The organism is Mesorhizobium sp. M6A.T.Ce.TU.016.01.1.1, from assembly GCF_003997065.1.
Taxonomy (GTDB): Bacteria; Pseudomonadota; Alphaproteobacteria; order Rhizobiales; family Rhizobiaceae; genus Mesorhizobium; species Mesorhizobium mediterraneum.
In genome coordinates, this window is record NZ_RZTJ01000008.1 from 115343 (window position 1) to 225270 (window position 109928).

Below are 109928 nucleotides of genomic sequence, written 5' to 3' on the forward strand. Positions count from 1 at the left end.
CCGCTCCTCGATCGCCTGCGCCGTCTCGACGAAGGCCAGGCCTGCGGCAGTGGGACGCATGCCGTCCGACGTCCGGTCGAACAAGGCCAGTTGGAACTCCTCCTCCACTTGCCGCAACTGAATTGTCACCGCTGGAGGAGACAGGCCTAACACCTTGGCTGCACTGACGATTTTCCCGTGGCTGATGATTGCTTGGACGGTCTTGAACTGCTTGAGCGTGAGGTTTCTCATATGCCATACTAAAATTTTTTTACTGCGAAAGTAAAGTTATTGAATTTTACTTATCATACACCGTTTGTTTTCATTCCCCAATCCGGCCGATCCGAGGAGATGCGGTTGGATGGGAGGTTACAATGCCAGCGGCAACGCTCGACGCTTTTCTGAATTCCTATCTCGGTCAGCCGGACGAGCTGCGCTCCGCGGTCGTTGCGACTGTCCGCCAGTTGACGCAGGCCGCAACCAAGATCCGCAACACCATCAATCAGGGGGTGCTCGGCACTGCCTTTGCCGGGACCCGCGGCGCCAATGCCGACGGCGACATCCAGAAGGACCTCGACATCTTCGCCGACGACATCTTCCTCGACGCCATGCGCCACGCTCCGGTCGCGCTCTACGCCTCCGAGGAACTGGAGCAGCCGGTCCTGCTCGACAGCAAAGCGCCTCTCGCCATCGCCATCGACCCGCTCGACGGCTCCTCCAACATCGACACCAACGTATCGATTGGAACGATTTTCTCGCTCCTCCCTGCAACTGGCGCGCCGGACGGAAATCCGGCCGCCTCTTTTTTGCAGGCAGGCGTGAACCAGCTGGGCGCCGGCTTCTTCATCTACGGGCCGCAGCTGGCGCTGGTTCTGTCGCTCGGCAGCGGCACGCATGTCTTCGTTCTCTCGACCAGGCTCGGCACCTTCGTCCAGGCCTACGAGAGCCGGATCATCCCGCAGCGCACCCAAGAGTTCGCCATCAACGCCGCCAATTACCGGCATTGGGACGAGGCGGTGCGGCTCTACATCGACGATTGCCTCGAAGGTATCGAAGGCCCAAGAGAGAAGGATTTCAACATGCGCTGGATCGCCTCCCTGGTCGCCGACTGCTACCGCATATTGATGCGCGGCGGTGTATTCCTGTATCCAGGCGACAAGCGCAAGGGTTATCGCCAGGGACGGCTGCGCCTCGTCTATGAGGCCAACCCGATCGCCTATCTCATCGAGCAGGCGGCCGGTGCCGCCACCGATACGATCACCCGCATCCTCGAAATCGAACCCGAGAGCCTGCATCAGCGCGTGCCCGTGGTGTTCGGATCGGCGCGGGAAGTCGCGCGCATCACCCGCTATCACACCGAGCCCAGCGCCATCGGCGAGCGTGCGCCGCTGTTCAGCCGCCGCGGCCTGTTCAGGGCCTGAGCACCATGTCGGCAAAGCACCCCATCATCACCATCACCGGGTCGTCGGGCGCAGGCACCACCTCGGTCAAGCGCATCTTCGATCTGATCTTCCGGCGCGAGAATATCGAAGCCGCCTTCATCGAAGGAGATGCCTTTCACCGCTACGACCGCGCCACGATGAAGACAAAGGTGGCCGAGGAGGAGAAGGCGGGCAATCCGAACTTCACCCACTTCAATGCCGAAGCCAACGAACTCGCGATCCTCGAAGAGGTGTTTGAGGAATATGGCCGCCGGGGAACCGGAAAGACCCGCACCTACATCCATGACGAGGAAGAGGAGAAGCAGTACGGCACGCCGCCGGGACATTTTACCGAATGGCGCGAATTCCCTCCGAGCGACCTGCTCTTCTACGAGGGCCTGCATGGCTGCGTCGTCACCGACAAGATCAACCTCGCCAAGCACGCGGACCTCAGGATCGGTGTGGTGCCGGTCATAAATCTCGAATGGATCCAGAAGATTCATCGCGACCGCGCAACGCGCGGCTATTCCACCGAGGCGGTGATGGACGTGATCCTGCGCCGCATGCCGGACTATGTCCGCTACATCGTCCCGCAATTCTCGCAGACCGCCATCAACTTCCAGCGCGTGCCGATCGTCGACACGTCCAACCCATTCATCGCGCGCTGGATTCCGACGCCTGACGAATCGATGCTGGTCATCCGCTTCGCCAATCCCCGCGGCATCGATTTCCCCTACCTGCTCTCGATGATCCACGACTCGTTCATGTCGCGACCGAATTCCATAGTGGTGCCAGGCAACAAGCTCGACCTTGCCATGCAGCTGATCCTGACGCCGCTCATCCTGCAATTGATCGAACGCAAGAACCGTGTGTCGTGAGGAGGACGCCATGAACAGCCAAGCAGCAGCATTGAAGCCCGTCGCCGCCGTCTCGGAGCGCGACATGGCGAACGCCATTCGCGCACTGGCGATGGACAGCGTCCAAAAGGCCAATTCCGGCCATCCGGGCATGCCGATGGGCATGGCCGATGTCGCGACGGTGCTGTTCAGCCGCTTCATCAACATCGATCCGTCGGCGCCCAACTGGCCCGATCGCGACCGCTTCGTGCTTTCGGCCGGGCACGGCTCGATGCTGCAATATGCGCTGCACTACCTGCTCGGCTTTGAAGACATGCCGATCGAGGAATTGCAGCGGTTTCGCCAGCTGGGCAGCCGCACCGCCGGACATCCCGAATATGGCCATGCGCTCGGCATCGAGACGACGACCGGCCCGCTCGGACAAGGCATCTCGACCGCCGTCGGCATGGCGCTGGCGGAGCGTATGCTTGCTGCCCGCCATGGCGCCGATCTCGTCGACCACTATACCTACGTGATCGCCGGCGATGGCTGCCTGCAGGAAGGCATCAGCCATGAGGCGATCGACCTTGCCGGTCACCTGAAGCTCTCCCGGCTGATCGTCTTCTGGGACGACAATGCGATCTCGATCGACGGACCGACGTCGCTGTCGACATCGATGGACCAGCCGGCACGGTTCAAAGCCGCTGGATGGCACGTCCAATCGGTGGACGGCCACGATATGGAAGCCGTCGCTGCGGCAATCGAAGCAGCGCAGCAGTCGAGTCAACCATCTCTGATCGCCTGCCGCACAGTGATCGGCAAGGGCGCGCCCAATCTGGGCGGCTCGGAGAAGACGCATGGCGCGCCACTGGGCGATGCGGAGATCGCCGCGACGCGCGAGAACATCGGCTGGACCTACGCGCCGTTCGAGGTGCCGGACGACATCCTTTTCACCTGGCGCGAAATTGCCGAGCGCGGGCAAGCGGCGCGGCGCGCCTGGGAGCAGCGGCTTGCCGCCTCGCCGCGGCGCGAGGCCTTCGAGAGCGCGATCGCCGGCAACCTGCCCGACGCGGTCTTCGAAGCGCTCGGCGCTTTCCGCAAGGAGCATGCCGAGAAGGCGACCAAGGTTGCCACGCGAAAAGCCTCCGAAATGGCGCTCGGCGCAATCAACGCCGCAACCGACCTGACCGTCGGTGGCTCCGCCGATCTGACGCATTCGAACCTGACGATCACCAAGGGCATGGATCGCATAGCGCCTGATGACTATGCCGGCCGCTACATCCACTACGGCATCCGCGAGCACGGCATGGCCGCGGCCATGAATGGCATCGCACTGCATGGCGGCTTCGTGCCTTATGGTGGCACGTTCCTGTGCTTTGCCGACTATGCGCGCGGCGCGATGCGGCTCTCGGCGCTGATGGGCCAGCGCGTCGTCTATGTGATGACGCATGATTCCATCGGTCTCGGCGAGGACGGCCCGACCCACCAGCCTATCGAGCATCTGGCGATGCTGCGGGCGACGCCGAACCTCAACGTCTTTCGTCCGGCCGACATCATCGAAACGGCGGAGTGCTGGGAACTGGCGCTGAAGAGCAAGAACCGGCCGAGCGTGCTGGTGCTCTCGCGCCAGAACCTGCCGATGCTGCGCCAAGCACACAGCGACGAGCCACACAGCGATGAGGACCGGTCGAGCCAGGGCGCCTACATCCTGCGCGAGCCGGCCGAGCACCGCGCCGTGACGCTGATCGCCACCGGCTCGGAGGTCGAGATCGCCGTTGCCGCCGCCGAACGGCTGGAGACCGAGCACGGCATCGCCGCCGCGGTCGTCTCGATGCCGTGCTGGGAGCTTTTCGAGGAACAGGATGCGGACTACCGGAAGTCCGTCCTCGGCTCGGCGCCGCGCATTGCCGTCGAAGCCGCGGCGCGGCTCGGCTGGGATCGCTGGATCGGCGACACCGGCGCTTTCGTCGGCATGGCCGGTTTTGGCGCCAGCGCCCCTGCCCCGGATCTTTACCGGCATTTCGACATCACGCCCGAAGCCGTCGCCGCAGCGGCGCTGAAGCTCATCATCTAGCCCAACTTCCGCAGCTAAGAGGACCCGACAATGGCCCGCATCACCCTTCGCCAGCTTCTCGACCATGCCGCCGAGCACGGCTACGGCGTTCCGGCATTCAACATCAACAACATGGAACAAGGCCTTGCCATCATGGAGGCGGCCAAGGCCTGCGACGCGCCGGTCATCATCCAGGCCTCACGCGGCGCTCGCTCCTATGCCAACGACGTCATGCTGGCCAAGATGATGGAGGCGTTGACCGAAATGCATCCGGCCATTCCGCTATGCATCCATCAGGATCACGGCAACAACGAAGCCACCTGCCTTTCGGCGATCCGCCACGGCTTCACCTCGGTGATGATGGACGGGTCATTGATGGCGGATGCCAAGACGCCGGCGAGCTACGACTACAACGTCGCCATCACCGAACGTGTCGCCCGCATGGCGCATTGGGTCGGCGCTTCCGTCGAAGGCGAGCTCGGCGTGCTCGGCTCGCTGGAAACCGGCCAGGGCGAGGCCGAGGACGGCCATGGCGCCGAAGGCGCGCTTTCCCACGACCAGCTTTTGACCGATCCCGATCAGGCGGTCGACTTCGTCACCGCCACCCAGGTCGACGCGCTGGCGATTGCCTGCGGCACCTCGCACGGCGCCTACAAATTCAGCCGCAAGCCCGACGGCGGCATCCTCGCCATGCAGGTGATCGAGGCGATCCACGAAAAGCTGCCCAACACGCATCTGGTCATGCATGGCTCTTCCTCCGTGCCGCAGGAACTGCAGGACATCATCAACAAATATGGCGGCGAGATGCCCCAGACGTTTGGCGTTCCGGTCGAGGAGATCGAGCGCGGCATCCGCTACGGCGTGCGCAAGGTCAACATCGACACCGATTGTCGCATGGCCATGGCCGGGCAGTTCCGCCGCGTCGCGACGGAGGATCCGCGCGAGTTCGATCCGCGCAAATTCCTGAAACCCGCCATGGACGCCTTGCGCGACCTTTGCCGCGATCGCTTCGAACGCTTCGGCACCGCGGGCAACGCCTCGAAGATCAGGGTAATCGCCATGGACGAGATGGCGAAACGTTACGCCGCGGGAAAGCTCGACCCGCAAATCGCAACCGCGAAAGCCGCCTGAGCGGCAACCAGGAGACCTGTCATGAACAAGATCGACATGCCGTCAGCGGGCACGCTCAAGGAAGGCAGCGAACGCTACAAGTCGGGCGTCATCCCCTACAAGAAGATGGGCTATTGGGAGCCGGACTACCGGCCCAAGGAGACCGACCTGATCGCCATGTTTCGGATCACGCCGCAGCCCGGCGTCGACCACGAGGAGGCGGCCGCCGCCATCGCCGGTGAATCCTCGACCGCGACATGGACCGTGGTGTGGACCGACAGGCTGACCGCCTGCGAGCTCTACCGCGCCAAGGCGTTCAAATCCGAGCCGGTGCCGAACACAGGTCCCGGCACCAAGACCGAGCAGCAGTACTTCGCCTACATCGCCTACGACCTCGACCTGTTCGAGCCGGGCTCGATCGCCAACCTGACGGCATCGATCATCGGCAACGTGTTCGGCTTCAAGGCGGTCAAGGCCTTGCGGCTCGAGGACATGCGCGTTCCCGTGGCCTACCTCAAAACCTTCCAGGGCCCGGCGACCGGCATCGTGGTGGAACGCGAGCGGCTCGACAAGTTCGGCCGGCCGCTGCTCGGCGCGACGACGAAGCCGAAGCTTGGCCTGTCAGGCCGCAATTACGGCCGCGTCGTCTACGAGGCGCTGAAGGGTGGCCTCGACTTCGTCAAGGACGACGAGAACATCAACTCGCAGCCCTTCATGCACTGGCGCGACCGCTTCCTCTACTGCATGGAGGCTGTGAACAAGGCGTCCGCCGCCACCGGCGAAGTCAAGGGCCATTATCTCAACGTCACCGCCGGCACGATGGAGGAGATGTACGAGCGCGCCGAATTCGCAAAACAGCTTGGCTCCTGCATCGTCATGATCGACCTCGTCATTGGCTACACGGCGATCCAGTCAATGGCCAAATGGGCACGCCGCAACGACATGATCCTGCACCTGCACCGCGCCGGCAACTCGACCTATTCACGCCAGAAGAACCACGGCATGAATTTTCGTGTCATCTGCAAATGGATGCGGATGGCCGGCGTCGATCACATCCATGCCGGCACGGTGGTCGGCAAGCTGGAAGGCGACCCGCTGATGATCAAGGGTTTTTATGACACGCTGCGCGAGGAGCGCACGCCGCAGAACCTCGAAACCGGGCTGTTCTTCGATCAGGACTGGGCCTCGCTCAACAAGGTGATGCCCGTCGCCTCGGGCGGCATCCATGCCGGCCAGATGCACCAGTTGATCCATTATCTCGGCGAGGACGTCATTCTGCAGTTCGGCGGCGGCACGATCGGCCATCCAGACGGCATCCAGGCCGGTGCGACGGCCAATCGCGTCGCGTTGGAGGCGATGATCCTCGCCCGCAACGAGGGCCGCGACTATCTGCGCGAAGGGACCAAAATCCTCGAACAGGCGGCCAGATGGTGCACGCCGCTGAAGGCGGCCCTGGAGACCTGGAAGGACGTCACTTTCAACTACGAATCGACCGACACGGCCGACTTCGTGCCAACCGCAACGCCCAGCTTCTAGACGAAAGGAACCGTCGCCATGATGACCAATCCGGGAAACAAGGTCACGCAGGGACAGTTTTCGTTCCTGCCCGACCTGACCGATGAGCAGATTTCGGCGCAGATCAAATACGCGCTGAAAAACCACTGGGCGGTCAGCGTCGAGTACACGGACGATCCGCATCCGCGAAACACCTATTGGGAAATGTACGGCAACCCGATGTTCGACCTGAAGGACCCGGCGGGCATCCTGCTTGAAATCAACAATTGCCGGAAAGCCATGGCCAACATGTATGTCCGGGTCACCGCCTTCGATTCGACCAAGGGCTGGGAAGCGCCGCGCATGTCGTTCATCGTCAACCGTCCGCCCAGCGAACCCGGGTTCCGGCTGCTGCGCCAGGAGCGCGACGGCCGCAGCCAGGGCTATTCGATCGTGCCTTATGCGACCGACAGGCCCGAAGGCGAGCGGAGCTAGGCGAAACCATGCTGGACGCGATAGCAAAGGGCGCTGCCGCGCAGGACGAATCGGTCGATCTGCAGGCCGAGTTCGAGGCGTCCAACATCGACGAGGTGATGGACAAGCTCGACCGCGAGCTCGTTGGCTTGAAGCCGATCAAGACCCGCATCCGCGAGATCGCGGCGCTGCTCCTGGTCGACCGGCTTCGCCGCAAGTTCGGGCTGACCTCGGGCGCGCCGACGCTGCACATGAACTTTACGGGAAATCCCGGCACCGGAAAGACCACCGTGGCGCTGAGGATGGCCGAAATCCTGCATCGTCTCGGCTATGTCCGCGAAGGCCACATGGTCGCGGTGACGCGAGACGATCTCGTCGGCCAGTATGTGGGCCACACCGCGCCCAAGACCCGCGAGGTGATCAAGCGCGCCATGGGCGGGGTGCTTTTCATCGACGAGGCCTACTATCTCTACAAGCCCGAGAACGAACGCGACTACGGCCAGGAATCGATCGAAATCCTGCTGCAATGCATGGAAAACAACCGTGACGATCTGGTTGTGATTCTTGCCGGCTACAAGAACAAGATGGACCGCTTCTTCGACAGCAATCCCGGCATGCGCTCGCGCATCGCCCACCACCTCGATTTTCCCGACTACGGCGTCGGCGAGCTCAAATCGATCGCCGAGATCATGCTGGCGGAACAGAATTACCGTCTCAGCGAAGCGGCGGCCAAGGCGCTCGAAGAGTATCTCCCGATCCGCATGCGGCTGCCGCATTTCTCCAACGCCCGCTCGGTCCGCAATGGGCTCGACCGGGCGCGGCTTCGCCAGGCCAACCGGCTTTTCGCGTCGCGCGACCGGGCGTTGACGAAGACCGACCTTATCACCATTGAGGAATCCGATATTCGCGGCAGCCGCGTGTTCGCGGAAGGTAAGCTCGAAGGCGAACCGGAGACGAAGGCGCGCTGACAAGACGACGCCGGTTGGTGTGCAGCGACCGGAAACGGAAGACAGAATGGGAGCCGACGACCATGGGTACTAAGACAATCATCGCGCCCTCGGTGCTTTCTGCGGACTTCTCGCGGCTCGGCGACGAGGTCGAAACGGTCGTCCGGGCGGGCGCCGACTGGATCCATCTCGACGTGATGGATGGCCATTTCGTGCCCAACATCACCTTCGGTCCGCCGGTGATCAAGGCGATCCGTGACCGAACGGACAAGATCTTCGACTGCCACCTGATGATCGCGCCGGCCGACGCCTATCTCGCCGCCTTCGCCGATGCCGGCTGCGACATCATCACCGTGCACGCCGAGGCCGGGCCGCATCTAGACCGTTCGCTGCAGGCAATCAGGAATCTCGGCAAGAAGGCCGGCGTGTCGCTGAACCCGTCGACGCCGGAAAGCGTCATCGAATATGTGCTCGACCGGCTCGATCTGGTGCTTCTGATGACCGTCAACCCGGGCTTCGGCGGCCAGGCTTTCATTCCGGCGGTCGTCGACAAGGTCAGGCGGGTCAAGGCGCTGATCGGCAACCGCCCGATCGACATCGAGATCGACGGCGGCGTCACGCCCGAGACTGCTCCGCTGGTCACCGCGGCCGGCGCCAATGTGCTGGTCGCGGGCTCGGCCATTTTCAAGGGCGGCACCGAGGCTGCCTATCGCGCCAATATCGACGCCATCAGGCAGGCGGCCGACGGGGCGATCCGGAAAGCTGCGTAAACCGTCACATCGGAGGGCAAATATGGCGGCAATCCCACCTGTCTGCGATTTCGGCTGGCAAGCCATCGATGCCGTTTTGCCCGGCGTCGACGGCAAATCGCATTCGATCTTCAGCCACGCCGGTCCGAACGGGCTGGTGGTGGCCTTCATCTGCAACCACTGCCCCTATGTGAAGGCTGTGATTTCACGCATCGTCCGCGACGCCAACGACCTCAAGGCGCAAGGCATCGGCTTTGTCGCGATCAACGCCAACGATGCCGACGCCTACCCCGATGATTCCTTCGACAACATGAAGCTTTTCGCCAGGACGAACGGCTTCACTTTCCCCTACCTCCACGACGAGCGCCAGACGGTGGCGCGTGCCTATGGAGCCGTTTGCACTCCGGATTTCTTCGGGCTCAACAGCGACTTGACGCTGCAATATCGCGGCCGGCTGGACGCGGCGCGGCGCGACGCCGGACCGCCCGGGCTGAGACGCGACCTGTTCGAGGCGATGAAGCAAATTGCCCGAACCGGCGACGGACCGCTCGACCAGATCGCTTCGATCGGCTGCTCGATCAAGTGGAAGGACGCCGCATGAACGTCGGCATGGGCAGGCCGTTTCGATCGCCGAAGGCAATCCTGTTCGATCTCGACGGCACGCTGGTCGATTCGGCGCCTGATATAACGGCCGCAGTCAACGAGTTGCTGGCCGGCCGCGATCTGCCGCCGCTGCGCCTGGAGCAGGTCAAGGCCATGATCGGCGGCGGCGTCAGGAAACTGATCGAGCGAGCCTTCGCGGCTTCCGGCACGCCGCTTCTCGGCAGCGCGCTCGATGAGGCCAACCGCGCCATGGCGCCGATCTACCGCAGACATCTGACCGGCCTGACAAGGCTGATGCCTGGCGTCAGGGAGGTTCTCACGCACTTCCACTTGAGTGGAATAGCCATGGGCGTGGTGACCAACAAGCCGCAGTTGGCGGCCCGCGAAATCCTGCTGCATTTTGGGCTGACGGACTATCTCGGCGCGATCGTCGGCGGAGATGCGGTGACATCCTTGAAACCGGCGCCCGACGCTCTGCTGCTGGCGCTCGACCAGCTTCAGGTCGAGCCTCGTGACACGCTGATGGTCGGAGACAGCAGCGCCGACGTGGCCGCCGCGCGCGCCGCCGGCATGCCCGTCATTCTGCTGCGTGGCGGCTACACCCAAATTGCCGTTGAAGAGCTTGGCGCCGACCTCGTTTGCGACGGTCTGCTCGACCTGCCGTCCGCCATGCAGAGGCTGCAAGACGCCGCTTGACCAGCGGCGCCAACCACAGGGTGGGCGCCGGCCGAACGCAGTTTCGAACGGCCGGCGAAGTCGCGTTACTTCCAGCGGAAAAACCGGGTTATTTCCTAACGGAAAAACCGGGTTATTTGGAGAATTGCTTCAGATAGGCGATGACGTTGGCAAGATCCTCGTCCTTCTTGAGGCCGGGAAACGCCATCTTTGTGCCTTTGATCATGGCCTTGGGATCGCGAAGATAGGTCGTCAGCGTGGCTTCATCCCATTTGACGCCGGATCCACCCGCCTCGGTCATGGGTTTGGAATATTTGAACCCCGGATGCGTGCCGGCCGTCCGGCCGATAACACCGCTCAACGACGGACCGATCTTGTTCTTGTCCTCGTCGACGACGTGGCAGGCCTTGCATTTGGCGAAGACCTTCTCACCCGCGGCGGCATCCTGCGCCTGAGATTGGTTCGTGATAGCAGTCGCAACGGACACGACGGCGAAAAATGCGATTGCACGCATGGCATTTCCTCATTGATCGTCAAGGTGCCCTGGACGATTTGCGCAGGCCGTTGTTTTGATCATCGGCATGCGTCGTTTTATGGCAGAGCGAAAACTTCTCCCCTTGTGGAGTTGCAACGCCTGCATCTTGGAAGCTACCCGGCAGACGAGGGATGTCAACCATACTGAAGTTCAGGGCAATCGCTTCAGACCAATTGCCGATCGTGGCGCGGTCAGCGAAGCTGCCTATCTCCCCCGCAAGGTGGGAGATTGGACGCCGCTTCGGCTTTCGCCAACCACCAACGCTGGAAGACTGGGCAAGAGGAGTGCAACCTGAAGCGATTGCCCTCGTATTTTCATTGCTTTGTGACGGCAGCTATGCTAGGAATTTATTCATGGTGCTGATTTGCGCCAACGACCCGCCGCCGAGGCGGGTTTTTTTGTTTCAGGCTTCGGCGCCCCGTCCATTCGCCTTTATTGACGGCCATTGGGCGAACGCGTAGCCTAAAACCATTCCGGTTTTCCATGGGCACCTCGGGACTCCGGCAGTTGGCGATTTTGTCCAGGCTCGCAGATCGAGCCGGATCTCGCCGAAGCGGGCGTCTTCAAGCGCGCAAGAGGTGCTGAATGGATATGGTCGACCTCATACTAACGGTTTGCCTGATTGCCAATCCGGGCAACTGCCGAGACGAACATCTCTATTTCGAGAGCCGTGGCTCTCTGTTCCAATGTATGATGCTGGCGCCCAGCGAAATCGCGAAATGGTCGCAGGAACACCCGACCCTCAAGGTCAAGCGCTGGAAATGCGCTTCGCCGAGCAAGGACCGTGCGATCTGATCGGCGCCCGGCTTATCCTGGCCCGGGAGGAGGCATCATGATGATTTCGCGTCGAGGAACGCTCCGTCTGGCAGCTCTTGGAACAGCCGCGGCGCTTGTCTCAAGGCCCTCCTTCGCCACGACCCCCTCCTTCGCCATGGGCAAGGTTCGCATCGGCGTGCTGAAGTTCGGCACCGTGAGCTGGGCGCTTGACACCATGAAGCAGCACAAGTTCGATGCAGCCAACGGCATCGATGTGGAGATCGTCGATTTCGCCGGCGAGGATGCAACCAACGTCGCGATTCTGGCCGGCGCGATCGACATGATCGTCTCCGACTGGTTGTGGGTCTCGCGCCAGCGCTCGGAAGGCGTCGACCTCACATTGGTCCCCTATTCGACTGCCGTCGGCGCGATCATGGTGAAGGAGCAATCGCCGATCCGGACGATCACCGATCTCAAGGGAAAAAAGATCGGCGTCGCCGGCGGGCCTCTCGATAAAAGCTGGCTGCTGATCCAGGCACTGGCCAGACGCGATCACGGCCTCGACCTGCCGGCAACCAGCGACATCGTCTTTGGCGCGCCGCCGCTGATTTCGGAAAAGGCGATGCAAGTCGAGCTCGATGCGGTGCTCAATTTCTGGCATTTTTGCGCCCGGCTCGAGGCCAATGGCTTTCGTCGGCTGATCGGCGCGGATGATGCGGCGAAAGCGCTCGGGGCCTCGGGCGCCGTGTCAGCGCTCGGCTATGTCTTTCATGACAAATGGGCGAGCGAAAATCTGGCCACCGCCCGGGGCTTCATCAAGGCCTCTGCGCAGTCCAAGGACTTGCTGGCCAGATCCGACGATGAGTGGCTGCGCCTTGCGCCGATTATCCGCGCGCAAGGCAAGGAATTGGCCAAACTGCGTGACCGCTATCGCGAAGGCATTCCCAGACGCCCCGTCGCCGAGGATGCGGCCGACGCAGGCAAGCTCTACCGCGTGCTGGCCGAGATCGGCGGCGAAAAGCTGGTCGGCCGCGCGCCCGAAATGGCGCCCGGCACGTTCTGGCAGGAACCCCTGAAATGACCGCACCCGACACTGGCGATCGCACGCCTGGTGCTGCGGCCGGCAGCCAATCCAGCCTTGCAACGGCGTTGACACCCATGCTGACGGTCGCGGTCTCGCTGCTCGGGCTTTGCCTGCTGTGGGGTTTTGCGGCAAATGCCTGGCCGAGCCGTGCCTTTCCAGGGCCGGGACAGGTCTGGCAGGTGCTGCTCGCAGAAGCGGCGAGCGGCGACCTTTTCTACCATCTCGGCGCGACACTCGGCCGGGTTGCCGCGGCATACGTCATCGCCATGGTCGTCGGCTCGGTCATCGGCGTTCTCCTCGGCAGCTACCGCAGCGCAGACCGATTCTTCAGTCCCTGGGTGATCCTGTTTCTCAACATTCCCGCGCTGGTGGTCATCGTGCTCGCCTATATCTGGTTCGGCCTCAACGAAGCGGCGGCGATTGGCGCGGTTTCCGTCAACAAGATCCCGAATGTGGTGGTGACGATGCGCGAAGGCGCCAGGGCGCTTGACCCGAACTACGCCGAAATGGCCGCTGTCTACCGCTTCGGTCTTCTCGACCGCATCCGCCATGTCCTGCTGCCGCAGTTGCAGCCCTATCTTGCCGCCGCCTCACGATCCGGCATCGCCCTTATCTGGAAGATCGTCCTGGTGGTCGAACTGCTCGGCCGCTCCAATGGCGTCGGCTTCCAGATCTATCTCTATTTCCAGCTCTTCGACGTCGCCGCCATTCTTGCCTACACGCTGGCTTTCGTGGCGGTGATGCTTGTCATCGAACTTCTTGTGGTGCAGCCCGTTGAACGACATGCAACCCGTTGGCGCCGTCGTCCCGCTTAGGGTCGATATCGCCGAAAAGACCTTCAGGTCCGCGCAAGGCGTCTCGATCACAGCGCTCCAGGACCTTTCCTTCGAGGTCCGGCAAGGCGAATTCGCCTGCTTGCTGGGGCCGTCGGGCTGCGGCAAGACCACGACGCTGCGCATCCTGCTTGGATTGGACAAAGACTTTTCCGGCTCCTTCCAACTGCCTGAAGGCGGCTCCAACCGGATTGCCGCCGTATTCCAGGAGCCGATCTTGCTGCCGTGGCGGACAGTGGAGCAGAATGTCAGGCTGGCGCTGCCGAAAAGCCTGAGAACGAAGGATCTCGACGGGCTGTTCGACACGCTCGGCCTCGCCGGCATGCGCTCGCTCTATCCGGCGGAGCTTTCGCTTGGCCTTGCGCGCCGGGCCGCCCTTGCCAGGGCCTTCGCCACCGAACCGGCGGTGCTTTTCCTGGACGAACCCTTTGCCTCGCTCGACGAACGGACCGCCGAGCGGCTTCGGCACCTGCTTTTGACCGTGTGGTCGGCGCGGCCTACGACCGCCCTGATGGTCACGCACAATCTCCGCGAGGCCCTGATGCTGTCGGATCGCATCATCGTGCTTGCGCAGCGGCCAGCCCATGTGCTCGGCATGTTCGACGTAAGGCTGCCGCGGCACTATCGCAATCCACAGGTGATGAGCGACCTTTTGCGGTCGTTCCACCAAAAATTTCCGGGCGTGGCCTGATCGCCTTGCAGCTCGAATGCATATCGGGGGAAGCCATGCCGATCGACAGGGTACGACGCAAACTTGTGAGCGGCTTCGCCTGCACCGCAGTCAGTGCCGCGATGCTGCCCTGTTGCCTCGGGCGGGCTGCTCTCGCCGCCGGCGGCCTTGAATTCAAGCTCAGTAAAGTCTCCGACGGCGTCTTCGCGTTCCAGGGCGTGGATGAATTGATGAACGCCGGCAACCAGGGTGCGATCTCGAACCTGGGCGTCGTCGTCGGCACCGATGCCGTTGCCGTCATCGACAGCGGCGGCAGCCTGGTCGAGGCGAACGCCCTCATCGCCGCGATCGGCAAGATAAGCACCAAGCCGGTTCGCTACCTGATCAACACCCACATGCACCCCGACCACATCTTCGGCAACGCGGCATTCCTGGAGATCGGCGCGACCATCGTCGGCCATCACAATCTGCCGCGCGCGCTCGAGGCGCGCGGCGCGTTCTACCTGCAAAGCTTTCGCCAACAGATCGGCGACGCGCTCATGAAAGGGGTCGAGATCATACCGCCGACGATGCTGGTCGATGATCGCCTGCAGCTCGACCTCGGTGGGCGCATGCTCGAATTGCGGGCGTGGAAGGCGGCTCACACCGACAATGACCTCACCGTCTTCGACAGCGCGACCCGCACCCTGTTTGCCGGCGATCTCGTTTTCGTCGGTTCCTTGCCGACGCTCGACGGATCGCTGCTCGGCTGGCTCCGTCAGATGGATGCGCTCGCCGCGATCGGCGCCGCGCGCGTCGTGCCGGGTCATGGCCCGGTGCCGGCCGACTGGCCGGAGGCGCTGACGGCGGAGCAGCGCTATTTCGAGGTTCTGGCGGGCGACATTCGCAAGGCGATCGCCGACGGCATACCGCTCAGCGAGGCAGTCAAGACCGCCGGCGCAAGCGAACGGGGCAATTGGCATCTGTTCGACGACTATAACGAGCGCAATGCAACGGCCGCCTTTGCCGAACTCGAATGGGAATAGCCCGCACGACAAGCGCTGGACGTGGACGAGGTCGATCGATTTGCCAACGCATCGTCAAGGGCTTATCCTCGACATCAGCCTGGGCACCACCTCTCTGAAATTGGTGGAGGCATCGAAATGCAGAACCACGCTTACCGGCGCCGGCAGCTCGCCTTGCCGTTCGCAGCCATCTTCGCCGCGATCATACTGGCCGTCGGCACGCTCGTTGGTTCCTCCGGAGTCGCCAACGCGCAGCAAACAACCGCATCTTCGGACAGAATCTGGCAGGATCTAAAAGGCGACGTGTTCGGCAATCGGGCAATTCTGGTCGATAGCGGCGTCGTCAGGATCGAGGCGCCGAAGCGGGCGCAGGATGCCGCCATCGTGCCCGTCGACATCTATATCGACCTCGCCAAGGCGCCCGACGGCATCAAATCCGTCACCTTGATCATCGATGTCAATCCGGCGCCGGTGGCGGCGACGTTCCAGATCGGCAAGGACGCCGGCGTGACGCATCTGTCGACGCGCGTGCGCGTCAACGACTATTCCTATCTCCGTGCCATAGCAGAGACGCAGGGCGGCGAGCTTCACATGGCTCAGACCTTCGTCAAGGCGTCAGGCGGATGCTCGGCCCCGGCGGTCAAGAACCAGGACGAGGCGCTGGCGACGATGGGGCAGATGAAGCTGCGCCAATTCCCGCCTCAAGAGACGATGACAAAGGCACAGGAATTGCAGTTGATGATCCGGCACCCGAACAATTCGGGCCTGCAGCGCAATCCGCTGACCCAGTATTTCATCCCCGCGCATTTTGTTCAGAAACTATCGATCTCGCAGGCAGACCGGCCGATTCTCTCGATGGAAGGTGGAATATCGATTTCGGAAGATCCCAATTTCCGAATCGATTTCACGGCGCACGGCAATGGCCAAATCCAGGTCGAAGCGATCGATACGGATGGCAAGGTATTTCGCAATCAATGGCCACTGGAGGCTACGGGGCTCTGAAGCCGCGTGCGCAACGCGTTTGTTTAAAAGCAGCGCACGTCGGCTTCCGCCTGCGCGCGCTTCAGTTCCGTGCTCGCGGCTTTTGCCGGCGCGCTTTCGCGAAACAGTCCCGAACGCTCCCCTGTCGTCAGGGACATGCTCTTGAAGGTCTCGGCCCTTTCATAATCCTCGAACGGAAGGATCGAGGCGATGACGTCGATCGAGCAGGAACAGCTCTCCAGCGCCCGACGTGTCTGGCCATTCGTCTGCATGCAGCCGAGCACATAGTCGACAACCGTCACCGTCGGATAATCGCCGGCGGCGCCGGCCGGATTGGCGAAGGCCAGGGCCGATGTAAGCAACAGCGGCAAGGTCGAAAAGCCGACATATCTGAGCATGGGGAACCCTCCGTTTGGCCCGGACGTGACAGATCGAGCCCGATGGATCGAGACGGATCACAGCACCAGTTGGCCTCGTGCCACCACGCCAGTCAAGTTCTCATGCAGGCCGTATAGTACCAAAGGAGCAGGGCCGTGCCGGCCGGCAAAAGGCCTCCTCGACGACACGATCACCCCCTCCGAATCCCGGTGCCGACCTTCATTTCATGTCTCCTCCACTATCGGCACCCCGAGCGACACGCGCATACTTAATTTCACACGATCCAATGAATATTCATAAATAAAACTTAATACATTCCGTCCAAAAAATACGCAAAATTGGGTAACTTATATAAATCCAGCCTCATTCACAGTCGATCAATAGCTTTCTGTATGAGTTTTTTCATATCTATTTCTCTATATTGCAGTGCAACATAGACGGAAGTGATTTTTCTTGCCTTCCGCTTGGGGATGACATAGCTTCATCCTGTTTCCGGCTTCAAGGGCGTCACCGTCATTAGGGAGCGGCGACAGTCTTTCGTAGGCCAAGTGGGATGGGCAGTAACGGTGCCCTCTGCTCATTCGGCTTAGGTCGTGACACGCTGCCGGAAATACTTCCCCCACATGAATCGCTTGGGCAAGCCCTCGTGGGCTCAACGGACGATTCGTCATTGTGAACCCTGGGAGGACTTTGATGCGTGTATTTGCGAAAACTGCCTACCTACTAACGACCGCGGCGCTCATGTCGTTCGGCGCGGTCCACATGACGTCGGCCAATGAAGAACTAATGAAAATGGCCGAAAACCCCAAGGACTGGGTGATGCAGACGGGTGACTACGCCAACACCCGCTTTTCCAAACTTAACCAGATCACCAAGGACAACGTGAAGAACCTGCAGGTCAAGTGGAGCTTCTCCACTGGCGTGCTGCGCGGCCATGAAGGCGGGCCGCTGATTATCGGCGATGTGATGTATGTCCACGCGCCGTTCCCGAACACCGTCTATGCTCTCGATCTCAACAATGACGGAAAGATCCTCTGGAAATACGAGCCCAAGCAAGACCCCAATGTTATTGGGATCATGTGCTGCGACACGGTCAATCGTGGCGTCGCCTATGGTGACGGCAAGATCATTCTAAACCAGGCCGACACCACCGTCGTGGCGCTCGATGCCAAGACCGGCAAGGTCGTCTGGTCAGTCAAGAACGGCGAGCAGACCGACGGCGGAAAGGGCGAATCCGGCACGTCAGCACCCGTAGTCGTCAAGGACAAGGTGCTGGTCGGCGTCTCCGGCGCTGAATTCGGCGTTCGCGGCTGGTTGGCCGCCTACAATCTGGCAGATGGCAAGCTCGCCTGGAAAGCCTATTCGGAAGGTCCGGACGCAGACACCCTGATCGATCCCGAGAAGACCACCCATCTCGGCAAACCTGTCGGAAAGGATTCCGGCACGAACACCTGGGAAGGCGAGCAGTGGAAGACAGGCGGCGGCACGACATGGGGATGGTATTCCTATGATCCCAAGCTGAACCTGGTTTACTATGGTACCGGCAATCCCTCGACATGGAACCCGGTCCAGCGCCCAGGCGACAATCGCTGGTCCATGACAATCATGGCTCGCGATGCGGATACTGGTGTTGCCAAATGGCTCTACCAGATGACCCCGCATGACGAATGGGACTTTGACGGCATCAACGAGATGATTCTCGTCGATGGCATGGAGGTCGGCGGCGCCAAGCGCGACGTGCTGGTGCATTTCGACCGCAATGGCTTTGCCTACACCATGGATCGCGCCAGTGGCGAACTTCTCGTCGCCAAGAAATACGATCCGGCAGTGAACTGGGCGACGGAAGTCAACATGGACCCCAGCAGCGACCAGTATGGCCGCCCGCAGGTCGTGGCCAAATATTCGACCCAGGCGAACGGCGAAGACACCAACACGACGGGCATCTGCCCGGCGGCGCTTGGAACCAAGGACCAGCAACCGGCGGCCTATTCGCCGAAGACCGGCCTGTTCTACGTGCCGACAAACCATGTCTGCATGGACTATGAGCCTTATAAGGTGAGCTACACTGCCGGTCAGCCTTACGTGGGCGCCACCGTGTCGATGTATCCTCCCCCTGGAGCCGACCACATGGGCAACTTCATTGCCTGGGATGCTGCCAAGGGCGAGATCGTCTGGTCGAAGCCCGAGAAGTTCTCGGTGTGGTCGGGCGCGCTGGCAACCGACGGCGACGTCGTCTTCTACGGCACGCTCGAGGGCTACATCAAGGCGGTCGATCATGACGGGAATGAACTCTACAAGTTCAAGACCCCGTCCGGCATCATCGGCAACATCACGGCCTACGAGCATGGCGGCAAGCAGTACATCGCCGTTCTGTCCGGCGTCGGCGGATGGGCCGGTATCGGTCTGGCAGGTGGACTGCTTTCGCCCGAAAACGCCGCTGCCTGGCATGGCGCCGTCGATCAGGGCCGTGAGCAAGGCGACGAGACTGCGGTCGTTGGGACTGCTGGTCTGGGAGCGGTCGGTGGCTACGCAGCACTGGCCGACTACACGACGCTGGGCGGCCAGCTCACCGTCTTCGGTCTCCCGGACTGACACACGGGAACCTTAGGCACACGCCTCGGGTCTTGTGAAAAGACCAAGGCTTGAAAAGCGAGAGCCCGGATCACCGGGAAGCCAGGACCGGGCTCTCGATTTCGCCGCGCCCCAAAACATCGATCAGTGCCGCTTCACGACAGAAAAGCCCGTGTCCGTGGCAAATGAAGGAAGATACTGAATGTCCGTTCGCATTGTAATTTCCGCCCTCGCCCTGGCTCTGCTGCCTCTGGCAAGCTCAAGTCTCGCGCAGGCCGAGGACAGCGCGGAAAAAGCCAAGGCGGTGACGGAAGAGGCCGGCAAACATTTCGACGCGGAAGGAAACCCGACCTACAAGATCGAAAACGGAACCGTGGATTGGTACACGTTCAGCGGTTATCGCCGCTATCACTCCGATTGCCATGTCTGTCACGGACCGGACGGCACCGGTTCGAGCTATGCGCCGGCCCTGGTCAACAGCCTGAAAACCATGGATTACGGCACGTTCCTCTCGATAGTCGCCGAAGGCCGCAAGAATGTCGGCGGCGGCAAGGAGAATGTCATGCCTGCCTTTGGCGACAACAAGAACGTCTATTGCTACATGGACGATCTCTACGTTTATCTCCGCGCCCGCGCCGACGGTGCGGCGCCCCGCGGCAGGCCGCCAAAGAAAGCAGACAAGCCACAAGCAGCGAAGGATGCCGAAGCATCCTGTATGGGTGGATGATATGATTGGCCGCGATGCGTTGAAGCTGCGCTTTGTCCTGTCGATCCTCGGCGCACTCGCCTTGCTGCCTTCGAACGCCAAGGCGCAGGACGCCGGCCTTGGTGCCGCAGGAGAACTGGTCGACCCCGATATTCTGCGCGTCTGCGCCGATCCTTCGAACATGCCTTTCACCGACAAGAGCGGCGAAGGCTTCGAAAACAAGCTGGCCGAACTGGTTGCAGCTAAAACCGGTCGGAAGTCCGTCGCCTACACATGGTTTCCCGTTGTCGCCGGCTTCGTGCGCAACACGCTGGTCGCCAACCGATGCGACATCATCATGGGCTATGCCCAGGGCGACGAACTGGTGCAGAACACCAACGCCTACTATCGCTCCTCCTATGTGCTGGTGCACCCGAAGGGCAACGGCATGGAAGGTGTCGAGACGATCGAGGATCCGAAACTCACCGGCAAGAAGATCGGTGTCGTCGAAAGCACGCCACCGACTGCCAACATGGCTGCCAACAAGCTCTTGCGAACGGCAAAAATCTATCCGCTGGCGGTGGATACGCGCCTCACCCCTTCCATGGGAGAGGTCATGATCAAGGACATGCTCGCCGGCAAGATCGACGCGGCGGTCATTTGGGGACCGATGGCAGGATACTATGCCAAGGAACTCGGCGTCGATCTCACGATCGTTCCGCTGGTGAAGGAAAAAACCGGCTCGCGCATGTCCTATCGTATCACCATGGGCGTGCGTCCATCCGACCAGGAATGGAAGCGGACGCTCAACCGGGTGATCAGGGAAAATCAGGCGGAGATCAACAGGATCCTGCTGGACTACAATGTGCCGCTGATCGACGAACACGATAATCCGATCACGCAATGACGATGCCGCTATGAAGGGAAAGGAGACGATTTTGCTGGTCGCTGCGGGCCTTCTCAGTCTGACCGAACCGATGTGGGCTGGCGATATCGCCGAGCCCGGCGGCTACCGGATGGACGAATATCGGGCGCCGGTGCCGCAGACGCTGCAAGGCGCAAGCGTGGTGACGACGGCAGAGGCGGAGGCGCTGTGGCGGGAGAAGAAGGCGGTGTTCTTCGACGTCATGCCGAACACGCCGAAGCCGGCCAATTTGCCGGCAGGAACGATTTGGAGAGAGGCGATCAGAAAGGACATCCCAGGCAGCATCTGGCTGGCCAACGTCGGTTACGGCGCTATCTCCGAGGAGACCGCCAGCTATTTTCGCCAAGGCCTCGCGGCCGAAGCCGGTGCCGACAAGTCGCGCGCTCTCCTGTTCTATTGCATGACGAATTGCTGGATGTCCTGGAATGCCGCGAAACGGGCCGTCGAATGGGGCTACAGTTCGGTGATCTGGTATCCGCTCGGCGCCGATGGATGGGAGCGTGCAAACCTTCCGCTGGAGGAGAAGAAGCCTTACGTGATCAGCAATTGAAGCATGAGCATTGTTATTTTCGAACGTCTTGTTTTTCGATTTTTCAGAACCTACCGTTTCATTTGTCCATTTTGAGAGCTGATGGACGAGCCATTGCAATGGTGCCCAGCAATGGTTGACTGAGAAAAGGATCGGCCCCTTCGGGCTGGTAGAAGAGGAGAAATGCCATGAAGAAGAGCTGGACAAAACCGACCATGTGCCAAGTCGCTGCGGGCTTCGAAATTTCGCGGTATCTGCCTGCTGAAATTCCTCCCAAGAAGTAGGCCGCAGAGGTGCGTGTCCCTGGCAACGGGGACACGCACTTTCTTGCCGCGCGAGATCTTCGTGGAAGGCGTAGACGCGTTCGATGCGGGCGCGAAGCTATTCGCGGTCGAAAATTTGTTGCTGGTTGAACAAGCCGCAGAGCGGGCATTGCAATGCGCTTGAAGATCATCGGCTCGGCGGCAGGTGGCGGCTTTCCGCAATGGAATTGCAACTATCGCCTGAGCCGCGCGGCTCGCAGCGGGGTGGCTGGCGTGCATTCGCGAACCCAATCAAGCATCGCCGCGTCAGCGGACGGGGCCGGCTGGGTTCTCTTCAACGCCTCGCCCGATATTCGCCAACAGATTGCGCAAACGCCCGAATTGCAGCCCGCGCTCGATGCGCCGCTGCGTTCGACGCCTATCCGTGCGGTGGTGCTGACCAATGCCGATGTCGATCATGTCGCCGGCCTGCTCAGCCTGCGTGAGCGGCAGCCCTTCGCCATCTATGCAACGACACAGGTTCTGGCGACGCTGGAGGCGAATTCGATTTTCAATGTTCTCGACCCGGCGCTCGTGCCGCGACGCACCTTGCCGCCGGCGGAAGAATTGGCGATCTGCGATGCAGACGGCCATGACACCGGCGTGGCCGTCGAGAGCTTTCCCGTGCCCGGGAAGATAGCGCTCTATCTCGAGGAAAGAAGCCGGCCGGACGCCAATTTCAGCTCCGACGCCGGCGACACGATCGGCGTCCGTATCGCTGGCGCCGGCAGTCGCGGCTCCGTCTTCTATATACCGGGCTGCGCGCGCATCGATGCTACCCTGCGCGCGCGCCTAGCCAATGCCGCCTGCCTTCTGTTCGACGGCACGGTCTACATGGACGACGAGATGATTGCTGCCGGCGTCGGTCAAAAAACCGGTGCGCGCATGGGGCATCTGGCAATGTCGGGAGACGCGGGCTCGATCGCCGGCTTGGCCGATGTGAGGATCGGACGCCGTGTCTTCGTCCACATCAACAACACCAACCCTGTTCTGGACGAGAATTCCGCCGAACACGCAGCAGTCAAAGCGGCTGGCTGGGAAGTCGCGCGCGACGGGATGGAGATGGAATTTTGAGCGATTTCCACGACGCGGCCAGGAACGGCCTGTCCTCCAGCCAGCTCGAAGCCGTGCTGCGTCAGGTCGGTGCCGAGCGCTATCACAACCGCCACCCTTTCCATCACAGGATGACCAGCGGTGCGCTGTCGAGGACCGAGATGCAGGCGTGGGCGCTGAACCGCTATTGCTATCAGGCTGTCATCCCGCGCAAGGATGCCATGATCCTCGCACACGCCGAGGATCCGGCGTTTCGCGCCGCCTGGCGCAAACGCATCGAAGACCACGACGGCGAGGACGGCTGGAGCGGCGGCATTGCGCGCTGGCTGCATCTGGCGACCTCGCTCGGTCTCGATGCCGACGCGGTGAAGAGCGAAAGGCTGGCGTTGCCGGCGACACGTTTCGCGGTCGGCGCTTACCTCTCCTTTTGCACGAATCGGACGCTGTTCGAGGCGGTCGCCTCGTCGCTGACCGAGATGTTCTCGCCGCTCATCATCGGCGAGCGGGTTCCGGCGATGCTGGCCAAATACGATTACATCACCGAGGATACGCTGGCCTATTTCAGCCGGCGGCCCGAACAGGCCTCGCGCGACGCCGACTTCGCCCTCGCCTACGTGCTCGGCCACGCCGACACGGTGGAACGCCAGCAGCAGGCGATCGATGCATTGGTGTTCAAATGCGATATACTGTGGGCCATGCTCGACGCGCTTCAACACGCCTATGGCGAGCCGGGAAACATACCGCCCGGCGCCTTCCGTCCGGAGGCAGCCCTATGATGGCGCTGCGCGAAAGAGCCATTGTGTCGCCGCAGTCGGTGCCATCGCTGCCGCAGCACGTGCGCATACAGTACGACCCGGTGCGGCAGGCGTTCGCCGTGCTTTCGCCCGAAAAAATATTTTGGCCGAACGACATCAGCCTCGACATATTGCGCCGCTGTGATGGACGGTCCACGGTCGGCCACATCATTGCCGACCTTGCCGCGGATTATGACGCCGAACAGGAGGCCGTGGCCGCCGACGTCGTCGCCTTCCTGCAGGAATGGTCGGACAAGCTGCTGGTGAAGCTATGAGCGAGCCCCTTCTCCCTCCGATCGGCATGCTGGCGGAACTGACGCATCGCTGCCCGCTGCAATGCCCTTATTGCTCCAATCCGCTCGAATTGCTGAAGGCCAATCGCGAACTCGACACACAGACCTGGCTCGACCTGTTCTTGCAGGCGGCCGATCTCGGCGTTCTCCAGGTGCATCTGTCCGGCGGTGAACCGACGCTGCGTCGCGACCTCGAGCAATTGATCGCCGGGCTTTCGGCGCGCGGGGTCTACACCAACCTGATCACCGCCGGCGTCGGCATTGCCGAAGGCCGCATCGAGGCGTTTGCCGAAGCCGGGCTCGACCATCTGCAATTGAGCTTTCAAGGCGCACGGCCCGCGACCACCGACCGTATCGGCAACCACAAGGGCGGCCACGAAAAGAAGCTGGAGACGGCGCGCCGGGCTCGCGCGGCCGGCCTGCCGCTTACCATCAACGCGCCGATCCATCGCCACAACATCGAGGAGGTGCCGGAATTCATCGATCTGGCGCTTTCGCTGGGCGCGGAGCGGCTCGAGATCGCCAACGTGCAGTATGCCGGCTGGGCGCTGACCAATCGCGATCAACTGATGCCTGAGCGTGATGCAGTTGAACGGCAGGCGGAGATCGTCGCGGCGGCACGCGAACGGCTGACCGGCATCATGAACATCGATTTCGTCCCGCCGGATTATTTCGCCATCTATCCCAAGCCGTGCATGGGCGGCTGGGCGCGAGACGCCTTCATGGTGACGCCGGACGGCACCGTGCTGCCATGCCATGCCGCACAGACCATCCCGTCGCTCAGCTTCGAGCGTTTTGGACCGCGCAGCCTGGCCGATATCTGGACCGATTCGCCAGCATTCAATGCCTTTCGCGGCACCGACTGGATGCAGCAGCCCTGCCGCAGCTGCGAACGGCGTGAAATCGACTGGGGCGGCTGCCGCTGCCAGGCGATGGCGATCGCCGGCGATGCCGCCGCGACGGACCCGGCTTGCGCGAAATCGCCGATCCATGCGCGCATGGCAATGCTGATCGACGAAGCCCAGCGTGCTGCGGCAGTTCCTTCGAAGGACGAACAATTCGTCTACCGGCGGATCGGCGTCGTGACCGAGCCCGCCTGACGCGCTCTTCTATTCCGCGGTCTCGCGCTCGCGCACCGCGTCGGCGAAAGCCAGCGCATCGCGGTTGACCGCGACATTGTGCACGCGAAAGATCGAAGCGCCCTTCAACCGCAGGATGACGCTTGTCGCCGCTGTGCCGACGTCGCGCCCCTCGTCAGTTCCGCCGACCAGGTGACGGGCAAGACGCTTGCGTGACGTGCCGACCAGCAATGGAAAACCGAGAGCGCGCAATTCGCCGAAGCGAGCCATGAGCTCAAGGTTTTCCTCTCCATCCTTGGCGAAGGCGAAGCCCGGGTCCAGCACGATCCGATCATCCGGGATGCCGGCATGGCGCGCGATCTCCAGCGATCTGTTCAGGAACAGGAACTGGTCGGCGATCACATCCGCCAGTTTTTCACGGCCGCGCCCGGTGTGCATGATGACGAGGCCGGCGCCGGTTTCCGCCGCGACATGCGCGATGTCGGGTTCGCGCTGCAGGCCATGCACGTCGTTGACGATATGTGCGCCCGCCGCGACCGCCAGACGCGCCGTCTCGGCCCGATAGGTGTCGACCGAAACCAGGCTGCCGCCGTCGGACGACAGCGCCTCGACGACCGGCAGGATGCGCGATTGTTCCTCGCGCGCCGAAACGGCCCCGGCGCCGGGCCGGGTGGACTCGCCGCCGACATCGATGATCGCCGCACCCTCGCCGATCATGCGCCGCGCCTGCTGGATCGCCCGCTCCGGCCGATCGAATTCTCCCCCGTCGGAAAAACTGTCGGGCGTGACGTTCAAAATCCCCATCAGCAACGATCTCGCGCCAAGATCGAGATGCCGTCCATGAGCAAGGTGCCAGCGCATCATGCATCAACCTTCTGTCATATCAGAAGCCATTCGCGACACGATTGTCACTCACACGATCGCGGTTCCCTCATCTACCTATGCTCGTGAAACAAAAAGGAGCCTAGCAATGACCAAGGAAGCGATCAGCTTTACTTACTATATCGTTTCGACGCCGGGAAAGGTGTTTGAGGCCATAACGAAACCAGACCTCGCACGGCGCTACTGGGGCCACGAGAACGTCTCTGACTGGAAGCCCGGTTCGAGCTGGGAGCATATCCGCGCCAATGATGAGCGGAGCATCGAGCTCGTCGGCAAAGTCATCGAGGTCTCCGCGCCGACCCGTCTCGTCATCACCTGGGCAAACGCTTCGCAGGCGTCCGATCCGGCGAGCTACAGCCGGGTGACCTTCGAGGTCGAGGACTACGAGGCCATGGTCCGGCTGACCGTCACCCATGACGAGCTCGAAGCCGCCAGCGGGATGGCGAACGGCATCAAGCGCGGCTGGCCGATCGTCCTCTCCAGCCTGAAATCCTTCCTCGAAACGGGTCAAGCGATCGATGTCTTCGCGAAGCCGCGCGCGTCCGAACGGGCGGCCTGACCGCGAAACAGGGAGCCGAGCACATGAGCACTCTCTACACCGGCGGATGCGCGTGCGGCGCGGTTCGCTACGAGGCTAAGGCAACCCCCATCTTCGAGAACCACTGCCACTGCCGTGATTGCCAGAAAAGAAGCGGCACCGGTCATGGATCCTATCTGACGTTTTCGTCGCGAGCGGACGTGACGATCACCGGCACGACGACGGAGTGGCGTGTCGCGGCGGACAACGCGAATGTGAAAATCCATTCCTTCTGCCCGGTCTGCGGAACCCCTGTCTACCTGACGTACACCGCCATGCCGGACCCGATCACGGTCCATGCAGCAAGCCTTGACGATCCGGGCCGGTTCAATCCGACCGTGGTGACTTACGGTATCCGGGCCCTCCCCTGGGACACGATGGAAACCGGGTTGAAGACGTTCGAGAAGATGCCATCAGGCTAACCGGCGTCAGGGAGCGTGCCGCACATCATCCGAAGTATCGCTTATGATGAGGGTCGTCCGAGCGCTCTGGTGAATATTAGCGCATTTGATAGTATCGCTCCCACTCCGCCAGCCAAGGCACTGTAGCATGTCGGAAAAGGGTCGAGTAGAGCCTCCAATCGTGGCCCTTGCCAAGGGCGTTCTGAGCAAGGTCGACGGTAGTGTGTCCGACGTTCGCAGCGAGCGGCGCGTTATGACAGCTCTCTGTTATGATCTGGTCGGATCAACCGACCTGCTCGCAGTTCTGGATATCGAGGACTATGAAGAACTGATGTCGGCCTTTCGGCGTGCGGCAAGACAGGCAATCTCTTCGTGCTCGGGCGTTGTCGACAGCGAGGCCGGCGACGGCGGTGTCGCACTTTTTCCAGCAGAGATGGAGGCAAAGGACGCGGCTTCGCAAGCGATCCGGGCAGGACTCGAAATCATTGAAGCGTGCAAGCGGGTCGGGCTGGAGAAAGACCATACGGACCTACATGTTCGGGTCGGGATTGCCACATCCATGACCCTCGTTCACGGGGACGGCGGTGACCCGGCGCATGCCAGCGTCACCGGCCCTGCTTTGGCCATGGCGACGCGGCTCCAGGCTATGGCTCAGCCGGATGCAATATTGGTGTCCGATGAGACCCGAAATCTGGCGCGGCGGTCCCACGTTTTCAGTTTTCGTGGCATTCACGTTATTAAGGGTTTCGCGGAGCCGGAGCGGATTTGGCGTGCCATCAGCCACAAGCGGGACGTTGACCGCTTCTTCGCCTTCGGGCGCTTGAACAATACGTTTATAGGCCGTGGGGACGAACTGGCCACCATCGCCGCATGTTGGCATGATGCCGTCGCCGGCAAGGGCGGCGCCATTTTAGTTCAGGGTGAGGCCGGTATCGGCAAGTCTCGCCTGCTTTATGAAGTCCGCAAGAGGACACGCTTTCAGCGGGCAAAATTGCTGCTTTTTCAATGTCAGCCCGGCGGCTCCCACTCGGCCCTTTATCCTCTGCTGCAAAATGTTCGGAGTGACCTGGCTGGCAAAGAGGGTCGGCTGGAGACTTCAGACGTAGCGCAGGTCTTCGCAAATCAAAGCGTTCACGATGACGAAGTGGTCGACATCTTCTCGTTTCTACTTGGGGCTGAAGGGTCGAATCCCGGTCTGAAGGAGGCTGATCTCAAGGTCATCCGGGAGAAAGCCGCCTGGGCAGTTCGCAGAAGCATAGAAGCCATATGCGAACACGGACCACTCATCCTGGTTGTCGAAGACATACATTGGATCGACCTCACGTCGAGGCAATTGCTGGCGGAACTTGCACTCTTCATCCATAGGGTGCCCGTGCTTCTCATAATGACTGCGCGACCTGGGACTTATTTAGGGTTCCGGGACTTGCCGCATATTACTCTGAAGCCGCTCGATCGCGAGGAAACGCGACAGGCGATCATGGCTATGCGGCCGGAAATCGGGTCAGCCGCGCATTCGGAACTCATTAGCATGGTGGAGGAGGTAACCGGGGGCGTGCCTCTTTTCATCGAGGAAATCTGCCAATGGATCGCCGAGAATGCAGCCTCCATAACGGATCGCCTTGCGCCGGCCGGCTCATCGAGCCGAATATCGGTGTTTGAAGGCATCCTTCAAGCCAGGCTGGAAGCCCTGGGCCCTGCAAAGGATGTGGCACGAGCGGCCGCCGTCGCCGGCAATCGTTTCAATCTGGAATTGCTCCAGAAGCTGTTGCCGGAATACAGTGACGAGACGATCGGGAATGCACTGGACACCCTCATCGAGGCGGGATTCCTGATCCGGGTCAGGCCTTCCGGCGAGCCCGACTATGGATTTCGTCATGCCCTGATCCGGGAGACAATCTACAATGCGTTGCTGCGGAGGAGACGGCAGGCCCTCCATCAGTCGCTTTTCTCCGCTGTCGGCCGCGACCGAAATCTGGCCCCGTGGCTGGGTACGGCTGAACTGGCAGAACATGCTGAACGCGCTGGCCTTATCGAGGAAGCGATCGATCAGTTCATCGCAGCCGGCCGGGAAAGTTACGTCCGCTCTGCAATGGCCGAGGCGAGACAGATTCTCGACCATGCCATGACCCTTTGCCAGCGAGTGAGAGGGCCGGACAAGCAGGATGTTTTGCGCCTCGCCGCGATGATGCCGCTCGGGCCGATACTTACAGCCACGGAAGGTCCAAACTCGCTGCCGGCCCGCAAACTTTACGAGGACGGGGTAGAGATCGCCAGGCGGCGGCCACTCGCCGAGCGTGCGAAGTGGTTTCCGATCTACTGGGGTTGGTGGTTCACCGGCCCCACCATCGACGGGGAACGCGCACGGGCCGTCCTCACCGACCTCAGGGATGTCGACGACCCCGAAGTGCAGTTTCAGGCCAGACACTGCGTTTGGGCAATCGAATTCAATCTTGGGCATCACAAGAACTGCATCGCGGCGGTCGACGAAGGACTTGCGCTCTATGGGACGGGCCAAAGGGCAGGGAATGCCACTCTGTTCGGCGGCCACGACGCCAGAGTCTGCGGCCTGTCGCATAGGGGTCTCTCTCAATGGTTTACCGGCCGGGCCGCAAGCGCAGTTCGGTCGTTGGCTGAAGCCAGGCGCTGGGCAATGCAAACGGCGCATGTTGGTAGTATCGCCCATGTCTACATCAACGAAGCGATGCTTGATTGCTATCGCCGCGATTTCTCGGCGCTGCGAGGCGTCATCGCCGATATCCGCGAATTGACGAAGCGCCACCATCTGCCCTCCCTTGCCGCCTTGGCGCAAATTCTCGAAGGCTGGTGCGAAGGAAATGCTGCTCGGGTAGAGCAAGGCAGGGACCAGATCAAAGAGGGCCTCGCGATCCACGGCGAACTCCAGACGCCGGAAGACTATCCTGTCTATTACGGCATGCTGGCGGAACTTCTGGCCCGGACAGGCGAGACTGACGAGGCCCTTACGCTTGTCTCTTCCGCGGCTGCGGAAGCCGAAGCAGGTGGCAGTCTTTCTTGGCTCGCCGAACTCTATCGGCGAAAGGCCCATCTCCTTCTACTTAGAGGTTCCTCAGGCATGGAGGTTGTTGCCGCGCTCTCCAAAAGCCTGGCTACCGCCGATGAGCAAAACGCGGTGCCAATCCTGCTCAATGCATACGAGATGCTCAGGACATGGGGCGTATCAGAGGAACTATCCCGGCAGTACCGCAGTCGCGTCGACCTGGCGAAATCAGCCATCGAGCAAGGTGCGGCGTTGTTCGTCAATCTAGAACCAAGCCTGCGCCACTAGCCTGCGCGGCTGGGAGATCGGGAGCCTCCATGCTGGAACGATACGAGCGCTCGGGTCCTCCGCCGCGCGAAGCACTCATGCGGCTAATGACGATGCGCGAGCTCTTGGGCATCACACGGATTGCAGACATCACAGGTCTCGACGTGCTCGACATACCCGTGGTTCAGGCGGTCAGGCCTTTCTCCCTTTTAAATTCCGTTTCGCAAGGCAAGGGGCCGACCAGAACCGAAGCTGCGGTATCGGCCATTCTCGAGGCCGCAGAGTCCTACTTTGCCGAGCGCTTGGCGCACTACGACCCCATCGCGGCCTCCGCAGACTCCCTGAATATTCCTCCTGAAAGATTCGAAGCCCATCTCCAGCCAGGTGTCGACCCGGGCTGGCGCAGCAGGGAGATAGCTTGGATTCATGCCGAGAATATCCTCAAGGGTGGTCTGCAGGATTGGGTCCCATTCGAGCTTGTACACACTGCCTACGTGTTCCCGCCGCGGCCCCACGAGGAAATCTTCGCTTCATCGACGTCCGGCCTGGCGGCCTCCTTCGAGGAAACGGACTCTATTCTGCACGGGATAATGGAATGCATCGAGCGCGACGCACTCACGCGGGCGGAGCGAATCCATGGCTTTTTCCAGCGCCGTCGAATTGACCCGAGAACGATCGACGATCCGACAGTTGCGAGCCTTCTCGAAAGCCTGGAAGCCAAAGGCCTGCTGGTCGGGCTTTGGCACGCCCCCTCACCGCTGGGACTACCGGTGATCTGGTGCCATCTCATGGAGGATCGGCCGCCGGAAACTGCAATTCTTCACCATCCGGCAGAGGGCTCGGCTGCAGGTTTCGATGCCGCGTCCGCGATCGTTCACGCAATCTACGAGGCGGCGCAGTCGCGACTGACGGCGATCTCCGGCGCCCGTGATGACCTGACGCGCGCGTCCTATCCAAAATATCCCGACTGGCAAAAAATTGCGGCGCACCGACGCCTCCTGTCCGACGGCCCTCGCGACGTACATTTCCATGCGATTGCCGGGCAGAATTACACCAGCGCCGGAAATAGGATGTCCGCTCTTCTCGCACAGATCGAGGGCGCAGGAATCGATACAGTGTACATGATTCAGCTCGATACGAGACCGCTCGGCGACCTGTCAGTCGTAAGGATCGTCATACCGGCCTTAACGCCGCTGTTGCATGGCTAGGCAAATGCGTCCCAAGCTGGTCTTTGCCGGTCCCACCCTGTCACAGGGCGAAGTGCTGGAAGTGGTGGAGGCGATCTGCCTTCCGCCGGCTGTGCAGGGTTCGATCATTGCGGCCGTGCAGCATTTTGATCCGAGTGCGATAGTCATCATCGACGGCGGCTTTCAGTCGGAGCCGGCGGTCCGGCACAAGGAAATCCTTTGGGCAATAGCGAAAGGTGTTCCGGTAATAGGCGCGGCGAGCATGGGGGCTCTTCGCGCTGCCGAACTCTTTCCATACATGCAGGGAGTGGGGCTCATCTACCGGTGGTATCGTCGTTTTGCGTTTGCGCCTGACGATGCAGTGGCCGTGCTGCACGGACCATGGGGGGTAAACTCCGCGCCCATAACCCACGCGCTGATCGATCTTCGCATGACTGTTCGCAGGGCCTGCCGTCGAGGCATCATTTCGGCTGAATACAGAACCAGCCTGGAGCGCGCCGCGCGAGCTCTCAATTTTCGCGAGCGCACGCTCGCCCGCATGGTCGGTGACGCCTTGTCATGCGAAGGTGATCTCGTTGTCGAGAAATATCAGGAGATCCTCGCCGCAGCTTTCGTTCAGCAAAAGAAGCAGGATGCGCGTGATGCACTCCGGCTATTGGATCGCGGTTTATTCAAGGAGCCTGCACCCCTGCCAGATTTCCAATTGACGGCGGCTTTCTTTAAGGATCTCGACGAAGCCGGGTTAGAGATTTGAAAGCATCAGGGCGAGAATTCTCAATCTCAATTTACAATACGTAAGATTTTGCTAATGTATTAAAATGAGAGGGGCTGAGCTACTAGGAACGCTCGATCGATCCAACGATGAAAGTCGCTCCGTCGGCACGCGCTTCCTGCTATTTCCGCAGGTGCCCCACCTTGCCAATTACGGCACACCCGAGACCGTCTGGATATCGACCCCGCCGGGCCGGTTACGCCCCGGTCCGGAGGACCATCGCATCTATGTCCGCGATCCGCTCCTCGACAAGGAACCTTACGAGTATCCCTATCTGCCGCCCTTCGTTGGCGAGGTCTTCCCGTCGGCGGAACCCGCCTACGACGGTCACTTCGACCGGATTTCATTGAATTCACGTCAGTTCCTGGCGGCACACGCCTTCGGGGCAGTCAGCCGGGTCCTGGACATCTGGGAAAGCTACCTTGGGCGGCCGATTACCTGGTACTTCGCCGAAACCTATGAGCGGCTGGAGATCATTCCGTGGGTCGACTGGAACAACGCCCAGTCTGGCTACGGTTATCTGGAGCTCGGCGTGGACAGGGCGCCCGACGGTCGAAATTATCCCTATGCCCTCAACTTCGATACGATTGCGCATGAGGTCGGCCACGCGATTCTGTTTTCCCTTTTTGGAGTGCCGGCAAATGGCTTGAAGACCGGCGACTTCGCGTCGTTCCATGAGGCGAGCGCCGACATAACGTCGCTTCTGTCCTTCCTGCATTTCGACAGCGGTCTCGACCGGCTGCTCCGCCACAGCAACGGCAACCTCCTCGTCCTGAACGAACTCAACCGCATCGCCGAACTGATCGGTGACCGGCAGATTCGCCTCGCCAGCAATTCGCGCCGCATGTCTGAAGTCTCCGACGAAATCCATGACAGGTCGCGGCCTTTCACGGGGGCGGTATTCGATACGATCGTAGACACTTACCACGCAAATCTCGTGGGTGATGGACTAGCCGACGAGCGGCTTCTCGATATCGACATCAGGGATATCGACGAGGCCGCCATGCAGCTCATCTCGGATTTCACAGCGCTGGCCTTCCGTGCAAGGCCGTTCCTGTTCAAGAGCGCGCTCACCCGCGCGCGGGACGACGTGGCGCTGGCTCTCGCACGGGCCTGGTCCGGCCTCGATGCGGACGATCTGACATTTGAGAATGCCGCGATGGCCATTGCCGAAGCCGGCAGCCGCATCGCGCCAGCGCTGGGCGCTAAGTTCGAGGAAAACTTCAGGTGGCGAGAAATTTCATGAACTGAATTGTCAAAGCGAGGAGGACTGACATGAGTGACGACTATCACCGTCCGACACTGACATTCCCCAACGGTGCATACAATGCAACGCAGGTCAGGCTCTACGGAATTGAGGCGGAAATTGGTATTTCCATTCCCGGACAGGCCAGCGAAATCTCGAACACCAACATTTATGTCCAAACAGCACATGACGTTAGCGCCGACGAACGGGAAGTCAACGCAGCGAAAGAAGTACTTAAGAAAGCCACATCGAATAAGGTCCGCCGCGGCATAATGCTCGGCCAAGGCAACTTGCCTAGTATACCGATAAGAGCCAGCTTCAGTATTAAATTGGATATAAAGGAATTTGGCACAGCCGTTGTGACTGTGACTGCACAAACATATATGCTGGGCAGCAAGCCAGAGAAAGAGCTTTCTTGCGGGTTGATTGTCGGCTACGCCTACGAAGGTCATACATTTGACCTGCCAAAACCCAAGATAATGCTAGTGAATAAATTCCCGGAATTGGAGATTCCAAAGGATGACTCCGACTACAAATTGAAAGAAGATGCAGGTTATGCTGTCTGGATCGTTGACAAACTCGACCAATGCGTGGAGATTGAAATTAACCAAGGCTTTGTCGAACAGCTTGTTCTGGAGGCCAACCTTCCGGGCAAGCGCTCACCGACCATGTATGCTGCGAGGCAGGCGCTCGGGCACCGCAGTGGCAGGCTGACTGAGTAGTGATAGATCCTGCTACTTCGCGGCCCGTCGAGGGGTTGTGTCAGCCGGCCCGAGCTTGGTGCAGTCGGAAACGATAACCTCGCGGAGCTTGGGGCGTCGAGCTGGCTGCGGCGCTGCACAATCGAACTCGGGGCTTGGCTCGGTTCGGGTCGCTTCGCTGCAATTGTAGCAGGCGACGGGTCCGTTTTTCGGCAGGTGAAACCGGCAAAATACGTCGGAGGCGAGATCCCAAGCCCATGGCGAAAGCCGCCCGGCAGTGTGCGCACAACCATCGGAAGATCGCCAGCACCGTCGCTGGAGCACTGCACGTCACGGACATGATCGCGCCTCGGTGTCCACGACGGTGCCACGACCGCCATAGCGTTCCTCCTTTGCCGCGAGCCGTGCGGTTCCCAGCCCGGAGAGGGACGTGTTTTGCGGGGTCATCGGTCATCGGTATCATGTCATCACAAGCACCCAAGGGCAGGCGAGCGGCGCAAGTTGTCTCGGCAACCGGACATTCATTCCGGCAGCAAGCAAAGTCGGCAATGGGTCAAAAAACCCGCCTATTCGCACGTCGTTGCCTCCGATCACCGCACGCACTGCATGGAGGTCTTTCGAAGCCAGAATTCTTGAGTTAGGTCTGCGTCCAGTGCTTTCGACGAGAAGGAGAAAAAGGCTCAACCAGTCCTCCCGACAGAACCGCCGCACGTCGGGATGCGCAATGGCTTGTCAGATACGCTTTAGCTCGAGCGCATGGCGATGCTTACGCAGTGCGGATAAACGCAGGCTGTCGGTTGTGGCGGTCAGTTCAAAAAGATTGATTTGTGCGGTACACCCGCTGCCTAGATGTTATGGCTTCGCATGAAGGGCCGATTACGAGGGGTAACCATGGTTCACACTGCACGCCTCCGACACGATTCTCTGGCCGCCCCCTCCAGCAGAAACGTCCCTGCAAAATGGCTCGCCGCCGCGGCCTTCGCGGCGATTGGCTTGCTCGCGACCCCGGCCGCACAGGCGCAGGAAGCGCCTCCCGCGCCCGTCGTCACGGTAGCCAAGCCGGTGGTGCGCGATATCGTCGAGGACGATGAGTTCGTCGGCCGTTTCGAAGCCGTCGACCAGGTTTCGCTGCGCTCCCGCGTCGGCGGCTATCTCGACCAGGTCCATTTCCAGGACGGTACGCTGGTCAAGCGGGGCGACCTCCTGTTCACCATCGACCAGCGGCCGTTCAAGGCGGCGCTGAACCAGGCGCAGGCGCAGGTCGACTCGGCCAAGACCCTGGTCGAATTCAGCAAGATGCAGTTCGAGCGCGCCGAGACCCTGTCGCGCGAAGGCAACATACCGGTTTCGACACTGGACGACCGCCGCCGCGAATATCTCGCCGCCCAAGCGCAACTGGACGGCGCGGAGGCGGCACTTGAAAACGCAAGTCTCGATCTCGAATTCACCGAGATCAAGGCGCCGTTTTCCGGCCGGGTCAACCGCCGGCTCGTCTCGCCGGGCAATCTGGTGCAGGCCGACCAGACCGTGCTGACCACCATCGTCTCGATCGACCCGATCGACTTCTATTTCGACATCGATGAGCGGTCCTACTTCGCTTATGCGCGCGACGCCCGCGAGCGCGGCGGCGTCATGCAGGAGGGCGCCGGCGGCGTCGATGTTGTCGTCCGTGTCGCCGACCGTGATGAAGCGACGTTCAAGGGCAAGCTCGACTTCGCCGAGAACCGTCTGGACGAAGCTACCGGCACGATGCGGGTCAGGGCGCGCTTCGACAACAAGGACGGCGTGCTGCAGCCGGGCATGTTCGGCCGCATCAACGTGCCCGCCTCGCTGCCGCATCCGGGCGTGCTTCTGCCTGACGATGCGATCGGCGCCGACCAGAACCGCCGCATCGTCTTCGTTGTCGACGAGGCAGGCCTGATCTCGGCCAAGCCGGTGCGCACCGGCCCGCGCATTGACGGCTATCGCGTTATCCGCGAGGGCCTCACCGGCGAAGAGACCGTGGTAATCAACGGGCTGGTGCGAGTGCGGCCGGGCGTCACCGTCAAGTCCGAGATGACCACGTTGCCGCCCAAGGTTGAAGCCGAAGGGCAGACGCAATGAACTTCGCCCATTTCTTCGTCAACCGCCCGATCTTCGCGGTGGTGCTGTCGATCGTGCTCGTGCTCGTCGGCGGCATCGCCTATACGCAGCTTCCGGTCGCGCAATATCCCGAAATCGCGCCACCGACCATCGTGGTGCGCGCCTCCTATCCGGGCGCCGACGCCGAGACGGTCGCCGCGACCGTGGCGACGCCGATCGAACAGGAAATCAACGGCGTCGAGCACATGCTCTACATGTCGTCGTATTCCTCCGGCGAAGGCTCGATGTCGCTCACCATCACCTTCCGCCCCGGCACCGATCTCGACGCGGCGCAGGTGCTGGTCCAGAACCGCGTCTCGATCGCCGAAGCGCGCCTGCCGGAAGAGGTGCGCCGGCTCGGCATCACCACGGCGAAAAGTTCGCCCGACCTGATGATGGTCATTCATATGCTGTCGCCCGACGACACATATGATCAGCTCTACGTCTCGAATTATGCGCGTTCGCGCGTGCGCGACGTCCTGCTGAGACTGGACGGCGTCGGCGACGTGCAGATCTTCGGCGAGCGCGAATATTCGCTGCGCGTCTGGCTCGACCCGGAAAAGCTGTCCGCCTACGGCATGACCGCAGGCGACGTAGTCCAGGCGCTGCGCGACCAGAATGTCCAGGTGTCGGGTGGCTCGATCGGCGCGCCGCCGATTGGCGACGGCTCGGCCTTCCAGTATACGGTCACCACGCAAGGGCGCTTCGAAGACGCGCGCGACTTCCGCTACGTCATAGTCAAGTCGACCGAGGACGGCCGCTTGATCTCCCTGCAGGATGTGGCGCGCATAGAGCTCGGCGCCAGGGACTACGTCACCAATTCCTATCTCAACAACAAGGCGGCGGTGGCGCTCGGCATCTTCCAGCGGCCGGGCACCAATGCCTTGGCCTCGGCGGAAGAAATCCAGGAGACCATCGCGGCGCTTTCGGAGGATTTCCCGAAGGGGCTGGCCTACGAGATCATCTACAATCCGACCGAGTTCATCGCTGAATCTATCAACGAGGTCTATGTCACCATCGCCGAGGCGATCCTGCTGGTGGTGATCGTCATCATCGTGTTCCTGCAGTCGTGGCGCATGGCGATCGTGCCGATCGTGGCGATACCGGTCTCGCTGATCGGCACGCTTGCCGTGCTGCTCGCCTTCGGCTTCTCGCTCAACATGCTCACTCTGTTCGGGCTGGTGCTGGCGGTCGGCATCGTTGTCGACGACGCCATCGTGGTTGTGGAAAATATCGAGCGGAACATCCGGCTGGGGCTCGCCCCGCGCGCCGCTGCGCACAAGACCATGGATGAAGTGGGAAACGCGGTCCTCGCGATCTCGCTGGTGCTGATCTCCGTCTTCGTTCCGGCGGCTTTCATTCCCGGGATTTCCGGCCAGTTCTACCTGCAGTTCGCCATCACCATCGCGGTCTCCACCGCGATCTCCGCATTCAACTCGCTGACGCTTTCGCCGGCTCTCGCTGGCGTCCTTTTCAAGCCGCACACCGAGGAACATTCGAACTTCTTCCTGGCAAGGTTCGGCCGCGCTCTGGCGAACGGGTTCAACAACGGGTTCGACAGGATGGCGGACGGCTATGCGTGGCTGGTGCACAGACTGGTCGGCACGACTCTGGCGCTTGCCGCCATGCTGCTCGTCTTCGCAGGACTGCTCTACGCGACCTATCACATGCTGCAGACGGTGCCGCGTGGCTTCATCCCGAACATGGACCAGGGTTATGCGATCGTCGTCGTGCAATTGCCGGAGGGCTCTTCGCTCGCCCGAACGGACGCAATCATCCAGAAGGCGTCGGATATCATCCGCGAGACGCCGGGTGTCGCCAATGCCGTCGCCTTCGCAGGATTCAACGGCGCGACATTCACCAACGCCAGCAATTCCGGCGTGATCTTCGCGCCATTCAAGAGCTTCGAGGAACGGCTCGAGAGCGGCGATACTTCCGACAAGATCATCGGCACGCTGTTTGGCAGCCTGCAAAGCATCCAGGAGGCCTTCATCATCGCGCTGCCGCCGCCGCCAGTGCGGGGCATCGGCAACTCCGGCGGTTTCAAGATGATGCTCCAGGAGCGCAACAGCGCCGACATGCGGCCGATTCTGGCGCTGGCCAACGAAATCGCCGGCAAGGCCAACCAGACGCCCGGGTTGATGGGCGTCTTCACCACCTTCTCGGCCTCCAGCCCGCAATTCTTCCTGGCGATCGACCGCGACAAGGCGCGCATGCTGAACGTGCCGATCCCCAACATCTTCGAGACGCTGTCGATCAATCTAGGCACGGCCTACGTCAACGATTTCAATGCTTTCGGTCGCGTCTACCAGGTGCGGGCGCAAGCCGACCAGGCTTTCCGCATCGATCGCGACGGCATATTGAAGCTGAAGGTGCGCTCGGCGGCCGGCGACCTGGTGCCGCTCGGCACACTGGTCGAGATCCGCGACGTCACCGGTCCCTCGCTCGTCCAACGCTACAACATGTATGTCTCCGTGCCGCTTCAGGGCAATGCAGCGCCGGGTGTCGCCACGGGCACGGCGCTCGACCTGATGGAGGGGATCGCAGCCGAATCGCTGCCGCAGGGCACTTCCTTCGAATGGACTGAACTCGCCTTCCAGGAGCGGCAGACCGGCAACACGGCGGTGTTCATCTTCGGCCTGTCGGTTCTGTTCGTCTTTCTGGTGCTCGCCGCGCTATACGAAAGCTGGATTACGCCATTCGCGATCGTGCTTATCGTCCCGCTCAGCGTGCTGGCCGCCCTCTTGGGCGTCGCCTTCCGCGGTCTCGACAACAACATCCTCGTGCAGATCGGGCTGATCGTGCTCATCGGCCTGGCGGCGAAGAACGCGATCCTGATCGTCGAGTTCGCGCGCCAAGGTGAGGAGCGTGGCCTTGACGCCGTCGAGGCGGCTGTCGAGGCCTGCCGGCTGCGGCTGCGGCCGATCCTGATGACGGCATTCGCCTTCATCCTGGGCGTGGTGCCGCTAGTGATCGCCAGCGGGCCTGGCGCGGAAATGCGCCAATCGCTCGGCACGGCCGTGTTCTCCGGCATGCTGGGCGTGACATTGTTCGGCCTCTTCCTGACGCCGGTCTTCTACGTTGCTCTGCGCAGGACATTCCGGCGCAGGCGGCCTGAAGCCGGCCCGACCTTGGCTTCCGAGAGCGGCGCAGCCGAGTAGACGCCGAGCCGATGAGGCGCCGGGTTCAGACTGAAGCCGGACCGGCGGGTTCCCGAATCTCGCGGAGGGATGGATCGGCGATCCATCCCTCGAGCGGATCGAGATGTTCCGGCGCACCGTACGCTCGCTTCGCATCGTCCACGCCCAAGCCGTCTGGATCGCGCAGAAAAGCGCATCGAGCCGATCGCCGCTGGGGTCGTCGGCCGGCCGACGAACAGGAGCGAAAATAGAGGATAGAAACAGGCACAAGATCGCTTCTCCTGCACTTGGATCGTGGTCAAGTGTTGCCAACTACCCGGCGCTAGCCCGCGGAAATGTCGCTGCTATTCTGAGACGGGGGAAAAACCCGGAAATCGAGCAGACTGAATGGTGGGCCCGGAAGATGCATTAAAGCCGTTGATTTCATTGACTTTTTCGTGGGCCAAAATCAAAAAGCTTCCCGTATTGTTCCGCACGGTCCCGCGGCTGGTCATGGTCGTTCCTCTTTGCTCTCGATCAATGAATGCCCAATTCGTGCTGGTAGGCTTTGGGGGCACCGGCGAGGAACGACTATCGATTGGCCAAAATCACTAACTGCCAGGAGAACATAGAGGATTTACCCCATCTGGTTCTTCTGTCGAATTGACAACGCGGTGATTGAAATCGGAACCTGGTGCGACAAGAAGCGGGGATGGGAGGATAGCATGGGCGAGGATCTATCCGGTCATCATGCCGATCGCATTCAGGCCGCGATCGCTTCGGATGCCGCTGCGAAGTCGGCGCTGGTCGCCTCTTGGCGACGGTCTTCCAGTTTGCATCGGCTCGATCCGACCGATTGCAGCCCGCCACGCTATCTGACAGAGGCGGAATTGGGAGAGGCCCGGCAATGCATCGAACCACTCGTCCGAGCCGCCCAATCGAGTCTGGACCGGCTCTATCTCGCGGTGGGCGGCGTCGGATGCTGCGTCCTGCTCGCCGATCGTAACGGCGTGCCCGTCGAACGGCGCGGCGCGCCTGTGGATGACGAGACGTTTCATTCCTGGGGTTTGTGGACCGGCTCCGTCTGGAACGAAGAGTGCCAGGGCACCAACGGGATCGGCACCTGTCTGGTTGAACAGCGCACGCTGACGATCCATCGCGACCAGCATTTTCACACGCGCAACACAGGGCTGAGCTGCACCACTGCTCCGATCTACGATCATGAGGGAGATCTTGTAGCCGCGCTTGACGTCTCCTCGTGCCGGGCCGATCTGACCGAAGCCTTCGCAAACCTTATTTCAGTGGCCGTGGTCGACGCGGTGCGTCGGATCGAGGCAGAGAACTTTAGGATGGCGTTTCCCAAGGCGCGAATTCTTTTGGCGCCAGTGACCGACAAAGGCTCCGGCGCGCTGATCGCCGTCGATGCGGACGACCTTGTAGTTGGTGCGACCCGGTCGGCTCGCCTGGCGCTTGGAATTACCCAACATTGTCTCGACAAGCCGATGCCCGCCGCCGACCTGCTCGGTTGGGCCGAGAGCGGCCCCGAAGTTCTCGCCGAGGCCGAGCGCGGCGTACTTCAGCGGGCGCTCGCGCGCGCTGACGGAAATGTCTCGGCCGCGGCTCAGGCGCTTGGCATCAGCCGCGCGACGCTTCACCGCAAGCTCAACCGCCTGGATGTCCACCGGTCTCACTGACCTTTTCGAATCCCAGCCTGACTGTCGCAATTCTGCGACACATCCCGCCCGGCCACTGTCCTCGGCACGGTGACAATAGCGGCGGAAATCGCAAGTCTCTCTTCCGAAGCGTCGCATCCCGCGACGTCAGCTTTGGGAGGAAGACACATGAACAAGGTTGAATTCTCACGCTCGGTCAAGGCGCCCTTCGACAAGCGTTACGGCAACTTCATCGGCGGCAAATGGGCCGAGCCGCGCTCCGGCCGCTACTTCGAAAACTACTCGCCGGTGAACGGTCAGTTGCTGTGCGAAGTGGCGCGTTCGGATGCGCAGGACATCGAGGCGGCGCTTGACGCGGCCCATGCCGCCAAGGACGCCTGGGCACGCACCAGCGTTGCCGAGCGGTCGCTCATGCTCAACCGCATCGCCGACCGCATGGAGGAAAACCTCGATCTCCTCGCTCGCGCCGAAACCTGGGATAACGGCAAGCCGATCCGCGAGACGACCGCGGCTGACCTGCCTTTGGCCATCGACCATTTCCGCTATTTCGCTGGCGCCTTGCGTGGCCAGGAAGGCAGCCTTTCCCAGATCGACGACGATACCGTCGCCTATCATTTCCATGAGCCGCTCGGCGTGGTCGGCCAGATCATCCCCTGGAACTTCCCGCTGCTGATGGCATGCTGGAAACTTGCTCCCGCGCTTGCCGCCGGAAACTGCGTCGTGCTGAAGCCTGCCGAGCAGACCCCGGCCGCCATCTTGCTCTGGGCCGATCTTGTCGGCGATCTGCTGCCGCCGGGCGTGCTCAATATCGTCAACGGCTTCGGCCTCGAGGCCGGCAAGCCCCTCGCATCGTCGCCGCGCATTGCTAAGATCGCCTTTACCGGCGAGACCACGACCGGCCGGCTGATCATGCAATATGCCAGCCAGAACCTGATCCCCGTCACGCTTGAACTGGGCGGCAAGTCGCCCAACATCTTCTTTAGGGATGTCGTCGCCGAGGACGACGATTTCTTCGACAAGGCGATCGAAGGCTTCGTCATGTTCGCGCTGAACCAGGGCGAAGTCTGCACTTGCCCAAGCCGCGCGCTCATTCACGAATCGATCTATGACACTTTCATGGAACGTGCGCTGAAGCGCGTCGAGGCGATCGTGCAGGGCGATCCGCTCGATCCGGCGACGATGATTGGTGCCCAGGCCTCGTCCGAACAGCTGGAAAAGATCCTGTCCTACATCGACATCGGCCGCCAGGAAGGAGCCGAGGTTTTGACCGGCGGCGCCCGCAATGTGCTGCCCGGCGATTTGGCGGGCGGCTACTACGTCAAGCCGACGGTGTTCAAGGGCCACAACAAGATGCGAATCTTCCAGGAGGAGATTTTCGGGCCGGTGGTTTCGGTCACGACTTTCAAGGACGACGACGAAGCGCTGGTGATAGCCAACGATACGCTCTACGGCCTCGGCGCCGGCGTCTGGACGCGCGACAGCAACCGTGCCTATCGCTTCGGCCGCGCGATCCAGGCTGGTCGCGTCTGGACGAATTGTTACCACGCCTATCCCGCACATGCAGCTTTCGGCGGCTACAAGCAGTCCGGCATCGGCCGCGAGACCCACAAGATGATGCTCGACCACTATCAGCAGACCAAGAACATGCTGGTCAGCTATAGCCCGAAGAAGCTCGGCTTCTTCTGATCACCTCTTTGGCTCACAGGCGCGGCTCCGCTGGGGCCGCGCCACAAGCTGGAAATCGAAGAAGCCATGCATGCGAAGGTCACGGCAACGCCGGCAGCGCTTGAACTGATTGCGGAGATCGTTGCCGAGCACGGTCCGGTGCTGTTCCATCAATCCGGCGGCTGCTGCGACGGTTCTTCGCCGATGTGCTATCCGCGTGCCGGCTTCATCGTCAGCGACCATGATGTGCGGCTCGGTCACATCGGCGAAACGCCGTTCTACATCGGTGCGTCGCAATTCGAGGCCTGGAAACATACCGACCTCATTATCGACGTGGTGCCTGGCCGCGGCGGCATGTTCTCGCTGGACAACGGGCGGGAGAAGCGGTTCCTGACGCGGTCGACGATCTGCGCCGTTCAACCGTGATGAGGGTGCATCGGCCTGCTTCCTCTTTGTCTCAGCGCAACCAGCATCCCGCGAAGCGGATGCAATATGTCCGCTTCCAAAGCGCGGACAAGCAGCATGAAACGCAAATTCAGCGACGATGCGACGATGGACGAAATCATGAGTAGGTCGCCGGCGGCCATCCGGGTCGTGCTCCAGCACGGCATGCTTTGCGTCGGCTGCCCGATTGCTTCGTTTCACACAGTTTCCGACGCGGCACGGGAGCACGATCTGAGTGAAGAAGAACTCCGTTGCGACCTGCTGGCGGTGACGAACGCCGGCGACCCGGATTAGCCTTTTTCTTCACGGCCCTCCGCGATTAGAAGGAGTCGGTGAGGTTCGACCACGGTCACCCGCTGGCGTCCGCTTTTGACCAATCCCTGGTCTTCCCATGCCGAGAGCAGCCGGCTCACCGTATGGAGCGTTGTTCCCGTCATCTCGGCAATGTCCTGACGTGAGATGGGGAAGTCGATCAGGATGCCTTCCTCGGTCTTTTTGCCCGTCTGCTTGATCAGCTTGAGCAGCGCATGGGCGACGCGCTGATCCACCTGCTCGGTGGACATCTCGATGACGCGCGTATGGGCATCCTGCAGCCTGCTGCCCACGGCCTTGTAGGTGTTGGCGCTGAAGCTGGGGAAATCGGCGGCGAATGCCGGCCACAGGCGGCTCGGCCAGGCAAGAACTACGCAATCGACGGCAGTTATCGCATTTGCCGGATAAGTGGTGCGGCCAAGCGCATGGGCGATGCCCATCAACTCGCCTGGACTTATGTATCGCACCGTCACCTCGTGGCCGTCAGGCGTCGATTTCACGACGCGCACATGTCCGTCGAGCAGCAGGAAAAACGAATGTGCTTCCTGCTCCTGCTGGAACACCGGCTGGTCCTTGGCAATCCTCTGTGACCGGGCCTGGCCGACAATACGGTCGAGATCCGCGGCGGCTATGCCTTCAAAGACAGACAACCCGGCAATCAGCGAGCGATCGAGGCTACCCAACTCCGTTCCTCCCGACTTGACCACGGCAACGCATCCAGGTCGCCTGGTCGGAGAATGTCTCATGGGCGACCGATGGGCGGCAAGAGGCGCGCGCCTTTCCTGAAATTCCCGATCTTGTTTGCGCAGCGGCAAATTCCGTCTGCCAGGCCAGGATAGAACGACCGAAGTGGCAGCCGTCGACATGACCTGTCACGTCCGCCCGTAGCTTTCATTTCAGGGGATATCATGGCAATTCCACGCACGCGGCCAAGCGCCTATCCGGCAGTTCTCTCTTACGGTTTCCGGCCATTTTTTCTCCTCGGTTCCCTGCAGGCCGGCGCAGCTATCCTGTTCTGGCTGCCTTTGTTCTACGGCAAGCTCGAAGCCTCCAGCTTCTTCTCGCCCGTGGACTGGCATATCCACGAGTTGCTGTTTGGTTATCTGGCGGCTGTTGTGACGGGTTTCCTGCTAACTGCAATCCCGAACTGGACCGGACGTCTTCCCGTGCAGGGCCCTCCCCTGCTGGCGCTCGCATTGCTTTGGTGCGCGGGACGGTTCGTCGTCTTCTTTTCGGCGGAGACAGGCTGGTTGCTCGGCGCCGTCATAGACTGCGCCTTTCTTCTCGCGGTTGTCGCCGCCGTCGCAACAGAAATCATCGCCGGCCGAAACTGGCGAAACCTCAAGGTCCTTCTGCCTGTGACGGTGCTTCTGGCAGCGAATATGACGTTTCATGCCGAGGCGCACTATCAAGGCGTGTCCGACATCGGCCGCCGCCTCGGTCTTGGCGCAGCGGTGGTCCTCATCATGATCATAGGTGGCCGCATTATTCCCTCCTTCACCCGCAATTGGCTGGCGCGCGAGAGACCGGGACGGCTTCCGGTCCCGTTCGGCAGGTTCGACGTGGGAGCGATTACGCTCTCAGCAGCGGGATTGATGGCCTGGGCCTTTCTTCCAGACAGTGCTGGCACCGGGGCAATGCTGATCTTGGGGGCGATTCTCAATACCATCGGCTTGCCCGGTGGGCCGGAGACCGAGCGCTGCGCGATCCTCTGGTGCTGATCCTGCATGTCGCGTTCGCCTTCGTGCCGATCGGCCTCCTGATTGCCGGCCTCGCTGTCTTCGTGCCCGAGAAAGTGCCCGCAGTAGCCGGCATTCATGCGTTCGGCGTCGGAGCGGTGGCCTGCATGACGCTCGCCGTCATGACCCGCGCCACGCTCGGACACACAGGTCGCGAACTGCGGGCAAGCATCGGCACTTGTGTGATCTTTGTCGCGATCGCGCTTGCGGCCCTCTTTCGCATCGGTGCTGCATTCTCACCGGCGCAAGCGATGCTTCTGCACATTTCGGCGGCGCTATGGGTCGCATCCTTCATCGGCTACGCGGGCCTATTCGGCGGGATGCTCATTCGACCACGTTTGCAAGTGAGGCAGCCGAGAACCGCCGTTTGAAGGCCGACCGGCTCCTTAGACCAGGCAGCTCTCTCCCATGCACATTTCGCATGCCAATTTGCGCCAGCGCAAATTTCCAAGTCTCTCGGTCACGTAGAAGAGCGCAACGGTTGATGCCGTGATGAACAAAGAAAGGATCCCCCATGAAATTGCCACTGATCGCCGCGGCCATCGCCCTGCTCTCCATCGCCGGTGCGGCAAATGCCGAAGAACATGTCGTGCAGATGCTGAACAAGGGAGAGAAGGGCTCAATGGTCTACCAGCCTGCCTTTGTTCGGGCGGCGCCTGGAGACACGATCAAGTTCGTGCCGACCGACAAGTCCCACAACGCCGAAAGCATCAAGGGCATGATCCCGGACGGAGCTGAAGCTTTCAAGGGCAAGCCCAACGCGGAAATTGCCGTGACCGTGACCCAGGAGGGGGTCTATGGCGTGAAGTGCGCTCCACACTACGGCATGGGCATGGTCGCACTGATCGTGGTCGGTAAGCCTATCAACCTGGCAGCAGCGGAAGCCGTCAAGCAGGTCGGAAAAGCCAAACCAGTATTCGCCGAACTGTTCGCCGAAGTGACCAAGACCGCCTCTAACTAACCTTTTTCACAGATCCCCTCCGGTTCGGCGGCCGGGGGAAGGCCGGGTGGACCAGGGGAGAGGTCCAGCCCGGCCTATTTCATTCCCGATTTCATGCAGCAGAGCCGATGCCCTCCGATCTGATGGGAGTTGCCCTCTCTCAGGCGCGGCTTCCCATCCGGTTCGGCGTCCACGTTGGTACATGCAGTCTCCAAAACACAGAAAATTGCATCAACGTTTTGGATTTGCGTTAGCGCAAAGACTTGGCCGGAGCCGAGACTATTCTGACGACATCGAATGGCCGAAACCAAGGAGATGGAAATGCTTACGAGACGCGAAGCTTTGTTGGGTTCTGTTCTTACCGCAGCCGCGGTCGCCACTGTTGGTGCAATGCCGGCCGTGGCAAGCGCCAAGGATGTCGCCGGGCTGCCCCGTGAAAAGGTAACCATGGTCCCGCCGCCGTTCGTCCATGCTCATGATCAGGTCGCCAAGGGCGGTCCAAAGGTCGTCGAATTCATCATGACGATCGAGGAAAAGCCGGTGGTTATCGACGCCGACGGCACGCAGCTCAATGCAATGACCTACAACGGCTCGATTCCCGGTCCTCTGATGGTCGTGCATGAAGGCGACTATCTCGAGCTCACGCTCGTCAACCCCGACACCAGCACCCTCGCCCACAACATCGATTTCCACGCCGCTACCGGCGCGCTTGGCGGTGGCGAATTGACGCTGGTCAATCCGGGCGAGCAGGTCACGCTGCGCTTCAAGGCGACCCGGAGTGGAACGTTCGTCTACCACTGCGCACCCGGCGGCGCGATGATCCCATGGCACGTGGTGTCGGGCATGAGCGGGGCGGTGATGGTGCTGCCGCGCGACGGCCTCAAGGACGACAAGGGCAGGCCGGTCCGCTACGACCGCATCTATTACGTCGGCGAGAACGATTTCTACATCCCGCGCGACGAGCAAGGGCAATTCAAGAAGTACGAGTCGGCCGGCGACAATTACGAAGAAACCATGAGGGTCATGCGCGGGCTGATCCCGACGCATGTCGTGTTCAACGGCAAGGCCGGTTCCTTGACCGGGGACAATGCCATGAAGGCAAAGGTCGGCGAAACGATATTGATCGTTCATTCGCAGGCGAACCGCGACACGCGTCCGCACCTGATCGGCGGGCATGGCGACTTTGTCTGGGAACAGGGCAAGTTCGCCAACCCTCCCGCGAAAGACCTGGAAACCTGGTTCATTCGTGGCGGATCGGCCGGCGCGGCGCTCTACACGTTCCTGCAGCCAGGCATCTACGCCTATGTGAACCATAATTTGATCGAGGCAGTCGAACTCGGCGCGACCGCGCACTTTACCGTCGAGGGAAACTGGGACGACGATCTGATGATGCAGGTCGAACCGCCCAAGGCGATCGCCTCGTAGACGGGAGATCCGATCCTCAGTGCAACCCGGCGGCGGAGCCAAAGGGTTGTACTCGCAGCCGGACTTGATGCCATGTCCTTCGACCCTGTCTTCACCTTCGGGACAATTGCGGCTGCCACACTGATCAGCATGGGCATAGCCCATACGTTCGGCGAGAGTCCCCTGAAGTTCTCCCAACCGGTCGCCGTAAGCGAACTGGTGGTCCTGGGACCCGGCTCGTTTGAGCACCCACAGGCTGGGGAATTCCTCAAGGAGAACCATCCTGTCGCAGCGCCCGTCGTGCAAACCTCCATCGACGCGCCACTGGAAATCATGAAATACCAAGTCAGTGTATCGGAATATGGACGTTGTGTGGCGGACGGCGCCTGCAAGCCAGCAGACGCACGCAATGTCGGACACCTTCCGGTCACCGGTGTGAGCTATCTCGATGCCGAAGCCTACGCGAGGTGGTTCTCGGCGCGGACAGGAGGGACATGGCGGTTGCCGACAGACGTGGAGTGGGCCTATGCGGCCAGTGAACGGTTCCGAGGTGACATTGAGGGCGGCGAAAGCGACCCGAACAACCCGGCGCGCCGGTGGCTGACACAGTATCGCCTGGAGGCCTCGCTCGGACGGAAACCTGATCCAGAGCCGAGGGCTCAAGGGTCCTTCGGTACCAATTCAAAAGGCCTAGCGGATATTGCGGGAAACGTCTGGGAATGGACCTCGACATGTTATTCCCACGCCACGATAGATATTGATGGTAAGCGGACCGCGAGTTCGATCGACAATTGCGGCGTGCACGTCGTTGAGGGGTTCCACCGCACCTATATGTCGAACTTCATCCGGGACGGAAAGAGCGGCGGTTGCGCAGTCGGCACGCCGCCCGACAATCTGGGTTTCCGGCTTGTCCGCGACCAGCCCAGTCTCGTGCAGGTTGCCCTTCGACGCCTGGGCTTCTCCTGACAGCATAAACAAGAGTGCATGATGACATTGAAATCAGCTTTGGATCGGGCGCGCCCGATCGCGGAACAGCCTCTGAACCATACTGGCGTCGATCGAAAGTCTGTCGGAAAACTGGTCCGCGAATTCTACGCAAAAGTCAGAAGCGACGAGCGTCTGGGGCCGATTTTCGCGCGCGAGATCACCGGCGACCGGGAGCCCCATCTCGAGAAAATGACGGACTTCTGGTGTTCCGTCATCCTCAAGAGCGGCGATTATCACGGACGCCCGGTGCCGGCGCACCTCAAACTCAAGGACGTTACCGAGGCCGATTTCGAGATCTGGCAGGGCCTGTTCGGCCAGACGGCGGCTGAACTCTTCGCTCCGGAGCTGGCGGCGGTGTTTGTCGACCGAGCCGAGCGGATCGCGACAAGCCTGAAGCTGGCGATGTTCTTTCGTCCCGCTCCCGCCGAGACCGTCTGTGGCGAACAGGCTGGCCTCGGCGAAACTCGGCCGGTTTTGATTTCGCGCAAGGAATGCACCCCGAGAGATTCCTAATTTCGTCGCATGGCACTCAATCTCTTCGTCGGCACGATCGTCATAAGCATGACGGTCCTGATTCATACCTTCGGTCTGATCGCCGTTACCCATGCGATGGGGCACCTGGTGGCACGGTTTCGCATGCACGGTCGCCGCAGCCGTATAGTCGCGATGATCAGTGTAGTGATGGGGCTGTTTGCCATCATAACCACTGAGGTTTGGCTATGGGCAGGGCTCTATCGATTGCTCGATATCTTTGCCGACTTCGAAACCGCACTGTATTTCTCGACCATTACCTTTTCGACGGTCGGCTATGGCGATGTCGTACCCGCTCACGGGTGGCGCGTGCTGGCGGCGCTCGAGGGGGTGAACGGGTTTCTGCTCATTGGCTGGTCGACCGCCTATCTGATCGCGGCTGGCACCCGAATCGGCCCATTCAAGACCGGGGAGCATTTCTGATCAGGTCGGTGCTCAGACTGCCACCGAATGCTTGGCTTTACCGGTTTCGAAATATTTGTCGAACCTGGCCGCTATACTGCGAACAAAGGGACGATTTTCCACCGGCACTACGAAACTGTCGCCATTCAGTTCCAGCAACCGAGCAGGATCACGAAGGGCGACGGAACTCGCCTGGAGCAGAAGCTTCTGGCCGATTTCGCCGAAGCGTTCGACCAGATCGATCGCCGAGAAGGCGAAATCGCACATCAGCCTTTCGATAATCCAGCCGCGCACGCGGTCATCTTCCGACAACTCGATGCCGCGCACGGCAGCCAGACCTCCCTGCTCCACCATGCGTCCGTATTCGGCGGTCGCCGGCATGTTCTGTGCATAGCCCTGGCGGAACTGGCTGATCGATGAAGGACCAAGCCCGATCAGTGTCTCACAGCGATCCTCGGTATAGCCCTGGAAGTTCCGGTGCAAGGTTCCGGTCCGTGCCGCAACGGCCAGCGCATCACCGGATCTGGCGAAATGATCGAACCCCACGGGTTGATACCCTGCCTTCAGCATAAGGCCAGCGGCAATTTGCGATTGAGCGAAGCGTTCGACCGAATTCGGCAGCCACGCTTCGTCGATCATCGTCTGGTGCTTCTTGAACCAGGGCACATGCGCATAGCCGAAAAGCGCCATCCTGTCCGGCTCCAGAGTCAGCGCCTGCGCCACGGTGGAGGAGACGCTGTCCCGGGTCTGATGCGGCAAGCCGTAGAGCAGGTCGAGATTGACTGATTCGACGCCGCGCGAACGAACGCCCTCGACAACCGCTTTGGTCTGCAGAAAGCTCTGCTCGCGGTTGATCGCCTTCTGCACCTTAAGATCGAAATCCTGGACGCCGAGGCTCGCCCGCGTCATGCCGATTTCGGCGAGTGCACCGAGGCGAGCATCGTCCATATCGTTGGGTTCGATTTCGACACTGATCTTGGCGCCGGGAAGAAACTCGAAACTGTTGCGCAGGACGGTTCCCAGCGCCACCATATCCTCGGGTTTGAGCATCGTCGGCGAGCCACCGCCGAAATGGACGGCACCCACCCGGCCCTTGCCTCCGACAAGACTGGCGACGGTAGCTATTTCAGCGTGCAGTGAGCGCAGATACGTGGTCACCGGTTCGTAATGGCGTGTCTGCTTGGTGTGGCACGCACAGAACCAACAAAGCTTGTCGCAGTAGGGGATGTGCAGGTACAGCGAGATCTCGCAGCCATCATCGAGCCCCTGCAGCCAACCACGATAGACGGCAGCATCAACGCCTGAATGAAAATGCGGCGCGGTCGGGTAACTGGTGTAGCGGGGGACATTCTCGCCAAGTCTGGCAGCCATTTCCGGTCGCATGTCGCCTTCCATCATCCTTGCAAGGCTGAATTCTGGCTGCAGATCCGCACCGTCGCCTTGATTTCGGTCAAGGCCCTCCGCGGACAAACTGCCGCAACAGATTTTCTGCCGCCGATGCTATCTTACGGGCACCTTGGATCCGTCGGGACGATTATGATGACAGTGCGGCAGGACGTTCACAGTGCCGATATTCTTGTGCTTTGCCAGTCTTGCGAGGCACGGCATCGCGGCGTCTGCGGTGCGCTCGATCCCGACCAGTTGGTCGGGCTCGCCAAGACCTCGTCGAGGCACAAGATCGAGCCGGGGATCGAACTGATTGGCGACGCCGAGACCGTCGACAGCTTTTCGAATGTGCTTTCGGGCGTGGTGAAGCTGACAAAGAGCCTTTCGGACGGACGCCAGCAGATCGTCGGCCTTCAGTTTGCGCCCGACTTTCTGGGACGGCCGTTCAAGGTGGAAAGCGCGATCAACGCGGAAGCCGCCACCGCCGTTTTCCTGTGTTCGTTTCCGAAGGCCGCCATCGAACGGATGATGAAGGAATCGCCGGAGCTCGAACATCGCATGCTCAAGCAAACGCTGAACGAGCTCGATCAAGCACGCGAGTGGATGGTGACGCTGGGACGCAAGACCGCTTCGGAAAAGGTGGCGAGCTTTCTGCTGATGATCGCCAGGAACATCGATCCCACGGTCGACCCCACCGCCAAGTCGGCGACTTTCGACCTGCCGATGACACGCTCCGACATTGCCGATTTCCTCGGCCTGACGATCGAGACGGTGAGCCGCCAGCTGACCAGGCTAAGAACGGACGGCGTGATCCGGATCGAGAACAACCGGCATGTGACGGTCGATAGTCTCAGCCGGCTGGAGCGACGCTCCGGCGCCTAGACTACGCCCTGATCGACGATTCCGATCGCCGGCAAGACATGCTCGCGCTCAAACGCGATATGACGGCGCATGCTTTCGAAAAAGCCGCGCAGCATGAAGCCGACCGCTTCGGCATTCTCGACTGTCTCACCATGGCCGACCGCCAGCAGGATTTCAGTCACCTCGCCGGCAAAGCATTCATCTTCGACGTGTTCGGCGCGCAATCGCCGGGTTGAGGCAAGGTTGGCATTGCCGCCGCTTGTAGCGACTTCATAGGCGGGGAAGATGATCGTTTCTTCATATTGATGAATATTGCGCAACAATGGGACGATTGCGTTGGCTGTGCCAAGGCACTTCGGCGATCGACGTTCGGCAAGGCGTCCGCGATTTTCTCCAGAGCACCACAGAGCTGCAGTTTCTCCCTGTGCGCGTACTGCGCTTGGGATTGCCTCTCTGCCGGATTGGCCAGCTAGCATCGAATTCTCGCGGCGCACTTCGAACAGCGACGATCCCCGCTCTTTCTCTTCGTTCAATGGCCGCCTCCAACTCGTTCGCAAAACCAACGCTGCCCAATCCAAAACCATGCAGCTTTGATTTGAATCAAGGCGGCGAGGATGCAGCCGCGGAATTGGTGTTGCTGCGGATTGGCGTCCGCGCATCGGAATCCGACATCGGGGACTGTCATGAAGTTCGGCACAGAAATCGTCGCTTTGGGCCTTTTCGCGTTTGTGGCTCTAGTGGCCGCCGGCTTCGGTGTGGACGAGCCGTTTCGCCAGCACATGTGGGTGCTTTTCTTCTTGCTGCTTGGCTTTGTCATCGTCCTCCTGCGCAACACCAGCTTTGCGCCGGCCGCATCGGTCGATCCTTCTGCCTACATGGACGGGCCAATCCGCTGCGGCGCCATCGCCACCATGTTCTGGGGCGTTGTCGGCATGCTTGTGGGTGTGGTCATCGCGCTGCAGCTCGCCTACCCGGATCTCAACATCGAGCCCTGGTTCAACTTCGGCCGCCTGCGGCCATTGCACACATCCGGCGTCGTTTTTGCCTTCGGCGGCAACGCGCTCATCTGCACGTCCATGTATGTCGTGCAACGCACCAGCCGCGCCCGGCTGTTCGGCGGCAATCTCGCCTGGTTCGTGTTCTGGGGTTATCAGCTTTTCATCGTCATGGCCGCGACCGGCTACCTGCTCGGCATCACCGAGAGCCGCGAATATGCCGAGCCCGAATGGTATGTGGACATATGGCTGACCATCGTCTGGGTCGCCTACCTCGTCCTGTTCCTCGGCACCATCCTGAAACGCAAGGAACCGCATATCTACGTCGCCAACTGGTTCTATCTGTCCTTCATCGTGACCATCGCGATGCTGCACCTGATCAACAACCTATCGATGCCGGCGTCTCTCCTGGGCTCGAAGAGCTACTCGGCCTTCTCCGGCGTCCAGGACGCCTTGACGCAATGGTGGTACGGGCACAATGCCGTCGGCTTTTTCCTGACAGCCGGCTTTCTTGGCATGATGTATTATTTTGTGCCCAAGCAGGCGAACCGGCCAGTCTATTCCTACCGGCTGTCTATCATCCACTTCTGGGCGATCATCTTTCTCTATATCTGGGCTGGGCCGCATCACCTGCACTACACCGCCCTGCCCGACTGGGCGCAAACGCTCGGCATGGTGTTTTCGATCATGCTTTGGATGCCCTCCTGGGGAGGCATGATCAACGGCCTGATGACGCTGTCCGGCGCTTGGGACAAGCTCCGCACCGACCCGATCATCCGCATGATGGTTATGGCCATCGCCTTCTACGGCATGTCGACCTTTGAAGGTCCGATGATGTCGATCAAAGCCGTCAATTCGCTGTCGCACTACACCGACTGGACCATCGGGCATGTCCATTCGGGCGCGCTCGGCTGGGTAGGCATGATCTCGTTCGGCGCGATCTACTACATGGTGCCGAAGCTGTGGAACCGTGAACGGCTCTATTCGCTGCGGCTCGTCACCTGGCACTTCTGGCTGGCGACCCTCGGGATCGTCGTCTACGCCGCGGTGATGTGGGTTTCCGGCATCATGCAGGGCCTGATGTGGCGCGAGTACGATGAGCAGGGCTTCCTGGTCTACTCGTTCGCCGAGACCGTGGCCGCCATGCATCCCTACTACGTCATGCGCGCCGTGGGTGGCGCGATGTATCTCGCCGGTGCTGTCATCATGACCTGGAACATCACCATGACTATCCTCGGCTACCAACGCGAGGAGGAGCCGATGCCAGCCTCCATCCCCTCCCTTCAGCCCGCACAATAAGGAGCCAAAATGGGCTTGATGGACAAACACGCGATCATCGAGAAGAACGCCACGCTTCTTCTCGTTGGTTCCCTCCTGGTGGTGACAGTCGGCGGTATCGTCGAAATCGCACCGCTCTTCTATCTCGACAACACGATCGAGAAGGTCGAGGGCATGCGGCCCTATTCGCCGCTCGAACTCGCCGGGCGCAATATCTATGTGCGTGAGGGCTGCTACCTCTGTCACAGCCAGATGATCAGGCCGTTCCGTGACGAAGTCGAGCGCTATGGTCACTACAGCCTGGCGGCCGAGTCGATGTACGACCACCCGTTCCAGTGGGGATCGAAGCGCACGGGGCCGGACCTCGCCAGGGTCGGAGATCGCTACTCGAACGAGTGGCACGTTCAGCATCTTATCGAACCGCGTTCGGTGGTGCCGGAATCGATCATGCCGAGCTATGCCTTCCTGAAGGATACCGCGATCGAGGTGAAGGACTTCTCGACGCACCTTATCGCAAACAGGCGTGTCGGTGTCCCCTACTCCGAAGACATGATCGCTCACGCCAGAGATGACATGATCGCGCAGGCCGATCCCAATGCCAACACATCCGAGCTGGAAGGCCGCTATCCGAAGGCGAAGCTCGGCGACTTCGACGGCAATCCGCAACAGGTCAGCGAGATGGATGCCCTGGTCGCTTACCTGCAGATGCTCGGCACGCTGGTCGATTTCAAGACCTACGACGAAGCCGCTGGCTACCGCTGAGGAGAAGGACCATGGATTACCACTGGATGAGAGAGTTCGCCGACAGTTGGGCCCTGCTCGCCATGGCGCTTTTCTTCGTCGGAACGGTCGCCTTCGCATTCCGTCCCGGGAGTGGCAAGCAGGCCGATGAAGCCGCCCGCATTCCTCTGAAGGACGACTGATCATGAGCGATGAACATATCGACGAAGTGTCGGGCATCTCTACCACCGGCCACGAGTGGGATGGTATCAGGGAGCTCAACAACCCACTTCCGCGCTGGTGGGTCACAACGTTCTACATCACCATCGTCTGGGCGATCGGCTACACCATCGCCTATCCGGCATGGCCGATGCTGACCTCGGCGACCAAGGGCGTGCTTGGCTATTCGAGCCGCGGCGACGTCAACAACGAGCTTGCTGCGGCCGAGATCGCCAAGGCGAAATATGCCGCAGCGATACAATCGAAAACCGTCTCGGAGATTGCCGGCGACGACGCGTTGCGCGAATTCGCTGTTGCCGCCGGCAGCGCTGCGTACAAGGTCAATTGCGTGCAGTGCCACGCTTCCGGCGCCCAAGGGTCCAAAGGCTTTCCCAACCTCAATGACGATGACTGGTTGTGGGGCGGCACGGCCGAGCAGATCCAGCAAACGATCACGCACGGCATACGCTTCGTATCCGTCCCGGATACACGACTGTCGGAAATGCCGGCTTTTGGCGAGATCATCACCGGGGACCAGGTCGCACAGGTCAGCACCTATGTCGCCAGCCTGTCTGGCCCGGTTCAAGATGCAAAACTGGTCGAGCCAGGCGCCAAGGTTTTCGCCGAAAACTGCGTGGCCTGCCACGGCGACAATGCAAAAGGCAACAAAGAGCTCGGCGCCCCTGATCTGACCGATGCGATCTGGCTCTACGGATCCAACGAAACCGCAATCGCCGCGCAGGTCCGCGCACCCAAGCACGGTGTGATGCCGGCCTGGGTTGAGCGTCTCGGTGAGACCAAGGTCAAGGAGCTCGCGGTCTACATCCATTCGCTTGGCGGTGGGGAATAGAGGGGGGTCCTATTCCCGGCCCTTCGCCAGCCAAGCGACGAGGCCCGGCTTGCGCCGGGCCTCGATTGCATTTGATGTCCGACGATTGACTTGCATCAACGCGCAGCAGGCTGCCCCGCCGCAAAGCTTGAGTTCAACGCGGCATTTCGCGCACCGGCCAAACAACTAAGTCCGACTGCGCGCCCCGAAATCGTAAGCTGCGCGACTGGAGACACTGGTGCTGGATAATACGCAGGTAGAACGGCTCGAAGCCGAGGCGGTCAACTCCGCCAAGGTCCGCCAGCCGCTGTATGCACCGCGCAAGAAGATCTTCCCCAAGCGCGCCTCGGGCAGCTTTCGCCGCTTCAAATGGCTGGTGATGGCGATCACCCTGGGCATCTACTACCTGACGCCCTGGCTGCGCTGGGATCGAGGTCCGTTTGCTCCCGATCAGGCCGTGCTGATCGATCTTGCTAACCGCCGCTTCTATTTCTTCTTCATCGAGATTTGGCCGCAGGAATTCTACTATGTGGCCGGTCTTCTCGTTATGGCCGGCATCGGCCTTTTCCTGATCACATCCACAGTTGGCAGAGCCTGGTGCGGCTATACCTGCCCGCAGACCGTATGGGTCGATCTGTTTCTGGTTGTAGAGCGTGCGATCGAGGGAGATCGCAACGCCCGCATAAAGCTCGACGCCGGACCGTGGACTGCGCGCAAGTTTGTGCTGCGTGTATCGAAACACGCCATCTGGCTGGTCATAGCGGCAGCGACCGGCGGTGCCTGGATCTTCTATTTCGCCGATGCGCCAACGCTGATTGGCGAGGTCTTCACCGGCACCGCTGCGCCGGTCGCCTACATCACCATCGGCGTGCTGACGGCAACCACCTACACATTCGGCGGGCTGATGCGCGAACAGGTCTGCACCTATATGTGCCCGTGGCCGCGCATCCAGGCGGCCATGCTCGACGAAAATTCGCTGACCGTGACCTATAATGACTGGCGCGGCGAACCTCGGTCGCGGCACGCCAAGAAGGTCCAGGCCGCGGGGCAGCCGGTCGGAGACTGCGTCGATTGCAATGCCTGTGTCGCCGTCTGCCCGATGGGGATCGACATTCGCGATGGCCAGCAGCTCGAATGCATCACTTGCGCGCTGTGCATCGATGCCTGCGATAGCGTCATGGACAAGCTCGGCAAGGAGCGCGGGCTGATCTCCTATGCGACGCTGTCCGATTACAACGCCAACATGGCGGTGGCGACAGCAGGCGGGTCTTGCTCGGTGAACCCGTCGCTCGTCCGGACCGACGGCGGCGCTTTCTCCGACAGGTTAGCCCATTTCCATATCCGCAAGATCTTTCGGCCGCGCACCTTCATCTACATGGGTGCATGGTCGGCGGTCGGCATTGCGCTGCTCTATTCGCTGCTGACGCGCGACCGGCTCGAGGTCAATGTTCTGCACGACCGCAATCCGCAGTTCGTCACGCTGTCCGACGGTTCGATTCGCAACGGCTACACCGTCAAGCTGCTCAACATGATCCCCGAGCCAAGGACGATCGTTGTCACGATGCAGGGCCTGCGGGGAGGCGAAATGAGCGTCGTTGGTATCGACCTTCCCGCAGACCGGTCCTTCGCCGTCGCGGTCGAACCCGACCGCCTGAAGATGCTGAAGGTTTTCGTGCGCCAGCCGGCGGACCAGGTCGGAAGCGCAACACAAACCTTCAAATTCCGCGTCGAGGACAAGGCGAGTTTCGAAACGGACGAATACACCGCCACCTTCAATGCCCCGGAGATCACCAGATGAGCGCCAATGCGCGACGGCCCCGCGAATTCACCGGTAGGCATATGTTGGCCACCATTCTCGCCTTTTTTGGTGTGGTCATCGCAGTCAATCTGACGATGGCGACATTCGCCAGCACAAGCTGGACCGGCCTTGTCGTCGAAAACACCTATGTGGCCAGCCAGCAATTCAACCGAAAGGCCGAAGAAGGCCGCGCACAGGCGGCGCTCGGCTGGACTGGCAAATTGACGATCTCTTCGGGGGAAGTCCGCTACAGTCTCAGCGATGCCGCCGGCAAGCCGGTTCCCTTGCGCAGTGTCAAGGTGCTGTTTCGTCATCCCGCCTACGAGGGCGCGGACAAAGCCGTTACTCTCGCCGCTGCCTCGGGCCAGGAATTTGCCGCGCAGCACACGCTAAGGGATGGCGTCTGGATCGTCGAAGTCGACACCGATGCCGGTCTGGCAGAGCCTTATCGCGAAGTTCGCCGGATCATGATTTCCCAGGGAGCACTGCGATGAGCTGCTGTGCGCCGGGCGCTGAAATGGCGCTGGATCTGGACGGAGCGACATCCAGCTTGCCATCGAGCCAGGAGATCAGGTTGGCAAGCCGCTCGCTTGGCAATGACCTTCGCCAGACCGATCTGTCGGTGCCGACGGTTCACTGCGCGGCCTGCATCCAGGCGATCGAGACGGCTCTCGGGAAGCTCGATCGCGTCGAGCGCGCTCGTGTCAACCTTTCGACCAAACGGGTCTCGGTCCAGTGGCGTGGGAACGAGGCTCCTCCCATCGTCGCTGCACTAGAGCTGCTGGGCTACCCGGCGCATCTTTTCGACCCCGAGGTTCATGAAAAAGACAAGACGCTTTCGGAACTGATCCGCGCCGTCGCGGTCGCCGGCTTTGCTGCGGGCAACATCATGCTGCTTTCCGTCTCGGTCTGGTCAGGAGCTGAAGGCGCGACGCGTGACCTGTTCCATTGGGTCTCAGCGCTGATCGCCATCCCGGCGCTCGCCTTCGCCGGCGGAATCTATTTCCGCTCGGCATGGAATGCGCTGCGTCACGGTCGCATGAACATGGACGTGCCGATTGCGGTTGGCGTTTCACTCGCCTACGCGATGAGCCTCTACGAGACCATCAACCATGGAGACCACGCCTATTTCGACGCGTCGGTGTCGCTGCTGTTCTTCCTGTTGATCGGCCGCACGCTGGATCACGTGATGCGCGAGCGTGCCCGGACCGCCGTGAACGGCCTGTCACGGCTGGCGGCGCGGGGCGCCATGGTGCTGCGCGAGGATGGTTCGCGCGACTACCTGCCGGTTGAGGAGATCGAACCCGGCTTGCAGCTGCTGATCACCGCCGGCGAAAGGATTCCCGTCGACGGCAAGATCATTCGAGGCTCTTCGGATCTCGATTGTTCACTGGTTTCCGGTGAGAGCACACCCAGAGCCGTGGCGTCAGGGGAAACCGTGCAGGCCGGCACACTCAATCTCACGGGCCCGCTGACCATCGAAGCAACAGCCGCCGCAAAGGATTCCTTCCTGGCCGAAATGGTCCGGCTGATGGAAGCCGCCGAGGGCGGTCGCGCGCATTATCGCAGGATCGCCGACCGCATTTCAGCGCTCTATGCTCCAGTGGTCCATCTGACCGCCTTCGTGACGTTCCTTGGCTGGATGGCGGCGACCGGCGATTGGCACCAGGCAGTAACGATCGCCATCGCCGTTCTCATCATCACCTGCCCGTGTGCGCTCGGTCTCGCCGTGCCGATCGTGCAGGTGGTCGCTGCGCGGCGTCTGTTCGAAAGCGGCGTCATGGTCAAGGATGGTTCGGCCATGGAGCGCCTGGCGGCGATCGACACGGCGGTGTTCGACAAGACAGGAACGCTTACGCTCGGACAGCCCCGGCTCGTCAACGCGTCGTCCATCGATCCGGCCATGCTGGCAATCGCTGCCGACATGGCGGCGCATTCTCGCCACCCGTTCTCAAGGGCCATAGCCGGCTCTGCGGGCTTTGCCGGCGAGCCGAAGCTCGAGTCCGTCAGCGAGCACCCTGGTTTCGGGATCGAAGCCACCGCCGCTGGCAGCACCTGGCGGCTTGGCCGGCGCGGCTGGGCCGGGTGGAAGGCCCGAACCGGCGGCGAAAGCAGATACGGCGGAACGGTTCTGACCAAAGATGGGATCATTGTCGCGTCCTTTGCTTCGAGGACGCGCTGCGTGCAGACGCCAGAGCGGCCGTCGGGCAATTGAACAACGCCCGGATTTCCGTGGAAATGCTGTCGGGCGATACCGCAGCTGCCTGCGGCGAGGTCGCGGCGACGTTGGGCATCCATCACTTTGTTCCGGCGCTGCTTCCTTCGGGCAAGGTCGAGTATATCGAAACGCTGTCGAAGGACGGCCACAAGGTGCTGATGGTTGGCGACGGCCTCAACGACACCCCTGCGCTGGGCGCGGCACACGTCTCGATCGCTCCAGCCACGGCGGCCGATGTCGGCCGCAAAGCAGCGGATTTCGTGTTCCTGCGCGAAAGCCTTTCGGCAGTACCCCTTGCCCTCGACATCTCGCGAAAGGCCGGACGACTGATCCGGCAAAACATCGCCATAGCAATCGTCTACAACACCATCGCCGTGCCGATCGCCATCCTGGGGCACGTCACGCCGCTGATCGCGGCAATCGCGATGTCGGCTTCGTCGCTGCTTGTCATTGGCAATGCGCTGAGGCTGCAAGGCTCTGCCGCGAGCCCACCGGAGACGATTCGTACGCGCGGCAAACGTTCCAGTATCGGCGCATTGGCACGATCCTCATGACGACGCTTGTCTATCTCATACCCGTAGCTCTTTTTCTCGGCGCGCTGGGTCTGTCCGGCTTCCTGTGGGCCTTGAGGAGCGGTCAATACGAGGATCTCGACGGAGCCGCCGAGCGGATCCTTATCGATCGGGATGACAAGCTAGACAACTGATCGGGAGCCAAGGTGCGGATAACGCCGCTGGTACCGCAAACTTCGCCACTGCATGTGTCTGGCTCGAATATAAGACAGACCGGATGTTTGGCCGGCCGACGTTGCTGCTCCCAGAAAGTGACTCAGATCAAGGCACGCGACGCAGGGACCTCGATAATCAGGGAAGATGTTTGAGGAGGCAGGTATGCAAGCCGAAGCCATAATGACGACACCGGTCGTCGGAATAGAGCCGTCCGCGTCGATCACCGAAGCGGCCGGGCTGATGCTCTCCAAGAAGATCAGCGGCCTGCCCGTCATTCGCAGGGACGGTACGCTAGTGGGCATCGTCAGCGAAGGTGATTTCTTGCGCCGGGGAGAACTCGACACGAAGCGTAAGCGCTCGCGTTGGCTGGAGCTTCTTGTGAGCCCCGGGCGAGCCGCTGATGAATATGTTCAAGCCAACGGACGACGGATCGAGGAGGTCATGACAGAAGACCTCGTCACAGCATCCCCCGGGGCATCGATCGCCGAGATCGTCGAGCTCATGACGCGCCGCCACGTCAAACGCATTCCGGTTGTCGATGGGGGAAAAGTCGTCGGGATCATCACCCGCACCGGCCTTTTGCGTGCATTGCTCAACGTCCTGCCGGATGCGGGCCCGGCGTTCGTCGACGACGAACAGATCCGTCAGAAAATTATTGCCGAGCTTGCGACTCAGAAATGGGCCGGCAAGGAAATGATCTGCGTCACGGTGGGCAATGGCGTGGTCGAACTGAGCGGCGCGATCTTCGACGAACGCGAACGCCAGGCAGCCATCGTCGCCGCCGAAAACGTCGCCGGCGTCAAAGCCGTAAAGGATAACCTTTTCTGCGCGGAGCCGCTGTCGGTGGTGCTTGTCTCTTAGTTGCGGACTGCAGCATTGCGTGACCCCAGCATTCGAATTGGAAGAATGTCCGCATTGAACCTAAGTCGCAGCTACCGCTATTAATGGTCGAAGCAGCAACAAGGCGAATGCGATAAGCACCGCGCCCGCGACCCTGTCTGCCATCTCTCCGGCTCCGTTCAGACGCCTACCGAGCAAAAGCCACATTGACCCGGTGGCGGCTGTGGTCACCAAGAGTACGATCCAGAAGAAGCCCAGTTCGTACGGCCTCGCGTCCACCGGCACGATTGCCAGACAATAGATAAAGGCTTTCGGATTGAGGGCAGTAGTTACTATAACAGAAAGGCCATCCCCGTCTTCGGATGCGTCGATCTGGTCGCGGCCTATCAGACGCAGGCCAAGAATTACGAGCCATAGGGCTGCGACCAGCTTGAGTACCTGGATGGCGCCGGACGGCAGCAAGGGTCGCAGCGAAAACCAGCAGGCTGCTGCGATCCCGTATCCACAGGCCTGTGCGACCAAGAGTGCGATCGCCTTATCTCGCTTGGCCGCACCCGCCACCAAAAGAGCATTGGTTGGCCCGGGCGCAATAAAGAGCAGAAATGCTTCTAGAAGAAATAGATTGTCCAAACTGCCTGGTCCCATGGGATGCAAATCTATCGGCATAAGTTCCGTTTGCGTTCACTCGTCAGACGCATTTGTGGTGACCTTTCTAGCGTGGCCGGCTGCGTGTTGAAGCCGTGCGATCAGGTCGCGGTTGCGGCAGTAATCCGGCGGATCATCGGCTTGCTGGTGCTCGTCGAGCCAGGTCGAGCATTCGTCCTGATGGCCGCAGGAGCGGCAGCGATCCACCGCCCGATTGGTGACGGCCGCATGGTCCGCCACGACTTTCAATTGTCTGTCGACGCCGAGCCTCCGCATCATGCGGCCCATCAAGGCCGTCCTGGCGTCAATCGAAATCAGGTAGTCGAGAAACGTCATGTCGTTCACTCCTGCATTTTGGCAATCATTGCTACATTGGCGGCAGACGACATTGATCTTGGTCAACAGTATGCTCCGTTGCCGACTCGACAGGGGATCTTGCAAACGGGTGCGTTGTCGGTTGCCAACTTCAGAGCGCGAAAGCAGCGCCATCTTCGACGAAAACGGGTGCCGGATGGGGCTGATTCCGGCCCGTCGATTAGGGTGGTGAGTGGGTTCGACAGACCTTCAATACGACAGGAAGCGATTGATGCCGTTGTCTTCGATCAGCGTGCGGGTGACGCCGCCGAAGGCCCATTCCCGGAGGCGGCTATGGCCGTAAGCACCGGAGACGATCAGATCAGCGTGGATCGAGCGCGCAAACGCCAGCAGATGGTCGCCATCCGCCTCGCCAGTGAGCAGTTCTGTTTGTGGCATGATGCCATAGTTTTCTAGATAAGCCGCGACATCGGCGAGGCTGTATCGGGCGCTTTCGCTGCGGTCGGTATCGATCGTGGCGACGATGACCTCATTGGCCCGGGCCAGGAAAGGCAATGCATCCGCTATCGCCCGTCGCGCCTCCCTGGTGTCTTTCCAGGCGACCAACACGGTCTTTGCCAAAACGTGTTCGACATTGCTTGCGGCAACAAGGACTGGCCGGCCTGTGCCGAGAGCAAGGCTGCCGATATCCACGGCACGATAGACATTTTCTCCCTCCTCGCCGCTGGTAACGATGAGGTCGGCCGCGCGGGCGGAGACGCTAAGGAAGCGGGTCGGGTTGCAGACTTTCTGCCCCCACTCGCTGCTGATCGAAGCAGGAACCAGCCTCTCGAATTCGGCACGCAGTTCGGCAAGCCGCTTTTCGATTTCCGTCCGCTGGATCTGCATGATCTCGCCTTCATAGACCATGCCGTCGCCGGTCGCGACGAGCGGCGGGACGTCTGCAGCCGCCAGGCCGATAAGGTGAGTCCCGAAGCGTTCCGCAAGCTCGATCCCCAACTTCACCATGGATGTAGGAGGTGCATCTACGGCAAGGTTTAGAATAATTGACTTGTAGGACATCGCGGTCGCCTTTCGCTGGAGCGCTTGAATGCGATAATGAAGTGCATCCGCCGGCACTCGACGCCTTGATGCGAGTCAAAAACGCTACCTACCCAATCGGCCGCGGCTCGCTGTTTTGATCGGTTTGCATTGCTGGAAGAGATGTGCAGCAAAGCGATGAATGATAACTAGACTGCGTTGCGGGTTCCCCGATCAAAGGACTTCATTTGGACGACAAACAAACACGTGACTTATCAACCGGCGCTCGCGGTGAAGGGCCGGCCACGGCCGATCACGACCGGCTCTCCCTGATGTTCGAGCAGGCCCCGGGGTTCATGACGTTGATGCGTGAGCCGGGTCATGTCTTCGAATTGACCAATGCCGCCTATCAGCGCCTGATCGGTGAACGGCAGGTTATTGGAAAGTCGGTACGCGAGGCCCTGCCCGAGCTTGAAGGCCAAGGCTTCTATGAACTGCTGGACCAGGCATACGCAACTGGTGAACCCTATATTGGCCGGGGGGTGAAAGTCGCTCTTCGCAACAAGGATGACGAGCCGACCGCTGAGCATATCCTCGATTTCGTCTATCAGCCGATCAAGGCCGACGATGGTCGCATCACGGCTATTTTTGTCGAAGGCACGGACGTCAGCGAGCTTTCCTATGCAAACGCCGCCCTTCGATTGCGCGAAGATCATTTGCGCTCGATCCTGGCGACGGTGCCCGACGCAATGGTCGTCATCGACGAACAAGGCCGTATTCAGTCCTTCAGCACGGCTGCCGAAACACTGTTCGGTTACCAGTCCAGCGAAGTCCTCGGTCAAAATGTCAGTCTGCTCATGCCGTCGCCCTATCGCGAAGAGCATGACGCCTATCTGCACCGCTACCTTACTACCGGAGAGCGCCGGATCATCGGGCTCGGCCGCACGGTGACGGGAATGCGCAAGGATGGCTCGACCTTTCCCATGGAACTTTCGGTTGGTGAGATGCATCCCGGGACCGGCCGCTTCTTTACCGGCTTCTGCCGCGACCTGACCGAACGCCACAAGGCGGAAGCCAGAATACAGGAGCAGCAGCAGGAGCTTCTCCATATGGCGCGGTTTACCGCGCTCGGCGAAATGGCCTCGACGTTGGCACATGAAATCAACCAGCCGCTCACGGCCATTACGAATTACCTCAAAGGCAGCCGGCGGCTTCTCGAAAAGAGCACGGAAGAGAACGCGCCGATGTTGAGGGAGGCCGTCGAAAAAGCAGCGGAACAGGCCTTGAGGGCCGGAGATGTCATTCGCCACCTTCGCGACTTCGTCGCGAGAGGCGAGAGCGAGCGGCAGATCGAACGTCTGCCGGCGCTGATCGAGGAAGCCGCTTCGCTGGCCCTGGTCGGCGCAAGGGAAATTGATGTCCGCGTCACCTACCAACTCGATCCTGCAGCCGAACTCGTCTTGACGGACCGCATCCAGATTCAACAGGTTTTGCTCAACCTGATGCGCAACGCGGTCGAGGCAATGCAAGGCGTCCCACGCCGCGAGTTGCACGTGACGACCGTTGCCAGGGATGACGGGATGGCCGAGGTGAGTGTGATCGACACTGGCACGGGCCTGGCGCCGGAGGTCTCGGCTCAGCTTTTCCAGCCATTTGTCACCACCAAAAAGCAGGGCATGGGCGTTGGCCTCTCCATTTGCCGCACTATCGTCGAATCGCACGGTGGTCACATCTGGGCCGAGGCAATGCCCGCTGGAGGAACCGCTTTCCGGTTTACCCTGCGCATCGTGCAGAAGGAAGAAGTCGCCAATGGCCAGTAACGATCTTGTGCATGTGGTCGACGACGACGTCGAGGTTCGCAAGTCGCTTGGTTTTCTTCTGGCGACGGCGGACTTCGCCGTGCGCCTATACGAATCGGCGTCGGCTTTTCTGGCCACAGCGACGGGCAATCTCGACGGCTGTATCGTGACGGACGTTCGCATGCCCGGCATTGACGGGATCGAGTTCCTGCGACAGCTCAGATCCCGCGGACATTCGATCCCGGTCATTGTCATGACCGGTCATGCCGATGTTGCGCTCGCCGTTCAGGCGATGAAAGAAGGTGCCGCCGATTTCATCGAAAAACCTTTCGACGACGTTATTCTGATCGATGCGATCCGCTCTGCGTTGGGCAACCGCAACCAAGTCCATGCAGCTCACCCTCAATCCGCCGAGATACGTGCTCGCTTGTCGACATTGTCGGAGCGGGAGAAGCAGGTGCTGGACGGGCTGGTGTCGGGCCTGCCCAACAAGACGATCGCCTACGATTTGGGGATCAGCCCACGAACAGTCGAGATCCACCGCGCCAATGTCATGAGCAAGATGAATGCAAGCAGCCTGTCGCATCTCGTGCGGATGGCACTGATTGTCGAATCTCAAGCCTAAGGGTGGTCGCTAAGGGCGTCGCTCTTGCCGGCCGCAACCCGCTCCGGCGCCCACTCTCTCCAATGGGTCGGACGGATGTCGATACGCGCACCGGTCGCGGCATTCTTCCAGCCCTCCGTCCCTCGTATGCAGGGAAATACGAGCGCATGCTCGCCATCCTCGTCGAAGACGGCCAGTTCGAGATTGCGACCAAACGGAGCGCTTAGGATTGGCTTCCACATCCGCCTAGGATGCGCAGAGACAGCAAGCGCGCCTTGATCTGGATCATTTTCCGGAGTCGCCGAATGCGCGACTATGCGCCTCGCCGCCTGCGAGCCGGGCCGAAAGCACCCAGCAGGCCGCGAGACGTAGGAGATCGCACCGATGCTGATCCGCACACTTTCCGCGCTGGAATGTACGAAATTGCTGACAGCAAATCGTGTAGGCCGCCTGGCGTGCGCGAAGGACGGGCAACCCTATGTCGTGCCGTTATACTATGCGCATGCAGACAACCATCTGTACGCGTTCTCGATGCCTGGCAAGAAGATCGACTGGATGCGAGCCAATCCGCTTGTGTGCGTCCAGGTCGACGAACACGGCCAAGGTCGAGGATGGAAAAGCGTTGTTATCGACGGCCGATACGAAGAGCTGCCTGATAGGGTCGGTCACAAGGCTGAGCGCGACCATGCATGGACTGTGCTAAGCAAATACGCGAACTGGTGGGAGCCAGGCGCCCTCAAACCCGTGATACCTCCGATTTCAGACAGCGCGCCGCATGTTTTCTTCCGAATCCTGATCCAGCAGGTGTCGGGCAGGGAAGCAGGCGAGTAAACTGCCGCCCATGGATCCACTCATCGCCCGGCTGGGACTGGCCTTGGCAATTGGCCTGCTCGTCGGACTGGAGCGTGGCTGGCGGGAGCGAGGCGCTCCCGACCGCAGCCGTACGGCTGGAATTCGCACTTTCGGCATATCCGGCTTGCTCGGCGGCATTCTCGCAGCTCTGGCGGAAGCGCTTGGCGCGGTTTCAGTGCTGGTGGGAGGATTTGTCGCCTTCGCCGCGATCTTTGCGTGGTACAAGGCGCGCGAGGCGGCTCATGACAAGGATTTCAGCGTTACGGCAGTGATCGCCGCGCTCGGCGTTTTCGCACTCGGCGCGCTATCGGTCGCCGGTGACTATCGTGTTGCCGCTGCCGGAGGGGCTGCACTTGCGGCGGTCCTTGCCAGTCGCGAGATCCTGCACGGGCTCTTGAAGCGACTGACCTGGATCGAACTGCGCTCGGCGCTGATCCTGGCGGTGATGACGGCGATCGTCTTGCCCTTACTGCCAAACCGGACGATGGATCCTTGGGGCGGCTTCAACCCCTGGGAAATCTGGTCCCTGACGGTGCTGATGGCATCGATTTCGTTCGCCGGCTACGTTGCCGTCCGCGTTCTCGGAACCACACGTGGTCTGCTTGTCAGCTCGCTCGTTGGTGCAATCGTTTCGTCCACAGCGGTGACCGCGGCGCTTGCCCGCAACGCCGCGTCAGCGGGCGACGCTCTGCCACTCGCCGGAGCAGCTTCGCTGGCTGCGATGGTTTCGGTGCTGCGTGTTTGTGCCGTGGTTCTGATCATCGAGCCAAGCGTGTTTACGTCGGTCGGTATCCCGGCCATTGCTGCTGCGCTTGTTTTCGCTGCCTGCGGCGCAATCCTGTTGATCCGCAGCGGCGGGGATAGCAAAAGTGGCGGGCTTGCGCGAAACCCATTCGAATTGGGTCCGCTGCTGCTCTTCGCTCTGCTCTTTGCAATCGTCGCAACTGCGAGTGCAGCGTTGGCAGCTCAATTTGGCGGGCGCGGCTTGCTGGCGACCTCGGCGCTAGCCGGTGCGTTCGATGTTGATGTCTCGGTGCTCGGTGCGTTGCGTCTGGTCAAGCAGTCGGTTCCCGCCGAGACGATCGGGCAGGCCGTGCTGGTGGCGCTGGCGGCAAACGCGATCGGCCGCCTGTCATTGGCGGTATCTGCCGGTCCGATCGGGTTCTGGTTGCCTTTGGCCGGTGCAACCCTGATAGCTGCCGCAGTTGGTTATTTCGCCATGGCGCTGTGTGGCGTCTGAGCCCATTCAGATTCTCCACCACGTCTGTGACTTGGCTCTAGGTAGTTCCCCGTAGGGACATAACCGAATTTCGCAGCCTGCGGATTCGGGCGATTGCTGTGACACGGATTAACCGGGGAAACAGCCATGCACGCCTACACGACCTCGCGAATCGCAGCACAGTCACGGACGCCTCAGCCGCACCCGTCGGAGGTATTCCATCCGGCACTGCTGCAGCCACTCAGCTTCTTCTCCGCTGGTGCCGAAATCTATGCTCAGGGGGAAAAGGCTGGGGCCTTCTACCAGGTCGAGTTTGGCGCCGTGCGCATCTATCGCCTGCTCGCCGACGGCCGCCGGCAGATCAGTGCTTTCCACCTGGCTGGAGAGACTTTCGGCTTCGAAGCCGGCACGACGCATCATTTCTTCGCCGAAGCGGTCAACGCCACTGGCATCCGCGTCTTTCGTCTTGCCGCTGGGGCTGACATGTCTGGTCAACTGCTGCCGTTGGCGCTCAAAGGCCTGACAAGAGCACAGGAACACCTCCTGGTTCTAGGTCGCCAGAACGCCACAGAGCGCGTCGCGGCGTTCCTGGTCGATATGGCGGAGCGCCAAGGGGATCTGCGCCAGGTCGAGCTGCCGATGTCTCGTATGGATATCGGCGACTATCTCGGCCTCACCATCGAGACCGTGTCGAGGGTTTTCACCAAGCTGAAGGAAAGAGGCGTCATTCGTTTGATTAACCTGCGTTGCGTCGAAATCGTTAAGCAGGACGCGCTGCACCTTATGAGTGAATGAGTCCAACTCTGGTTATAGCAAGGAAACGCGCGGCTATGGGGGGAGCGAATAGGCTTCGAGCAATACGACCCGGGCCCCTTGCCGTTCCCGGCGGACAAGCCACTTTGCAGCACCATCGGCGACTCGATCGGCCCGAGATCAGCCGAATGACGAGCGCTTTGGAGTCTTTTGAGCCTTCGGCCGAAGGCAGAACCGCCTAATTGCACGTCGTTACCGCCGATTGCCGCATGCATCGTTCCAAGGTCTTTTGAAACCAGGGGTCTGGAGCTAGGTGTGACGGGTGCCATCAACGAGACGGAGAAAATTGACGAACAGGCCCAAAACCATTTCCTTCAAAACTAGCGGACTTAACCGACAACGTTCAATTCGATCTCGAAGAATTAAGCGTAAGTAATTCATATTTAATATTTTGGTGGGCCCGGAGGGACTCGAACCCCCAACCAAGCGGTTATGAGCCGCCGGCTCTAACCATTGAGCTACAGGCCCCACACGCGGCTGGATTAATGTTTTTCCCCGAGCCGCACAAGGCTTTCCTAACTGGCTGGCCGAGATCGCCCAAATCAGCCCATATTCAGACATTAGAGCGACGTGCGTCCACTTAGACGCACAAAGTACGCTCTAACGCTTTGAATCTACGCATCGTGCTTTCCGAAATCGATTCCGATTTTCGGGCCGACGCGGTAGTCGACAAGCGCGACTGGATCGCAGACCGAGGAGATTTTTATGACCAGACATCTTTTGCCCTTGGCGCTCGCCGCCGCAATCGCTTTTCCGGCGATGGCCGGCGCGGCCGATTCGCCGCCCCCGCCCCGCATCATCGTCACCGGCGAAGGCGAAGCGACCGCGGCCCCCGATCTGGCGCTGCTGACGCTCAGCGTCATGCGCGAAGCCAAGACCGCGCGCGCCGCGCTCGATGCCAACAACGACGCCATGGCATCCGTGATCGCAGCTATGAAGTCGGCTGGCATCAAGGAGCGCGACCTGCAGACAGCCGGCATCCAGATCAGCCCGCGCTACAACTATACCAACAAGCCGGACGGCAGCCAGGAAGCCGAACTCATCGCCTACCAGGTGACCAACACACTTTCGGTGCGTATCCGCGACATCGACAAAACAGGCGAGATTCTCGACAAGGCGGTATCGCTCGGCGTCAACCAGGGCGGCGGCATCTCGTTTTCCAACGAGAACCCGGCTGCCACCGTCGCCGAAGCCCGCAAAAAAGCGGTCGCCGACGCCATGGCCAAGGCCAAGACGCTGGCCGAAGCCGCCGGCGTCAACGTCGGGCGCGTGCTGGAAATCACCGACCAGAACGTCGCGCCGCCGCCGATACCGATGAACGCCAAGGCCTTCGACGCGGCCCGCGCATCGGTTCCGGTGGAGGCCGGCGAGAATTCCTACACGGTGCAGGTCACCGTCACTTTCGAGTTGAAGTGACCGTCGCCTGAAGGTCCGGCCCGTAGTTCAGCGTTGCTGAAGCGCGGGCAACCGGCAACATCGATCCTACTGCATCAAAAAACCCCGGAGGACTGATCCTCCGGGGTTTTTTCGAGCCGCACCCTTCCGTCTCAGCGGAAAGGGGCTCTGCTACTCCAGACCGACCTTCGCAGACGGTCATGTCCAAGCTGATCTTCGCAGAAGATCATGCTTCTGAGCTGATCCTTTCCGAAGCGGATTCGGAAAGATCATCCTTAAACAAGACCGCCGTTGCCGGTCGGCAACGTGCCGAACACTTACCGGTAGATAACTGGGCAGCCGCGCTCGTTGGCGAACACGATCACCACCCGATCGCCATACTGACGGCCCGCGACCTTGACCGTACGGCGGTTGACGTCGATGATGCGGGCGCGGCGCAGGCCCATGCGCTCGGCTTTGTTGACAGCGCGCTCCGGCGAGCAGGACCGGCGCCAGTAGCGGTCGCGGTCACGGCGGCGTTCGCGGTAGAAACCATCGTCGTCGCCGGTATAGACGCCGACGCGCGGATCGTCGTTATTGCCGAAGCCGAGATAGATGCTATCTGCATGAGCAGTGGCGGGGATAGCGGCAAGCGTGCCGAGGCTGATAAGCGCCGAAAGGGTCGCCGTCTTGATCGTGTTGAACATTGTCTTCTCTCCTTGTTCAGGGCTTCCGCCCGTCTGATCGAACCAATGGGCCGAGAACCAATACGCCTTGGTCGAACCGATGGGGAGGAGAATGCGCCTGCGTATCTGAACTTTTTACGAACCGGCCGTTCATTTCGGGTTCATGTGGCAACAAGAAATCGTTGCGCAGTCTTCTCCGCAATCCGGCTCTGAATCCTGGCCGGTTCTGAATTATCTGGCCGGTTCTGAACCATTTGGCCGGTTCTGAACTGAACTATTTGGCCGGTTCTGAACCATCTCGACAGAAACGCCCTGTCGCGCAGCCGGTTCCGGGACTTAAGGCCCGGAACCTAGGGCTCATCGTCCAGCATGTGCTCGAAATAGTCGTCCGGCTCGGCAAGATCGGTCTCGCTGGCGCTGACGCGGCCGCGCATCGAAATGCCGGCCTCATGCACCGTCTCGGCACTTCCCGACACCAGCCTGTGCCACCAGTAGAGATCGTGGCCCTCGGCGACCAGCCGGTAGGCGCAGGTTTTGGGCAGCCAGCTGATGGTGCGTACATTCTGCGGCGTCAGCCCGACGCAGTCCGGGACCCGCGCCAGCCGGTTGGCGTAGTCCGAGCAGCGGCAAGTTTCGGCATCGAACAGCCGGCAGCCGACGCTCGTCCAGTAGATCTCGCCGCTGTCTTCGTCCTCGAGTTTCGACAGGCAGCATTTGCCACAGCCGTCGCAAAGCGATTCCCACTCGGCCGGCGTCATCGCTTCGAGCGACTTGGTTTTCCAAAACGGCGTTTCCATCGACGGGATGTGGCCCCCACTGGCGTCAAGGTCAAGCACCGCAACAGGCGCAAACCCTGCAGCACCATAGGAATGACACGAAGTCGCCTTCAAAACGCCGGCCAATCGCCCTTCGCGGCCGTTAATGCCCGCTAACCGGAACCAATCCGGTTGATGAACAGTTTGGGCCGGGATGGGACGCCAAAAGGAGGATTTCTAATGAAACGCCAACCACGGATTCTGGCAGGCACGGCACTTGGCCTGTTGATGGCGTCCGCGCCGTTGGGCGCATTCCCGCTGCAAGGCAACGCCGCGTTCGGCCCGCCGCAGCGTGCCGCAACGCCGTTGATCCTGGCGCAATCGAATTGCCCCGAAGGCGAGTCGGCGGAAGGCTGCGCACAGCAGGCGGAACCGGAGCAGAGGCCTCGCAAGAAGCGCGAGCGGCAGAGCGAATCAGCTCCCATGGAGCAGGCGGCGCCTTCCGGGGACGAGCAAGAGGGCAATCAACGCAGAAAGAAGCGCGACCGGCAGCAGCAGATTGAAGCCGCCCCCGCCGAACAGGCCGCCCCGGCCGAAGAGCAAAAACCGCGCAGAAAGAGGCGCGACCAACAGCAGATCGAAGCAGCACCGGCCGATCAGCCAGCCGAACAACTCCAGCCGCGCAGAAAGAAGCGCGACCGGCAGATCGAAGCACCACCGGCCGAGCAGCCAGCAGAACAGGCGGCGCCTGCGAGCGACGAACAGCAGCCCAAGCCGCGCAGAAAGAAGCGCGACCGGCAACAGCAGATTGAAGCCGCACCCGCCGAACAGCCAGCCGAACAGGCCGCGCCTGCGCCTGCGAACGACGAACAGCAGCCCAAGCCACGCAGGAAGAAGCGCGACCAGCAACAGCAGATTGAGGCCGCACCCGCCGAAGAGCCCGCCGGGCAGGCGGCGCCTCGCGAAAAGGCCGCACCTGCAAATGACAACGAGCAGGTCACGCCGCGCAGGAAGAAGCTGGACCAGGATCAGCAGATCGAAGCAGCGCCATCCGAACAGCCGGCCAAGAAGGAAACACCCGCCGGCGAGCCTGCCCCGCAGGCCGAGCCGCTTCCCACTCCAACCGACCGGCAAGCGGCTCCTGCCGAGGGCGAACAGCCTTTGGACCAAGCCAGAAAGCGTAGCAAGAAGCCTATCGGCGAACCGCCGGTGACGGGAGAGCAGCCCACAACCGGCGAGCAGCCCGCCGAGGGCGAACAGGCCGCGCCCGCCGAAGGGGAAGGTCCGGCCCAGGGCGAGGCTCCCGTGTTCGACAGCCAGAAGGATGCCGTGCGCAAGCGCAGAGGCGGCAGGAACAACGCGCAAGAGACGGGCGGCCAGGACGCGGGCGGTCAGCCCACCCAGCAGAACGGCGAGCAGGCGGAAGCCCCGAAGCCGGCTCCCGTCGACCAGGGACCGCCGCCCACCGACGACAGGGCGGCCCAGCAGGAGCTCAAGCTTGAGAGGATGGTTCCGGTGACGGAGGAAAAGGGCAAACGCGTTGAGCGTGCGCCCGACGATGAGGACATTCGCCGCCGTCCACGCCCGCGCGGGGTCGACGTCGTCAGGGAACTCGGCGACCGCGTTATCCTCCAGTTCGACAACCAGACGATCGTGGAAAGCGACGATGCCCCGCGCATGCACCGTGGCGCGAGGAACGTCTACTATGAGGAGCTGTCGGGCGATCGCACCCGGGAAATCGTCGAGCGTGACAATGGAATCCAGATCGTCACCATCCGCAACCGCTACGGCGACGTCATCCAGCGTTCACGCATCGCGCCCGACGGACGCGAATATGTGCTGAGCTATGTCGACGAGCGGTACTATGACGACGATAGCGACTGGCGCGATCCGGGCGACGACCTGCCGCCGATTCGGATCGACATTCCGCGCGAGGAGTACATTTTGGACGCCGAAGACATCGAGGATCCGGGCGACTACTATACCTTCCTCGAACAGCCGCCTGTGGAGCGGGTGCAGCGCCTCTACTCGATCGACGAGGTCAAGCGCTCGGCCCGCGTGCGCGACATCGCCCGCCGCATCGACCTCGACACGCTGAACTTCGAATTCGGCTCAGCCTCGATCCCCGAAACCGAGGTGCAGAAACTGGAAGGCGTCGCCAGCGCGATGGAGAAGCTGCTCGAGAAGAACCCGGCAGAAACCTTCCTGATCGAAGGCCATACCGATGCCGTCGGCAGGCCGGAGGCGAACCTCGCTCTATCCGACCGTCGCGCGGAGGCTGTCGCCGAAGCCTTAACCAATGCCTTCAGCATCCCGCCGGAGAACCTGACGACACAGGGCTATGGCGAGGAGTATCTCAAGGTCAACACGTCGGAGCCTAATCGCGAGAACCGTCGCGTCGCCATCCGCCGCATCACCTCGCTGGTGGCGCCGGTCGCTAGCGCGAATTAGGCCATGGTCCCTAAAAGTGGAAACCGGTTTTCGGAAAGACCATGGCCAACTTTAAAGCAACGATTCCAGAAACCTGAACTGGTTTCTGGAATCTATACGGGAAGACGTAGCCCACCCCGGTTTCACCGGGATGGGCGATTTCCGGGAATGAGCCGAGGGTAAAGGAGAATGTAGGTCGCGATTTTGACCAGGGATTGAATCGCGAGGTCGTCCACCCCAGATTCTGTATAGGGCTTCCCTGCCCTGTCCCGACTCCAGCGGGACACATGAGCCCCGCCGGTGTCCCCTCCCCGGCGGGGTTTTCGTTTCGGGCTCGGTGTTGAACTGAAGCCTTGCGAGGCCCAGATAATTCCTCACGGTGGCCCTCCGCCTCAAAGCCAACAAGGCCGAGGAGTGAGAGCGGCGCCCGGTGCCCGTCAGTAGATACTTTTGATGTTGGTTTCCGAATTGGCAAACACCTCGTCGGGCACGAAGAAGTCACCGGCGAGCGGACCTGTCGCATCAGGCGCATAGATCGAAAAATCGCTGACGCCTTCGGCGCGCAGCACCTCCTCGTCGATGTAGAAATTGCCGGTCGCCTCGCGCGACGGCCTAAGCAGGATCGCATGCGCGGCATCGGCCATGATGTCGGGCGAACGGCTCATCGCTGCCACCGTCGCCCCGCCCAGGAGATTGCGCACCGCTGCCGTATCGATCGTCGAGATCGGCCACAGCGAATTGACGGCGATGCCGTCCCGAGCGAACTCCGCGCTCATGCCCAGCGTGCACATGGACATGCCGAATTTGGCCATCGTATAGGCGACATGGTTCTTGAACCATTTGGCCTTCACGTCGAGCGGCGGCGCCAGATTCAAGATGTGAGGATTGGCAGCCAACTTCAGGTGCGGAATGCACATTTTGGAAACCAGAAACGTGCCGCGCGTGTTGATCTGGTGCATCAGATCGTAGCGCTTCATGTCGGTTTCCAGCGTGCCGGTAAGCTGGATGGCGCTGGCATTGTTAATGCAGATGTCGATGCCGCCGAATTTTTCGACGGTCCGGGCGACCGCCTCGGCCACCTGCTCCTCCTCGCGTATGTCGCATAATGCCGGCAGCGCCTTGCCACCGGCCTGCTCGATCTCTTGCGCCGCCGTATAGATGGTGCCCGGCAGCTTCGGGTGCGGTTCGGCGGTCTTGGCCGCGATCGTTACATTGGCGCCGTCGCGCGCAGCGCGCAGCGCGATCGCCAGCCCGATGCCGCGCGACCCGCCGGAGATGAACAGCGTCTTTCCCTTGAGTGACATATCCTTCCGCCTCCCTTGCAAATCTGTTGGTAGCGATCCTTGCCCGCGCCGTCGCAGGATACAAGAGCGGGGAGCATCGAGGGATGGTGACGCTGCGGAGGCGCGACGAATCCATGGACTCAACAGCGGAGAGTATATATTCTGTAAAAAGAGGTGGAATATAGAATGGCCCTGTCGATCAAGAACACGGAAGTCGAGCAATTGGCGCGGGAACTTGCCCGCCGCCGTCGCGTGTCGGTGACGGAAGCGATCCGCCAAAGCCTCGAGCGCGAACTTGCGCGCGAGCGGCTTGTGCCGCGCGACGAGGCCGACGACCTTTTTCAGCGATTGATGGCGATTTCCGACAGTGCGGGAAAAATCCCCAAACGAGAAAATGCAATGACCGACGACGAAGTCCTCGGTTACGACGAGTTCGGGATCCCGACGAAATGATCATCGATTCCTCGGCCCTTGTCGCCGTTCTGCGCGCGGAGCCTGATCACGAGCGTTTCGTGCTGGCCATCGCACAGGCCAAAAGGCGGCTGTTGGCCGCACCAACGTTTCTTGAAACGACGATGGTTCTCGCCGGCGGCTGGCAGGATGAAATTCTTGATCGCCTCGACTCCTTCCTGCGCGTGGCCTCGATCGAGACGATCGCCTTCACCGCCGACCACGCAGCCGTCGCCCGTCAGGCCTTTCTGCGCTATGGCAAGGGCCGGCATCCGGCCGCTCTCAACTTCGGCGACTGCATCTCCTATGCCACGGCTCGCCTCGAAGCCATGCCGTTGCTGTTCAAAGGCGACGATTTCCGGCTGACGGATATCGAACCGGCTGTGTAGTCCATCGTCACACCAGCACCAAGCCTTGCCGCATGGCGATGGCGATCGCGTCGGTGCGGTTGGCTGCACCGAGCTTGATCAGGATCGCCGCGACGTGGAACTTCGCCGTATGCACGGAGATATTCAAGCGCCGCGCGATCACCTTGTTGGGCGCGCCCTCGGCCAGCAGTGCCAGCACTTCGCTCTCGCGCGGAGAAAGCGCCGGCCTGGCGGCTCCATCGTCGACCGGCTCTTCGTCCAACGGGTCGCCGTCATGGAAGGCGAAATCATCATCATGCCGGCCAGGCACGCGGCGGCCGCCGCCTGAAATCCTGTAACCCGCAGCGGCAAGCCGGACGGCAGCGGCAACCAACAGGTCGTCAGCCGCCGGCGGCAGGACGGCGAAAAGATTGTCGTCTGGCGGCTCGTGGCCGGTCTGGCGGGACAGCAGCACCCGAGGTATGGCGGGATCGATGGCCAGGCCTTGCAGGTTCCGCTCGTCGACGACAGCGACGTCCGCTCGCTCGCCGCCATCGCTGCTGCCGGCCGTGACAGGCAGCAGATCCCCGCTCGCGGCGAGCGCGGAAGACAGGTGCTCGGCATGCGCCGCATCGCCAAGCGCGATCAGCACGGTTAGCCGCCGCTCCGCCACCACGCCATCCGCGGTCCTGTCCCTTATGATCGCCTCAACAGCCATCGATCCTCTCAGCTCAGCGGCTTTTCGCCGATGGTCAGCACGACATCGCGCTGTTCGCCGCCGCGCACCACGCCGAGCGTCACCGACGCGCCGGCGCTGTCCGGCCCGAGCCTGCGGATCAGCTCGCGCGGACCATGCACCGCCTCGCCGTTCCACGACACGATGATGTCGCCGAGATGCAGGCCGGCGGCTTTTGCCGGGCCATTGTCGTCGAGGCTCATCACCATGGCGCCATGCGAGTCGCCGCTGCGGATCGGGTGCAGGCCGGCGCCGAGATAGCCGCGCGCGACATGGCCCTTCTCGCGCAGCGTCGCAACTGCCCGTTCGATCGTCTCGTAAGGCATGACCAACGCCCGCCGGCGCGGCCCGAACAGGAGCATGCCGATCAGTGCGCCCTTGGCGTCGAGCACCGGGCCGCCCTCGAAACGGCCGCCGGCATTGACGGCCAGATTGATGCGCCGGTCGATCGTGCCGCCGCGCATTGAGCGCCAGGCCGGACCGACCTCACCGACCGTGCCGAATGCGGCGAGCGTCGCACCGTCGCTATTGCCGACCGCGATGGCCAGATTACCCGGCCGCACCGAGCCTGCCTTGGCCAACGGCGGCACGTCCGGCGCGCCGGTCGGCTTCAGAAGTGTGGTGCCAGTGGACGGATCGCGGCCGACCAGCTCAACCTTCACCTTGTCGCCCGAAAAAAGCGTCAGCTCGATCTCTTCGCCGGCCTCCACCGCTTCCTCGGCGGTGACAAAATAGCCGTCGCGCCAATGGAAGGCGGTCGCCGTGCGATGCTGATGCGTGGCGAAGCTCGCCGTCACCGGCGCCGCTGCGGCGGCGATATCGGCGATGGCGTCGGAAAATGCGCTCAGATTGAAGTCGCTCATGATGGTCTCCTGGGTTTTTTTCATCCCCCAGATATCGCTTGGCAGCGCATTCGCCGGTACTCGCCTGACGGCTAGTTGGGTGTTGGACTGGCCATCTGGTCAGGTCGCGACCGATCCGGCCGCTCCGCACATATAGGCATCCTTCATCTTGCTCTAAAGACACGGAGCCCTGCCATGTCCCTCCCCGCCCAGCAATTGCAATTCGACGATGCGCTGCTCGATGATTATTCGGCAACGGTTGCCGATGCTGTGGACCGCATCGGCCCCGCCGTCTGCCGTATCGAACGCATCGGTGGTGCCGGCGGCCAAGGCTCCGGCTTCGTTATCACGCCCGACGGGCTGGTCGTCACCAACTTCCACGTGGTCGGCGATGCCCGCACCGTCCGCGTCACCATGCCGGACGGTGCATCCAGGGAAGGCCGTGTTCTCGGCCGCGACCCCGATACCGACATCGCGCTGGTGCGTGCCGACGGCAGCTTTGCCGACATCGCGCCGCTCGGCGATTCCAAGCGCCTGCGGCGCGGCCAGATCGCCATTGCCATCGGCAACCCGCTCGGCTTCGAATGGACCGTCACATCAGGCGTCGTCTCGGCGCTCGGCCGCTCGATGCGTGCCTCCACCGGCCGGCTGATCGACGACGTCATCCAGACCGACGCAGCACTCAACCCCGGCAACTCAGGCGGACCGCTGGTGTCGTCGGCGGGCGAGGTCATCGGCGTCAACACCGCCATGATCCATGGCGCGCAAGGCATCGCCTTCGCGGTTGCCTCCAACACCGCCAATTTCGTCATTTCGGAGATCATCCGCTTCGGCCGCGTGCGCCGCGCCTTCATCGGTGTCTCGGCAGATACGACAAACCTGCCGCGCCGCGCCGCCCTTCTGTCGCAAGTGTCGAGCAGCACGGCCGTGCGCCTGCGCAGCGTCGAGGCGAACAGCCCGGCGGCCAAGGCCGGCCTCAGGGAAGGCGACATCATCGCCGCCATCGACGGCCGCCCGGTCACCGGCGTTGACGATCTGGTGCGCATCCTCGATGCCGAGCGCATCGGCCGCGAAACGCTGTGCACGGTGGTGCGCCGCTCCGGCATCACTCAGGTCACGGTGATGCCGGTGGCGCGAAACTGACTACCGCGTCGGCCCGAAAATCGAAATCGATTTCCGGAAAGCACGATGCGCAGATTCAATGTGTTAGAGCGTGGTTTGTGCGTCCAAGTGGTTTGTGCGTCCAAGTGGACGCACGTCGCTCTATCGCGGTGCAAAGATCCGGCCGAGCAGCGAAACCAGCAGCACGGCCAGTTCGCCGGTCGGATCGAGGTCCGGATCGAAAATGGTCATATCCATTCCGGTGCAGCGCGGATTCGCTACCAGCGCCGCGAGGATGGCGACGAGATCGTCGGGATCGATGCCGGGGCTGCCTGGTGAATCCACCGCCGGCATCACTGTCTGATCGAGCGCATCGACGTCAAAATGCAGCCAATAGGGCCAGCCGCTTCGCGCCAGCGTGGTCCAGGTCTTTTCCAGAACCTTTGCCGCGCCAAGCTCTCGCACGGCAAAGACGTCGATCAGCGTCATCGCGGCCGAATTGATGTCCGGCCAGGCGAAGTCGGGGTTGCGGTTCTCGCGTTCGCCGATCTGAATCACATGTTCGTCCGCAACAAGCGGGCTTGCGATATCAGGCCAGTCGGTCAGCAGCGGCTCGCCACGTCCGGTGGCAAGCGCAAGGTCCATGCCGGCGGCCGAGCCGAGCGAAGCGTTGATGTCGTAGTTACCCGGATGGCGGAAATCGCTGTGGCCGTCGACATGAACCAATGCCAGCGGACCGGATCGCCGTGCAGCAGCCAGTGCGCCGAGCAGGACCGCGCAGTCGCCGCCGACGACCAGCGGGAACTCGCCTCGTCCCAGCGCGCCGGCAACAACGTCGGCGAGGCCGAGATTGAAGCTGCGTATCGCGTTGCCGTTGCGCAGCCGGGTGCCCGGCTGCGGCTCCGTGCTATAGGCGGGCCGATCAAGATCAACCACTTTGAGGGGCGAAAGCGTCTCGATCAAGCCAGCTTCGGTCAACGCCTGCGGCGCACGCCACGTCCCCGGTATATGGCCTGGCAGCAGTGGGCGGAGGCCAAGGTTTGAGGGTGCGCGGACAAGGCAGATTTCACGCATGGAATAGGTCCAAGGCTGACGAGCCTCAGCATAGACCGCAAAGACATGACCGGCCACGCGGCTGAAGCCTTCACGTCACATCTACAGACAGTTCCTGCCAGCAGCTATCCCGCTTAGCCCGCCGCCCCTTCAACAAACTGCTCCAGAAACTCCGCGCTCGGCGGGATCGGCTTGATCACGTCGATCAGCACGCCATTGGGATCTCTGGTGATAAAATGGCGCTGGCCGAAGGGTTCGTCGCGGAGCGTTCGCAGGATCGGCAGGCCGGCAGCAAGGATCCGCTCGTAGACTGCATCCGGGTCTCTGACTTCGAAATTGATCAGCAGGCCGGAGGCACGGCCGCGCCCTTCTTCCGGGATCGTTTGGTGATCGCCCTGGACGATGCCGAGATTGACGCGGCGATCCTCGGCGGATTGCAGATGCACGTACCAGTCGCTCTCGAACAGCGGCTTGAAGCTGAAGTGCTTGATATAGAAGGCTTTCGTGCCGGCAACGTCGCCCGTCATCAGCACTGGATAATAGCTCGTCGTCTTCATCTTTCCTTCTCCCGTCAAATAACATACAGTCTGCATGTAAGTTGAATTAACATACAGGCTGCATGTATGCAACAGGAATCCGCGCGCCGCTCCAACCGCGATCGCACCGAAGCGACGCGCGCCGACCTGATCGCCGCGGCGCGAAAGCTGTTCATCGAAAAGTCCTATGCAGAGACCGGCACGCCGGAGATCGTGGCTGCGGCCGGCGTCACGCGCGGCGCTCTCTATCATCACTTTGCCGACAAGCAGGCGCTGTTTGCCGCGGTGGTCGAGCAGGAGGCGGCTGCTGTGGCGCAAGAGATCGAGCGCGCCTCACCACCCTCGCTGTTTGCCCGCGATGCGCTGATCGCTGGTTCGGATGCCTACCTTGCCGCCATGCGCGCACCTGGCCGCACCCGGCTGCTGCTGCTCGACGGACCGGCCGTGCTCGGCCGCGCCGCAATGGACGAAATCGACAACCGCCACGGCAACCGCTCGCTTCGCGAGGGCCTTGTGGCGGCAATGCGCGCGCAGACCATGGTGAGGTTGCCGGTGGAAGCGTTGACCGCGCTACTCGCCGCCGCCTTCGACCGTGCTGCTCTTGCGGTCGAAGCAGGCGCCGAAACCGGCCCCTATCGCGAGGTGCTTGTCGCCCTTATCGACGGACTGTCTCCAGCTCTTCCTCAGGCAGCTGGCCCGGCTCAAGCTCGTTGAAGCAGCCAAGCTGGCGCTTGAACTCGTAGATCAGCCAAGCCGCCGCCGGTTTCGGATTGCGGTCGGCGCGATGCATGGCATAGAGCGCTGCCCGCACCTCACTGTAGGGCTCTAGGTCGAGTTCGACCAACCGACCGCTTGCCAGATCGTCGGCGATCAGCCAGCGCGGCAGCCCGCCCCAACCCAACCCTTCGCGCATCAGCGCATGCTTGGTGCGCACATCGGTCAGCCGCCAGGTGCGGTAGGCAAAGACGCCGTAGTCGCGCCCCCGCGTGCGCTCCGACTGGTCGCTGACGACAAGCTGGATATGTTCGCGCACCTCCTCGAGCGGCACCGGCCGTGGAAGCAGCGCCAAGGGGTGGCTGGGCGCGGCAGCGGGCACCAAAGTGGTGAAGCCGATCCGCAAAAGGTTGACGTCGGCTTCGCCCAAAATGCCGCCAACGCCGAGATCGGCCTGTCCGCCCACGACATGGTCAAGGATCAGGCCGAGCGAGCCTATATGCAGGCGCAACATCACGGTCGGAAACTGCGCCTCGAATGCCTTCAGCACCCGAACCAGTACCGGCAATGGCAGCGTCACGTCGACCGACATACTGACTTCCGCCTCCAGCCCTTGCTTATGGCCGTCGACACGCGAGCGGATGCGCTGCAGCATGCCGACCATGCGCCGCGCATCTTCCAGCGTCGCCCGGCCGACATCGGTCAGCTGCGGTTCGCGCGTGCCCTCGCGCTCGAAGAGCTTCAGCCCAAGCTGCGCCTCCAGATTGGCGATGGCGTAGCTGATGACCGATTGCGCGCGGTTGAGCTTGCGGCCGGCGGCGGAGAAGCTGCCGGTATCGGCGACGGCCACAAGGATCTGGAGTTGGTCGAGCGTCGGATTGGGTTGCATTGCCTTATCCAGATTGTAGATGGATTATATAGAAAATATACCAGTTTTTCAAATGGGTCGATGGACCCATATCTGGCGGGACAAATCATTCCAATCCTGGAGAGCCCGCTATGTCCATCCTTCTTGTCACGTCGAGCCCGCGCGGCACTGCCTCACATTCCACCCGCATCGCCACTGAACTTGCAGAAAAGCTGCTCGCCGCCGATCCCTCGGCCAAGCTGGCCGTGCGCGACCTTGTCGCCAACCCGCTGCCGCATATCGATCCGGACTATTCGACCGGCATCTTTACGCCCGTCGAAGCCCGCACCCAGCGCCAGGCCGAAGTCGTCGGCGTTTCCGACGCCGTGCTGGATGAGCTGTTTGCGGCCGACACCATCATCCTGGCCACCGGTTTCATCAATTTCGGCATCTCGTCGACCCTGAAATCCTGGGTGGATCACGTCGCCCGCTCCGGCAAGACTTTCGCTTATGGCGAGGATGGCCCGAAGGGGCTCGTCACCGGCAAGAAGGTCTACATTGTCCTTGCCTCGGGCGGCATCTATTCGGAAGGCGCCGCCGTGCAGTTGGACCACGCCATCCCTTACCTGCGTAGCGTGCTTGGCTTCATCGGCATAACCGACGTCGACGTCATCCGCATCGAAGGCGTCAGCATGGGTCCCGAGGCCATCACGGCCGCTCTGGCCAAGGCATCCGCCAAGGTGGATGCCTTGGTGGCCTCGACCGGAGCGGTCGCCACTGCCGCGTAGAGCGCGAGCAACTGCTAACCAGAATTGAAAAAGGCAGGCGCCCGGCGCCTGCCTTTTTGCCATCCGCCTGATGCCCGACGAGGCGTCGGCAGATCCTACAGCTCAAGGGCAGCGACAAGGCTTTTCTGACGTCGCTCCGAAGTCGCGCGACATCGCCATTTGCCAGGCTAACCGAACATCTTCTCGCCCTGCTCGTCGACGAGCTGGATGCCCTTCTTGATCGAGATGTCGACAGCGTCGTCGAGCCCGGCAAAACGGTCGGCGCGGATGAATTTGTGCTCCTTCATCACACCGTCGATTTCCTTCGAAACCACCCCGCAGGTCTGGTATTGGCCCTCCGCCTTGTAGGGCGTGGCGCTGATCAGAAATCCCTTGTGCTCGATCTGCTTTGCCGGTGCAGCGCTTTTTGGCTCGCCCACGTCACTGCCGCCACCGCCAAAAAGACGCTTCAGAAAAGACATGGGGTATCCTCCAACGCAATCATCCTGCATCACATAGCGTGGTGCAGGATGATTTTCACTAGCGGTCCTTAGGCAAACGGGCAAGGGGCCGCATCCGGCCCGGCCTACCAGAGATCAGTCGCGTGACAGCGCTTCCAGGGCTTCGGCGGCCCCTTCCAATATTCTGATCGCCTCGGCCTGTTTTTCAGCCGGCGCATCGACGATGTCACCGAGGGCTGCGCGCAGCCGGTGGCGCACTGCGCGGAATTCGTCGCGCTTTTCCGAACGGCCTCGGCCGCGCCGTCCGCCATCCTCGCCATCGTCGTTCCAGCCGAACCAGTCGCGCGCCTTTGCCATCTTGCGGCCGAAACGCTCGAGATGGTCGAGCACATGGTCGATCATCTCGCGATTGTCGTTGAGATGCGCCTGCCCTGCCTCGGTAATCGAAAACACCTTCTTGTTGCCTTCCGCCGACGAGACGGCATAGCCGGCCTCTTCCAGGAACGTCAGCGTCGGATAGACCACCCCCGGGCTCGGGCTGTAGACGCCGCTGGTGCGCTCCTCCAGCGCCTTGATGATGTCGTAGCCGTGGCGCGGAGCCTCGGCCAGCAGCGACAGCGTGATCAGTTTGAGATCGCCGTCGGCCAGCATGCGTCCGGCGCGGAACATGTCGCCCGGCCCGCCGCGGCCGCCGCCCCTCATGCCGTGGCCAAATGGGCCGAAGCCGCCGCCACGGCCGCCGAACTTGCCGGCCATATGCATGAAAACGCGCTCGGCGCGCTCCCCGAAATGATGATGTCTGTGCATTGTCTGCTCCTTGAGTTATGTCTTACGATATATCTTAATTAGGCGTGTGAGACGATTGAATCAAGATATATCTTACGATGTAACTTAATTCCGCGCCGCAGGATTGAAGGCGCGCATTTGCGGCCCGGAGTCAGTTCCGGCCTTTCGATGAAGGATGTCTGTGCCGGCTACCAGCGACCCTTGCGCCGGTTCCAGGCATAGAGAAGATCGGCGAAGCGATCATAGGCATAGCGCGTCAACGGCAGCGCGACGCGGTTGCCGAACAGCGCCGCCAGCCAGCCCTCGCCCGGTGTTGCCAGCCAGACGGCAATTGCGACGTCGGCGCCGACCAGCAGTTTGCCGTCCGCATCGGTTGCATGCAGCCGGCGGCGGATGTCCTCCAGCGACACGCCGTATCCGGCCAGCGCCGACGGCTCGGCATTGATGTCGCGAAACGCTATCCGCCCGGCCTTGATCGCCTCGACCAGCCGCCGCTTCTGCCTGACGATGCCGGCATCGCAAACCGGACAACGGGTGTTGTACCAGATGGTCAGCAGAGGCTTGGGCATGTGTTTAGCGACCTGAAGGGCTGCGCTGACTATCCGGGAAATGTCCTCGCCCCGCAACGTCCGGACCAGCCTGGCCGCGACGCGGCATCTTGCCGACGAATTGCGGTCTGAAAAGTCAGAATTTGTAGCCGAAGCGCTCGAAATCCCTGAAATAGAGCCGTCGCACGATGCTTTTCGCCTCGTCATCGTAGACCGCGCGATAATCGTAAGGTGTATTGACGTTTGACCGGGGAAGCTTCACCTCGCCCGGCAGATCGAGTCGTTCGACCAGCGCATTAAATTGCTCGGCCAGTGTTTCAAACCGCAAAATCTCGTCGATGATGAGGTTTCCGTGCCTGTCCGAAATCCAGCTCGTCTGGTCCACCCGCACAAGCCGGTTCTTGCGTTCGAGATAGCGCAGGAAAGCCTTGAAATCCAAGACCCTGGCTCTGTGCCAGCGCCGGCCGGAGAGATAGTCGCGGCGGAAATAATAGGTCGAGACCGCAAGTTCGAAAGGGTTGCGCACGACGGCGAATTTGTAGGCGCTATCATAGATCTCCGCCGGCAGCTTGTGCTTCACCCAGCTTGCTTTGTCATGCTGCCTGAGGAACGCATTTTGAGGCGTTTCGCGCACGGGAAGATGTGACAGCAGGCGACGCCATTGCGTTCGCTGCGGTCTCAAGCTCCACGGACTTAGCGCACGGGTGAGCGAGGTCCCGGCGGTCTTCGGGATATGGATGAAAATGAAGTTCTTTTCGAGCGAAAGCAGCATTCTTCCTCATGATCGGCGGATCGGGCGCCGTCAAGCGGCGCCCGACCTTCCGATATCAGGAACTCGGCCTTGCGCGGGTCTGTAGCCGCGCAGCGTCTCACCCGAGCGAGGCGATGATCTCGCGATAGGCCAATTCCGGGAAAGCCTTGAGCGTCCGCGTCCTCACGTTACCGCCTGACGCCAGCATCAGCGAGAAACGAGCGAGCACCGCGTCGTCGGGCGCTTCGACGATCGCCACCATATCGCATTCGCCCATGGTGAGATAAAACGCCCTGAATGAGCCGCCCATGTCTCCCAGCAGCTTCTTGGCGGCATCGAGCCGCTTCGGCGACTCGCGCACATTTTTGGCGCCCTGCTCCGTCCAGTTGATCAGCACGATATAGTTCGTCATGCACACCTCCCTCCGGGGCCTCGGAGCACGGCGTCACTGCCGGGGCGGGCATCCGGGTTTGTCGCCCAGAAAATGCATCCGACACGAGATTATCCTCCCACAGCAGGTGTGCTGCAAGAACAACCGCACCGTCTGCGAGACAATCTCTGTGCCGCGAACGAAAAAGGGCGCCGCAGCGCCCTTCAAATTGCTTATCCGGTACCCCGGCATCAGCTGTCGAGGAAGCTCCGCAGCTTGCGCGAGCGGCTCGGGTGCTTGAGCTTGCGCAGCGCCTTGGCTTCGATCTGGCGGATACGCTCGCGGGTCACCGAGAACTGCTGGCCGACTTCTTCCAGCGTGTGGTCGGTGTTCATGCCGATGCCGAAGCGCATTCTGAGCACGCGCTCTTCGCGCGGGGTGAGCGAAGCAAGCACCCGCGTCGTCGTTTCGCGCAGATTGGCCTGGATCGCCGCATCGATCGGCAGGATCGCCATCTTGTCCTCGATGAAATCACCGAGATGCGAATCCTCCTCGTCGCCGACCGGCGTTTCGAGCGAGATCGGCTCCTTGGCGATCTTCAGCACCTTGCGCACTTTTTCCAGCGGCATGGCGAGCTTTTCCGCCAGTTCCTCCGGCGTCGGCTCGCGGCCGATCTCGTGCAGCATCTGGCGCGAGGTGCGTACGATCTTGTTGATCGTCTCGATCATGTGCACCGGAATGCGGATAGTGCGCGCCTGGTCGGCGATCGAACGGGTGATCGCTTGCCGGATCCACCATGTCGCGTAGGTCGAGAACTTGTAACCGCGCCGGTATTCGAATTTGTCGACCGCCTTCATCAGGCCGATATTGCCTTCCTGGATCAGATCGAGGAACTGCAGGCCGCGATTGGTGTATTTCTTGGCGATGGAAATGACGAGGCGCAGATTGGCCTCCACCATTTCCTTCTTGGCGATCGCGGCTTCGCGCTCGCCCTTCTGCACCTGGTTGACGATCTTGCGGAACTCGAGGATCGAGATCGCCGTTTCGGTGGCGAGGTTCTGGATCTCGGCGCGCAGATCGCGGATCGCGTCCTTCTCGTTCTTGGTGAATTCCTTCCAGCCGCGCGAGGTCAGATTGCCGATCGAGCGCGTCCAGTTCGGATCGAGCTCCGAGCCCTGATACTCCTTCAGGAATTCCTCGCGGCGCACGCCATAGCTTTCGGCCAGGCGCAACAGCTTGCCTTCATTCTGCACCAGGCGCTTGTTGATGTCGTAGAGCTGCTCGACCAGCGCCTCGATGCGCGCCGTGTTTAGGGACAGCGACTTCACCGCCTTGATCAGCTGGTCCTTCAGCTCCTTCAGCCGGCGGTCCTGGCTGGGCGACAGCGTGCCGGCTGCGGCCAGCCGGTTCTCGACCTGCTGGTCCTGCAGCTTACGCAACTTCTTATAGGTGTCGGCGATGACGTCGAGCGTCTCCATCACCTGCGGGCGCAGTTCCGCTTCCATCGCCGCCAGCGACAGGCTGGCCTCGTCCTCGTCTTCCTCGTCGTCATCAGTCAGACCGCGCGTGTCGGCGCCGACATTGGTGATGTCGTCCTCGTCCTCGCGTGAACGGCGCGGCTTTTCCTCGGTCTTGGCTTCCTCAATCCGCTCGACCACCGGCGCCTGCTTGGCCTCCGGCCCGGCATAGGTCGCTTCGAGGTCGATGATCTCGCGCAACAGGATCTTCGATTCATTGAGCTCGTCACGCCAGATGATGATGGCCTGGAACGTCAGCGGGCTTTCGCACAGGCCCGCGATCATCGTCTCGCGGCCGGCCTCGATGCGCTTGGCGATCGCGATTTCGCCCTCGCGCGACAGAAGCTCGACCGAGCCCATCTCGCGCAGATACATGCGAACCGGATCGTCGGTGCGATCGGTCGGCTCTTTCTTGGTGGTCGTCGCGGCTACGGCGGTGCCGGTCTGCTCGGCCAGCTCGTTGGCGTCTTCCTCGGCGTCGGCAGCCGCATCGGCGGCTTCGGGCTCTTCGCCCTGCTCGTCGTCCTCGACCACGTTGATGCCCATGTCGGAGAGCATGGCCATCGTGTCCTCGATCTGCTCGGAGGTCACTTCCTCCGAGGGCAGCACCGAATTCAGTTCGTCCATGGTGACATAGCCGCGCTTCTTGGCGGCCTTTATCATCTTCTTGACAGCATCGTCGGAAAGGTCGAGCAGAGGGCCATCGGTGGCGCCTTCGCGTTCGGTCTCGACCTCTTCCTTTTCTTTTGTCGCCATTCTTTATTTTCTCCAAGCGGCCAAGTATCAAGCCGCGTAAGCTGCCGTACCGGTTAAATCAGATGCGCTCGCTCTTGAGCGCGCTTCCCCGGGCCAGTAACTGCATCTCTCGTTAAGTCCAGATTAACCCTGGTATCTGTGGCAGGCCGAATGCCTGTCCAGTGACCGGTACCTCACATCGCTGCACTTCCCGTCGACGCCGGCGCGGGTTAACGTTTCGAATCGTCCTGATTCCGTCATTCTGCCAGAAGGTCAAGCGCCTCTCGCATGATTCGCATGAAAAAAGCGAATCAATTACCGACTTAAAGCGCCGCGGCTGATTCGACGCGCAAGCACGGTCCTGCACTTTCACTCTTTCGTAAGCTTCGACCTACGCCCGCCCGGCCCTGCCCGAGGACACACCGAACCCTTCGATCAGCGCTTCCGTTGCTTGCACGTCACGAAATTGCGCCTGGATCTCGATTAGATGCCGGTAGTTTTCGTCCGTGGGATCGCTAGCGAGCGCCGCTTCCGCCTGTTTCAGCTCCTTATGTAAGGTGCGCGCGCTGCGCTGCAAGTGGAGGGCCTGGCTGAAGGCGTCGCGGGCATCGTCAAGTCCGGCGGTTTCCAGCGCCGGCCATTGCCGCGCCCGCTTGATCAGCGCCACTGCGCGCGTCCAGATTTCGCCGCAGCCGGCCCGTTCGATCGTCGCGATCACCGCGTTGCGGTCGTTGGCCATGTCATGGGCCATCGCGTCGAGAATGGCCGCGTGCAATCGCTTCAGATCGGTGTTGGCGAGGTCGAGGAACTCGACATGGGCGAAATTCTCGTCGATCAGTGCTGGATGATTGACAAGAGCTGCAATGATCGTCGCCTCGCGCACCGACATTCCCTCGCTGCTGCGCTTGACTAGCGCCGAACGGCCGAGGCTTTCGGTGATCGCGGTACGTCCACCGCCGCCGCGTGCGAACTGTCCGCCAGGAGTTGAGCCCTTGCCCTGAAAGCGCTCGCCGGGCCGCCCACCTTGACGCCCATCTTGACGACGCTCTTGGCGCCCGCGCTGGGCACCAAAAAAGCTTAGCACCCGCTCGCGCATTTCCTGTTGGTAGTGGTAGCGCAAGCTCTCGTCGCGGATGCGGCTGGTCAGTTCGCGCAGCGTCTTTTCCAGTTCCGCCCGCCGCTCCGGCGTGTCGAAGATGCCGCCGGCCGTTTCGCGCACCCACAAAAGGTCGGCGAGCGGCCGCGCCTCGGAAAGCACCGCGCGAAACGCGTCCGGCCCATCGGCCTTGACCAGATCGTCGGGGTCCTTGCCTTCGGGTAGAAGAGCAAAGCGCACCGAGCGGCCTGCCTGAACCGCCGGCAGCGCCATATCGGCGGCGCGCCATGCCGCCTTCAGTCCGGCCTGGTCGCCGTCGAAGCACAGCACCGGCTCGCCGGCCATGCGCCACAGGAGCTCGAGCTGGTTTTCGGTCAAAGCGGTGCCGAGCGGCGCCACGACATTTTCGAAACCGGCCTGCGCCAACGCGATCACGTCCATATAACCTTCGACGGCGATGACCGTGCCGCCCTTGGCCAGCGCCCCCTTTGCCAGCGCTTGGCGCGCACGGGCGAAATTGTAGAGCACATTGCCCTTGTGGAAGAGCTCGGTGTCGGGCGAATTCATGTATTTGGCGAGCGCATCGGCTGCCAGCGCCCGCCCGCCAAAGGCGATTATCTTGCCTCTGGAATCCGGGATCGGGAACATGATGCGGTCGCGGAACCAGTCGTAGGAAACCGGAACGTCGTCGCCATGGCGCACCAGCCCGCATGCCTCGATGTCGGCTTTGGGCACGCCCTTGGCGGCAAGATGCTCCTTCAGCGCGTTGCGGCTGTCAGGCGCATAGCCGAGCCGGAACGATTGCTGCGTCGCCGGCGTCAGCCCTCGGTCGCGCAGATAGGCGCGGGCTTTTGCGCCTTCCGCGCCCTGCAACCGCTCCTGGAAGAAGGCGGTCGCCATCTCCATGACATCGGTCAGGCTGGCGCGTTCCTTTTCGCGCCGTTCCTCCTGGGCATCGCGAACCGGCATCGGCACGCCGGCCATGTCGGCGATCTTCTCGACCGCTTCGGGAAAGCTCATCCCGTCGAGTTCGGTCAGGAACTTGAAATGGTCGCCCGAAACCGAGCAGCCGAAGCAATGGTAGCGGCCCTTCTTGTCCTCGCAATGGAAGGACGGGCTCTTCTCGCCATGGAAGGGACAGCACGCCCAATAGTCGCCGCGCGGCGCGTTGGTCTTCTTCCTGTCCCACGCCACGCGCTGGCCGATCACCGATGAAATCGGCACGCGGTCGCGTATCTCGTCGAGGAAGGCAGGTGGAAAGCGCATCGGGAACGGCTCGTTTGGCCTCCATATAATCACGCCGGAGAAACCCGACGACTCCTAATGCGGAACCATACCCGGTTTTCACAGGGCACAAAGAAGGCGGCCTCTGCGGGCCGCCTTCTTTTCATGTGTCCGGCACAGCGCCAGTCAGCCGTTCCGCAGTCAGTGCGTAGCGATCGCGCCGAAGATGATGCCGGAGACGACGCTGACCAAGAGATAGTCGTTGCCGACGCGGATCCATTCCTGGCCACGGCCCGGACGACGCAGGCCATAGTGGCGGTAGTCGCGGATTGGCTGGTGGCGCTTCCAGCTGGAATATTTCTGGCCGTTGCGCCAATGGTTCCTCTTTACGACGACTTTCTTCTTCACCACGACGCGCTTCTTCACGTCGACATGCTTGCCGGGCTTCTGCCAGTCAACCTGGCTGTAGGTCGACTGCGGTGCATTCGGCGTGTTCAGCGGCGCTGCCTGGCCCTGCAGCGACGTGGCAGCCAGCATCGAGAGGGCGACTGCGGAAAGAACGATGCGTTTCATGACTGGGTACTCCTTGGTTGTCGATGCCTGAGGAATAGAGCCCGAAGAATGAACCGGAACTGAACGTTCAGATTACGTTTTCGTAATGATTTCTTATATTTAGACTACCTAATTCAACACCCTGCTCAAACTGGATCTGAAGGTGTCGATTGCTTTTGACCACGCGGCCGTCCGCAAGCCGGCCGGCAATGCAACCATTTTGCGATCCATCCATTTCCGACACGCCCTGTCGCGCGCCAACAGCCACCCGAACTGGGCAAAATTTATTATCCGGCTAAAAGTAATCGGAGTAGTATCAACCCTTGCAATGTCCTTGATTCGCACCCTCTTTTGCCCCTTTGCCATCACGATGCCCGCATCGCTGGCGCGTCGGATTGCGAGCCTGATATGAGCGGCTCTGTCGTTTTGCTGCATCTTGCCGGCGCGGTGGCGCTGATGCTGTTTGCCACCCGCTTGGTCAAGACCGGTGTCGAGCGCGCCTATGGCGATCTGCTGCGCCACAAGCTGCGCGCCACCATGCGCAATCCTTTCATGGCGGTTCTGGCCGGCTGCGGCCTGGCGATCGCGCTGCAAAGCTCCACCGCCGTCACCTTGCTGGTCGGCTCCTTCGCCGGCGCCGGCATCGTCAGCGGCATGTCGGGCCAGCTTGCCGTGCGCGGCGCCGAGATCGGCTCGGCGCTGGTGGTCAAGCTGCTCACCTTCGATCTTTCGCTGCTGGTGCCGATCTGCCTTGTCGCCGGCACCGTCATGTTCATGGCCACCGAGCGCCGCGACTGGCGCCAGTTCGGCCGTATCCTGGTCGGCATCGGGCTTTTGGTATTGTCGCTGGAGATGATCGGCCAGGCGTCGGAGCCGCTGCGCCAGAGCACGCTCATGCCGGTTATCGTCGACTACTTCTCCGGCGACCCGGTCACCGCCTATCTCCTGGCGGCGCTGGTCACCTGGCTGTTCCATTCCTCGATCGCCGCCGTCCTGCTGATGGTGACGCTGGCCGGCCGCGGCTTCATCCCGCCCGAACTCGGCATCGTGCTGGTGCTCGGCGTCAATCTCGGCTCGTCGATCATCGCGCCGCTGCTCACCCGCAACGCGGAACCGGGTGTGCGTGTCGTGCCGATCGGCAATCTCCTGATGCGCGGCATGGGCTCTCTGGCCATGCTGATCCTGTTCCTGTGGTCGAAGCCGCCGGTTGCCTTTCTCGGCGCCACCGTGCCCGACCAGATCGTCAACGCGCATATCCTCTTCAACATCCTGATCCTGGTTGCCGGCCTGCCCCTGGCCGGTCTCGTCTACCGCGCTTCGGAAAAGATCGTGGCGCTCGGCACCAAACCGGCGCCGGCCGACGCGCTTGACGTCGTCGAACTGTCCGCGCTCAACGACAGCGCCCTGGACGTGCCAAGCCAAGCGCTGGCCAACGCCACCCGTGAGGTGGTGCGGGTCTGCGAGACGGTCGAGATCATGTTGAAGCGCATCATCGAGCTCTATGAGAGTGCCGACGCCGACAAGATCAAAGCGCTGGCCGCGCTCGACGACCGCGTCGACAAGAAGCACGCAGCGATAAAGCTCTATCTGGCCAAGGTCACCAAGAACCCGTTGAGCGAGGACGAGGCGCTGCGCTGCCAGGAGTTGATCGGCGCCTGCGTCAAGCTCGAACAGGTCGGCGACATCATCGTGCGCAACATGCTGGTGCATGTCAGGAAGAAGCTCGAGCGCGGACTGGAATTCACGCCCGAGGGCTGGCGCGAGCTTAGCGCCTTCCACGCTTCGGTGCTAGCCAACGCACGGCTTGCCTTCAACGTGCTGGTCTCGCGCGATCCCGAGACCGCCCGCCAGCTGGTGCTGGAAAAGGACCGGCTGCGCGACCGCGAGAAGGAGACCAGCGCCAGCCATTTCGTGCGGCTGCGCGACGGCACCGCCAAGAGCGTCGAGACCAGTTCCATCCATCTCGACACCATCCGCGACTTGAAGCAGATCAACTCGCTGCTCGCCTCGATGGCCTATCCCGTGCTCGAGGAACGCGGCCTGCTCACCGGCTCGCGGCTGAAGGCCGGATAGGCGTTGACGCTGTTTTCCCTTCTCCCCTTGTCGTGGGATCAAGAAAACCTAAAGCGGCGTCGACAATTTCTGGATTGCCCGCGGCTCTCGTTCGTGATTTGAGGCTATCCCATCCAAGGATCGCCTTCCCGCGCCATGCTTCCCCTCATCGCCCTGTTCATCGCCGCATTCGCGTTCGGCACCACCGAGTTCGTCATCGCCGGCGTGCTGCCGCAGGTTGCGGATGGCCTTGGCGTTTCCATCCCGACTGCCGGCTACCTCGTCTCGGGCTACGCCGGCGGCATCGCGATCGGCGGACCGCTGCTGACGCTCGCCACCAAGGCGATTTCCCGCAAGGCCTTGCTGCTTGGCCTTGCCGCAGCCTTCACCATCGGCCAGGCCGCTTGCGCACTTGCACCCGACTTCGCCTCCATGTTGCTGTTGCGGATTGCGGTGGCCGTGGCGCACGGCGCCTATTTCGGCGTCGCGATGGTGGTGGCGGTCAGCCTGGTCCGCCAGGACCAGCGTGGAATGGCCGTTGCGCTCATCCTGTCGGGCCTGACCGTCTCCAATGTCATCGGCGTTCCGGCCGGCACGGCGATCGGCAATGTCTGGGGGTGGCGCGCGACGTTCTGGGTGATGTGCGCGCTTGGCGTGGTGTCTATCGCAGCGATCACCGCCCTGCTGCCGCGCAAGACGGGTTCGTCGCGCCAGTCCGTCAGCTTTGGCAGCGAGGTACGCGTGCTCGCACGCCAGCAGGTCTGGACGTCGCTGATCCTCATGCTGATGCTGATGATCGGCCAGTTCGGCCTGTTCACCTACATCACGCCGACGCTGCTTGAAATCACCGGCCTCGACGAAGACCTGGTGCCGTGGGTGCTCCTGCTCAACGGGGTCGGCGCCACGATCGGCGTCTTTCTTGGCGGGCGGCTCGCCGACTGGAAACTGATGCCGTCGCTCATCACCATGCTTTTCATGCAGGCGGTGACACTTGCCGTCATTTACGCCGTCAGCCCGTACCCGGTGCCGATGGTGGTGGCGATCATTATCTGGGGCGGCCTCAGCTTTGCCATCGGCACGCCGATCCAGACCCGTATCCTGACCTGGACGGCGGACGCCTCCAACCTCGCCTCATCGCTGATCCCGGCCGGTTTCAATGTAGGCATCGCGCTGGCCGCCTCGCTCGGCGCCGCCATGCTCAATGCCGGTTATGGCTATCGCAGCCTGCCGGTGGTTGGAGCCATGGCCATGCTGGTCGCCGTGGCAGTCGCGTTTGCCTCGCATGTCCAGGAGTGGCGCAGCAGCGCGACACCACCTCTACCGGCCGCTGCCGAATAGACGGCGCCACGCCTCGTAGAAGACAGACGTGCCTCGTCAGTTCGTCTCTTTCAGCACATCGATGAAGGCGCGCAGGGCCGGCGGCACGAGGCGATGACCGGGATAGTAGAGGAATAGGCCGGGAATCGCCGGACACCAATCCTCCAACAAACTGACGAGCGCTCCCTGCTCGATGTAAGATTGAGCAGATTTGTCGGAGATATAAGCGACACCCAAACCACCGACCGCTGCCTCAGCCATCAGGTCCATATGGTCGAGCGTGAGCACGCCCGGGACATCAATGGAGATTTCCTGGCCATGTTTCTCGAATTCCCAGCGATAGGGCTTGCCGCTCGGCAGACGGAACCGGATGCAGGTGTGATTCCTAAGGTCATCAGGCACTCTCGGGGCCTGGCGGGCGGCGAGATAGCTCGGCGAGGCGACGGCAATGAAGCGCGTCGCCCCACCGAAGCGTACCGCAACCATGTCCTGTGGCACGGCCTCGCCAAGGCGGATGCCTGCGTCGAAGCCTTCGGCTACAATATCGATCAGCCTTCCCTCGGTAACGAGGTCGAGCGAAACCTGTGGGTAGCGCGCAAGAAAAGCCGGCACCGTGGATTTAAGCAGCATTCGGGCTGCGATCTCGCTGGAATTGATCCGCAGCGTACCTGCTGGGAGGCTGCGGAAGTTGTCCACCTCCGCAAGGGCCGCGTCTATGTCCCGCAACAGCGGCTGCAGGCGCGCGACGAGCCGTGCGCCGGCCTCTGTCGGTGCCACGCTGCGCGTGGTGCGATTGAGCAGGCGCACGCCCATCTCTCGCTCCAAAGCCCGCATCATGTGGCTGAGCGTCGAGGGCGACAGGCCGAGATCGTCCGCCGCCTTGCGGAAGCTGCGGTGGGAGACAATTGCCGCAAGTGCGGTCAGTTCGCGAAGGCCGGATCCATCACTCATGGGGAATCTTCATCAACTCATGCGAGATTGGGTGGATAGTACCATGAATTGGAAGGGATATCTTGTGTGGAGATAGCCGCGATCACGCGGTTTGGCGAACAAGGACTTCTCCCATGACCAAGATTTCTCCCGCGACCAGGACCTGGTTCATCACCGGTACCTCCTCCGGCTTCGGGCGGCTGCTGACGGAAAGGCTTCTGGCCCGCGGCGACCGGGTGGCCGCGACCGTGCGCAAGCCAGACGCCCTTGCCGGCCTGAAGGCAGATTATGGCGATCGCCTTTGGATCGCCTCGCTTGACGTTACCGACACCGGCGCAATGCGGCGGACGATCGACAAGGCTTTTCACGATCTGGGCCGCATCGATGTCATTGTCAGCAATGCGGGCTATGGCCTGTTTGGCGCGGCGGAAGAATTGGACGACGATCAGATCCGCCATCTGATCGATACCAACCTCATCGGCTCGATCCAGCTCATCCGCGCCGTGCTCCCGCATCTAAGAAAACAGGGCGGCGGCCGGATTCTGCAAATCTCCTCGGAAGGCGGACAGATGGCTTATCCTGGTTTCAGCCTCTATCACGCCACCAAATGGGGCATCGAAGGCTTTGTCGAATCCGTCCGGCAGGAGGTTGCGCCGTTTGGCATCGCCTTCACGATCGTCGAGCCCGGGCCGACGCGGACAAACTTTGCGGCCGGTTTGGTTAGTGCCAAGCCTACGGGCGCCTATGTGAATACGCCGGTCGGTGACCTGCGCGGGGCTTTTGCCGAAGGCTCCTTCGAGGTAAAGGGCGATGCGCAGAAGATGGTCGAAGCGATGGTAGCCTCAGTCGAACAGAACCTCGCTCCCCCGCGGTTGACGTTCGGCGCCGCCGCCTATGCCTCGATCAGCAGCGCGCTCCAGGGCAGGCTCGCCGAACTCGAAGCCCAGAGGGATATTGCATTGTCGATGGATTTCGACAGCTGACGGATGAGGTCAGGTTGACTTGCCAACGCTGCGGCAGCGTTGGCTGAAAACCTGCGGACCAGATTTTACAAATCGATCCGGTAGCGCAGGCTTTCGGCACCGCCATACGCAGCGTCCTCGAAGAAACGCCCGACGAGCCGGCCGCCATTGACCAGCACCACCTTCTGCGAGGCGAGATTACCCGGCTTGGCGGTGATCTCGACGAAGGGCAGGCCGAGCGCCCTCGCCTCGCCGAGCATCAGCCGCAGCGCCTCGGTCGCATAGCCGCGCCGCCGCTTCCACGGCACCACCGCGTAGCCGATATGGCCGAGCACATGCGGCGGCAGCTCGGCGGTGCCGCGTTGCCAGCGAAAGCCGATCGAGCCAGCGACTTCGCCGTCCCAGATCCAGCGCCGGAACCCCGGCAGGCGTGGCACTTTCGTCCCATCGGGCAAGGTGATCGGACCAGCCCTGGCCTCGGGGTCGTCGAAACCGGCGAGGAAAGCCACCGAATCCTTTTCGATGGCCGCAAGCTGCTCGCGCACCGCCTCCATCAGCCGCACATTGTCCGGCGACCAGCCGCGCTCAAGGGCGGCCTTATAGGATGGCAGATGTTCAAGCGCCGGTTTGACGAGTTCGACCATGACATAGGATTCGGAAGTTGACCTTCAGGGGCGGCTTTCTAAAATCAAGTATCATCGATGGGTCTACCACTGGAGTGAACACAATGGCCGGCAACACGTCTGAGAAGTCGGCGAAGGCCGCCGAGCGGGTCGCGACGAAGCCGACCCTCCTCTCGGGCGGCAACCCTCAGATCCCGAAGGGCTACGGCGATGCTCCCGTGCAGGCCTACATCGCGGCCATGCCGGGGTGGAAAAGCGATGTGGGGCGGCGCCTCGACGCGATCATCGTGCGCACCGTCCCCGGCGTGCACAAGGCAGTCAAATGGAACTCGCCTTTCTACGGCATCGAGGGCCAGGGCTGGTTTCTGTCGTTCCATGTCTTTACCCGCTACGTTAAAGTGACCTTCTTCCGGGGCACGTCGCTGCGCCCTGTTCCTCCCGGCGAGTCCAAGCACAAGGAAGTGCGCTACCTCGACGTCTATGAGGACCAACTCGACGAAGCTCAGTTCGCCGCTTGGGTGAAGCAAGCCAGCCAATTGCCCGGCGAACGACTGTGAGATGCGAGTTAGCCAAGGGCGTCCGCAAGCACCTCATTCAAGCGTGCGAACGCGGCGGTCTCGTCTGGCGCATGGGCCGGATTAACCTCTGTGATGGTCAGACCGCGCCATTGCGGCAGGGCGGCCAACTGCTTTAGCACGAAGGCGGCTTGCTCCAATTTGAGACCGCCGCAACGGCGCACATTCTCAGCAATCGGAAAATCGACAAAGGAGAGTACATCGACATCGAAGTGGATCAGCACGCAGTCAAAGCGCGCCGCCCATTCGGCCGCGCGCGCCGCCGCCTCGATATCATTCAAAGCTTCCTCACGCGATATAACCTTGATCGCGTTATCTCTGATCGTCGCGGCTTCGGGGGGAGTGATGTTCACGACGCCGAAATAGAGGAGCTGCTGAGGCACGAGCATCGGACGGGTTGGGCCGAGCCTCGCGAGCGAAGGCTCGCATCCCGAAATATTGAGCAGATGAGCGACACCCGTCCAGTCCAAGGCGCCGTCGCTCGTGTCGGGTGTGTTGAGATCGGCGTCGAAGTCTATGTAGACGAGTCCAATCCGCGCGCCGGCGGCGTTTGCTCCGGCGACCGTTCCCAGCTCCACAGTACAATCCCCGCCTAAAACAAGCACGTCTTCCTGCGCTGCGATCGCCGTCGCCACGTGGCTTGCGACCAAGTCACAGGCGTGGCGCACGGCCTCCAGGTTCATAGCCTGCGGCTGCGAGGGATCCGGTCGCCATCGGAACGATGCAACATCGCCATGATCCCTGATGGTTCGGCCTCGGCTCACGAGCGCCTCTGCAAGCCCATGTCGCCGAAAGGCGGCGGGGGCTTGTTCCTGCCCCGGCGAATAGGCGCCGGCGCTGGTGGCGGCGCCGATAATGTTCAACAAACGCGCTGCCAAATCGAAGCTCCATTTTCGGATGATCCTCGTTGCAAAACGTGTCCGGAGGGAGGAAGGTTCCTGCTCGACGTTGAGAGTTTGGCGCCGGAATTGGCATCAGGCCCAATAGGCCAGGCGTTTCGCGCCGGAATGGCAAACGGCTTGCACGTCGATGCCGTCGAGAGACGCCAGACGCCGAGCCTGCACAAAACCACCGGACCTAGTACAATCATGACCAAAGCGACAACAGCCATGAAGAAGAGCGGCTCGAAGGAAGGAGAAAACACTCCCTCTCAGTTGATAGATGCGAGAATCAACGAGCTGAGCGATTGGCGGGGCGAGACGCTCGCTCGGGTCCGAAGCCTCATCAAGCAGGCCGACCCCGAAGTGGTCGAGGAGTGGAAGTGGCGAGGGGTTCCGGTGTGGGAGCACGCGGGAATAATCTGCACCGGTGAGACGTACAAGAATGTCGTGAAGATGACCTTCGCCAAGGGCGCCTCGCTGGAAGACCCTGCAGGCCTTTTCAACTCCAGCCTCGAAGGCAACACCCAGCGCGCCATCGATATCCATGAGGGCGACAAGATCGATGAAGAGGCGTTGAAGGCGCTCATTCGCGCCGCCGTGGCACTGAACATGTCGGTGCGAGCTACCGCCCGCCCTCAGAAACCAAAGAGCGCTTGAGGATCATCCGCATCCAGCCAGACTCACTCCTCGCGGTCGCCTCCCTCAAGGCCTTACGAGCATCGCTCCAGCGGGAAAAATCCCTACTGCAGCAGTCCCTTGACCATGCCGCTCGCCTTGGAGAAATCCATCTGGCCGGCATATTTCTCCTTGAGCACGGCCATCACCTTGCCCATGTCCTTGACGCCGCTGGCGCCGGTCTCGGCGATGGCGGCGCGGATCGCCGCTTCGGTCTCGGCCTGCCCCAGTTGCATCGGCAGGAAATCGCGGATGATAGCCATCTCGTCGCGCTCCTGCGCGGCAAGCTCCGGCCGCTTGCCGTCGTCGAACGCCTTGGCCGACTCCTCGCGCTGCTTCACCATCTTGGCCAGTATCTGCAGGATCTCGTCATCGCTGGCCGGCTCCTTGCCGGCGCCGCGATTGGCAATGTCGCGATCGTGAATGGCCGCCTGGATCAGCCGCAAGGTCGGCAGCCGGCGCTTGTCCTGCGCCTTCATCGCGCTCTTCAGGGATTCAGCGATTTTGCCGCGCATGATGCTTTCTCCTTCGATCCGGCGCGGACAATAGCCTTGCCCAAAGCCCAAGGCAAATTCGACACCGACCGGCAAATGCCTGATATCGTTCAATGAAATAAATCGATGCCGTTCGGGATGGCCGCATTGACCGCTCTGGCGCCTTATCCTATGTACTGGGCCTTGCATGAGCTGAATTTTTGTTGCGCGCGCTGGCTGCGAAATCGCAGCTGCGCGCGGTTTGCTGCGCAGAGTGGTCCGCCGGACCGATTGAAGGGCGCAGCCTTTTAGGAGTGCCGCCATGGCAACGATGACCGCTGCGTCGACCCCCCCTTGGGCCACCGAAAAGCCGACCGCCTTGCTGGTGCTGGCCGACGGCACCGTCATCGAGGGTCGCGGTCTTGGCGCCACCGGCTCCGCCGTTGCCGAGGTTTGCTTCAATACCGCGCTGACAGGCTATCAGGAAATCCTCACCGATCCGTCCTATGCCGGCCAGATCGTCACCTTCACCTTTCCGCATATCGGCAATATCGGCACCAATGACGAGGACATCGAGGATCTCAACCCGGTTGCCCGCGCCGGCGCCGTCGGCGCCGTGTTCAAGGCCGACGTCACCAACCCGTCCAGCTATCGCGCCGCAGCCGGTCTCGACCAGTGGCTGAAGAAACGCGGCATCATAGCGCTTTCAGGCATCGACACCCGCGCGCTTACCGCGCTGATCCGTGAAAAGGGCATGCCCAACGCCGTCATCGCCCACGCGCCTGACGGCATCTTCGACATTGACGATCTGAAGCGCCGTGCCGCCGCCTGGTCCGGCCTGATCGGGCTTGATCTGGCCAAAGACGTCACTTCCGGCCAGTCCTCGGTCTGGCGCGAGACGCCCTGGGTCTGGGACGAGGGCTTTGGCGAACAGATCGATCCGTCCATGCATGTCGTCGCCATCGACTACGGCGTCAAGCGCAACATATTGCGCCTGCTTGCCGGTCTTGGCGCCAAGGTCACCGTGGTGCCGGCCAACACCGGCGCCGAGGAGATCCTCGCCATGCGGCCCGACGGCATCTTTCTCTCCAACGGTCCCGGTGATCCGGAAGCCACCGGCGACTACGCCGTTCCGGTCATCCAGGACCTGCTGAAGACCGACATCCCGGTCTTCGGCATCTGCCTGGGCCACCAGATGCTGGCGCTGGCGCTGGGTGGCAAGACCGCCAAAATGCATCAGGGCCATCACGGCGCCAACCATCCGGTCAAGGATCACACCACCGGCAAGGTCGAGATCGTCTCGATGAATCACGGCTTTGCCGTCGATGCCGACTCGTTGCCGAGCGGCGTCGAAGAAACCCATGTCTCGCTGTTCGACGGCTCGAATTGCGGCATCACTCTGACAGGCAGGCCGGTCTTCTCGGTCCAGCACCATCCCGAAGCCTCGCCCGGCCCACAGGATTCGCACTATCTGTTCCGCCGCTTCGTCAATCTCATCCGCGAAAAGCGCGGCGAGCCGGCGCTGGCCGAGCGCGCCTGATTCAGGTTCGCACCGTCGCCGTCGTGACGTCCTTCACCGCGACCGGTCTTTCGACCCTGAGCACGAATGCTATTAACGACAAGGCAAGAAAAATGCCGCCGAGCACAAAGGGCGCGCCGCCGAACACCACCGGCGCGCTCGGCCCGGTGAACCAGGCGAAGATTCCGGTATAAAGCAGCGGCGTGATGATGCTGGTGATCGAAAACACGCTCGTCATCGCACCTTGCAATTCGCCCTGCGCGGAGGGCGGCACCTTGGCCGCCGCCAGGCTCCGCAGCGGCGGGTCGGCCAGCGCCTCGAGGCAGGTCGCCACGATCACCGCATAGATCATCCATCCCTTCCATGCCGCAGCATAGCCGAAGGCGGCGAGCGCGGTAAAAGCAAGACCGATGGCGGCGGTCCGCCATTCGCCGAGCCGTGGAATGACGCGCGGCAGGACAAAACCCATCACCAGTGCCCCGCCAAGACCGAAGACGCCGAGCGAGAGGCCGATCTGCTGTTCGCTCCAGCCATAGCGGTAACTGCCGACGAACGACCACACGGCAGGGTACATCATGTGGCCGAGCGTCATCAGGAAGAACACCAGCCCGATCCAGCCGATGCCATGATAGTTGCGCATCTGCTTGAGGGCGCCGAGAGGATTGGCGCGGCGCCACTCGAACCGACGCCGATGGTGCTGCTCCAGCGTTTCCGGCAGGAAGAACCAGCCGACGATGAAGTTGATGAGTGCAAGCCCCGCCGCGCCCCAGAACGGCACGCGCGGCCCGAATTCGCCCAGCAATCCGCCCAGCACCGGGCCGATGATGAACCCGACACCGAAGGCGATGCCAAGCAGGCCGAAATTCTTCGCCCTGTTCTCGTCGGTGCTGACATCGGCGATGAAGGCGGAGGCGGTCGAGTAGCTGGCGCCGCTGATGCCGGCCAGCACCCGGCCGATGAACAGGACCGAATAGGACCAGGCGACCGCGCAGATCAGATTGTCGATGGCGAAGGTCAGCACTGAGGCCAGCAGGATCGGGCGGCGCCCGAAGCGGTCGCTGAGATTGCCGACCAGCGGCGCGAACAGGAACTGCATGGCCGCATAGACGAAGAACAGCCAGCCCCCCTCGATCGCCGCTTCGCTGACACCAACGCCGGTCAGCTCCTGCAGATAGGCCGGCAGCACCGGCATGATGATGCCGATGCCGGTAATGTCGAGCAACAGCGTGGTGAAAACAAGCGCAAGCCCCCGCCCGGCGGTTTTGGCTTCGATCATGACGGTATCGACTCCTGGAGCCGCCTCGGAGCGAAGGCGGAAGAACTCGTTGTAGGCGAGTCAGCCGCGCAGAACAATAAGAGAACACGCCAGGAATTTTGTTCCTGACATCAACTGTCGACATGAGTGCGGCCACGGCCTGCAGCGCAGCTCGCCGCTTCAACGGTCATTTCAACGGGGTCCGAACACCTCAGATCGGGGTGTTGAACGTATCGCAATCAGAGAGCTTGCCGCTCCTGTAGCCGCGCGCCAGCCAGGTCTGCCGCTGCTGCGACGTGCCATGGTTGAAGCTTTCCGGAATGACATAGCCCTGCATCTTCTTCTGCATCGTGTCGTCGCCGATCTGCTGGGCGGCGTTCAGCGCCTCTTCCATGTCGCCCTGTTCCAGGATGCCTTTTTGCCCGGTGAAATGCGCCCAGACGCCGGCGAAGCAATCGGCCTGAAGCTCGACCTGCACCGACATGTGGTTGGATTCGGCCTCGCCCATCTGCTGGCGCATCTGGTTGAACTTGGGCAGGATGCCGGTGAGGTTCTGCACATGATGGCCGACCTCATGCGCGATCACATAGGCCTGGGCGAAATCGCCCGAGGCGCCGAATTGCTGGTCGAGCTGCTGAAAGAAGGTGGTGTCGAGATAGACCTTGCGGTCGCCGGGACAGTAGAAAGGTCCGGCCGCAGACGAGGCGGAGCCGCAGGCCGAGCGGATTTGTCCGCTGAACAGAACCAGCTTCGGATCTTCGTAGGTCAGGCCGTTGGCCTGGAAAATGCCGCTCCAGGTATCCTCGGTCTCGGCCAGCACGGTCGAGACGAACTGCTTCATCTCGTCGGAGGCCGGCGCACCGGTGCCACCGCCCTGCTCGCCGCTATTGTCGGTGATCTGGCCGCCGCCGCCCGGCGCCAGGCCGCCATCGCCGCCGGCCAGGATCTGCAGCGGATCGATGCCGAAGGCCTTCAGTCCGAAGTAGAGGACCACGAGAATGACGATGGTCGACAGCGACATTCCGCCGCCAGAGCGGCCGCCGACCGGGATGCGGAACCGGCCGGGGCCGCCGCCCGGCAGGTTGAACCCGCCACCGCTCTGACCACGTTGGTCCTGGACATTGTCACTCTGACGACGACCCTTCCAGAGCATGGCGAATCCCCGTAAAGTATTTCCGGTCCATCGAACCGTGTTTCGGTTCGACCGGACACGACAACAAATATCCCAACGGTTGCACCAAGTCACAGCATTTTTCGCATGGAGGCACTCCGCAGCGTTGCAACCGTCATGGCACGCTGCGCAAATGGACGGCGGGTCGCAACATCATGGTTCTCGGCGTCAATCGTGCGACGCGGCTCCGGCGTCGTGCGCATGCAGGGCGTCAATGCCCGCGCCGTCGCCATGCTCCAGCTGATGCAGGCGCCACGCTGCTCGCGGACACTCTGTTGGCGCCTTTCCGGGCCTTGGGTATTACGCTCAGATCTTCTGCTTGGCGCCGGCGCTCTTTCCGTCCGAGCTCTTCGAGCGCTCATCGAAGCGGGCCGCACCTTTTTTCAGTTGATGCCCGGTTTCCGCTTCCGTCTTGCGCTCGTCCTTCGCCGCAGCTTGCTTCAATCCCTTGGCAGCTTGCTTGCCCTTCGGTGTCGGTGCCTGTTCAACGCCCATCGTATCCTCCTCGGCCTCGCGCCATCGCGTGGCACGATCTCAAACGCAGCGGCAACGCGGCGGTTCCGGCAGGACTGTCGACAATGGCTGTAGACTTAGCGTGTCGCCGTCATCGCCTTGCGAAACGCTTCAAGCGTCTCGGCGCTGACATGGTGCTCGATGCCCTCGGCGTCGATGCGCGCCGTCTCGGCGCTGACGCCGAGCGAGCGCAGGAAGGCTTCCACAGTCTGATGGCGAATGCGGCTCTCTTCCGCGACCTTGCGGCCGGCATCGGTCAGGAACACGCCCCGGTAGGGTTTCCTGGAGACGAGCCCGTCCGCGCACAGTCGCGTCAGCATTTTGGCGACGGTCGGCTGGGCTACGCCGAGCCGCGCCGCGATGTCGACCTGGCGCGCCTCGTTGCCGTCCTCGATCAGGTCGGCGATGAGCTCGACATAGTCCTCGACCAGCGCGCTGCGGCGCGCTTCGCGCGTTTGCCTAAACCCCTCCGAGTGACTTTCGGCGTCAGGCAGCGGCTTTTCGCGTGGAACCGGTCTATTCTTCAGCGCCAATACGCGCTCCTCCTCGACTGTCTGCGGATAGGCCGGCATTTATACATTCATAGCACGGGCTTCCATTCTTCTGGCCCTTTATTTGCATTCGACGGCAGGCGCAACCAGCCTTTCCGATTCACCCGCGCTTCGCCAGCAGGGGACACTATTCAAAAGCACAAACAATGAAACATAGCATATTGCATAATGTTCAGCCCTGACATAGATAGAATGGCAACTTAGCCGATCCATCGGAAATCCCCCCATGTCAGAAGCCGAAGCCGCAACAGCATCCCGAACCATGTGGCGATTTGCCCGGCCGGAAGAGGACGAGCAGCCAAGCCTGCGCGAGGTCAACGCCTCGATCGCGGTGCCGCAGTCGGGCGTCTGGTTTCGCCGGCTGTTCGCCTTCATGGGGCCGGGCTACATGGTTTCGGTCGGCTATATGGATCCGGGCAACTGGGCGACCGACCTCGCCGGCGGCGCCCAGTTCGGCTACACGCTGCTCTTCATCATCATGCTGTCGAACCTGATGGCGATCCTGCTGCAGGCGCTCGCCGCCAGGCTCGGCATCGCCACCGGTCGCGACCTCGCCCAGGCCTGCCGTGCCTATTATCCGCGGCCGGTCAATTTCATGCTGTGGATCGCCTGCGAACTGGCCATCATCGCCTGCGACCTGGCCGAGGTCATCGGCACGGCGATTGCGCTGCAGCTGCTGTTTGGCATTCCGCTGATCGGCGGCGCCGTCTTGACCGCCCTCGACGCTTTCCTCGTTCTGCTGCTGATGAACAGGGGCTTCCGTTACCTCGAGGCCTTCATCGTTGCGCTTTTGATCATCATCTTCGGTTGCTTCGCCATCCAGATCTTCGCCGCCGCTCCGCCGGTCGGCTCGATCCTGCATTCCATGTTCGTGCCGTCGTCGGAGATCGTCACCAACCCGGCGATGCTCTACATCGCCATCGGCATCATCGGCGCCACCGTGATGCCGCATAATCTCTATCTGCATTCCTCGATCGTGCAGACCCGCGCCTATGAGCGCACCGAAGCTGGCAAGCGCGATGCCATCAAATGGGCAACCACCGACTCGACCATCGCCTTGATATTGGCGCTGTTCGTCAACGCCTCCATCCTGATCGTCTCGGCGGTGGCCTTCCACGGCACCGGCCATCACGACGTCGCCGAGATCGGCCAGGCCTTCGAGCTTCTCTCGCCGCTGCTCGGCCTCGGCATCGCTTCGATCCTGTTTGCCGTGGCGCTGCTTGCCTCCGGCTTGAACTCCACGGTGACGGCGACGCTCGCCGGCCAGATCGTGATGGAGGGCTTCCTGCGCCTGCGTATTCCGCAATGGGCGCGCCGCCTGCTGACGCGCGGCATCGCCATCATCCCGGTGGTGGTCGTCACCGCGCTCTATGGCGAGAAGGGAACCGGCCAACTCCTCGTCTTCAGTCAGGTGATCCTGTCGATGCAGCTCCCCTTCGCAGTGGTGCCGCTGGTTCAGTTCGTCTCCGACAAGCGCAAGATGGGCAGTCTCGCCATCCCACGGGGCGTCGCCGCGCTGGCCTGGGCGGTCGCCGCTCTCATCCTGGTGCTCAACTTCAAGCTGCTCTACGACACCGTCGCCGGCATCGGCTGAGGCGTTTTTGGCTCTCCGCCGCAGGGGATCCAAACAATCGCAAAGCGTTCGGCCAGAGGCGATCTGGACTGATGCGACAAATCGGCAGTCTGCGCTATCTTGATGCCATGACCAATCTCGCCGATGTGTGCCGCTTCTATGCGCGACTGATGACTGCCAATGCAGGTTCGGCCGATCCGCGTCTCGAAGGCGTGTTCGCCGCGGTCCCGCGCGAAGCCTTTCTCGGCCCTGGGCCGTGGACGGTCGTCGCCGGCAACGGCAAGGTCGAAACGCCGAGCGCCGATCCCGTACACATCTATCAGAACGTGCTGGTAGCGCTTGACGCCGATAAGGGCATCAACAATGGCGAGCCGTTTCTGCACGCCATTTGGATCGGCAAGGTGGCGCCAAAACCCGGCGAGATCGTGACCCATGTCGGCGCAGGCACCGGCTATTACACAGCTCTGCTGGCCCAGTTGATTTCGCCGGGCGGCGCAGTCATAGCCTTCGAACTGGAACCCAGTCTCGCCGACCGCGCGATAAAGAATCTCGAAGCTTATGACGGGGTGACCGTCATCCATGGCGATGCGGTCATAAGCGGCCTGCCACCGTCCGACATCATCTACGTCAATGCCGGCGTCGCGGCACCACCGGCCAAGTGGCTGAAGGCGCTAAAACCCGGCGGCCGCATGGTCTTTCCGTGGCGTCCGTCCGAGCGCGTTGGCCTCGCTGTGATGGTGACCCGCACTGAACAGGGTCTTGCCTGCGATCCGTTCATGCGGTCATGGTTCATCCCTTGCATCGGCGCCTCGCTCGCAAGTTCCGCGACGAAAATCCCCAATCGCGAAAAGGCGGCGCGCAGCCGCTCGATCTGGCTGACGGCCGACAAGGCACCGGACCACACCGCCACTGCCGTCATCGGCGACGTCTGGTTCTCGTCGCGGAGCACTGGGCCTTCGTGAAACCGGAATGCCGGAAATTTTTCAGGCTCCTGTCGGACAGACGTCTGCTCGCACGTCCTTTGGCCGAACTCCGGCCCCGACGGCACGGATGATGAAAAAGGGAGAATCCAATGAGGAAGATCATCACTGCGACATTCGTCAGCCTCGACGGCGTCATGCAGGCGCCTGGCGGGCCGGAAGAAGACCCGGTCGGCGGCTTCGAATTCGGTGGCTGGACGTTCCATTACTGGGACGACGTCGGAGGCGCCTTTATTGGTGAGACCTTCGCAAAACCCTTCGCGCTGCTCCTCGGCCGCAAGACCTACGACATCTTCGCCGCGCATTGGCCGTACCAGAAGAGCGGTCCGATCGCCGACAGCTTCAACGCCGCCACCAAATATGTGGCAACGCACCGGCCCGATACGCTGTCGTGGCAAAACAGCCAGTGGCTCGGCGACGACGTCGTGGCCGCACTGCGCCAGCTCAAGCAGGAGGACGGCCCGGACCTGCTCATCCAGGGATCGAGCGAACTCATCCAGACCTTGCTCGCCAATGACTTGATCGACCAGATCAGCCTGCTGACCTTCCCGCTGGTGCTTGGCAAGGGCAAGCGGTTGTTCGGCAGCGGCGCAATTCCGGCGGCCTTCACGCTGAGCCGCTCACAGGTATCGACCACCGGCGTCATCATGGCGACCTATGAACGTGGCGGTGAGATCAAGACCGGGTCTTTCGCCCAGGAACAGCCGTCCGAAGCCGAGATCGAGAGACGCCGAACCTGGAAATAGACGACCGCGCGCTGCGTTAACAACAAGGGGATGACCGACATCGGCCGTCCCTTTGCCATTTTGCCGATCACGCCGCCTGTTGCCGCCGCGCCAGCCCGTCGCGGATGCACGCGGCAAACTCCCGCGCCGCCGGCCCGACACCATGCTTCGGCAGATGCAAATTGATCGAGAAATTCGGCAAGGCCGGCAGCTCCGGATCGGCGGCCAGGATGTCGAGATCGCCCGGCACGGTGGAGGCCAGCCAGGTCGTGACGGCCAGGTCCGAACGCACAGTCGCCGTCGTCGCGTCGAGGTTGCCGTTCTCGAACACGGTCCGCCATTCCAGCCCATGCTCGTTGAGCGCCGCCAGCACCGCCGGGCGGAAGGCGCAGGTGTCGGCCACCATCGAAACCGGCAAAGGCCGCTTGCGGCGGGCTATGCCGCCTCTCGCGCCGACCCAGACCAGCCGGTCGATGGCGAGACATTCGCCGGCGGACGGACCGACCGGTTCCTCGATCACGGCAAGGTCTATCGTGCCAGTCGCCAATGCCGCCGAAAGCTCTGGCGACGAGGCGCAGACCAGCGAAATCTCGACCTGCGGATAGGTCTCGGCATAGGTCTTCAGCACCGGCGCAAGCATGGTGCCGACAAGATCGTACGGCACGCCGAGCCGCACCTCACCAGCGACCGCGCTGGTCGCCATCTCGGCCCAGATCTCGTCGTTCAGGGAGAGCAGGCGCTTGCCCTTGCCGAACAGTCGTTCCCCGGAACGGGTCAGTCTCAGCCCGCGCCGGTCGCGCTCGAACAGGCTGCAGCCGAGAACCTCCTCCAGCCGCTTGATCTGCTGGCTGACGGCGCCCTGCGTCAGATGCAGCGCGTTCGCAGCCGCCGTCATGCTGGCCTTGTCGGCGACGGTGACGAAGGTCCTGACCAAGGCCGTGTCGAGATTGCGGATCATGGTTTGCATTATATTCTCTAATGCCAACCATAGCAAACATTGCATTTACTGATGCCTGACAATGCTTAGCATGCTGGATTCCCAACAGAGGAAACAGCATGTTTGAGGCCATCCTTCCGCTCTTCCTGTTTGCGCTGGTCTCGACCTCCACGCCCGGCATGGCCACGACCTTGTCGACAGCGTCGGGGGCGCAGTTCGGCTTTCGCCGCTCGGTTCCGCTGATGGCCGGAAGTGCTGCCGGCCTGGCCACGGTGGCCGCGGCAGGTGCGGCCGGGCTCGCCGGCCTGCTGGCGGCGGCTCCGTCCCTGCAGCTGGCGATGAAGATAGCCGGATCGCTCTATCTGATCTGGCTCGCCGTCAAGATCGGCCGCAGCGGTCCACCCAATCTGGACGTGACCATGGCAAAGCCGAACAGCTTTTTCGGTGGCGCCGGCCTGCAATGGATGAACCCCAAGGGCTGGGCGATGGGATTGGGGGCGGCGGCATCTTTTGCCGCACTCGCCAACGGACCGCTGCAGCTTGCCCTGTTACTCGGCGCGGTCTTTGGCCTGGCAGCCGCGCTGTCGCTGTCGGCGTGGTGCGTGGCGGGCACGCTGCTCGCCCGGTTGCTTAGAACCGAGCGGCAGTGGCGGGTGTTGAACATTGCGCTCGGCCTGCTGCTGGCCGCCTCGATCATCCCGATGTGGCGAACAGCCTAAACGCTTGAGTTCCTCGTCCCACCTGCGTGGGGCGAGGAACCCAAATTCTGCGGGGGCGCCAATCCCACCTCGGCCTTCAAGCCGCGTAGCGTGCCGCCGGTTTGTCAGCATGCAAGCTGCCGTAAAGGGCTTGCCGAGCGCCAAGGAAGATGTCCAGCTTGGCCGCATCGGCAAGCGCTGGTGCAGTGACGGCTTCACCCCTGGCAAGGCCGACAAGTGCTGCATCCACCAGATCGTCGGCCGTCATGATGATCTCCTTCGGGAGGCTGTCGATATCGCTGCCCGCAAGTTCCCAGAACTCGGTTCGCGTGGCCCCTGGCAGCACCACCTGCGCCTTCACCCCGGTGCCGGTGACTTCGCGCTGCAAGGCTTCGGTGAAGTTGACGACATAGGCCTTGGTGCCGCTGTAGATACCGCCGAACGAGGTGTCGAAGGCCAGCACCGAGGCGATGTTGACGATGGCGCCGCGGTTGCGCGACAGCAGTCCCGGCAGGACCGCGCGCGTCAGCCGGGTCAGCGCCACGACATTGACCTTGATCATCCGCTCGGCCACGTCGGCGTCGGCCGTTGCCACGAGTTGCGCACCGCCAAGGCCGGCATTATTGACCAGTAGCGTCACGCTGTCGTCGGCCGATATCACCTGCTCGACGCGGCGCACATCGTTGTCGTCGGCAAGATCGGCGCTGATCACGCCGACCTTGCGGCCGTATTCGGCGCGCAGCTTGCCGGCCAGTTCCTCCAGCCGCTCGGCGCGCCGCGCCACCAGCACCAGATCATATCCCTGCCCCGCCAACCGGTCCGCATAAACAGCGCCGATGCCCGACGAGGCGCCGGTGACAACCGCCGTGCCCTTGTTGTTCTGTCCACTCATTGTCCTGTTCCTTTTTTCGGTTGATCTGCTTCGCTTCGAACCGGTGCAGGCACGGTGGGCGATCGCCCTCGCCTTGCCGGCAAAGCCGTGCGATTCAATTAGTGGCATATGCCACTGTTTGCGAAGTAGGTATATGCCACTATCTTGTCAATGATTGACGCGGGGAATATTTGTGAGGCAGTGAACGGACATCATGTTGCCGTCGCCAAGGACCCATCATGTCGAAAGACACCCTTCCGGGCCTGACCCTTTGCAACAACGCCGTGCTGCGCCGCGCGACGCGCAAGCTTGGTCAGTTCTACGACGATGTGGTCGCCCCGTCGGGCC

At 61.8% G+C, this 109928-nt stretch carries 112 protein-coding genes, 1 tRNA gene and 3 pseudogenes (2 of these 116 running past the window's edge); 78 read left to right on the forward strand and 38 right to left on the reverse strand.

Features of this window, described 5'->3' with window-relative positions; genetic code table 11:
* Positions 1-231: the 5' portion of a LysR family transcriptional regulator gene (locus EOC94_RS17075; RefSeq protein WP_095489018.1), read on the reverse strand. The gene continues 711 nt to the left of window position 1, outside the view; 231 of the gene's 942 nt are visible here — the first part of the coding sequence; its start codon is at positions 229-231; its stop codon lies beyond the left edge, outside the window.
* 122 nt (positions 232-353) lie between these two features.
* On the opposite strand from EOC94_RS17075, the gene EOC94_RS17080 reads away from it, so the two are divergent.
* From EOC94_RS17080 to gph, 10 genes are all read left to right on the forward strand, one after another.
* Entirely contained in the window at positions 354-1400 is a 1047-nt protein-coding gene (locus EOC94_RS17080) for a class 1 fructose-bisphosphatase (RefSeq protein ID WP_095489017.1), read from the forward strand.
* Between the two features lie 5 nt (positions 1401-1405).
* Positions 1406-2278 carry a phosphoribulokinase gene (locus tag EOC94_RS17085; protein WP_127291979.1) on the forward strand — a complete coding sequence of 291 codons (873 nt, stop codon included), beginning with the start codon at positions 1406-1408 and terminating at the stop codon, positions 2276-2278.
* A 10-nt stretch (positions 2279-2288) separates the two neighbouring features.
* Entirely contained in the window at positions 2289-4310 is a 2022-nt protein-coding gene (tkt, locus tag EOC94_RS17090) for a transketolase (protein ID WP_127291982.1), read from the forward strand.
* A gap of 30 nt (positions 4311-4340) precedes the next feature.
* Positions 4341-5420: a class II fructose-bisphosphate aldolase gene (fba, locus tag EOC94_RS17095; protein WP_127291985.1), complete on the forward strand. Its 1080-nt coding sequence runs from the start codon at positions 4341-4343 to the stop codon at positions 5418-5420.
* Between the two features lie 36 nt (positions 5421-5456).
* The gene (locus EOC94_RS17100) at positions 5457-6935 is read left to right on the forward strand and encodes a ribulose-bisphosphate carboxylase large subunit (RefSeq protein WP_164547299.1); all 1479 of its coding nucleotides are present in this window, start codon (positions 5457-5459) and stop codon (positions 6933-6935) included.
* 18 nt (positions 6936-6953) lie between these two features.
* Positions 6954-7388 carry a ribulose bisphosphate carboxylase small subunit gene (locus tag EOC94_RS17105; protein ID WP_095489012.1) on the forward strand — a complete coding sequence of 145 codons (435 nt, stop codon included), beginning with the start codon at positions 6954-6956 and terminating at the stop codon, positions 7386-7388.
* Positions 7389-7396: 8 nt separating this feature from the next.
* Entirely contained in the window at positions 7397-8335 is a 939-nt protein-coding gene (cbbX, locus tag EOC94_RS17110) for a CbbX protein (protein ID WP_126105413.1), read from the forward strand.
* 62 nt (positions 8336-8397) lie between these two features.
* Positions 8398-9084 (forward strand): ribulose-phosphate 3-epimerase, encoded by a 687-nt coding sequence (rpe, locus tag EOC94_RS17115; protein ID WP_127291987.1) that lies wholly within the window; start codon positions 8398-8400, stop codon positions 9082-9084.
* A gap of 22 nt (positions 9085-9106) precedes the next feature.
* Positions 9107-9664 carry a thioredoxin family protein gene (locus EOC94_RS17120; protein ID WP_127291990.1) on the forward strand — a complete coding sequence of 186 codons (558 nt, stop codon included), beginning with the start codon at positions 9107-9109 and terminating at the stop codon, positions 9662-9664.
* Positions 9661-10362: a phosphoglycolate phosphatase gene (gph, locus tag EOC94_RS17125; protein WP_127291992.1), complete on the forward strand. Its 702-nt coding sequence runs from the start codon at positions 9661-9663 to the stop codon at positions 10360-10362. Before EOC94_RS17120 ends, gph begins: the two co-directional genes overlap by 4 nt.
* A 112-nt stretch (positions 10363-10474) precedes the next feature.
* Here gph and EOC94_RS17130 read toward each other — a convergent pair whose 3' ends face one another.
* Complete coding sequence (locus EOC94_RS17130; protein ID WP_127291995.1) at positions 10475-10855, reverse strand: cytochrome c family protein; 381 nt, start codon at positions 10853-10855, stop codon at positions 10475-10477.
* Positions 10856-11007: 152 nt separating this feature from the next.
* On the opposite strand from EOC94_RS17130, the gene EOC94_RS17135 reads away from it, so the two are divergent.
* The 7 genes from EOC94_RS17135 (at position 11008) to EOC94_RS17165 (ending at position 16225) form a co-directional block, all read left to right on the forward strand.
* Complete coding sequence (locus EOC94_RS17135) at positions 11008-11337, forward strand: hypothetical protein (RefSeq protein WP_126105409.1); 330 nt, start codon at positions 11008-11010, stop codon at positions 11335-11337.
* Between the two features lie 124 nt (positions 11338-11461).
* Positions 11462-11671 carry a hypothetical protein gene (locus EOC94_RS17140; RefSeq protein ID WP_095489006.1) on the forward strand — a complete coding sequence of 70 codons (210 nt, stop codon included), beginning with the start codon at positions 11462-11464 and terminating at the stop codon, positions 11669-11671.
* Positions 11672-11708: 37 nt separating this feature from the next.
* Entirely contained in the window at positions 11709-12713 is a 1005-nt protein-coding gene (locus tag EOC94_RS17145) for an ABC transporter substrate-binding protein (protein WP_127291997.1), read from the forward strand.
* Complete coding sequence (locus tag EOC94_RS17150) at positions 12710-13531, forward strand: ABC transporter permease (RefSeq protein ID WP_127292001.1); 822 nt, start codon at positions 12710-12712, stop codon at positions 13529-13531. Before EOC94_RS17145 ends, EOC94_RS17150 begins: the two co-directional genes overlap by 4 nt.
* The gene (locus EOC94_RS17155) at positions 13500-14240 is read left to right on the forward strand and encodes an ATP-binding cassette domain-containing protein (RefSeq protein ID WP_127292171.1); all 741 of its coding nucleotides are present in this window, start codon (positions 13500-13502) and stop codon (positions 14238-14240) included. Before EOC94_RS17150 ends, EOC94_RS17155 begins: the two co-directional genes overlap by 32 nt.
* 35 nt (positions 14241-14275) lie before the next feature.
* Positions 14276-15244 carry a quinoprotein relay system zinc metallohydrolase 2 gene (locus tag EOC94_RS17160; RefSeq protein ID WP_127292004.1) on the forward strand — a complete coding sequence of 323 codons (969 nt, stop codon included), beginning with the start codon at positions 14276-14278 and terminating at the stop codon, positions 15242-15244.
* A gap of 117 nt (positions 15245-15361) precedes the next feature.
* Positions 15362-16225 carry a quinoprotein dehydrogenase-associated SoxYZ-like carrier gene (locus EOC94_RS17165; RefSeq protein ID WP_127292007.1) on the forward strand — a complete coding sequence of 288 codons (864 nt, stop codon included), beginning with the start codon at positions 15362-15364 and terminating at the stop codon, positions 16223-16225.
* 23 nt (positions 16226-16248) lie between these two features.
* Here EOC94_RS17165 and EOC94_RS17170 read toward each other — a convergent pair whose 3' ends face one another.
* Positions 16249-16602 (reverse strand): hypothetical protein, encoded by a 354-nt coding sequence (locus EOC94_RS17170; protein ID WP_095489000.1) that lies wholly within the window; start codon positions 16600-16602, stop codon positions 16249-16251.
* Positions 16603-17275: 673 nt separating this feature from the next.
* Here EOC94_RS17170 and EOC94_RS17175 point away from each other — a divergent pair.
* From EOC94_RS17175 to EOC94_RS17190, 4 genes are all read left to right on the forward strand, one after another.
* Positions 17276-19174: a methanol/ethanol family PQQ-dependent dehydrogenase gene (locus EOC94_RS17175; protein WP_095488999.1), complete on the forward strand. Its 1899-nt coding sequence runs from the start codon at positions 17276-17278 to the stop codon at positions 19172-19174.
* A gap of 181 nt (positions 19175-19355) precedes the next feature.
* Positions 19356-19880 carry a c-type cytochrome, methanol metabolism-related gene (locus EOC94_RS17180; protein WP_127292010.1) on the forward strand — a complete coding sequence of 175 codons (525 nt, stop codon included), beginning with the start codon at positions 19356-19358 and terminating at the stop codon, positions 19878-19880.
* 1 nt (position 19881) lies between these two features.
* Positions 19882-20745 carry a quinoprotein dehydrogenase-associated putative ABC transporter substrate-binding protein gene (locus EOC94_RS17185; RefSeq protein WP_185928268.1) on the forward strand — a complete coding sequence of 288 codons (864 nt, stop codon included), beginning with the start codon at positions 19882-19884 and terminating at the stop codon, positions 20743-20745.
* Between the two features lie 10 nt (positions 20746-20755).
* Positions 20756-21313, forward strand: coding sequence for a PQQ-dependent catabolism-associated CXXCW motif protein (locus EOC94_RS17190; protein ID WP_127292016.1), 558 nt, complete (start codon positions 20756-20758; stop codon positions 21311-21313).
* 58 nt (positions 21314-21371) lie between these two features.
* Here the strand turns inward: EOC94_RS17190 and EOC94_RS34125 are convergent, their stop codons facing one another.
* Complete coding sequence (locus EOC94_RS34125) at positions 21372-21509, reverse strand: hypothetical protein (protein ID WP_164547143.1); 138 nt, start codon at positions 21507-21509, stop codon at positions 21372-21374.
* A 220-nt stretch (positions 21510-21729) separates the two neighbouring features.
* On the opposite strand from EOC94_RS34125, the gene pqqB reads away from it, so the two are divergent.
* From pqqB to pqqE, 4 genes are read left to right on the forward strand one after another with little or no spacing between them, the layout of a single operon-like run.
* Complete coding sequence (gene pqqB / locus EOC94_RS17200; protein WP_127292018.1) at positions 21730-22668, forward strand: pyrroloquinoline quinone biosynthesis protein PqqB; 939 nt, start codon at positions 21730-21732, stop codon at positions 22666-22668.
* Positions 22665-23423: a pyrroloquinoline-quinone synthase PqqC gene (pqqC, locus tag EOC94_RS17205; RefSeq protein ID WP_127292021.1), complete on the forward strand. Its 759-nt coding sequence runs from the start codon at positions 22665-22667 to the stop codon at positions 23421-23423. The genes pqqB and pqqC overlap by 4 nt, the downstream gene beginning before the upstream one ends.
* Positions 23420-23716, forward strand: coding sequence for a pyrroloquinoline quinone biosynthesis peptide chaperone PqqD (gene pqqD / locus EOC94_RS17210; protein WP_127292023.1), 297 nt, complete (start codon positions 23420-23422; stop codon positions 23714-23716). The genes pqqC and pqqD overlap by 4 nt, the downstream gene beginning before the upstream one ends.
* Complete coding sequence (gene pqqE / locus EOC94_RS17215) at positions 23713-24834, forward strand: pyrroloquinoline quinone biosynthesis protein PqqE (protein ID WP_127205139.1); 1122 nt, start codon at positions 23713-23715, stop codon at positions 24832-24834. Before pqqD ends, pqqE begins: the two co-directional genes overlap by 4 nt.
* A 9-nt stretch (positions 24835-24843) precedes the next feature.
* Here pqqE and folP read toward each other — a convergent pair whose 3' ends face one another.
* Complete coding sequence (gene folP, locus EOC94_RS17220; RefSeq protein WP_127292026.1) at positions 24844-25677, reverse strand: dihydropteroate synthase; 834 nt, start codon at positions 25675-25677, stop codon at positions 24844-24846.
* A 106-nt stretch (positions 25678-25783) separates the two neighbouring features.
* Between folP and EOC94_RS17225 the strand changes: the two genes are divergently transcribed.
* The 13 genes from EOC94_RS17225 (at position 25784) to EOC94_RS17285 (ending at position 43178) form a co-directional block, all read left to right on the forward strand.
* Positions 25784-26254: an SRPBCC family protein gene (locus EOC94_RS17225; RefSeq protein ID WP_127292028.1), complete on the forward strand. Its 471-nt coding sequence runs from the start codon at positions 25784-25786 to the stop codon at positions 26252-26254.
* 23 nt (positions 26255-26277) lie between these two features.
* On the forward strand, positions 26278-26694 hold the full coding sequence (locus tag EOC94_RS17230) for a GFA family protein (RefSeq protein ID WP_127292031.1): 417 nt from the start codon (positions 26278-26280) through the stop codon (positions 26692-26694).
* Between the two features lie 160 nt (positions 26695-26854).
* Positions 26855-29977, forward strand: coding sequence for an AAA family ATPase (locus EOC94_RS17235; RefSeq protein ID WP_185928260.1), 3123 nt, complete (start codon positions 26855-26857; stop codon positions 29975-29977).
* A 29-nt stretch (positions 29978-30006) separates the two neighbouring features.
* Positions 30007-31164: a YcaO-like family protein gene (locus tag EOC94_RS17240; protein WP_164897531.1), complete on the forward strand. Its 1158-nt coding sequence runs from the start codon at positions 30007-30009 to the stop codon at positions 31162-31164.
* A gap of 4 nt (positions 31165-31168) precedes the next feature.
* Positions 31169-31897 carry a TfuA-like protein gene (locus EOC94_RS17245; protein ID WP_185928261.1) on the forward strand — a complete coding sequence of 243 codons (729 nt, stop codon included), beginning with the start codon at positions 31169-31171 and terminating at the stop codon, positions 31895-31897.
* Positions 31898-32048: 151 nt separating this feature from the next.
* Positions 32049-33161, forward strand: coding sequence for a hypothetical protein (locus EOC94_RS17250; RefSeq protein WP_245457954.1), 1113 nt, complete (start codon positions 32049-32051; stop codon positions 33159-33161).
* Positions 33162-33190: 29 nt separating this feature from the next.
* Positions 33191-33883: a hypothetical protein gene (locus EOC94_RS17255; RefSeq protein WP_126105389.1), complete on the forward strand. Its 693-nt coding sequence runs from the start codon at positions 33191-33193 to the stop codon at positions 33881-33883.
* Positions 33884-34855: 972 nt separating this feature from the next.
* Positions 34856-35965 carry an efflux RND transporter periplasmic adaptor subunit gene (locus EOC94_RS17260; RefSeq protein WP_245465592.1) on the forward strand — a complete coding sequence of 370 codons (1110 nt, stop codon included), beginning with the start codon at positions 34856-34858 and terminating at the stop codon, positions 35963-35965.
* Complete coding sequence (locus tag EOC94_RS17265; RefSeq protein WP_127292043.1) at positions 35962-39144, forward strand: multidrug efflux RND transporter permease subunit; 3183 nt, start codon at positions 35962-35964, stop codon at positions 39142-39144. Before EOC94_RS17260 ends, EOC94_RS17265 begins: the two co-directional genes overlap by 4 nt.
* Before the next feature lie 683 nt (positions 39145-39827).
* Entirely contained in the window at positions 39828-40796 is a 969-nt protein-coding gene (locus EOC94_RS17270) for a helix-turn-helix domain-containing protein (protein ID WP_127292046.1), read from the forward strand.
* A gap of 147 nt (positions 40797-40943) precedes the next feature.
* Entirely contained in the window at positions 40944-42461 is a 1518-nt protein-coding gene (gene adh, locus EOC94_RS17275; protein ID WP_127292049.1) for an aldehyde dehydrogenase, read from the forward strand.
* A 66-nt stretch (positions 42462-42527) separates the two neighbouring features.
* Complete coding sequence (locus EOC94_RS17280) at positions 42528-42866, forward strand: DUF779 domain-containing protein (RefSeq protein ID WP_127292052.1); 339 nt, start codon at positions 42528-42530, stop codon at positions 42864-42866.
* 96 nt (positions 42867-42962) lie between these two features.
* A complete protein-coding gene (locus tag EOC94_RS17285; RefSeq protein WP_127292055.1) occupies positions 42963-43178 on the forward strand; it encodes a DUF1858 domain-containing protein in 216 nt (71 codons plus the stop codon).
* Here EOC94_RS17285 and EOC94_RS17290 read toward each other — a convergent pair.
* Positions 43175-43879, reverse strand: a complete 705-nt coding sequence (locus EOC94_RS17290; protein WP_127292176.1) for a Crp/Fnr family transcriptional regulator — start codon at positions 43877-43879, stop codon at positions 43175-43177. The two genes, EOC94_RS17285 and EOC94_RS17290, sit on opposite strands and share 4 nt — an antisense overlap.
* A gap of 225 nt (positions 43880-44104) precedes the next feature.
* Here EOC94_RS17290 and EOC94_RS17295 point away from each other — a divergent pair.
* The 6 genes and pseudogenes from EOC94_RS17295 (at position 44105) to EOC94_RS17320 (ending at position 49220) form a co-directional block, all read left to right on the forward strand.
* Positions 44105-45306: pseudogene (locus EOC94_RS17295) on the forward strand (NnrS family protein).
* Between the two features lie 143 nt (positions 45307-45449).
* Complete coding sequence (locus tag EOC94_RS17300) at positions 45450-45896, forward strand: pseudoazurin (protein ID WP_095488977.1); 447 nt, start codon at positions 45450-45452, stop codon at positions 45894-45896.
* 300 nt (positions 45897-46196) lie between these two features.
* A complete protein-coding gene (gene nirK, locus EOC94_RS17305; RefSeq protein WP_095489237.1) occupies positions 46197-47300 on the forward strand; it encodes a copper-containing nitrite reductase in 1104 nt (367 codons plus the stop codon).
* A gap of 72 nt (positions 47301-47372) precedes the next feature.
* Positions 47373-48245: an SUMF1/EgtB/PvdO family nonheme iron enzyme gene (locus EOC94_RS17310; protein WP_095488976.1), complete on the forward strand. Its 873-nt coding sequence runs from the start codon at positions 47373-47375 to the stop codon at positions 48243-48245.
* A gap of 21 nt (positions 48246-48266) precedes the next feature.
* Complete coding sequence (locus EOC94_RS17315) at positions 48267-48779, forward strand: group III truncated hemoglobin (RefSeq protein WP_245465593.1); 513 nt, start codon at positions 48267-48269, stop codon at positions 48777-48779.
* A gap of 9 nt (positions 48780-48788) precedes the next feature.
* Positions 48789-49220, forward strand: coding sequence for a potassium channel family protein (locus EOC94_RS17320; RefSeq protein ID WP_126105382.1), 432 nt, complete (start codon positions 48789-48791; stop codon positions 49218-49220).
* A gap of 12 nt (positions 49221-49232) precedes the next feature.
* On the opposite strand, the gene hemN is transcribed toward EOC94_RS17320, so the two are convergent.
* Positions 49233-50582: an oxygen-independent coproporphyrinogen III oxidase gene (gene hemN, locus EOC94_RS17325; protein WP_127292058.1), complete on the reverse strand. Its 1350-nt coding sequence runs from the start codon at positions 50580-50582 to the stop codon at positions 49233-49235.
* 156 nt (positions 50583-50738) lie between these two features.
* Here hemN and EOC94_RS17330 point away from each other — a divergent pair, with 156 nt between their 5' ends.
* Positions 50739-51467: a Crp/Fnr family transcriptional regulator gene (locus EOC94_RS17330; protein WP_127292060.1), complete on the forward strand. Its 729-nt coding sequence runs from the start codon at positions 50739-50741 to the stop codon at positions 51465-51467.
* On the opposite strand, the pseudogene EOC94_RS17335 reads toward EOC94_RS17330, so the two are convergent.
* Positions 51464-51922: pseudogene (locus EOC94_RS17335) on the reverse strand (hemerythrin domain-containing protein). The gene EOC94_RS17330 and the pseudogene EOC94_RS17335 overlap by 4 nt on opposite strands.
* 207 nt (positions 51923-52129) lie before the next feature.
* Between EOC94_RS17335 and ccoN the strand changes: the two are divergent.
* From ccoN to EOC94_RS17380, 9 genes and pseudogenes are all read left to right on the forward strand, one after another.
* Positions 52130-53740, forward strand: coding sequence for a cytochrome-c oxidase, cbb3-type subunit I (ccoN, locus tag EOC94_RS17340; RefSeq protein ID WP_127292063.1), 1611 nt, complete (start codon positions 52130-52132; stop codon positions 53738-53740).
* Between the two features lie 9 nt (positions 53741-53749).
* On the forward strand, positions 53750-54481 hold the full coding sequence (ccoO, locus tag EOC94_RS17345; RefSeq protein WP_095488972.1) for a cytochrome-c oxidase, cbb3-type subunit II: 732 nt from the start codon (positions 53750-53752) through the stop codon (positions 54479-54481).
* A gap of 11 nt (positions 54482-54492) precedes the next feature.
* Positions 54493-54642: a CcoQ/FixQ family Cbb3-type cytochrome c oxidase assembly chaperone gene (locus EOC94_RS17350; protein WP_065009122.1), complete on the forward strand. Its 150-nt coding sequence runs from the start codon at positions 54493-54495 to the stop codon at positions 54640-54642.
* A 2-nt stretch (positions 54643-54644) separates the two neighbouring features.
* On the forward strand, positions 54645-55508 hold the full coding sequence (ccoP, locus tag EOC94_RS17355; RefSeq protein ID WP_127292066.1) for a cytochrome-c oxidase, cbb3-type subunit III: 864 nt from the start codon (positions 54645-54647) through the stop codon (positions 55506-55508).
* Between the two features lie 217 nt (positions 55509-55725).
* Positions 55726-57285, forward strand: coding sequence for a cytochrome c oxidase accessory protein CcoG (gene ccoG / locus EOC94_RS17360; RefSeq protein WP_095488970.1), 1560 nt, complete (start codon positions 55726-55728; stop codon positions 57283-57285).
* Complete coding sequence (locus tag EOC94_RS17365) at positions 57282-57779, forward strand: FixH family protein (protein ID WP_095488969.1); 498 nt, start codon at positions 57282-57284, stop codon at positions 57777-57779. Before ccoG ends, EOC94_RS17365 begins: the two co-directional genes overlap by 4 nt.
* Positions 57776-60057, forward strand: a pseudogene (locus EOC94_RS17370) (cation-translocating P-type ATPase). Before EOC94_RS17365 ends, EOC94_RS17370 begins: the two are co-directional and overlap by 4 nt.
* Entirely contained in the window at positions 60054-60209 is a 156-nt protein-coding gene (gene ccoS, locus EOC94_RS17375) for a cbb3-type cytochrome oxidase assembly protein CcoS (RefSeq protein WP_126105375.1), read from the forward strand. The pseudogene EOC94_RS17370 and the gene ccoS overlap by 4 nt, the downstream one beginning before the upstream one ends.
* Positions 60210-60393: 184 nt before the next feature.
* A complete protein-coding gene (locus EOC94_RS17380) occupies positions 60394-61092 on the forward strand; it encodes a CBS domain-containing protein (protein ID WP_127292069.1) in 699 nt (232 codons plus the stop codon).
* 60 nt (positions 61093-61152) lie between these two features.
* Here the strand turns inward: EOC94_RS17380 and EOC94_RS17385 are convergent, their stop codons facing one another.
* The 3 genes from EOC94_RS17385 to EOC94_RS17395 form a co-directional block, all read right to left on the reverse strand.
* Positions 61153-61701, reverse strand: coding sequence for a hypothetical protein (locus EOC94_RS17385; protein ID WP_126105373.1), 549 nt, complete (start codon positions 61699-61701; stop codon positions 61153-61155).
* Between the two features lie 51 nt (positions 61702-61752).
* On the reverse strand, positions 61753-62052 hold the full coding sequence (locus tag EOC94_RS17390; RefSeq protein WP_127292072.1) for a DUF6455 family protein: 300 nt from the start codon (positions 62050-62052) through the stop codon (positions 61753-61755).
* A gap of 228 nt (positions 62053-62280) precedes the next feature.
* Positions 62281-63093 carry a universal stress protein gene (locus tag EOC94_RS17395; RefSeq protein WP_127292179.1) on the reverse strand — a complete coding sequence of 271 codons (813 nt, stop codon included), beginning with the start codon at positions 63091-63093 and terminating at the stop codon, positions 62281-62283.
* A gap of 290 nt (positions 63094-63383) precedes the next feature.
* Between EOC94_RS17395 and EOC94_RS17400 the strand changes: the two genes are divergently transcribed.
* The 5 genes from EOC94_RS17400 (at position 63384) to EOC94_RS17425 (ending at position 68320) form a co-directional block, all read left to right on the forward strand.
* Positions 63384-64871 (forward strand): PAS domain S-box protein, encoded by a 1488-nt coding sequence (locus EOC94_RS17400; protein WP_245330103.1) that lies wholly within the window; start codon positions 63384-63386, stop codon positions 64869-64871.
* Positions 64861-65475: a response regulator FixJ gene (fixJ, locus tag EOC94_RS17405; RefSeq protein ID WP_095488964.1), complete on the forward strand. Its 615-nt coding sequence runs from the start codon at positions 64861-64863 to the stop codon at positions 65473-65475. The genes EOC94_RS17400 and fixJ overlap by 11 nt, the downstream gene beginning before the upstream one ends.
* Before the next feature lie 363 nt (positions 65476-65838).
* Complete coding sequence (locus tag EOC94_RS17415) at positions 65839-66285, forward strand: pyridoxamine 5'-phosphate oxidase family protein (RefSeq protein WP_127292075.1); 447 nt, start codon at positions 65839-65841, stop codon at positions 66283-66285.
* A gap of 10 nt (positions 66286-66295) precedes the next feature.
* Entirely contained in the window at positions 66296-67546 is a 1251-nt protein-coding gene (locus tag EOC94_RS17420; protein ID WP_127292077.1) for an MgtC/SapB family protein, read from the forward strand.
* Positions 67547-67672: 126 nt separating this feature from the next.
* Positions 67673-68320, forward strand: coding sequence for a helix-turn-helix domain-containing protein (locus tag EOC94_RS17425; RefSeq protein ID WP_126105371.1), 648 nt, complete (start codon positions 67673-67675; stop codon positions 68318-68320).
* 410 nt (positions 68321-68730) lie between these two features.
* Here EOC94_RS17425 and EOC94_RS17430 read toward each other — a convergent pair.
* Positions 68731-68806, reverse strand: a tRNA-Ile gene (locus EOC94_RS17430).
* A gap of 237 nt (positions 68807-69043) precedes the next feature.
* On the opposite strand from EOC94_RS17430, the gene EOC94_RS17435 reads away from it, so the two are divergent.
* Positions 69044-69754: an SIMPL domain-containing protein gene (locus tag EOC94_RS17435; RefSeq protein WP_095488959.1), complete on the forward strand. Its 711-nt coding sequence runs from the start codon at positions 69044-69046 to the stop codon at positions 69752-69754.
* A 296-nt stretch (positions 69755-70050) separates the two neighbouring features.
* On the opposite strand, the gene EOC94_RS17440 is transcribed toward EOC94_RS17435, so the two are convergent.
* Together EOC94_RS17440 and EOC94_RS17445 are read right to left on the reverse strand one after the other, a co-directional pair.
* Entirely contained in the window at positions 70051-70419 is a 369-nt protein-coding gene (locus EOC94_RS17440; protein ID WP_095488958.1) for a hypothetical protein, read from the reverse strand.
* Positions 70420-70748: 329 nt separating this feature from the next.
* Positions 70749-71195 carry a YcgN family cysteine cluster protein gene (locus EOC94_RS17445; protein WP_095489233.1) on the reverse strand — a complete coding sequence of 149 codons (447 nt, stop codon included), beginning with the start codon at positions 71193-71195 and terminating at the stop codon, positions 70749-70751.
* Positions 71196-71393: 198 nt separating this feature from the next.
* On the opposite strand from EOC94_RS17445, the gene EOC94_RS17450 reads away from it, so the two are divergent.
* On the forward strand, positions 71394-73604 hold the full coding sequence (locus tag EOC94_RS17450) for an OmpA family protein (protein WP_127292080.1): 2211 nt from the start codon (positions 71394-71396) through the stop codon (positions 73602-73604).
* A 416-nt stretch (positions 73605-74020) separates the two neighbouring features.
* On the opposite strand, the gene EOC94_RS17455 is transcribed toward EOC94_RS17450, so the two are convergent.
* On the reverse strand, positions 74021-74887 hold the full coding sequence (locus EOC94_RS17455; RefSeq protein WP_126105369.1) for an NAD(P)-dependent oxidoreductase: 867 nt from the start codon (positions 74885-74887) through the stop codon (positions 74021-74023).
* 165 nt (positions 74888-75052) lie between these two features.
* On the opposite strand from EOC94_RS17455, the gene EOC94_RS17460 reads away from it, so the two are divergent.
* Entirely contained in the window at positions 75053-75319 is a 267-nt protein-coding gene (locus EOC94_RS17460; protein ID WP_127292082.1) for a type II toxin-antitoxin system VapB family antitoxin, read from the forward strand.
* A complete protein-coding gene (locus EOC94_RS17465; protein ID WP_095488954.1) occupies positions 75316-75705 on the forward strand; it encodes a type II toxin-antitoxin system VapC family toxin in 390 nt (129 codons plus the stop codon). The genes EOC94_RS17460 and EOC94_RS17465 overlap by 4 nt, the downstream gene beginning before the upstream one ends.
* A 7-nt stretch (positions 75706-75712) precedes the next feature.
* On the opposite strand, the gene EOC94_RS17470 is transcribed toward EOC94_RS17465, so the two are convergent.
* Together EOC94_RS17470 and EOC94_RS17475 are read right to left on the reverse strand one after the other, a co-directional pair.
* Complete coding sequence (locus EOC94_RS17470; protein WP_127292085.1) at positions 75713-76381, reverse strand: response regulator transcription factor; 669 nt, start codon at positions 76379-76381, stop codon at positions 75713-75715.
* 8 nt (positions 76382-76389) lie between these two features.
* Positions 76390-77262, reverse strand: coding sequence for a S1C family serine protease (locus EOC94_RS17475; RefSeq protein ID WP_126105366.1), 873 nt, complete (start codon positions 77260-77262; stop codon positions 76390-76392).
* A 174-nt stretch (positions 77263-77436) separates the two neighbouring features.
* Here EOC94_RS17475 and EOC94_RS17480 point away from each other — a divergent pair, with 174 nt between their 5' ends.
* On the forward strand, positions 77437-78384 hold the full coding sequence (locus tag EOC94_RS17480) for a trypsin-like peptidase domain-containing protein (protein ID WP_126105365.1): 948 nt from the start codon (positions 77437-77439) through the stop codon (positions 78382-78384).
* A 120-nt stretch (positions 78385-78504) separates the two neighbouring features.
* On the opposite strand, the gene EOC94_RS17485 is transcribed toward EOC94_RS17480, so the two are convergent.
* Together EOC94_RS17485 and EOC94_RS17490 are read right to left on the reverse strand one after the other, a co-directional pair.
* Positions 78505-79416, reverse strand: a complete 912-nt coding sequence (locus EOC94_RS17485) for an arginase family protein (protein WP_185928262.1) — start codon at positions 79414-79416, stop codon at positions 78505-78507.
* A 113-nt stretch (positions 79417-79529) separates the two neighbouring features.
* The gene (locus EOC94_RS17490) at positions 79530-79952 is read right to left on the reverse strand and encodes a VOC family protein (RefSeq protein ID WP_127292087.1); all 423 of its coding nucleotides are present in this window, start codon (positions 79950-79952) and stop codon (positions 79530-79532) included.
* Between the two features lie 66 nt (positions 79953-80018).
* Here EOC94_RS17490 and EOC94_RS17495 point away from each other — a divergent pair, with 66 nt between their 5' ends.
* A complete protein-coding gene (locus EOC94_RS17495; protein ID WP_127292090.1) occupies positions 80019-80645 on the forward strand; it encodes a TetR/AcrR family transcriptional regulator in 627 nt (208 codons plus the stop codon).
* Here the strand turns inward: EOC94_RS17495 and EOC94_RS17500 are convergent.
* Positions 80587-81534: a LysR family transcriptional regulator gene (locus tag EOC94_RS17500; RefSeq protein WP_095488949.1), complete on the reverse strand. Its 948-nt coding sequence runs from the start codon at positions 81532-81534 to the stop codon at positions 80587-80589. The genes EOC94_RS17495 and EOC94_RS17500 overlap by 59 nt on opposite strands.
* A 110-nt stretch (positions 81535-81644) precedes the next feature.
* Here EOC94_RS17500 and EOC94_RS17505 point away from each other — a divergent pair, with 110 nt between their 5' ends.
* Positions 81645-82280: an FMN-dependent NADH-azoreductase gene (locus EOC94_RS17505; protein ID WP_095488948.1), complete on the forward strand. Its 636-nt coding sequence runs from the start codon at positions 81645-81647 to the stop codon at positions 82278-82280.
* A gap of 167 nt (positions 82281-82447) precedes the next feature.
* On the opposite strand, the gene EOC94_RS17510 is transcribed toward EOC94_RS17505, so the two are convergent.
* From EOC94_RS17510 to EOC94_RS17545, 8 genes are all read right to left on the reverse strand, one after another.
* Entirely contained in the window at positions 82448-82741 is a 294-nt protein-coding gene (locus EOC94_RS17510; RefSeq protein WP_095488947.1) for an HlyU family transcriptional regulator, read from the reverse strand.
* Between the two features lie 114 nt (positions 82742-82855).
* Positions 82856-83527, reverse strand: a complete 672-nt coding sequence (locus EOC94_RS17515; protein ID WP_095488946.1) for a PadR family transcriptional regulator — start codon at positions 83525-83527, stop codon at positions 82856-82858.
* Between the two features lie 167 nt (positions 83528-83694).
* Positions 83695-84075, reverse strand: a complete 381-nt coding sequence (locus EOC94_RS17520; RefSeq protein ID WP_185928263.1) for a DCC1-like thiol-disulfide oxidoreductase family protein — start codon at positions 84073-84075, stop codon at positions 83695-83697.
* A gap of 115 nt (positions 84076-84190) precedes the next feature.
* Positions 84191-84826, reverse strand: a complete 636-nt coding sequence (locus tag EOC94_RS17525) for a sulfotransferase family 2 domain-containing protein (protein ID WP_095488945.1) — start codon at positions 84824-84826, stop codon at positions 84191-84193.
* A gap of 97 nt (positions 84827-84923) precedes the next feature.
* Positions 84924-85217, reverse strand: a complete 294-nt coding sequence (locus tag EOC94_RS17530) for a GYD domain-containing protein (protein WP_095488944.1) — start codon at positions 85215-85217, stop codon at positions 84924-84926.
* 209 nt (positions 85218-85426) lie between these two features.
* Positions 85427-87448 (reverse strand): RNA polymerase sigma factor RpoD, encoded by a 2022-nt coding sequence (gene rpoD, locus EOC94_RS17535; RefSeq protein ID WP_095488943.1) that lies wholly within the window; start codon positions 87446-87448, stop codon positions 85427-85429.
* Between the two features lie 370 nt (positions 87449-87818).
* Positions 87819-89789 carry a DNA primase gene (gene dnaG, locus EOC94_RS17540; protein WP_127292092.1) on the reverse strand — a complete coding sequence of 657 codons (1971 nt, stop codon included), beginning with the start codon at positions 89787-89789 and terminating at the stop codon, positions 87819-87821.
* A 159-nt stretch (positions 89790-89948) separates the two neighbouring features.
* Positions 89949-90320, reverse strand: a complete 372-nt coding sequence (locus EOC94_RS17545; RefSeq protein WP_126105360.1) for an RcnB family protein — start codon at positions 90318-90320, stop codon at positions 89949-89951.
* A 142-nt stretch (positions 90321-90462) separates the two neighbouring features.
* Between EOC94_RS17545 and EOC94_RS17550 the strand changes: the two genes are divergently transcribed.
* The 3 genes from EOC94_RS17550 (at position 90463) to EOC94_RS17560 (ending at position 93689) form a co-directional block, all read left to right on the forward strand.
* Complete coding sequence (locus EOC94_RS17550; protein WP_127292095.1) at positions 90463-90711, forward strand: hypothetical protein; 249 nt, start codon at positions 90463-90465, stop codon at positions 90709-90711.
* Positions 90708-92372, forward strand: coding sequence for a Na/Pi cotransporter family protein (locus tag EOC94_RS17555; RefSeq protein WP_127292098.1), 1665 nt, complete (start codon positions 90708-90710; stop codon positions 92370-92372). The genes EOC94_RS17550 and EOC94_RS17555 overlap by 4 nt, the downstream gene beginning before the upstream one ends.
* Before the next feature lie 135 nt (positions 92373-92507).
* Positions 92508-93689 (forward strand): MFS transporter, encoded by a 1182-nt coding sequence (locus tag EOC94_RS17560; RefSeq protein WP_127292101.1) that lies wholly within the window; start codon positions 92508-92510, stop codon positions 93687-93689.
* Positions 93690-93725: 36 nt separating this feature from the next.
* On the opposite strand, the gene EOC94_RS17565 is transcribed toward EOC94_RS17560, so the two are convergent.
* Complete coding sequence (locus tag EOC94_RS17565) at positions 93726-94619, reverse strand: LysR family transcriptional regulator (protein WP_127292104.1); 894 nt, start codon at positions 94617-94619, stop codon at positions 93726-93728.
* Between the two features lie 113 nt (positions 94620-94732).
* Here EOC94_RS17565 and EOC94_RS17570 point away from each other — a divergent pair, with 113 nt between their 5' ends.
* The gene (locus EOC94_RS17570; protein WP_127292106.1) at positions 94733-95581 is read left to right on the forward strand and encodes an SDR family oxidoreductase; all 849 of its coding nucleotides are present in this window, start codon (positions 94733-94735) and stop codon (positions 95579-95581) included.
* Positions 95582-95646: 65 nt separating this feature from the next.
* Here EOC94_RS17570 and EOC94_RS17575 read toward each other — a convergent pair whose 3' ends face one another.
* The gene (locus EOC94_RS17575; RefSeq protein ID WP_127292109.1) at positions 95647-96204 is read right to left on the reverse strand and encodes a GNAT family N-acetyltransferase; all 558 of its coding nucleotides are present in this window, start codon (positions 96202-96204) and stop codon (positions 95647-95649) included.
* Positions 96205-96287: 83 nt separating this feature from the next.
* Between EOC94_RS17575 and EOC94_RS17580 the strand changes: the two genes are divergently transcribed.
* Entirely contained in the window at positions 96288-96740 is a 453-nt protein-coding gene (locus EOC94_RS17580; protein ID WP_127292111.1) for a DUF1801 domain-containing protein, read from the forward strand.
* An 8-nt stretch (positions 96741-96748) separates the two neighbouring features.
* Here the strand turns inward: EOC94_RS17580 and EOC94_RS17585 are convergent, their stop codons facing one another.
* A complete protein-coding gene (locus EOC94_RS17585) occupies positions 96749-97636 on the reverse strand; it encodes an arginase family protein (RefSeq protein WP_185928264.1) in 888 nt (295 codons plus the stop codon).
* Positions 97637-97846: 210 nt separating this feature from the next.
* Between EOC94_RS17585 and EOC94_RS17590 the strand changes: the two genes are divergently transcribed.
* Positions 97847-98296, forward strand: coding sequence for a DUF1801 domain-containing protein (locus EOC94_RS17590; RefSeq protein WP_127292117.1), 450 nt, complete (start codon positions 97847-97849; stop codon positions 98294-98296).
* 83 nt (positions 98297-98379) lie between these two features.
* Here EOC94_RS17590 and EOC94_RS17595 read toward each other — a convergent pair whose 3' ends face one another.
* The gene (locus EOC94_RS17595) at positions 98380-98829 is read right to left on the reverse strand and encodes a GatB/YqeY domain-containing protein (RefSeq protein WP_126105351.1); all 450 of its coding nucleotides are present in this window, start codon (positions 98827-98829) and stop codon (positions 98380-98382) included.
* Positions 98830-99109: 280 nt separating this feature from the next.
* Here EOC94_RS17595 and carA point away from each other — a divergent pair, with 280 nt between their 5' ends.
* A complete protein-coding gene (gene carA, locus EOC94_RS17600; RefSeq protein ID WP_127292120.1) occupies positions 99110-100327 on the forward strand; it encodes a glutamine-hydrolyzing carbamoyl-phosphate synthase small subunit in 1218 nt (405 codons plus the stop codon).
* Position 100328: 1 nt separating this feature from the next.
* Here carA and EOC94_RS17605 read toward each other — a convergent pair whose 3' ends face one another.
* From EOC94_RS17605 to mntR, 4 genes are all read right to left on the reverse strand, one after another.
* Positions 100329-101582, reverse strand: coding sequence for a TCR/Tet family MFS transporter (locus EOC94_RS17605; protein ID WP_127292123.1), 1254 nt, complete (start codon positions 101580-101582; stop codon positions 100329-100331).
* 190 nt (positions 101583-101772) lie between these two features.
* Positions 101773-102714, reverse strand: a complete 942-nt coding sequence (locus EOC94_RS17610; RefSeq protein ID WP_095488928.1) for a neutral zinc metallopeptidase — start codon at positions 102712-102714, stop codon at positions 101773-101775.
* A gap of 324 nt (positions 102715-103038) precedes the next feature.
* A complete protein-coding gene (locus tag EOC94_RS17615; protein WP_127292125.1) occupies positions 103039-103227 on the reverse strand; it encodes a hypothetical protein in 189 nt (62 codons plus the stop codon).
* 95 nt (positions 103228-103322) lie between these two features.
* A complete protein-coding gene (gene mntR / locus EOC94_RS17620; protein ID WP_185928271.1) occupies positions 103323-103778 on the reverse strand; it encodes a manganese-binding transcriptional regulator MntR in 456 nt (151 codons plus the stop codon).
* 244 nt (positions 103779-104022) lie between these two features.
* Here mntR and EOC94_RS17625 point away from each other — a divergent pair, with 244 nt between their 5' ends.
* The 3 genes from EOC94_RS17625 to EOC94_RS17635 all read left to right on the forward strand — a co-directional run bounded on the left by EOC94_RS17625 (position 104023) and on the right by EOC94_RS17635 (position 107095).
* Positions 104023-105390 carry an Nramp family divalent metal transporter gene (locus tag EOC94_RS17625; RefSeq protein WP_127292131.1) on the forward strand — a complete coding sequence of 456 codons (1368 nt, stop codon included), beginning with the start codon at positions 104023-104025 and terminating at the stop codon, positions 105388-105390.
* Between the two features lie 107 nt (positions 105391-105497).
* The gene (locus EOC94_RS17630; RefSeq protein ID WP_127292184.1) at positions 105498-106331 is read left to right on the forward strand and encodes a protein-L-isoaspartate O-methyltransferase; all 834 of its coding nucleotides are present in this window, start codon (positions 105498-105500) and stop codon (positions 106329-106331) included.
* Between the two features lie 110 nt (positions 106332-106441).
* Positions 106442-107095 (forward strand): dihydrofolate reductase family protein, encoded by a 654-nt coding sequence (locus EOC94_RS17635; protein ID WP_127292133.1) that lies wholly within the window; start codon positions 106442-106444, stop codon positions 107093-107095.
* 67 nt (positions 107096-107162) lie between these two features.
* On the opposite strand, the gene EOC94_RS17640 is transcribed toward EOC94_RS17635, so the two are convergent.
* Complete coding sequence (locus EOC94_RS17640; protein ID WP_127292187.1) at positions 107163-108032, reverse strand: LysR substrate-binding domain-containing protein; 870 nt, start codon at positions 108030-108032, stop codon at positions 107163-107165.
* A 98-nt stretch (positions 108033-108130) separates the two neighbouring features.
* Here EOC94_RS17640 and EOC94_RS17645 point away from each other — a divergent pair, with 98 nt between their 5' ends.
* Complete coding sequence (locus EOC94_RS17645; protein ID WP_127292136.1) at positions 108131-108730, forward strand: LysE family translocator; 600 nt, start codon at positions 108131-108133, stop codon at positions 108728-108730.
* A 76-nt stretch (positions 108731-108806) separates the two neighbouring features.
* Here the strand turns inward: EOC94_RS17645 and EOC94_RS17650 are convergent, their stop codons facing one another.
* On the reverse strand, positions 108807-109601 hold the full coding sequence (locus EOC94_RS17650) for an SDR family oxidoreductase (protein ID WP_095489227.1): 795 nt from the start codon (positions 109599-109601) through the stop codon (positions 108807-108809).
* Between the two features lie 218 nt (positions 109602-109819).
* Between EOC94_RS17650 and EOC94_RS17655 the strand changes: the two genes are divergently transcribed.
* Positions 109820-109928 carry the 5' portion of a MarR family winged helix-turn-helix transcriptional regulator gene (locus EOC94_RS17655; protein WP_095488922.1) on the forward strand. 350 nt of this gene lie beyond the right edge of the window, so only the first 109 of its 459 coding nucleotides appear in the window; it begins with the start codon at positions 109820-109822; its stop codon lies off the right edge, out of view.

What these genes read in the sequence shown, in the direction of transcription:
- EOC94_RS17530 (WP_095488944.1), bottom strand. Translation starts at nt 85,217, where the DNA reads ATGACGAACTATATCGTGCTGATCAACTGGACGGAGCAGGGCGCCAAA.
- EOC94_RS17435 (WP_095488959.1), top strand. Translation starts at nt 69,044, where the DNA reads ATGACCAGACATCTTTTGCCCTTGGCGCTCGCCGCCGCAATCGCTTTT.
- EOC94_RS17640 (WP_127292187.1), bottom strand. Translation starts at nt 108,032, where the DNA reads ATGATCCGCAATCTCGACACGGCCTTGGTCAGGACCTTCGTCACCGTC.
- EOC94_RS17330 (WP_127292060.1), top strand. Translation starts at nt 50,739, where the DNA reads ATGACAGTGCGGCAGGACGTTCACAGTGCCGATATTCTTGTGCTTTGC.
- EOC94_RS17570 (WP_127292106.1), top strand. Translation starts at nt 94,733, where the DNA reads ATGACCAAGATTTCTCCCGCGACCAGGACCTGGTTCATCACCGGTACC.
- EOC94_RS17635 (WP_127292133.1), top strand. Translation starts at nt 106,442, where the DNA reads ATGAGGAAGATCATCACTGCGACATTCGTCAGCCTCGACGGCGTCATG.
- tkt (WP_127291982.1), top strand. Translation starts at nt 2,289, where the DNA reads ATGAACAGCCAAGCAGCAGCATTGAAGCCCGTCGCCGCCGTCTCGGAG.
- fixJ (WP_095488964.1), top strand. Translation starts at nt 64,861, where the DNA reads ATGGCCAGTAACGATCTTGTGCATGTGGTCGACGACGACGTCGAGGTT.
- EOC94_RS17470 (WP_127292085.1), bottom strand. Translation starts at nt 76,381, where the DNA reads ATGGCTGTTGAGGCGATCATAAGGGACAGGACCGCGGATGGCGTGGTG.
- folP (WP_127292026.1), bottom strand. Translation starts at nt 25,677, where the DNA reads ATGATGCGCTGGCACCTTGCTCATGGACGGCATCTCGATCTTGGCGCG.
- cbbX (WP_126105413.1), top strand. Translation starts at nt 7,397, where the DNA reads ATGCTGGACGCGATAGCAAAGGGCGCTGCCGCGCAGGACGAATCGGTC.
- EOC94_RS17300 (WP_095488977.1), top strand. Translation starts at nt 45,450, where the DNA reads ATGAAATTGCCACTGATCGCCGCGGCCATCGCCCTGCTCTCCATCGCC.
- EOC94_RS17185 (WP_185928268.1), top strand. Translation starts at nt 19,882, where the DNA reads ATGATTGGCCGCGATGCGTTGAAGCTGCGCTTTGTCCTGTCGATCCTC.
- EOC94_RS17645 (WP_127292136.1), top strand. Translation starts at nt 108,131, where the DNA reads ATGTTTGAGGCCATCCTTCCGCTCTTCCTGTTTGCGCTGGTCTCGACC.
- EOC94_RS17180 (WP_127292010.1), top strand. Translation starts at nt 19,356, where the DNA reads ATGTCCGTTCGCATTGTAATTTCCGCCCTCGCCCTGGCTCTGCTGCCT.
- EOC94_RS17630 (WP_127292184.1), top strand. Translation starts at nt 105,498, where the DNA reads ATGACCAATCTCGCCGATGTGTGCCGCTTCTATGCGCGACTGATGACT.
- EOC94_RS17145 (WP_127291997.1), top strand. Translation starts at nt 11,709, where the DNA reads ATGATGATTTCGCGTCGAGGAACGCTCCGTCTGGCAGCTCTTGGAACA.
- rpe (WP_127291987.1), top strand. Translation starts at nt 8,398, where the DNA reads ATGGGTACTAAGACAATCATCGCGCCCTCGGTGCTTTCTGCGGACTTC.
- EOC94_RS17455 (WP_126105369.1), bottom strand. Translation starts at nt 74,887, where the DNA reads ATGTCACTCAAGGGAAAGACGCTGTTCATCTCCGGCGGGTCGCGCGGC.
- EOC94_RS17225 (WP_127292028.1), top strand. Translation starts at nt 25,784, where the DNA reads ATGACCAAGGAAGCGATCAGCTTTACTTACTATATCGTTTCGACGCCG.
- ccoS (WP_126105375.1), top strand. Translation starts at nt 60,054, where the DNA reads ATGACGACGCTTGTCTATCTCATACCCGTAGCTCTTTTTCTCGGCGCG.
- EOC94_RS17265 (WP_127292043.1), top strand. Translation starts at nt 35,962, where the DNA reads ATGAACTTCGCCCATTTCTTCGTCAACCGCCCGATCTTCGCGGTGGTG.
- EOC94_RS17500 (WP_095488949.1), bottom strand. Translation starts at nt 81,534, where the DNA reads ATGCAACCCAATCCGACGCTCGACCAACTCCAGATCCTTGTGGCCGTC.
- EOC94_RS17525 (WP_095488945.1), bottom strand. Translation starts at nt 84,826, where the DNA reads ATGCTGCTTTCGCTCGAAAAGAACTTCATTTTCATCCATATCCCGAAG.
- EOC94_RS17505 (WP_095488948.1), top strand. Translation starts at nt 81,645, where the DNA reads ATGTCCATCCTTCTTGTCACGTCGAGCCCGCGCGGCACTGCCTCACAT.
- fba (WP_127291985.1), top strand. Translation starts at nt 4,341, where the DNA reads ATGGCCCGCATCACCCTTCGCCAGCTTCTCGACCATGCCGCCGAGCAC.
- EOC94_RS17310 (WP_095488976.1), top strand. Translation starts at nt 47,373, where the DNA reads ATGTCCTTCGACCCTGTCTTCACCTTCGGGACAATTGCGGCTGCCACA.
- EOC94_RS17160 (WP_127292004.1), top strand. Translation starts at nt 14,276, where the DNA reads ATGCCGATCGACAGGGTACGACGCAAACTTGTGAGCGGCTTCGCCTGC.
- EOC94_RS17140 (WP_095489006.1), top strand. Translation starts at nt 11,462, where the DNA reads ATGGATATGGTCGACCTCATACTAACGGTTTGCCTGATTGCCAATCCG.
- EOC94_RS17445 (WP_095489233.1), bottom strand. Translation starts at nt 71,195, where the DNA reads ATGGAAACGCCGTTTTGGAAAACCAAGTCGCTCGAAGCGATGACGCCG.
- EOC94_RS17625 (WP_127292131.1), top strand. Translation starts at nt 104,023, where the DNA reads ATGTCAGAAGCCGAAGCCGCAACAGCATCCCGAACCATGTGGCGATTT.
- EOC94_RS17285 (WP_127292055.1), top strand. Translation starts at nt 42,963, where the DNA reads ATGAAACGCAAATTCAGCGACGATGCGACGATGGACGAAATCATGAGT.
- EOC94_RS17380 (WP_127292069.1), top strand. Translation starts at nt 60,394, where the DNA reads ATGCAAGCCGAAGCCATAATGACGACACCGGTCGTCGGAATAGAGCCG.
- EOC94_RS17165 (WP_127292007.1), top strand. Translation starts at nt 15,362, where the DNA reads ATGCAGAACCACGCTTACCGGCGCCGGCAGCTCGCCTTGCCGTTCGCA.
- EOC94_RS17595 (WP_126105351.1), bottom strand. Translation starts at nt 98,829, where the DNA reads ATGCGCGGCAAAATCGCTGAATCCCTGAAGAGCGCGATGAAGGCGCAG.
- EOC94_RS17365 (WP_095488969.1), top strand. Translation starts at nt 57,282, where the DNA reads ATGAGCGCCAATGCGCGACGGCCCCGCGAATTCACCGGTAGGCATATG.
- EOC94_RS17615 (WP_127292125.1), bottom strand. Translation starts at nt 103,227, where the DNA reads ATGGGCGTTGAACAGGCACCGACACCGAAGGGCAAGCAAGCTGCCAAG.
- EOC94_RS17395 (WP_127292179.1), bottom strand. Translation starts at nt 63,093, where the DNA reads ATGTCCTACAAGTCAATTATTCTAAACCTTGCCGTAGATGCACCTCCT.
- ccoN (WP_127292063.1), top strand. Translation starts at nt 52,130, where the DNA reads ATGAAGTTCGGCACAGAAATCGTCGCTTTGGGCCTTTTCGCGTTTGTG.
- nirK (WP_095489237.1), top strand. Translation starts at nt 46,197, where the DNA reads ATGCTTACGAGACGCGAAGCTTTGTTGGGTTCTGTTCTTACCGCAGCC.
- EOC94_RS17465 (WP_095488954.1), top strand. Translation starts at nt 75,316, where the DNA reads ATGATCATCGATTCCTCGGCCCTTGTCGCCGTTCTGCGCGCGGAGCCT.
- EOC94_RS17170 (WP_095489000.1), bottom strand. Translation starts at nt 16,602, where the DNA reads ATGCTCAGATATGTCGGCTTTTCGACCTTGCCGCTGTTGCTTACATCG.
- EOC94_RS17400 (WP_245330103.1), top strand. Translation starts at nt 63,384, where the DNA reads ATGTTCGAGCAGGCCCCGGGGTTCATGACGTTGATGCGTGAGCCGGGT.
- EOC94_RS17350 (WP_065009122.1), top strand. Translation starts at nt 54,493, where the DNA reads ATGGATTACCACTGGATGAGAGAGTTCGCCGACAGTTGGGCCCTGCTC.
- EOC94_RS17150 (WP_127292001.1), top strand. Translation starts at nt 12,710, where the DNA reads ATGACCGCACCCGACACTGGCGATCGCACGCCTGGTGCTGCGGCCGGC.
- EOC94_RS17485 (WP_185928262.1), bottom strand. Translation starts at nt 79,416, where the DNA reads ATGCGTGAAATCTGCCTTGTCCGCGCACCCTCAAACCTTGGCCTCCGC.
- pqqD (WP_127292023.1), top strand. Translation starts at nt 23,420, where the DNA reads ATGATGGCGCTGCGCGAAAGAGCCATTGTGTCGCCGCAGTCGGTGCCA.
- EOC94_RS17315 (WP_245465593.1), top strand. Translation starts at nt 48,267, where the DNA reads ATGACATTGAAATCAGCTTTGGATCGGGCGCGCCCGATCGCGGAACAG.
- EOC94_RS17280 (WP_127292052.1), top strand. Translation starts at nt 42,528, where the DNA reads ATGCATGCGAAGGTCACGGCAACGCCGGCAGCGCTTGAACTGATTGCG.
- EOC94_RS17650 (WP_095489227.1), bottom strand. Translation starts at nt 109,601, where the DNA reads ATGAGTGGACAGAACAACAAGGGCACGGCGGTTGTCACCGGCGCCTCG.
- EOC94_RS17190 (WP_127292016.1), top strand. Translation starts at nt 20,756, where the DNA reads ATGAAGGGAAAGGAGACGATTTTGCTGGTCGCTGCGGGCCTTCTCAGT.
- EOC94_RS17155 (WP_127292171.1), top strand. Translation starts at nt 13,500, where the DNA reads ATGCAACCCGTTGGCGCCGTCGTCCCGCTTAGGGTCGATATCGCCGAA.
- hemN (WP_127292058.1), bottom strand. Translation starts at nt 50,582, where the DNA reads ATGCGACCGGAAATGGCTGCCAGACTTGGCGAGAATGTCCCCCGCTAC.
- EOC94_RS17245 (WP_185928261.1), top strand. Translation starts at nt 31,169, where the DNA reads ATGCGTCCCAAGCTGGTCTTTGCCGGTCCCACCCTGTCACAGGGCGAA.
- EOC94_RS17590 (WP_127292117.1), top strand. Translation starts at nt 97,847, where the DNA reads ATGACCAAAGCGACAACAGCCATGAAGAAGAGCGGCTCGAAGGAAGGA.
- EOC94_RS17080 (WP_095489017.1), top strand. Translation starts at nt 354, where the DNA reads ATGCCAGCGGCAACGCTCGACGCTTTTCTGAATTCCTATCTCGGTCAG.
- EOC94_RS17135 (WP_126105409.1), top strand. Translation starts at nt 11,008, where the DNA reads ATGTCAACCATACTGAAGTTCAGGGCAATCGCTTCAGACCAATTGCCG.
- EOC94_RS17105 (WP_095489012.1), top strand. Translation starts at nt 6,954, where the DNA reads ATGATGACCAATCCGGGAAACAAGGTCACGCAGGGACAGTTTTCGTTC.
- EOC94_RS34125 (WP_164547143.1), bottom strand. Translation starts at nt 21,509, where the DNA reads ATGGTCGGTTTTGTCCAGCTCTTCTTCATGGCATTTCTCCTCTTCTAC.
- rpoD (WP_095488943.1), bottom strand. Translation starts at nt 87,448, where the DNA reads ATGGCGACAAAAGAAAAGGAAGAGGTCGAGACCGAACGCGAAGGCGCC.
- EOC94_RS17555 (WP_127292098.1), top strand. Translation starts at nt 90,708, where the DNA reads ATGAGCGGCTCTGTCGTTTTGCTGCATCTTGCCGGCGCGGTGGCGCTG.
- EOC94_RS17420 (WP_127292077.1), top strand. Translation starts at nt 66,296, where the DNA reads ATGGATCCACTCATCGCCCGGCTGGGACTGGCCTTGGCAATTGGCCTG.
- EOC94_RS17440 (WP_095488958.1), bottom strand. Translation starts at nt 70,419, where the DNA reads ATGTTCAACACGATCAAGACGGCGACCCTTTCGGCGCTTATCAGCCTC.
- EOC94_RS17510 (WP_095488947.1), bottom strand. Translation starts at nt 82,741, where the DNA reads ATGTCTTTTCTGAAGCGTCTTTTTGGCGGTGGCGGCAGTGACGTGGGC.
- EOC94_RS17490 (WP_127292087.1), bottom strand. Translation starts at nt 79,952, where the DNA reads ATGAAGACGACGAGCTATTATCCAGTGCTGATGACGGGCGACGTTGCC.
- EOC94_RS17475 (WP_126105366.1), bottom strand. Translation starts at nt 77,262, where the DNA reads ATGAGCGACTTCAATCTGAGCGCATTTTCCGACGCCATCGCCGATATC.
- EOC94_RS17085 (WP_127291979.1), top strand. Translation starts at nt 1,406, where the DNA reads ATGTCGGCAAAGCACCCCATCATCACCATCACCGGGTCGTCGGGCGCA.
- EOC94_RS17120 (WP_127291990.1), top strand. Translation starts at nt 9,107, where the DNA reads ATGGCGGCAATCCCACCTGTCTGCGATTTCGGCTGGCAAGCCATCGAT.
- carA (WP_127292120.1), top strand. Translation starts at nt 99,110, where the DNA reads ATGGCAACGATGACCGCTGCGTCGACCCCCCCTTGGGCCACCGAAAAG.
- EOC94_RS17605 (WP_127292123.1), bottom strand. Translation starts at nt 101,582, where the DNA reads ATGATCGAAGCCAAAACCGCCGGGCGGGGGCTTGCGCTTGTTTTCACC.
- EOC94_RS17240 (WP_164897531.1), top strand. Translation starts at nt 30,007, where the DNA reads ATGCTGGAACGATACGAGCGCTCGGGTCCTCCGCCGCGCGAAGCACTC.
- EOC94_RS17450 (WP_127292080.1), top strand. Translation starts at nt 71,394, where the DNA reads ATGAAACGCCAACCACGGATTCTGGCAGGCACGGCACTTGGCCTGTTG.
- EOC94_RS17415 (WP_127292075.1), top strand. Translation starts at nt 65,839, where the DNA reads ATGCTGATCCGCACACTTTCCGCGCTGGAATGTACGAAATTGCTGACA.
- EOC94_RS17230 (WP_127292031.1), top strand. Translation starts at nt 26,278, where the DNA reads ATGAGCACTCTCTACACCGGCGGATGCGCGTGCGGCGCGGTTCGCTAC.
- EOC94_RS17320 (WP_126105382.1), top strand. Translation starts at nt 48,789, where the DNA reads ATGGCACTCAATCTCTTCGTCGGCACGATCGTCATAAGCATGACGGTC.
- EOC94_RS17480 (WP_126105365.1), top strand. Translation starts at nt 77,437, where the DNA reads ATGTCCCTCCCCGCCCAGCAATTGCAATTCGACGATGCGCTGCTCGAT.
- EOC94_RS17390 (WP_127292072.1), bottom strand. Translation starts at nt 62,052, where the DNA reads ATGACGTTTCTCGACTACCTGATTTCGATTGACGCCAGGACGGCCTTG.
- ccoP (WP_127292066.1), top strand. Translation starts at nt 54,645, where the DNA reads ATGAGCGATGAACATATCGACGAAGTGTCGGGCATCTCTACCACCGGC.
- EOC94_RS17515 (WP_095488946.1), bottom strand. Translation starts at nt 83,527, where the DNA reads ATGCACAGACATCATCATTTCGGGGAGCGCGCCGAGCGCGTTTTCATG.
- EOC94_RS17610 (WP_095488928.1), bottom strand. Translation starts at nt 102,714, where the DNA reads ATGCTCTGGAAGGGTCGTCGTCAGAGTGACAATGTCCAGGACCAACGT.
- gph (WP_127291992.1), top strand. Translation starts at nt 9,661, where the DNA reads ATGAACGTCGGCATGGGCAGGCCGTTTCGATCGCCGAAGGCAATCCTG.
- EOC94_RS17175 (WP_095488999.1), top strand. Translation starts at nt 17,276, where the DNA reads ATGCGTGTATTTGCGAAAACTGCCTACCTACTAACGACCGCGGCGCTC.
- EOC94_RS17425 (WP_126105371.1), top strand. Translation starts at nt 67,673, where the DNA reads ATGCACGCCTACACGACCTCGCGAATCGCAGCACAGTCACGGACGCCT.
- EOC94_RS17460 (WP_127292082.1), top strand. Translation starts at nt 75,053, where the DNA reads ATGGCCCTGTCGATCAAGAACACGGAAGTCGAGCAATTGGCGCGGGAA.
- EOC94_RS17520 (WP_185928263.1), bottom strand. Translation starts at nt 84,075, where the DNA reads ATGCCCAAGCCTCTGCTGACCATCTGGTACAACACCCGTTGTCCGGTT.
- adh (WP_127292049.1), top strand. Translation starts at nt 40,944, where the DNA reads ATGAACAAGGTTGAATTCTCACGCTCGGTCAAGGCGCCCTTCGACAAG.
- EOC94_RS17255 (WP_126105389.1), top strand. Translation starts at nt 33,191, where the DNA reads ATGAGTGACGACTATCACCGTCCGACACTGACATTCCCCAACGGTGCA.
- dnaG (WP_127292092.1), bottom strand. Translation starts at nt 89,789, where the DNA reads ATGCGCTTTCCACCTGCCTTCCTCGACGAGATACGCGACCGCGTGCCG.
- pqqE (WP_127205139.1), top strand. Translation starts at nt 23,713, where the DNA reads ATGAGCGAGCCCCTTCTCCCTCCGATCGGCATGCTGGCGGAACTGACG.
- EOC94_RS17545 (WP_126105360.1), bottom strand. Translation starts at nt 90,320, where the DNA reads ATGAAACGCATCGTTCTTTCCGCAGTCGCCCTCTCGATGCTGGCTGCC.
- EOC94_RS17580 (WP_127292111.1), top strand. Translation starts at nt 96,288, where the DNA reads ATGGCCGGCAACACGTCTGAGAAGTCGGCGAAGGCCGCCGAGCGGGTC.
- pqqB (WP_127292018.1), top strand. Translation starts at nt 21,730, where the DNA reads ATGCGCTTGAAGATCATCGGCTCGGCGGCAGGTGGCGGCTTTCCGCAA.
- EOC94_RS17130 (WP_127291995.1), bottom strand. Translation starts at nt 10,855, where the DNA reads ATGCGTGCAATCGCATTTTTCGCCGTCGTGTCCGTTGCGACTGCTATC.
- EOC94_RS17100 (WP_164547299.1), top strand. Translation starts at nt 5,457, where the DNA reads ATGCCGTCAGCGGGCACGCTCAAGGAAGGCAGCGAACGCTACAAGTCG.
- EOC94_RS17575 (WP_127292109.1), bottom strand. Translation starts at nt 96,204, where the DNA reads ATGGTCGAACTCGTCAAACCGGCGCTTGAACATCTGCCATCCTATAAG.
- EOC94_RS17495 (WP_127292090.1), top strand. Translation starts at nt 80,019, where the DNA reads ATGCAACAGGAATCCGCGCGCCGCTCCAACCGCGATCGCACCGAAGCG.
- EOC94_RS17270 (WP_127292046.1), top strand. Translation starts at nt 39,828, where the DNA reads ATGGGCGAGGATCTATCCGGTCATCATGCCGATCGCATTCAGGCCGCG.
- EOC94_RS17565 (WP_127292104.1), bottom strand. Translation starts at nt 94,619, where the DNA reads ATGAGTGATGGATCCGGCCTTCGCGAACTGACCGCACTTGCGGCAATT.
- ccoO (WP_095488972.1), top strand. Translation starts at nt 53,750, where the DNA reads ATGGGCTTGATGGACAAACACGCGATCATCGAGAAGAACGCCACGCTT.
- EOC94_RS17560 (WP_127292101.1), top strand. Translation starts at nt 92,508, where the DNA reads ATGCTTCCCCTCATCGCCCTGTTCATCGCCGCATTCGCGTTCGGCACC.